Here is a 113,846-nt window from a genome sequence, read left to right on the forward strand (position 1 = left end):
AACGATCCGACGACCGAGGAGCCGTCCGAGTCGCCGACGCAGTCGCCGTCGAACAGCCCGTCCACCGAACCACCGCCGACCGGCGGTGAGTCCACGGAGCCGGAGAACCCGCTCTTCCCGGACGTGGACCGGCAGGAGCGATAACCGACGGCAGGAACGCGCGAAGGGCGCCCGGTGACCACTACCGGGCGCCCTTTCGCGCGTGGATGCCTCACCCCCGGTTCAGCTCGAACCAGACCACCTTCCCGGTGCTCAGCCGCGTCGCCCCCCAGCGCCGGGCCAGCCGGTTCACCAGGTACAGCCCGCGTCCACCCTCGTCGGTCGCCCGTGCCTGCCGCAGCCGCGGCAGCTGCGGCACGTCGTCGCCGACCTCGCAGCGCAGCACGTCCGTGCGCAGCAGCCGCAGGGTGACCGGCTTCGAGGCGTACCGCACGGCGTTGGTCACGACCTCGCTGACCAGCAGCTCCACCGAGTCCGTGAGGTCCTCCATACCCCAGCGGGCGAGGGCGCGCCGGGCCAGGCGCCGGGCCCGGCCGGGGGCGGTGTCATCGGGCTCCAGGAACCAGTACGCCACGTCGCTGGGCGCGATGCCGTCGAAGCGGGCGGCGAGCAGTGCGATGTCATCGTCCCGGTCGCCCGGGCCGAGCATGTCCAGCACCTCGTCGCACAGGGCTTCCAGGGGCGGCGGATGGTCAGGACCGGTGAGCTGCGCGGTCGCCGCGAGGCGCTCCCGCAGCTGCTCTATGCCGGTCCACACGTCGCGCAGCCGGGACTCGACCAGCCCGTCCGTGTAGAGGAGCAGGGTCGCGCCGGCGGGGGCGTCCAGCTCGACGGCCTCGAAGTCCACGCCGCCGACCCCGATGGGGGCGCCCGCGGGCACCCGCAGCACCTCGGCGTGGCCGCCCAGGTGCAGCAGCACGGGCGGCGGGTGTCCGGCGTTGGCGACGGTGATGCGGTGCGATACCGGGTCGTACACGGCGTACAGGCAGGTCGCCATGCGGTCGGTGCCCAGGCGCTGGGCCTGCTCGTCGAGGTGGTGCAGCACCTCCTGCGGGGGCAGGTCGAGCCCGGCCAGGGTCTGCGCCGTGGTCCGCAGTTGGCCCATGATGGCCGCCGACGTCATGGAGTGGCCCATCACGTCCCCGACGACCAGCGCGACCCGGCTGCCGGGCAGCGGGATGGCGTCGTACCAGTCGCCGCCGACCCGCGCCGTCTCGGCGGCCGGGAGGTAGCGGGAGGCGAGCCGTACGCCGGTGCAGCGCGGCAGGTTCTCCGGGAGCATGGTGCGCTGCAACTCGTCGGCGATGTACGCCTCACGCCCGTACAGCACCGCCTTGTCGATGCCGAGCGCGCTGTGCGTGGCGAGCTGGGCGGCGACCAGCAGGTCGTCGGCCTCGAAGGCGACGCGCTCCGGGCCGCGCAGGAACAGCGCGGCCCCGATCACCCGGCGCCGGCCGCGCAACGGCGCGAGGATCGCCCGCCGGCCGTCGGGTACGGCGAAATCCCGGTCGTCGCCGAGCAGTTCCGGCAGCGCGGCGCGGGCGGCGGGCGTGTCCGTGAAGACCGGTCGCACCCCGCGCAGCACCTCGGCGAGCGCGCTGCCCGGCCGCACCTCGCACAGCTCGGAGCCGACCGTGTCCAGCTCGGAGGGCTCGGGCTGGGCCGCGGGCGTGAAGCCGCTCTCGGTGTCCCGTTCGGCCGGTATCCGGTCGGTGCGGCGCAACCGCAGCACCAGGGGGCCCGTGGGCCGCTCGTCGCCGACCGGCAGCGGCTCGCGCAGATAGACCAGGATCGCGTCCGCGAACGTCGGCACGGTGGCCCGGCACAGCCCCATCACGATCTCGTCCAGGTCCATGCCCCGGGCGATCCGCCGGGTCGCGGCTCCCACGAACCGCAGCCGGTCCCCGTCCCGCCGCATGGGCGTGGGCTGTCCCGGCGCGGTGGGCTGTCCGGTACGGCGGTCCGGCTCCAGCGGCGCGCCACGGCGCTCCACCCCCGCCGGTGTCCCGGAACCGGCGACGGCTTCGGGTACGGCTCCGGGGACGGCCCCCGCTCCGGTCTGCGCGCCGCCGGGCTGGGCCGGGACGCCGTCGGACGTGGGCCGCGGGCGGTGCGTGTCGGGCTCGGCGGCCTGCTCGGCGCCCGGCTGGACGTGCTCGAAGGCGCCGGAGGAGTCGCCGCCCGCGGGGGGCGGCGTCTCTCCGGGGCGCCCCTGTGCCGGTAACGCGGACCCGGGGGCGCGCGGCGGCACGGGGGTACGCAGGAGCGCCCCGCGGGGATCCGCGGGGTCGCCGCCCACCGTGGGGCGGTCGAAGGAGGTCGGGTGCTCCGTCACGCGTGTCGAATCCATCCGTCCGGGACTGCGCGCGGCGCGTGCAGTTCGTCCCGCAGAGATCCCGATACCCGGAATACGTGCCCCGGGAACGGGATCGCCGCGTGGTCAGAAGCTGTTCCTGTGTCACCGGCGGGCCGTCTGCGGCCCGTATCCGTGTTGCCCTCGTACCTCTCGCTCACGTCCTGCCGCCCCTCGGTGACGATCGGTCAAGCACAGCGCACGCTCCGCCGGTTGGTGCCGCGCTCCCTTGCGGAGGACGATCCTACGTTTCCTGCCCGGGGGCGTATCAAGGGTCTCATGAGGACACGTGCGCGGGTGTGCGGTCCCAGTCCCCGGGCAGCGACGGTACCGGCCAGGACGGATCCGGTCGCCAGTGTTCCCAGCCGTCCGCGAACGGGGAGCCCCAGGCGCGGATCTCCGCCACCGCGGCACGGCCCGCCTTCCGCACCCGCTCGGCGAGCCGGGCGTCCATCAGCCGGTCCCGCTGGGCCTGGGCGAACTCGTCCTCGTCCCGCCAGTGCCAGGTGCGGTCCGGGTGGACGGAGATGTCCAGGAAGTGGTCCTCGGAGTCCACTCCGCCCTCCCAACGGGCCAGCGGCTCCTCCAGGTTCACGTACCAGTTCTTGAACCGCCAGCCCGGATCCCAGAACAGCCACACCGACCAGGGATCGCCGGGCCGGGCCAGCTTCAGCACCCCCGTGCCGAACCACCGGTCGCGCTGCACGGTGCGCGGTTTGGTGTAGCGCGAGACCAGCGGTTCCAGGTGCACGGGCGTGCCGTCGGCGAGTACCGGCTTCACGCAGTCGGTGCCGGGGGCCAGCCACACGGCGAGCAGGTCGGCGTCGTCCCGTACGACGGTGACGGGGCGCACGATGTGGAGGTGCGGGCCGCCGTTCTCCCGGTAGCGCCACAGGATCCGACTGCCGGGCGCCCAGTACCCCGCCGGGGCCGCCGGACCGCCCCCCTCGGCCCCCGCTTCCGTCGCCGCGCTCACCGCTTCACCGTCTGCCATGGACAGATATTAGGTGCCCTTGCCACCTGGCGCGCCGGTGATCGCGGACGAGCGCCCCACGTCCACGAGCGTTCGCGAGCGCCCTACGACGGTCACCCGGTCACGGGTGGGTCATCCGCAGCACGTCCAGCGCCTCGTCCAGCTGCCCGTTCGTGAGGTCGCCGCGCTCGACGTAGCCGCCCTCCAGCACGACCTGACGGATCGTCTTCCGCTCGGCCAGCGCCTTCTTGGCGACCTTGGCGGCCTCCTCGTACCCGATGTACTTGTTGAGCGGCGTGACCACGGACGGCGAGGACTCGGCGTACTCGCGGGCCCGTTCGCGGTGGGCGACGATGCCGTCGACGGTCCGGTCGGCCAGCAGCCGCGAGACGTTGGCGAGCAGCCGGACCGACTCCAGTACGTTCTTGGCGATGACCGGCAGCATGACGTTCAGCTCGAAGTTGCCGGCCGCTCCCGCCGCGGCGACCGTCGCGTCGTTGCCGGTGACCTGGGCGGCGACCATGAGCACGGCCTCGGGGACCACCGGGTTGACCTTGCCGGGCATGATGGACGACCCCGGCTGGAGGTCGGGCAGGGAGATCTCCGCCAGCCCCGTCCGCGGCCCGGACGCCATCCACCGCAGGTCATTGGCGATCTTCGTCAGGCCGACGGCGATGGTCCGCAGCTGCCCACTCGTCTCGACGATCCCGTCCCGGGCACCCTGCGCCTCGAAGTGGTCGCGCGCCTCGGTCAGCGGCAGCCCCGTCGCGCGGGCCACCTCCTCGATGACGGCGGCGGAGAAGCCGGGCGGGGTGTTGATGCCGGTGCCGACCGCGGTGCCGCCCAGCGGCAGCTCGGCGAGGCGGGGGAGGGACGCCTGAAGCCGCTCGATGCCGTACCGCACCTGCGCCGCGTATCCGCCGAACTCCTGCCCCAGCGTGACCGGTGTGGCGTCCATGAGGTGCGTACGCCCGGACTTCACGACGTCGCCGAACTCCTCGGCCTTGCGCTCCAGGGCGCCGGCGAGGTGGTCGAGGGCCGGGATCAGGTCACGGGTGACGGCGGCGGTCGCGGCGATGTGGATCGACGACGGGAAGACGTCGTTGGACGACTGGGAGGCGTTGACGTGGTCGTTGGGGTGCACGTCCCGGCCGAGCCGCTCGGTGGCGAGGGTGGCGACGACCTCGTTGGTGTTCATGTTGGACGAGGTCCCCGACCCCGTCTGGAACACGTCCACGGGGAAGTGCTCGTCCCACTTCCCCTCGGCGACCTCCCCGGCCGCCGCCTGGATCGCGCCGGCGACGTCCTGGTCCAGGACCCCCAGCTCGGCGTTGACCTTGGCCGCCGCGCCCTTGATCCGGGCGAGTGCCTCGATGTGGGCGCGTTCGATGCGCTGCCCGGACACGGGGAAGTTCTGCACCGCCCGCTGCGTCTGGGCACGCCACTTGGCGTGGGCGGGAACCCGCACCTCACCCATGGAGTCGTGCTCGGTGCGGTACTCGGTCCTGTCCTGCTCGTCGGCCATCGACGATCACCTCCACGTGTCACAGCGTCCTGGATGCGACCACTGTTCCCCGTGGAGGTGAACCGTCACCGGCCGGGCTCAGGCGAGCCCGGGCCCCCGCACCGGAATGCTCGTGAACGTCGGCGCCGGCGCCGGGTCCTGGAAGAAGTCGTTGCCCTTGTCGTCCACCACGATGAACGCCGGGAAGTCCTCCACCTCGATCTTCCAGACCGCCTCCATGCCGAGCTCCTCGTACTCGACGACCTCGACCTTCTTGATGCAGTCCTGGGCGAGGCGCGCCGCCGGTCCGCCGATGGAGCCGAGGTAGAAGCCGCCGTGCGTGTCGCAGGCGTCCGTGACCTGCTTGCTCCGGTTGCCCTTGGCCAGCATCACCTTGGAGCCGCCCGCCGCCTGGAACTGCTCCACGTAGGAGTCCATGCGCCCGGCCGTCGTCGGACCGAAGGACCCGGACGCGTACCCCTCCGGCGTCTTCGCCGGACCGGCGTAGTACACCGGGTGGTCCTTCAGGTACTGCGGCATCTCCTCGCCCGCGTCCAGGCGCTCCTTGATCTTGGCGTGCGCGATGTCACGCGCCACGACCAGCGGGCCGGTCAGCGACAGCCGGGTCTTGACCGGGTGCTTCGTCAGCTCGGCCAGGATGTCGTCCATGGGCTGGTTGAGGTCGACCTTGACACTCTGCCGATCAGCGGCTTCGCCGCGGGCGCCCTCCTCCGCCAGCTGCTCGTCCGTGGTCTCCGGCAGGAACCGCGCGGGGTCGGTCTCCAGCTGCTCCAGGAAGACGCCCTCGGCGGTGATCTTCGCGACCGCCTGCCGGTCCGCCGAGCAGGACACCGCGATGGCGACCGGGCAGGACGCGCCGTGCCGCGGCAGCCGCACCACGCGCACGTCGTGGCAGAAGTACTTGCCGCCGAACTGCGCGCCGATGCCGATCTTCTGCGTCAGCTCGAAGACCTTCTCCTCCAGGTCCTGGTCCCGGAAGCCGTGTCCGAGCTCCGAACCCTCGGCGGGGATCTCGTCCAGGTAGTGCGCGGAGGCGTACTTCGCGGTCTTCAGCGCGTACTCCGCCGACGTGCCGCCGACCACGATCGCCAGGTGGTACGGCGGGCAGGCGGCCGTGCCCAGCGAGCGGATCTTCTCCTCCAGGAACTTCATCATGGAGGCCTCGTTCAGGACGGCCTTCGTCTCCTGGTAGAGGAACGACTTGTTGGCCGAGCCCCCGCCCTTCGCCATGAACAGGAACTTGTAGGCGCCGCCGTCGGTCGCGTACAGCTCGATCTGGGCCGGGAGGTTGGAGCCGGTGTTCTTCTCCTCCCACATGGTGAGCGGAGCCATCTGCGAGTAGCGCAGGTTCAGGTTCTTGTACGCGTCGTAGATGCCCCGGCTCAGGGCCTCCTCGTCGCCGCCCGCCGTCAGGACGTTCTGGCCGCGCTTGCCCATGACGATCGCCGTGCCGGTGTCCTGGCACATCGGCAGCACGCCCGCCGCCGCGATGTTCGCGTTCTTCAGCAGGTCCAGCGCCACGAACTTGTCGTTGCCCGACGCCTCGGGGTCGTCGATGATGCGGCGCAGCTGCGCCAGGTGGGCCGGGCGCAGGTAGTGCTGGATGTCGTGGATGGCCTCCTCGGCCAGCTTGCGCAGCGCCTCGGGCTCCACCTTGAGGAAGGTCCGCCCGTCGGCCTCGAAGGTGGAGACACCCTCGGAGGTCACCAGCCGGTACGGAGTGGTGTCCTCTCCCTGGGGGAGCAGATCGGTGTACGCGAACTCAGGCATCTCGCCCATTCCTCACTCGGCATCACGCGCGGCTGAATTCCTCAGCAACGACGGCTCGCCTCCATTGGCAGCGTCCACCAGCGTAAAACCTGCCGTCGGGGACGAGCTTGTGAGGTAAGGCTCAGTAGGTCGCGCGCAGAGCCGCGCACGGTGTCGGGCGCAGAGCCGCGCACGGTGTCGGGCACAGAGTTGAGACAAGGTTGTCCACAGGGGTAGTCGCGATCTATCGCGTTTCGGTACGCTGCTGCCGTGGACCTTCAGAAGCACGCCCAACCGCAGGACGCGGCACCGCGCGGCACCGCAGCGCCCGTCTCCGAGATGCGCGCCTCGGACGCCGACCGAGACCGCGTCACCGACATGCTGCGCGAGGCCCTCGCCGAGGGACGGCTCACCGCCGAGGAGCACGCCGAGCGCGTCGAGGGCGTGCTGGCCGCCAGGACGGTCGGTGAGCTGGACGTCTTCGTCCAGGACCTGCCCGCCGCGCACGCCGGGCGGGGCACGGGCGCCGCTCCGGCTCCCAACCGCCCCACCGCCGGCGCCATCCCGGCCGAAGCCGACGAGAACCTGGTGGCGGTGTTCAGCAGCGCGGTCCGCAAGGGCCGCTGGCGGGCGAGCCGCCGTATCCACGCGTACGCGGTCTTCGGCAGCGTCGAGATAGACCTCAGCGAGGCGGTCTTCGAGCACCAGCAGGTCGTGATCAAGGCGTTCTCGATCTTCGGCAGCGTCGAGGTGCGCGTCCCGGAGAACGTGTCGCTGCGCGGCGCGGGCGGCGGCGTGCTCGGCAGCTTCGAGGTCCACACACTCGACTCGGCCGAGGCCGAGGCCCCCGTCATCTACGTGGACGGCTGGGCGGTGCTGGGCAGCGTCGAGGCGCGTCCCAAGCGCGGCAGGGTCGTCGCGGACATCCTCGACCGGGTGCACCGCAAGGTCGACAAGGGTTTGCGCAAGCACCTGTAGCGCGGCACCGGCGGCGGTTGGAAACCCAGTGCATAGGCGCGCGTACAACGGGTAAGCCTTGACGCATCGTCTCTCGCTCGCGAAGCCGTCGTCAGGAGTAGACCGTGCTGCAACCGCCGCATTCGTCCCTGCAGGTAGCCGCCGTTCCGGCCCAGCGGGTGCCCGTGCGGGACAGGGACCAAGACGCTCCCTGGCACACCGAGGCGGTGTGCCGGCGCGACGAGGCCGGACTGTTCTTCGCACCCTCCAAGGAACCCACCGCCGCCCGGCTCTCCCGCGAGGAGGCGGCCAAGCGCGTCTGCGCGCGCTGCCCGGTCATGGTCGAGTGCCGCGAGCACGCCCTCCTGCAGCCCGAGCCCTACGGCGTCTGGGGCGGCCTCACCGCCGCCGAACGCCGCGTGGTCCTGGCCCGCCGCCGCCGCCGCGACGTGGAGCTGAAGAACGCCGCCCGTACGACGGGCCGCATAGCGGCGGCCGGATAGAACCCAGGCACGCGAAAGGGCACCCTCACCGCACCGAGGGTGCCCTTTTGACGCCACGGGCGCGGGGCTGTGTCTGATCTGCGGCTCCGCCGCGCGGGCGTGACCAGCCACAGCGCGCCCGCACTCGCCACGAGACAGGAACTCCCCACCTCAGAGGGCGCCCCGCGAAACCGGCGGAGTCACTTCGCCCGGTCGAAATCCACCGCGCTGTACGCCCGCAGCTTGCTCAGCCGGTGCTCGGAGTCGATCCGCCGCACCGTGCCCGACTTGGACCGCATCACGATCGAGTCGGTCGTGGCGATCTCGGACCGGTACCGCACCCCGCGCAGCAGCTCACCGTCGGTGATGCCGGTCGCGACGAAGAAGACGTTGTCCCCGGAGACCAGGTCGTCGGTGGTCAGCACGCGGTCCAGGTCGTGCCCGGCGTCGATCGCGCGCTGCCGTTCCTCGTCGTCCTTGGGCCACAGCTTGCCCTGGATGGTGCCGCCCAGGCACTTCACGGCGCAGGCCGAGATGATGCCCTCCGGCGTGCCGCCGACGCCGAGCAGCAGGTCGATGCCGGTGCCCTCGCGCAGCGCCAGGATCGAGCCGGCCACGTCGCCGTCGGAGATCAGCTTGATGCGGGCGCCGGTCTCCCGGACCTCCTTGATGAGGCCCTGGTGCCGGGGTCGGTCGAGGATGACGACGGTGACGTCCTCGGGGGTGCGTCGCTTGGCCTTGGCGATCCGGCGGATGTTCACGGACACGGGCGCGTTGATGTCGACGAAGTCGGCGGCCTCCGGCCCGGTGACCAGCTTGTCCATGTAGAAGACCGCGGACGGGTCGAACATGGAGCCCCGCTCGGCGGCGGCCAGCACCGCGATGGCGTTGGTCATGCCGTTGGCGGTCAGCGTGGTGCCGTCGATCGGGTCGACGGCGATGTCGACCTCGGCCCCGGTCCCGTCGCCGACCCGCTCCCCGTTGAAGAGCATCGGGGCCTCGTCCTTCTCGCCCTCGCCGATGACGACGACGCCGTTCATCGAGACGGTGTGGACGAGGGTCCGCATGGCGCGCACCGCGGCGCCGTCGGCGCCGTTCTTGTCGCCGCGCCCGACCCAGCGGCCGGCGGCCATCGCCGCGGCTTCGGTGACCCGCACGAGTTCCATGGCGAGGTTGCGGTCGGGGGCCTCTGAGGGGACGTCCAGCTCGGACGGCAGATGATGCTCGGTCATCGGAGCGCACCTTTCTGATACGACGACGGCCGGATGAGGGTGTGAGCCGCACTCTATCGTCAGTCCGACAAAATGAGCAGGGGACCCCACGTATGAGCGGACCAGGCACCTGCGACGATAGGGGGCGTGGCAGGTATGCAAGGCAAGCAGAAGTCGGCCCGGGACATGATCCTCTCCCTCGGGCTCATCGTGCTCGCGGCGGGCGTGATCTGGATCTTCATTCCGCACGACGACGGCGAGCCCCCCGTCAAGCGGGTGGACTACCGGGTCGAGCTGCTCACCGCGCAGCGCGCGGCGTCGTACCCGGTGGCAGCGCCGGAGGGCCTCTCCAAGGACTGGAAGCCGACCTCCGTCCGCTTCCGGGGTGACGAGTTCGAGGCATGGCACCTGGGCTTCCACGCCCCGGACGGCGAGTACGTGGCGATCGAGCAGTCCACGCAGAAGCCGTCCACGTTCATCGACGACGCCAGCCAGGGAGCACGGGAGACCGAGGCGACTCAGGAGATCGGCGGCCGGACGTGGACCCGGTACACGGGCGGCCGGTACGACGCGCTGGTGCTGCACGACGCGGACGGAATGAAGGGCGCGACGACGGTCGTGGCGGGTACGGGCTCGTTCGACCAGCTGAGCAGGATGGCGGCGGCGCTGAAGCTGACGTGAGCCTCCGCCGCAGGCCGATGACGTGACGAAGCCCCCGGCACCTCGCCGGGGGCTTCGTCACGTCATCGGGTCGCGCGGCTCAGACCGTGGTGACGACCTGGTCGTACGCCAGGCGCGGGGAACGCGGGAACCAGGCGTCCGGGCCCGGCCGGCCGATGTTGACGACCATCAGCGGGGTGTGGTCGTCGTCCAGGAACTCCTTGCGGACGCCCTCGAAGTCGAGGCCGGTCATCGGGCCGGCGGCGAGACCCGCGGCGCGGACGCCGACGATGAAGTACGCGGCCTGCAGGGCGGCGTTCAGCGTGGCGGCGCCCTCGCGCACCGGGCGCTCGCTGAAGAAGGCGTCCTTGGCCTGCGGGAAGTGCGGGAAGAGCGCGGGCAGTTCCTCGTGGAACTCGTTGTCCGCCGACAGGATCGCGACCAGCGGGGCGGCGGCCGTCTTGGGCCGGTTGCCCTCGGCCATGTGCTGGACGAGACGCTCGCGGGCCTCGGGGGAGCGGACCAGCGTGATGCGCAGCGGCGACTGGTTGAAGGCGGTAGGGCCGTACTTGACCAGGTCGTAGATCGCCTGCACCTGCTCGTCGGTCACCGGCTCGTCGGTGAAGGTGTTCGCGGTGCGGGCCTCGCGGAACAGCAGATCCTGGGCGGCGGGGTCAAGAACGAGAGACATACGTGATCTTCCTCGGGGTGTGCGTCGGCGCTCCGCGCAGGTCGGCGGGGAGCCGTTGACAAGGGCGACGCTACGACAAAGAAGTTCAAGCTTCAACCAAAAAGGGAGTGTGGTGATCCGCTTCACAGTGACGTGGATCACTTGCGGTTGGCGATCACTTCCGTCGCCGACCGCGGTCCTACAGGGCAGTTCACCGTCACTCGCACCCAGGGAGCGCACCGACATGACCGCCACCGTCAAGGGCCCCGCCTCCTACTTCCCGTCGATCGAGAAGAAGTACGGCCGCCCGGTCGCGGAGTGGAAGGAGCTGATCCGCTCCTCGTCGCTCACCAAGCACATGGAGCTCGTCGCCTGGCTCAAGACCGAGCACGCACTGGGCCACGGACACGCCAACGCGCTCGTCGCGCACACCCTGGCCGAGGACAGCGGGGAGCAGGGCGGCGGGAAGTAGGGCAAGCGGGAAGCAGCCCGTCCTCCCCGCGCGGGCGGCCCTAGCGGTCCTCGTCCTCCGCCCCGGCCTCCTCGGCCAGCGCCGCGTCGAGGCGGGCCCGGGCGCCGTCCAGCCAGCGGCGGCAGACCTTCGCCAGCTCCTCGCCCCGCTCCCACAGGGCGAGGGACTCCTCCAGCGTCGTACCGCCGGCCTCCAGCCGCCGTACGACCTCGATCAGCTCGTCTCTCGCCTGCTCGTACCCGAGCGCCTCGGACACGGCCGTCGGCTGCTCCACCTCGCTGGTCATCCACCCACCCTATGCGTCGACTCGTACGGAGAAATCTCCCTCGGAGACGCGTGCGCGGAGCGTCTCACCCGGCTCCACCTCGCCCGGGTCACGGACGGCGTGGCCGTCGGCCCGCTGCAGCACGGCGTACCCGCGCTTCAGGGTCGCGGCGGGGGAGAGGGCCACCACGCGCGCGTGCGTGTGCGTCAGCTCGGAGTCGGCCCGGTCGAGGTGGTGCCGCAGCGAACGGCGGCCCCGCTCCAGCAGCGCCGTCACCTGCTCGGCCCGCTCGTCGATCATCCGGTGCGGATCCTGTATCGACGGCCGGGCCAGCGCGTGGGCCAGTCCCCGCTCCTCGCGGTCGACGTAGGCCGCCACGCAGCGCCGGGCGCGGTCCCGCAGCTGGCGCACCCGCTCGTACTCCTCGCCGACGTCCGGCACGACCTTCTTGGCGGCGTCGGTCGGCGTGGAGGCGCGCAGGTCGGCGACATGGTCAAGCAGCGGATTGTCCGGCTCGTGGCCGATCGCCGAGACGACCGGCGTACGGCACGCGGCGACCGCCCGCACCAGCTGCTCGTCGGAGAACGGCAGCAGATCCTCCACGCTGCCGCCACCCCGCGCGACGACGATCACGTCCACGTCGTCCATCGCGTCCAGCTCCTTCACCGCCTGCACCACCTGCGGCACGGCGTGCACGCCCTGCACGGGGACATTGCGCACCTCGAAGCGGACGGCGGGCCAGCGGTGCCGGGCGTTCTCCAGGACGTCCCGCTCGGCCGCCGACGCCCGCCCGCACACCAGGCCGATCAGCTGCGGCAGGAACGGCAGCGGCTTCTTCCGCTCCGGCGCGAACAGTCCCTCGCGCGCGAGTGCCTTCTTCAGCTGCTCCAGGCGAGCGAGCAGCTCCCCGACACCCACCGGCTTGATCTCGGCGGCCCGCAGCGACAGCTGGCCACGCGGGGCGTACCACTCCGGCTTGGCGTGTACGACGACGCGCGCGCCCTCGCCCACCACGTCCGCCACCGCGTCGAACACCTGCCGGTAGCAGGTCACGCTCACGGAGATGTCGTACGACGGGTCGCGCAGCGTCAGGAAGACGACACCGGCACCCGGCCGCCGCGACAACTGCGTGATCTGACCCTCGACCCACACCGCGCCGAGCCGGTCGATCCAGCCCCCGATCAGCCGTGACACCTCGCCCACGGGCAGCGGGGCTTCGGGAGTCGAGTTAACAGCCATGCGCCCGAGCGTAACGGCCGGGTGTGACAACCCGCCCCGGCACGCGTCGCCCTTCGCCGGGCCCGGCTCACCCGCCTCACGCCCCCACCGAGCGCCTCCCGCGTGCCTGCACCGCCAGTACCACCAACCCCACCACCAGCCAGATCGCCCCGACCACCTGCGCGGTCCTCGACGCCTCCACGATCACCGCGATGGTGATCGCCGCCCCCAGCACCGGAATCAGCGCGTGGCGCCACCAGCTCACCGTGCCACCGAGGCGCCGGACGACGAACCAGCCCACCACGCTCGCGTGGAGCATCGTGAACGCGGTCAGGGCGCCGACGTCGACCACCGAGACCAGATGGTCGAGACCGTCGTCCCGGCGCGCCGCCCACACCGCCGCCACCATGGTGATCACGGCGGCGACCAGCAGCGCCACGCGCGGCACCCCGGAGTCCGTCCGCGACAGCGCCTTCGGCAGCCGCCGGTCGCGGCCCATCGCGAAGAGCAGCCGCCCGGCCGCCGCCTGCCCGGCCAGCGCCGCGAACGCAGCGCCGATCGCCTTGCTCACCGCCACCAGGTCGTGCAGCCACGTTCCGACCGACGCGTCCACGGCGTCGTAGAACGCCGACCCCTGCCGCTCCGGCTCCGCCGCCAGTTGCGCCGACGACACCGGCTCCAGCAGCGCCACCAGATACGTCTGCGCCACGAACAGCACGCCCGCCAGCGCCAGGCAGAACAGCAGCGCACGCGCGACCTTCGCCGAGCCGCCGGTGACCTCCTCCGCGAAGGTCGCGATCGCGTCGAAACCCAGGTACGACAGCACCGCGACCGACACCGCGCCGACGACCGCCGACAGCGCGAACGCCCCCTGCGTGCCGTCCCCGGACAGCGGCGACAGCCAGCCCCGCTCGGCACCGTCGCGCGCGAGGACCACGATCGCCGCCACCACGAACACCACCAGGACCACGATCTCCATGGCGAGCACCAGGAAGCCCACCCGGGCCGCCGCGCGCACCCCCCACAGGTTCAGCAGCGTCGTGACGACCACCGCGATCGCCGTCCACACCCACCGCGACACCTCCGGAACCAGCGCCTCCATCGCGATGCCGGAGAAGAGGTACGCCACCGCCGGGATGAGGACGTAGTCCAGCATCGCCATCCAGCCGGCGACGAAACCGGCCCCGTTGCCGAGCCCCGCGCGCGCGTACGCGAACACCGACCCCGCCTGGGGGACCACCCGCACCATCTGCGCGTAGCTGAATGCGGTGAACGCCATCGCGATCGTGGCGACGACGTACACCAGAGCCACCGCGCCGTGCGACTTGGCGTCCAGCGTGCCGAACACGCCGACCGGCGCCATGGGCGCGATGAACAGGAGCCCGTAGACGACCAGGTCCCTGAAGCCCAGGCTGCGCTTCAGCTGGTGTTCCTCACCGGCCCCCTGGGCCGCCGTACCGGTCTCGGACATCGTGCCTCCGCCAGCGCATCGGACTGTGCCTCGGAACGCCCCCGTCAGCGTCCCCTTCAACGTCCCCGTCAGTCTCCCGGGCGACGTCGTACCCACGCGATCTTTGACCCGCCGAACGCGGCCTTACGATGGGTGCCATGACTGCTTCGCCTGGCCGCCGTGTCCTGCTCGCCGCCCCCCGTGGCTACTGCGCGGGTGTGGACCGCGCCGTGATCGCCGTCGAGAAAGCCCTGGAGCAGTACGGGGCTCCGGTCTACGTCCGGCACGAGATCGTCCACAACAAGTACGTCGTCCAGACCCTGGAGAAGAAGGGCGCCATCTTCGTCGAGCGGACGGAGGAGGTCCCCGAGGGGAACATCGTCATGTTCTCCGCGCACGGTGTGGCCCCCGTCGTCCACGAGGAGGCCGAGCGCGGCAAGCTCGCCACCATCGACGCCACCTGCCCGCTCGTCACCAAGGTGCACAAGGAAGCCGTCCGTTTCGCGGACGACGACTACGACATCCTCCTGATCGGCCACGAGGGCCACGAGGAGGTCATCGGCACCTCCGGCGAGGCCCCCGACCACATCCAGCTCGTCGACGGCCCCGAGGACGTCGCCAAGGTCGAGGTCCGCGACCCGTCGAAGGTGGTCTGGCTCTCCCAGACCACCCTCTCCGTCGACGAGACCATGGAGACCGTCGACGCGCTCAAGGAAAAGTTCCCGCAGCTCATCTCCCCGCCGAGCGACGACATCTGCTACGCCACGCAGAACCGCCAGCTCGCCGTGAAGCAGATGGGCGCCGAGGCCGAGCTGGTGATCGTGGTCGGCTCGCGCAACTCCTCCAACTCCAAGCGCCTCGTCGAGGTCGCCAAGCAGGCGGGCTCCCGCGCGGCGTACCTGGTGGACTTCGCCGACGAGATCGACGAGTCCTGGCTGGAGGGCGTCACCACGGTCGGCGTCACCTCCGGCGCCTCCGTCCCGGACGTGCTGGTCGAGCAGGTCCTGGAGTGGCTGTCGCAGCGCGGCTTCGAGGACGTGGAGATCGTCAAGGCCGCCGAGGAGTCGATCATCTTCTCGCTGCCCAAGGAACTCCGCCGCGACCTGCGCGAGGAGGCGGCGTCCCTGGTGGCGCAGCGGGGCGGCTCGGGCACGGCCGGGGCGTGACCGTCAGTCGTCCGTCGTAACGTGGTGCCATGCAGATCTTCGGCGTGGACATCGGCGGATCCGGGATCAAGGGCGCCCCTGTGGACCTCGACAGGGGCGCCCTGGCCCAGGAGCGCTGCAAGGTACTGACCCCGCACCCGGCGACCCCCGACGGCGTGGCCGACGGGGTGAAACAGGTCGTCGAGCACTTCGGCTGGACCGGACCGGTCGGACTCACCTTCCCGGGTGTGGTCACGGGCGGCGCCATGGTCCGCACGGCGGCCAACGTCGACAAGAGCTGGGTCGACACGGACGCGCGCGCCCTGTTCAGTGAGCGGCTCGGCGGGCTCGACGTGACGGTCGTCAACGACGCGGACGCGGCGGGCGTCGCCGAGATGCACTTCGGCGCCGGCCGCGACCGGAAGGGCACGGTCGTCCTGCTCACCTTCGGCACCGGCATCGGCAGCGCCGTCTTCACCGACGGCGTCCTCGTCCCGAACAGCGAGCTGGGCCACCTGGAGCTGGACGGCCACGACGCGGAGAAGCGCGCCTCCAGCAAGGTCAAGGAGGACCACGACCTGTCCTGGGAGCACTGGGCCCACCGGGTGCAGCACTACCTCGCCCACGTCGAGATGCTGTTCTCACCCGAGCTGTTCGTCATCGGCGGCGGGGTCAGCCGCAAGGCGCACAAATTCCTGCACTACATCGAGGGCGTCCAGGCCGAGATCGTCCCCGCGCAGCTCCAGAACAACGCCGGGATCGTGGGCGCGGCGATGCGGGCGGCGGAGGGAGCCGGCCGGCGGGCCGCGGGCTGAACCCGCCGTCACGCGGGCGTACGGGCCCGGACGGCGGCCCGGCGGCGCCGCAGCAGCCGGACCCTCCGGACGATCACGGTCGACCCCGCGACCAGTGTCCCGCCGTACAGCCAGCCCGCCTCGGTGGCCAGGGCGGTGACGAGCCCCATCAGCCGCCCCGGCACCCCCTTGCCGCTCTCGGCGACGGTCACCAGGCCCACGGCGAAGGCGATCGGCACGACGACGGGGGCGGTCAGCAGGTCCCCCTTGCGCACCCAGAGCGCGGTGAGCAGGCACACCGGCAGGAACAGCACGCCGTACACCGTCAGGGACGCGCCGAACAGCAACTGGTCGAGGAAACCGAGCACCAGCATCACCGCCGCGCAGAACAGGCCGCTGCCCAGCCCGGTCAGCCGTGGATTGGGCATCCCGCGCAGGGCGCGCACCGCCCGCGCCACCGGAGAACCGGACCGCGCCGCCGGCCGCGGCGTCGCGGGGCGTGCCGCGGCCGGTCTACGCGGACCGCCGCCCCCCGCACCCGCCCCGACCGGGCGCGCGACGGCCCGCCCGACCCCGGCGCCGCCCGCTCCCCGCCCCTGCGGGGGCAGCGGCGCCCGGCCCCGTCGCGGTCCGTACTGCGCAGGTCGCGTCCTGTGTTGCTCCACTGGACCAACTTAGGTCGGTTTATGTGCCGAATAGCCCGACAGACACGCCGTCGGGCACAGCTTGGCCCAGCGTTCGACACCGCGCGGGGCCGGTACCGGCCACCCCGTAGACTGGTGGATCGGCCCCTGCCTGGCCCGCCCCACCCGCTCCACCCCTCCGCATCCTCACGTACGGGAAGTCGCAACGTGTCGCTCACGATCGGAATCGTCGGTCTGCCGAATGTCGGCAAGTCGACCCTGTTCAACGCCCTGACCAAGAACGACGTGCTCGCGGCCAACTACCCGTTCGCCACGATCGAGCCGAACGTCGGCGTCGTGGGCGTCCCGGACCCCCGCCTGGCCAAGCTGGCCGAGATCTTCTCCTCGGACAAGGTCCTCCCGGCGACGGTCGACTTCGTCGACATCGCGGGCATCGTGCGCGGCGCGAGCGAGGGCGAGGGCCTGGGCAACAAGTTCCTCGCCAACATCCGCGAGTCCGACGCGATCTGCCAGGTCATCCGCGCCTTCAAGGACGAGAACGTCGTCCACGTCGACGGCAAGGTCTCACCCAAGGACGACATCGAGACGATCAACACCGAGCTGATCCTCGCCGACCTCCAGACCATCGAGAAGGTCCTCCCGCGCCTCCAGAAGGAGTCCCGGATCAAGAAGGACATCCAGCCCAAGGTCAAGGCGGTCGAGGAGGCCAAGGAGATCCTGGAGAAGGGCGACACGCTCTTCGCGCACGGCATCCTCCAGGGCAGCGAGCGCGCCGAGCTCCTCCACGACCTGCACCTCCTCACCACCAAGCCCTTCCTCTACGTCTTCAACGTCGACGAGGACGAGCTGACCGACGAGGACTTCAAGGACGAGCAGCGCGCCCTGGTCGCCCCCGCCGAGGCGATCTTCCTCAACGCCAAGCTGGAGGCGGACCTCGCGGAGCTGGAGGAGGACGAGGCCCTGGAGCTCCTCCAGTCCGTCGGCCAGGAGGAGCCCGGCCTCGCCACCCTCGCCCACGTCGGCTTCCGCACCCTCGGCCTGCAGACCTACCTGACCGCCGGCCCCAAGGAATCCCGCGCCTGGACCATCAACAAGGGCGCCACCGCCCCCGAGGCCGCCGGTGTCATCCACACCGACTTCCAGAAGGGCTTCATCAAGGCCGAGGTCATCTCCTTCGACGACCTGGTGACCACCGGCTCGGTCGCGGAGGCCCGCGCCAAGGGCAAGGCGCGCATGGAGGGCAAGGACTACGTGATGCAGGACGGGGACGTGGTGGAGTTCCGCTTCAACGTGTAGCGGCTGACCTGTCGCCACGTCGCTGATCTGGCGAACATGCAGGTCGATCAGGGTCTGACTCTCCGGGGTCAGGCCCTTTTCCTCTGTCTCGCTGGATGGGCGCCGTCGACCACGTCGCGCAGCTGCGAGCGGGCGGTGATGCCCAGCTTGGGGAACACCCGGTAGAGGTGGGAGCCGACCGTACGCGGAGAGAGGAACAGCTTCTCCCCGATCTCACGGTTGGTCAGGCCGCGGGCCGCGAGCTGGACGATCTGCTGCTGCTGGGGGCTGAGTTCGGTGATCGCGCTGGGGACGACGCTGGTCGCCTCGATACCGGCGGCTCGCAGTTCCGCCTTCGCGCGTTCGATCCAGGGTCGGGCGCCGAGCCGCTGGAACGTGTCGAGTGCTCCGGTCAGCAGCGGGCGGGCCTCCGCGATACGACGCTGTCGGCGCAGCCACTCCCCGTAGTCCAGCCGGGTCTGTGCCCGCTCGAAGGGCCACTGCTCGCCCGCTCCGTCCGCCAGCGCCGCCTGGAAGTGCCGTTCGGCGTGCTCCGGTTCGGCGAGCAGGGCGCGGCCTCGCTCGACCAGGAGGGAGACACGTGCCGACATGCCGGTGCCCAGGCGCCGCACCGACCGCTCCAGCAGTTCCGCGGCGTGTTCGCGCTGTCCTCGGCGGACGGCCGCCGCGGCGAGTTCGGCCAGGACGGTGCAGGAGACGTGGTAGTGGGCCGGGTCGCCGTCCTCGGTGAAGGCGGAGCGGAACTGCGCGTACGCGGTGTCGTAGTCACCCTCGGCCACCGCCGCCAGCCCCAGCGCACGGCGGGCGCAGACCGCGACGGAGCGGCTTTCCAGCGGATCGACGAGGGCCAGTGCCTGCTCGGCATTGCTGCGTGCGTCGGCCGACTCACCGAGCAACGCCGCTGCTGTCGCCTCGAGCGCTCGGGCGCACGCCTCGGCGTGGTCCAGTCCGGCCTGCGAGGCCACCACCGCGATCTCGGCGGCCACCGAGCGGGCCTCGGCCCAGCGGCCCTGCTCCAGATAGGCCCAGCCGACGGCGCAGCCCAGACCGGCCGGTAGCGGGCCATGGGCCTGCCAGCGGCCGAACGCCTCGTCGAAGGTCCTGGCGGCGAGGGCGGTCTGGTCGAGGAGCCAGGCCACGACGGCGAGCGCGGTCAGAGACCTGGCGTCGTCCCTGACCTCGGCGATCAGCTGTGGCAGCGCCGGGGCGAGGGACGCTCCCGCGCCGGCGGGATCGGAGACGGCCAGTACCCAGGCACGCAGCGCACCACCCGCGGCGGAGTCCGGCACATCGGAGAGCAGGGCCTCGATCCGCTGCCGCTGGGACTCCTCGCCCGAGTAGTAGCGGACCACCGCCGCCGCGGCGAGGGCGTCCAGCAGGCGGGGCGACCGGGCGTCCGCCGCCTCGTCGGCGATGCGCGCCAGCAGCGCGAAGGCGGCCGTGTGGTGCGGGCCCATGGTCATGAGTTGCCCCGTCGCCAGCGCGGCCCGGCTGATCAGCGCCGGGTCGTCGCTGCGCTTTCGGACCTCGCCGGCCAGGTGTGCCACCCAGCCGAGCTGACCGGTGAAGACGGCCATGTCCGCGGCGTCGGCCAGCAGCCGCGCCTGGTCCGCGCGGCGCGGACTGAGTTGCGCGGCGCGCTCCAGAGCGGCGGCAGCGGCCGCGTGGCCGCCCCGGCGCCGGGCCCGGCCGGCTGTCTCCAGGAGGACCGCCGACACCTGCTCGTCGGGCCGCACGGTCGCGGCCGCGAGGTGCCAGGCGCGGCGGTCGGGCTCCTCGCCCAGCAGCTGGGCGAGCGCGAGATGTGCGCGCCTGCGTTCCTCGAACGACGCGGCGTGGTAGACCGCCGAGCGGACGAGCGGGTGGCGGAAGGAGATCCCGGCGCTGTCCTGCCGTACGAGACCGGCCCGTTCGGCGGGCGCCCACATCGTGTCGTCCGCCTCGGGCAGGCCCCGCGCGGCCACCGGCGCGTCCGCCGTGTCAGCGGCGGCGAGCAGCAGCAGGGCGCGGCGGGTGGCTTCCGGCAGGTGGAGCACGTGCCGCGCGAAGATCCCTTCCAGCCGGTCGGTGACGGGCAGCGGGCCCTCCACTCCGCTGCCCTCCACTCCGCTGCCCTCCACTCCGCTGCCCTCCGGCTGTCTGCTCGCGGCGGCGCGGGCGAGCTCGACCAGGGCCAGCGGATTGCCCGCCGCCTCCTGCAGAATCCGAACCCGGGTGCGGCCGGTGGGCCGCGTCGGCTGCTCATCGAGCAACCGGTTCGCCGCGTCACCGCTCAAGGGGCCGATCTCCAGGCGCTCGTACCCCTTCTCGAACCCGGGCAGCACGGCCGCGGCACGCACGCCCATCAGCAGCGTCACGGGCTCGCTGTCCATGCGCCGGGCCATGAAGGAGAGAACGTCCAGCGACGCGCGGTCGATCCACTGGGCGTCGTCGACCACCACGAGCAGCGGTGCCGGTTCCGCCAGATCCGACACCAGGGTCAGCACCGCCAGGCCGACGAGCATGGCATCGGGGGGCTCGGCGTGTTCGGCCAGTCCCAGAGCGACCCGGAGTGAGGAACGCTGCCGTGCCGGCAGGCCGTCCAAGTCGCCGAGCACCGGGCGGAGCATCTGGTGCAGACCGGCGAACGCGAGATGCGCCTCGGACTCGCTGCCGACCGCTCGCAGCACCCGATGGCCGGCCCCGCGCGTACGCTTCACGGCGAGGTCGAGCAGGACGCTCTTGCCGGCACCGGGGTCGCCCTCGACGATCAGCACCGCGCTGTGGGACCGGTCGGCGGCCGTTCGCTTCATGATCTCCGCGGTCTCGGTTTCCCGACCCACCACAGCGCTTCCAGCAGTGCACGGAGGAATGGGCAGCGTCAATTCCGCACGATCCCCCTAGCGAGGTGCCGCGAGCACGTCCCGGAGTACGTTCTCGAGCGTGACGCGGGCCAGCTCGTGTCTCAGGGTCTCCTCGATGCCCTCGTAGATGCCCTGCATCGCCGGCTGGATGCCGTAACCCACCACGCATCCCTGGTCCGGGGTGTTGCGGTGCATCGCGAACAGCGGGCCGGGTTCCACTGCCTCGTACACGTCGAGCAGGGTCATCGACCCCAGCTCGCGCGCCAGCGACCAGCCCGCGCCCACGCCCCGCCGGGACTCCACGAGCCCGGCCTTGCGCAGCTCGCCGAGCAGCCGCCTGATCACCACGGGGTTGGTGTTCGCGCTGGTCGCGATCTGCTCTGAGGTGGCGACCTCATGGCCCTGGCGCTGGTAGAGGCCGATCCAGGCCAGCGCGTGGGCGGCGATGGTCAACCTGCTGTTGGCACTCATGAGCCCCTCCTCTCGCCTCTCGGACGCAACGCTTCATGTTACGACAGCGCAGTCGTAACCGCGAAGGTTGCAACGGGCTGTCGTAACAATTAGCGTTGCGACTGCCGGGAAGGATCCGGGAAGGATCAATCAACGAGGTGAGAAGAATGAGCAAGCCACTCACGGGCAAGGTCGCCCTGGTCACCGGGGGGTCGCGCGGACTGGGAGCCGCGACCGTACGACTGCTGGCCGAGCAGGGCGCCGACGTCGCCTTCACCTACGTCAGCTCCGAGAAGCAGGCGCAGGCCGTCGTCGACGAGGTGCACGGCAAGGGAGCCAAGGCCGTCGCCTTCAAGTCCGACCAGGCGGACACGAGCCGGGCGCCGGCGCTGATCGACGACGTGGTCGCGCGCTTCGGCGGCCTGGACATCCTCGTCAACAACGCGGCGATCTCGGTGGAGCAGGGCCGCACGGTGGACGACCCGGACGCCGACACCGCCGCGCTGGACCGGATGCACGCCACCAACTACCTCGGCGTGATCGCCGTCATACGGGCCGCCTCCCGTGTGCTGCGCGCGGGCGGCCGCATCATCACGGTGAGTTCCGGACTGGGCTCCCGGGTCGGCGTCCCGGGCGTTGCCGACTACTCGGCGACCAAGTCAGGCATCGAGAGGTACACCATGGGGGTCGCACGGGACCTCGGGCCCCGCGACATCACGGCCAACGTCGTGGAAGCCGGGCTGATGGACAGCGGTATGCAACCGCCGGACCCCGACACCCTCAAGGCCCTGCTCAGCTCGCTGTCCCTGCAACGCATGGGGCACCCCGACGAAATCGCCGCGGCGATCGCCTTCCTGGCGAGCCCCGGCGCGTCGTACGTCACGGGCGCGGTGCTGGACGCCCACGGTGGCTACAACGCCTGAACCGGAACTGCTGACGCGCGCCCCGAAGGACACCGCGCCTTCGGGGCGCGCACCGCCGACGACCCACGCGTGCGTGCACGGCTCCCGCGCGCGCGTGCACGGCTTACACGCGCGCGCGAAACCGCACGACGCCTTCGTCCCGTCGGCTTGCGGCCTCACACGACGAGTCGTCGACCGCCGCGTCCAGGTGCAGTCACGTGACGCATACCGCGGCCCCCCACCTGCGACGCACCATTGCGGAACAGGGTCGTTCACGGAACGGACTCGCCCAGCGGACGGCCCTGTTCTCACCGGCGAAGACCAGACGGTCTGCCCCCGGCGAAGGCCAGACGGTCTGCCCCCCGGCATCTGACCTTCTGCTGACCTTCTGCCGCCAGGCCGCGGCACCCGCGGCACCGCCGCCCCCGTCAAGAGTCCGCTCATCCGCGTCTCGCCCGCGTCCGCGGCCCGAGCACGCGGAACCGATCGAACTGGAGAGAACCGTGGACACCATCACCCTGGGCGATGTCACCGTGACCCGAGTCCGGGAGTACTACGGCCCCGTCGACCTGACGCCCGAGGCGTTCGTCCCGGAGAGCCCGGCGGAGGCGTGGGACACGCACCGTTCCTGGCTGGTTCCGGACTTCCTGGACGCCGAGACCCGGATCGTCAACTCGGCGATCCAGACCTGGGTCCTGCGCAGCGAGGGCAGGACCATCCTGGTCGACACCGGCGTCGGCAACCACAAGGACCGGCCGTACGCCCCTGTGTGGAGCCGCCTGGAAACCGACTTCCTGGGCAATCTCGCCCGCGCCGGGGTCCGCCCCGAGGACGTCGACATCGTGATCAACACGCACCTGCACATCGACCACGTCGGCTGGAACACCTACCTCGACGGCCGGACCTGGGTACCGACGTTCCCCAACGCCACCTACCTCATGGCCAAGCCGGACTTCGACTACTGGAACCCCGCCAACGACATCAAGACGCTGCTCGGCCGCGGCAACCAGAACGTCTTCGAGGACAGCGTCGCCCCCGTGCACGAGGCCGGCCTCACCCAGCTGTGGGAGGACAGCCACCGAATCGACCGCAACCTGCGCCTCGACCTCGCCCCCGGCCACACCCCCGGCTCGTCCGTGCTGAGGCTGGAGTCCGGCTCCGACCGGGCCCTGTTCGTCGGCGACCTGATGCACAGCCCGATCCAGATCGTCGAGCCCGACGCCAACAGCTGCTTCTGCGAGGACCCCGCCGAAGCCCGCGCCACCCGCCACAGGCTTCTGGGCTCGGCGGCCGACAGCAACGCACTCGTCTTCCCCGCGCACCTCGGCGGCCACGGCGCCGCCGAAGTCGTCCGCGAGGGAAGCAAGTTCGCCGTCAAGAGCTGGGCGGCCTTCGCCAAGTACACCGAGCCGGCCTAGGCCCGCGGAAGGACAGGAGAGACGAACCACCACCCCGACCCCGTCGTGACCACCGCACAGGGCGCCGTTCGCGGCCTGTGCCAGGGCGACACCCTCACCTTCCTGAACATCCCCTACGCCGCTCCGCCCCGCGGCGCCGGGCGGTTCGCCCCGCCGCAGCCGCACGAGCCGTGGGACGGCGTACGGGTCGCGACCGTGCCAGGACCCAACGCCCCGCAGTCCGGACGCAAGCTCGGCAACGTCGACATGGCCCCCTACTTCGGTACCGGTTGGAGCCGCGGCGAGGACTACCTCACCGTCAACGTCTTCACGCCCGCCGCCGGCGGTGACGAACTGCCGGTCATGGTGTTCGTCCACGGCGGCGGCTTCGTCGCCGGATCGACGCGGTCCACCCTGTACGACGGCTCCGCGTTCGCCCGTGACGGTGTCGTCCTCGTCACCCTCAACTACCGGCTCGGCATCGCCGGGTTCCTCGACATCCCCGGGGCGCCCGCCAACCGCGGCCTGCTCGACGTCGTCGCCGCGCTGCGCTGGGTGCGGGAGAACATCTCCGCCTTCGGTGGTGACCCGCACAACGTCACCCTCTTCGGTCAGTCGGCCGGGGCGACCACCGTCGGCGGCGTCCTCGCCACCCCCGAGGCCGCCGGCCTGTTCCACCGGGCGATCGTGCAGAGCGGCACCGGCCTGGGCGCGTTCACGCCCGAGCAGGCCGCCCGCGTCACCAAGGCCGCGGCCGAGGCCCTGGGCATCGAGCCCCGAGTCGACGCCTTCGCCGACGTCCCCGACGAGCGGCTGGTCGAGACGGCCTCCAAGCTCGCGGGCATCGACCTGCGGACCGAGACCCACCGCGACCCGCTGATCGGCCTCAGCCCCTTCAGCCTGGTACTCGAAACCCAGCCCGCCGCATCCGTCGCCGCCGGTCTCGCCGCCGACGTCGACCTGCTCGTCGGCACCAACACCGAAGAGGGCAACCTCTACCTGGTGCCGGTGGGCAAGTACGCCACCTCGACCGCCGCCGACGTCGACGCGGCCGCCGAACGCTCGCACCCCGATCCGGCGCTGCTCGTCGAGACCTACCGCACGTCCCGCCCCGAGGCGTCCTTCGCGGAACTGCGCTCCGCCATCATGGCCGACGCCCTGTTCGGCGCGGGCAGCCGCGCCTTGGCCGACGCCCATGCCGCCCACCCGCGGTCCGCCACCCACGCCTACGAGTTCGCCTGGCGCTCCCACGCCCTGGACGGAGAACTCGGCGCCACCCACGCGGTCGAACTGCCCTTCGTCTTCGACCTCGCGGACCGGCCCGAACTCAGCGGCCCGGGCGCCCTGCTCGGCCCCGACAAGGCCCCCAAGGGCCTCGCCACCCGCGTCCACGAGACCTGGATCCGGTTCGCCCGGACCGGCGACCCCGGCTGGGACCCGTACGACACCGACCGCCGGGCCACCATGCGCATCGACGCCGAGTGGACCCAGGTCGACGACCCCCGCGGCCAGGAACGACGGGTCTGGAGCTGACCCCCCCTCCACAATCGCCGAACGAAGCGGGCGCGGATCACTCGTGGGTGCGGTGTCCGGACACGCCCAGGCCCTCGATGGCGATCCGCATGAGCCGAGTGGCGTGTTCCGCGGCGCCGGGAGCGTGTTCGGCCGTGAGGGACACCGCGGCTCCCCTAGCCGGCCGGCTCAGTCTGTCGGCGCGTCCTGCCAGGCCGGCAGCTCGACCCGCAGGAAAAGGCCGCCGGTGGCCCTCGCCCGGGCCGTCACGGCGCCGTGGTGGCCGCGCACGATGGTCCGGACGATCGCGAGGCCCAGGCCGTGGCCGCTGCGGTCGCTGGCCACGCGGGGGCGGGCCCGGTAGAAGGGCTCGAAGAGGCGGTCCACCACCTCGAGGGCGATGGGCGGGCCCGTGTTCGCGACCTCCAGGACGATGGCGTCGGCCACGCGGTCGACCCGCACATCGACCGTCCCACCGGGCACGTTGTGCGTACGGGCGTTGTCGAGGAGGTTCACGACGAGCTGCCGCAGCAGCGTCTCGCTGCCCCTGACGTCGCAGGGTTCGAGGGTGTCGATCGTGAAGGTGATCACCACGTCGCCGGCGCCTGCGCCGGTCCGCTGATCGGCGACGGCCTGTTCCGCCAGCTCGGCCATGTCCACCGGTTCGGTGTGGTGGGTCTCCTGCTCCGCCGCCGCGAGCCGCAGCAGCTCCCGCACGACCCGGATGTTGCGCTCGTTGGTCTCGCGCAGCATCGGCACCAGTTCGGCGAACTCCTCCTTCGACGTGCCACCGTCGGCCATCTGAAGAATCGCCCGGGTCGTCGCGAGCGGTGTGAGCAGCTCGTGCGAGGCGTTCGCGGCGAACCGCTGATGCGCCGCGAACGACTCCTCCAGACGCCCCAACGTCGTGTCGAAGGTGTCGGCGAGCTGCCTCAACTCGTCATGTGGGCCCCGGGCGTCGATCCGGTACGACAGGTCGCCCTCGCCGGCCTTGGCCGCCGCCCGACTGATGGTGTGCAGCGGTGCGAGCAGCCGCCGCGACAGGAGCCAGCCCGCGCCCAGGCCGACGCCGAGTACCACGACCACGCCGCCGATGGACAGCGCGAGGACCGTCGCCCACACGTCCTCCTTGTCGCGGATCAGGCCGGACGCGTCGATCGTGTCGCCCCGATCGAGAGGCGCGTCCTGGATGTCCGACTCGTACTTCGGCGCGACGTGCGGCGGGCTCGCCTCGGTCTGCGGCACGACGATCGGCGTCGTGAAGTCGTACGTCGGCAGATAGCGGATCCCGACGTAGATGATCGCCACCATCAGCGCCGAGCAGGCCGTAAGCGCGGCGCCGAAGCCGAAGAAGAGCCGGGCGTGGATGCTCAGCGTGCGCGGCCGGCGCTCGCGGCCCCGGCGGCGCCTCACTTCGTGCCCAGGTAGTAGCCCGCGCTGATCGCGGTGTGCACGAGCTGTGGTTCGCCGAGCTTCTTGCGCAGCGTGTGCACCACGAGCCGGACCGCGTTGGTGAGAGGATCGGCGTGCGCGTCCCATGCCTTGTCGAGCAGGTACTCCGCGCTCAGCACTCCGCCGTCGGCGCGCATCAGCAGTTCCAGGACGGACATTTCCTTCGGCGTGAGTTTGATTTCCGCGCCACGGCGCATCACCCGGCGTCTGTGCGTGTCGAAGGTCAGGTCGGCGAACGTCAGGACCGGGGAATGCGCCATGGGGCTGCGCCGATACAGGGCGCGCAATCGGGCGACCAGTTCGGGAAAGTCGAAGGGCTTCGCGAGATAGTCGTCCGCGCCGAGGCCCAGCCCCTCCACCTTGTCGCCGAGCCGGCCCGCCGCCGTGAGCATCAGCACGCGGCAGGCCAGGCCCATCCCGACGATGCGGCGGCACACCTCGTCGCCGTGCACACCCGGCAGGTCACGGTCCAGGACCACCGCGTCGTAGTCGTACACCGTGACCCGCTCCAAGGCCGTCGCCCCGTCGTGGACGACATCGACGGCGATGGCCTCGCGACGCAGCCCGAGCTCCAGGACGCGCGCCATGTACCGCTCGTCCTCGACCACCAAGACCCGCATCCGTGTCGGCCCTTTCACCGTTGCTGAGAATTCCCTGAGAACGCGCCAGGCGGCCGAAGGGCTTTCGGCCGTTTACCGGCGTTTCCATCACGTCTACCAGATGCCGTCTTTGATTCATGTATGAGGAGGCGTCCGAGCAGCCATTTCGCAAACGTCGCTCAAAGCTCCGGCTTCATAGCGTGCCGTCCATGAACCTCTTCAAACGCGCCTGGTGGCGGCTCACCGGCGCTCCGGGCAAGACCCTCATGCTGGGCGGCCTCTTCTTCGTCATCTGCACCCTGGTGCTGTCCGGATTCCTGATCCAGTCGGCGGCGGCGCGCGCGGCCGACAACGCCAAGAAGAGCGTCGGCGCGGTGGCCACGATGCAGCTCGACGTGAACGGGCTGCTGGCGTCGGGCAAGAACAACGGCAGCGAGGGCAGCGGGCAGAACCCCGGCACCATCGGATCCGCCGGCGACCTGAAGCGCGGTCTGGTCGACAAGATCTGCAAGTCGTCCGTGGTCGCCGACTGCAATTACACGGCGGACGGGGCGGCCTTCCCCACCAAGACCACCAAGCTCTACCAGCCGGTCCCGGCGCCCGCGGGTCAGGACACGACCGGCACCGACCTGTTCAAGGTGGACGGTGTGCGCAAGCTCGACGAGCTGAGCGCCTTCCGCAACGGCGACTCCAAGACGATCGCCGGGAAGGGCGTCGGACCGGACACCAAGAAGGACGAGATCGTCGTCGAGGAGCGTGTGGCCAGGGAGAACAAGCTCGACGTCGGCGACGAGGTCAAGCTCAAGATCGGCTCGCTGATGCCGGGCGTGGACACGTCGGAGCACGAGTTCAAGGTCATCGGCATCTACAAGAACAGCACGGCCGACACGGGACAGTACGTGCCCGCGATGATGGACCCGGCCAACCAGGTCTACGCGAACATCGAGGGCGCCAGCCTCCTCGGCGGCAACACCACCGACGGCGGCGGCACCCTCAAGTCGGCCACCTTCACGCTGGACGACCCCAACGACCTGGACCAGCTCAAGGAAGACGCCAAGAAGGCGGGCGCCGATCTCCAGATCTTCCCGATCACGGTCAACGACAAGCAATACAAGACGCTCGTCGGCCCCATCACCAAGACCGCGAGCTTCGCGACGGTCACCGTGTGGCTCGTCGCCGTCGCCGGCACGATCATCCTCGCCCTCGTCGTCGCCTCCAACCTGCGCGAGCGCCGCGGCGAACTGGGCATCCTGCTCTCCCTCGGCGAGAAGAAGCCCAAGCTGCTCGGCCAGCACCTCGTCGAGGTCGTCGCCTGCGCCGTCATCGCCATCGGACTCGCAGGCGTGGGCAGTCAATTCCTCTCCGAGGCGATCGGCAACAGGCTGCTCGCCGGCGAAGTCGACTCGGCCACCAAGCAAGCCGAGAACGACAGCCTCCAACCGAACTACAGCGACCCCAGCGGCCTGAGCAGGCAGGGAGACGACCAGCCCAAGGCCGACCCCATTGACTCGCTCGACGTGAAACTCGGCCCGACCGACATCGCCAAGGTAGGCGCCACCGGACTCGGCATCGCCGCCCTGGCCACCCTCGTCCCCGGCGCCCGCGTCCTGCGCCTGAACCCGCGCGACATCCTCACGAAGGGCGACTGACGTGACCACCACTCCCACCACCGACACGAACGCTCCCGGCGGCACGACCGCGCCGATCCTCGAACTCACCGACGTGAGCCGCACGTTCAGCACCGGCAGCCGTCGTCGCGTCGTCCTCAAGTCCGTCTCGTACGCCTTCGAGGCCGGCCGCATGTACGCCGTCGTCGGCCCGTCCGGCTCGGGCAAGACGACGCTGCTGTCCCTGGCCAGCGGACTCGACGCGCCCACCTCCGGCAGCGTCCGCTTCAAGGGCCGCGACGTGGCCCAGCTCGGTCTGGGCACGTACCGCAACCGGCACGTGGCCACCGTGTTCCAGTCGCTGAACCTGCTCACCTACATGAACGCCGTCCAGAACGTGACCTCCGCCATGGAGATCACCGGGGTCAAGGGCGGCCGCAGGAAGCAGCGCGCCAACGAACTGCTCGGCCTCCTCGGCATCGAGCCCGGGGACCGCACCCGCCGCACACTCCAGCTCTCCGGCGGACAGCAGCAGCGCGTGGCCATCGCCCGCGCGCTCGCCTGCGAGGTCGACGTCCTCTTCGCCGACGAGCCGACCGGCGCTCTCGACCACGAGACCGCTGCCGGCATCATCGAGGTCTTCCGGAAGCTGGCCCACGACGACGGCAAGTGCGTGATCGTCGTGACGCACTCCAGGGAGGTCGCCGCCGCCTGCGACGAGACGCTGACCCTGAAGCGGGGGAAGCTGACCCCGCAGGGCTGAACCCGGAGACGGCAGGCGAGGCAGGGGGTCGGTGAGCGCCGTATTCCCTCATTGTCCCGGTTCACCGCGCTTTCCGCTGGTGTGGGCGAAGCGGCCCCGGGTGTTATTGAATGAGGTGTGCGGTCAGGAATCTCGGGGTCCCGTCGCACGGCTTCTGGTACGGCCCCGGCGCTGCCGGGGTTGGTGAGCGAGCGGAGAGAGCCGCATGGACTCCACACCCTCCCCCTCGTCCTCGTCGCCGTTCGACCTGGTCAGCAGTGCCTTGGGGAAGTACATCCCGCGCGGCGGAGCGGCAGCGGCCGCCGGTCCGGCCGACTCGCAGGGTGACCGCACCGCCCGCCGACCCGTACCCGCCGGCCAGGCGGCCCGCCGTCAGGAGCAGATCCTCGGCGTGGTCAACCTGGACCGGGACCTCCGGATCACCCGCAGCAATCTGGACGCCCCCGTCTTCGCGGGGCTGGACGTCGTGACCGGGAGCCCGATCGTCGATCTTCTGCCGCCCGGGGACGTACCGACGGTCACGCGGCGGTTGCGGCAGGTGCTCGAGACGGGTGACGCGCACGTCGCCCGGGTCCAGCGCCTGCGGCGCCGCGACGGGTCGGAGCTGGTGGTCTCGATGAGCATCCTGGCCGCCGCGCAACCCCATGAGGGCCTGACCGTCTCCCTGATCGCCATGGCCAGGAGACTGCACCTGTACGCCGCCGAGACCGCGATCGGCACCTCGCTGGACATCGGGGAGACCGCGCAGTCGCTGGCGGAGTCCCTGCTGGCCTGGGGAGACGTGGCCGCCATCGACCTCGACTTCGCCGTGTGGACGGGCGAGGGGGTCACCGATCAGGCGCCGGGGCGCATCCGGCTGCGCCGGGCGGCCCTGGTGCCGGACCGGGCGTGGCCCGAGGGCTATCTGACTCCGGGCGACGATCTTCCCCGCGACGCGAGCCGCCTGCTGTCGCAAGCGATACGGCGCGACGATGCCGCCCAGGCCATCGTCATACCCGACCGGGAGGCGATCGAGCGGGTACTCGGCAGTCCGCGGCTGGTGCGTGCCCTGGTGCCCAGTGAGCGGTCGGCGGGTGTGGCGTGCATACCGCTGGTCCTGGAGGGCACGCCGCCCGTCGTACTGGGGGTGGCGGAGGTCTGGCGGCGGGCGGACCGTCCCTTTTACGACAGCGAGCTGTTCGACCTGCAGGAACTGGTGGCCAGGACCTCCCATCACGTCGACCTGGCCCGCCAGCACCAGCGCGAGCACACGCAGGTGCTGGCGTTGCAGCGCCGCCTGCTGCCGCGGACCGGCGGCGACACCATCGAGACCGCCAGCGTCTACCAGCCCGCCACCCCCGACAGCGCGGGCGTCGGCGGTGACTGGGTGAACAGCTTTCCGCTGCCGGACGGCCGTACCGCGCTGGTGGTCGGCGACGTCGTCGGGCACGGCCTGGGAGCCGCGGCGACCATGGGCCAGCTGAGCATGGAGGCCCGCGCGCTGCTGTCCGCGGGGCTGGCGCCCGACGAGGTGCTGGAGCACCTGGACGAGACCGTGTCGCTGTTGGACGACGCGGAGTCCGGGCTGGCGGCCGGCTACAGCGCCCTCGGGTCGACCTGCTGCATCGCCGTCTACGACCCGGTCAGCCACCACGTGGCGCTGGCCAGCGCCGGCCACCTCCCCCCGGTACTGGTGCCCCCGGACGGGCACCCCGGCCCGCTCGCGGTCCGTCCCCACCCCGGCCTGGGCGCCGAGTTCGCGCTGCGGGAGCCGTTCGACGTGCACACGTTCGCCGTACCCCCGGGTTCCCTGCTCGCCCTCTACACCGACGGCCTGGTGGAGGATCCCGCCCTGTCGATCGACGAGGGCATCGGCAGGCTGGCGGACGCCGTGGCCGCGGTGCACCCCTGGGACGGCCTGCCGGCGGCCGCTCGGCACGTGGTCTCCGCGCTGGCGCCCGGGCGCCGGCGTGATGACGTGACCCTACTGCTCGCACGCATGATCGGATACCGCAAGGGCGACACCGCGACCTGGCGGCTGCCCGCCCGCGACGACGCGGCCGCCCGGGCCCGCACGCTGGTCTCCGCGTCGCTGCGGCAGTGGCGCAGCAGGGACGACACCCGGGACAGCGTGCTGCTGCTGGTCAGTGAGCTGGTCACCAACGCGGTCCGGTTCGCCGGCGGACCCATCACGGTGCGGCTGATCAGGGCCGGTCACGGCCTGCTGTGCGAGGTGGGAGACACCGGCAACGGCAGGCCGAGGCTGGGCCCGTGCGGGCTCCTCGACGACGCTGGTCGTGGCCTGCACGTGGTGCACCGGCTCACCACCGGGTGGGGGGTGCGCTGGACGGACGACGGCAAGGTGGTCTGGGCGAAGGTCGCGAGGTGACGCGGCCGGGGCGCGCTACAGCCACTCCCCTTCCAGGGCGGTGGCCGTGAGGCCCGGGGCCGCCGCGTACAGGACGGCACGATCACCCGGCTTCCGCCCGGCGTCGTGCGCCCTGCGCATGATGTCGAACACGGCGGCGCCGCCGCGGTTGCCGCTGGTGTAGCTGTCCCGGCTGTAGTCCAGCAGCCCCGACGGCCACGCGTCGGGCATCGTCTGCTCCATGTACTCCAGCACCCGGGTCCCGCCGGGGTGCGCGAGCAGGACGTCGGGGTGCCAGGAGTCGGGGTGGTCCCGGTAGCGCAGGCGCAGCCACTCCCACATGGCGGTGACCGTCTCCTGTACGGCGCGCGGCCCGCGCCGGTCCATCACGAAGTGGGTGCCGTCCGACCGGGTGTCCAGGCGGTGCAGGTCCTGGGTGCCCGGCAGGGTGTGGTGCCAGGCGGTGTCCAGCCGCAGCACCGACTCGGGCCGCGGGCGGCCCGTGACCACCGCGGCGACCGCGGTGTCCGCGAACAGCAGCCGGACGATCAGGGACTCCAGAGTGTCGTCCGCGGGCTGGTAGGTCGTGCTGAGCGCCTCCGCGATCACGACCAGGACCACCCGGTCGGGGTCCGCGGCCACGAGTTCGGCCGCCAGCGCCAGGGAGCGGGTCCCGGCCACGCAGGCCCACTGCGTGGCCGGCAGCAGCATCACGTCGTTGCGGAGCGGAAGCCTGTTGGCCAGTGCGACGTCCAGACCCGGCAGCGCCGGGGTGGTGGAGTGACTGGTTATCAGACAGTCGACGTCCGAGGCGTCCAGCCCGGCGATCTGCAGGGCCCCGCGTGCCGCGCGCTCCCCGTAGGCCCGCACGGCCTCCCAGGCCGGCGCGGTGCGCTCCTGGACGGTCTGCGGCGCGGGTATCGACTCCAGGGCGGCGACCGCGCGGTCCACGTCCTGCTCGGTGAACCCGTCGCGGGCCAGCGCCTCTCGGGCCGCCCCGATGCCGCCGGCCACCGGGCCGCTCCCGTCACCGGGTGCGACGGCGGTCTCCAGCGGCAGCATCCACCCGCGGGTCTCGATGCCCGTACTGGCCGCGATGCCGTCGATCCGGGGCGCCCACGGCGCGTGCGGGTGCCGGCCGCGTACTTCCGCCACGATCTGGTCGGTCTCCACGGTGTGCTCGCCGTGTATCACGGCGGGAGGGCACAGGTATGCGGCCACGGTTCGCGCCTTTCTGCGGGGAACGGGGGAGGACGTCAGGAGTGCCTGGGAACGGGGTACTTGGCACTTCACACCCGGGAAGATCCGGGAACGTCCGGGAAAACGCCGCTGCGCTCTGCTTCGGGCGTCGGCATCCGTTCCGAGCATGGACGCCAAAGGGACATTTCCGCTGTGATGCAGGCAACTTGGGCGACCTTTGGGGGCGTGACACGGCACACACCCGCGGGGTGGAGGTTCCGGCGTGCTTCCACCGACCCGCTCTGACGCGCCGTCAACCAGGGGACCGGGCGGGGTCAGCGCCCTGTCGTGCCGTCGATCAGCTCACGGAGGATGTCCGCGTGACCGGCGTGGCGGCCGGTCTCCTCGATCATGTGGGTGAGCGCCCAGCGGACGCTGGGCGCGGGACGGCCCGGCCGCGGCCGGGGGACCGGCTCGCCGAGGTCCGTGCACCCGTCGAGGACGGCGTTCGCACGCTCGACGGCCTCCCGGTAGCGGGCGACGACGTCGGCGACGCCGTCCTCCGGTGCGGCGTGGAAGGTCCCCTGCCAGTCGGTGACCTGCTCGCCCAGGAAGAGCGCGCGCTCGACGAGGGCCAGGTGGTTGAGCAGGCCGAGCAGGTTCGTGCCCGAGGGGACTTGGGCCGTGCGGACCAGCGGCTCGGGGGCGCCGTCGACCTTCGCGGTCATCGAGGTCCGGAGGTAGTCGAGGAATCCGCGCAGCACCTCGGCCTCGCTGCTTCCGGTCCGGGGCGGAGGGGTGTCCCTGCGGCGGGCTGCGGTGGGCATGGTGGCCTCCTTCAGGGGGGCGGGTCTCGGGCCGGCCGGTCAGGCGGTGCGGCGGACGAGCAGGACGTGGTCGACGACCTCGGCGGTGCGCCCGCCCGGGCCGGTCGCGATCCGGCGGGGCGCCTCGGCCCGCTCGACCGTCCACGTCGCCGGGTCCAGGCCGATGCCCGCCGCGACCTCCCGCGGGGTCGGGTACCGGACGTCGGGATCCTGGTTCCACGACCACGGCGCGGTGGAGCCGTGGTCGACGACCAGCAGCCGCCCGCCCGGGCGCAGCGCGTGCGCGGCCGTGCGCAGGACCGCCGCCCGGTCCAGGTCGAAGGGGGTGTGGAGGTAGTGGGCGGAGACCAGGTCGAACCGGCCCTCGGGGAAGGACGCGCGCAGATCGTGCTGCTCGGCGGTGACCAGGTCGCCGAGGCCGAGTGAGCGGGCGTGGTCGGCGAGCCGCTCGGCCGCCACGGCCGAGATGTCGACGGCGGTGACCCGCCATCCCCGGCGGGCGAGCCACAGCGAGTCGCCGCCGTCGCCGCATCCGAGGTCCAGCGCGTCGCCGGGCGGCAGGTCGGTGACCGTCTCGACGAGACGGCCGTTCGGCCGCGGGTCGGTGGCCGACGGCCGGCCGGCGTAGACGCCGTCCCAGAACGTGACCGCATCGGTGGCGCTCATCGAAGCTCCTTCGTCTGTCGGGATCGCCCGCCGGGACCGCCTGTCGGGATTCCCTGTCGGGCTTGCCTGTCGTGATGCGGTCAGTCTCATCGGACGCCTCGCGAACCGGCACGGAATCTTGCCGTTGTGGCAAGGTGGCCCGGTGGACGGCGGAACGGAAGACGTACTCGGCGCGGTGGGTCCGCGGCTGCGTGCGCTGCGGCGCGACCGCGGCATCACCCTCGCCGACCTCTCGGCGGCCACCGGGGTGTCGGAGAGCACGCTGTCCCGGCTGGAGAGCGGGCGGCGCCGGGCGACCCTGGAGCTGCTGCTGCCGCTCGCCCGGATCTACGACGTTCCGCTGGACGACCTCGTCGGTGCCCCGCGCACGGGCGACCCCCGCATTCACCTGAAGCCGATCCGGCGGTTCGGGATGGTCTTCGTGCCGCTGTCCCGGCGGCCGGGCGGGACGCAGGCCTTCAAAATGATCATCCCGAGCCGGCCCCGGCCGCTCGAACCGACCCCGCAGACGCACGAGGGCTTCGAATGGCTCTACGTGCTGGCCGGCCGGCTGCGGTTGGTGGTCGGCGAGCGCGACCTGACGCTGGCGCCCGGTGAGGCCGCCGAGTTCGACACGTCCCTGCCGCACTGGCTGGGCAGCGCCGACGGTGGCGCGGTCGAGCTTCTCGTCCTGTTCGGCCTGCAAGGGGTGCGTGCGCACGTACGCACCGGCTCCCCGCCGGTCGCGTAGCGCACGCGCGGGGTCCGGCCTCCTGGGCGGACGGCTGAACGACGGTTCAGGAAGCGACTCGGGAAGCAGTTCGCTCAAACGGCCTGGGGGCCCGCACATCCGTGCACGGCTCTTGTGTTATTCCTCTGGAAGCCTCAATCTTTCGGCTGACGCACCAAAGTCGCCCCGGATTGGCATGACCATGACCCAATGGTCGCCACCGGGAGCGGCCTGCTCGGCGTGCACGAACCCCACCACGCACCACCGACTGAGGAGGACCCCTCACATGGCAGTGCTGCGTCAGCACCCCCACCGCACCACCCGGCGAAGACTGGCCGCCGTCAGCGCCGCGGCCACCGCGGCCCTCGCCGCGAGCCTCGTCTCCGCGCTCCCCGCCACCGCGGCGGAGGGCCGCATCCAGTACGAGGACGCGGCGAACGCGGTCGCCGGCAGCTACATAGTGACCCTGAAGGCGGAGGAGGCGAAGGCCGGTTCGGCCGAGGGCCGCGCCGTCGCGAAGCGCCACGGCGCCGACATCGAGCGCACGTACACCAAGGCCCTCAACGGCTACGCGGTCGAGGCGTCCGAGACCGAGGCGAAACGTCTCGCCGCCGACCCGGCCGTCGCCTCCGTCGTCCAGAACCGCACCTTCCACGTCACCGGCACCCAGCCCAACCCGCCGTCCTGGGGCCTGGACCGCATCGACCAGCAGAACCGCCCGCTGGACAGCTCGTACACCTATTCGGACAGCGCCGGACAGGGCGTGACCGCGTACGTCATCGACACCGGCGTCCGCATCACCCACAACGACTTCGGCGGCCGCGCCTCCTACGGCTACGACGCCATCGACAACGACAACACCGCCCAGGACGGCCACGGCCACGGCACCCACGTCGCCGGCACCGTCGGCGGCAGCGCCTACGGCGTCGCCAAGCAGGCGAAGATCGTCGGCGTCCGGGTGCTGAACAACTCCGGCTCCGGCACCACCGCGCAGGTCGTCGCGGGCATTGACTGGGTCGCCCGCAACGCGGTCAAGCCGGCCGTCGCCAACATGTCCCTCGGCGGCGGCGCCGACAGCGCCCTGGACACGGCCGTGCGCAACGCCATCGCCTCCGGCATCACCTTCGCCGTCGCGGCCGGCAACGAGTCCACCAACGCCTCCACCAAGTCCCCGGCCCGGGTGACGGAGGCGATCACGGTCGGCGCCACCACATCGAGCGACGCCCGCGCGAGCTACTCCAACTACGGATCGGTCCTGGACCTGTTCGCGCCCGGTTCGTCGATCACCTCGGCCTGGAACAGCGGCGACTCGGCCACCAACACCATCTCCGGTACGTCCATGGCGAGCCCGCACGTCGCCGGGGCGGCCGCGCTGTACCTGGCCGACAACCCCACGGCCACCCCCTCCCAGGTCGCCTCCGCGCTGACGACCACCGCCACCAGCGGCGTCGTCTCGAACCCGGGCAGCGGCTCGCCCAACCGCCTGCTGTACGTCGGCGACGGCGACACCACGCCCCCGCCGACCGGCGACCGCTTCGAGAACACCGGCGACTACACCATCCGGGACAATGCCACCGTCGAGTCCCCGGTGACCGTCTCCGGCGTCCCGGGCAACGCGCCCTCGGCCCTGGCCGTCGAGGTGAACATCGTCCACAGCTACATCGGTGACCTCCAGGTCCAGTTGGTCGCCCCGGACGGCACGGCGTACACGCTGAAGTCGTACGGCACCGGCGGCAGCGCGAACGACATCAACACCACGTACACCGTGAACGCCTCCTCGGAGACCGCGAACGGCACGTGGAAGCTGCGGGTCAGCGACAACGCGTCCTGGGACACCGGGCGGATCGACGCCTGGGCCCTGCAGTTCTGACACTCCCGAGAGCCTGACGGCACCTCAGTGAAGGACCTCGCCCTCGCGGTGCGGCTCCGGGTCGGCGACCCGGCCCGCCGCGAGGGCGAGACGCGTGTGCCGGTGCCCTCGTCGCCCGCGAGCACTCGCGCACCCGATGGGCAGTCCGCGGGGACCACGCACCCACCTCGGAGAACACCGTGCCGCCGCGCGCGCCTACCATGCGCTCAGTGATCGGTCGGCCGGGCCCGCTGTCGGGCCCGGCCGCCCCCAGCCCCGCGGCGCCTTCTGCGTCACCGCCCGAAACAGGAGCACGGTACCCGTGTCCATACCGCCGCCGCCCGGCCCTCAAGGGCCCTACGACCAGGGGCAGCACCTACCGGGGCCGCACTCGCAGGGCCCCTACCCGCCGGGGCCCTACCCGCCGCGGCAGCCGTATCCCGGCGGCTGGGGCCAGCCCTACGGGGCGTACCCCCGGCAGCCGCCCGTCAACGGCGTGGCCATCGCCGCGTTCGTGCTCGGCGTCCTGTGCTTCGTGCCGGCGGTCGGGCTAGTGCTGGGGCTGATCGCGCTGGCCCAGATCAGGCGGAGGGGCGAGCGGGGCAAGGGGTTCGCCGTGGCCGGTTCCGTGCTGTCGTCCGTGGGGTTGGCGCTGTGGGTGGTGTCGCTCTCCACGGGCGCCGCCGCCGACTTCTGGGACGGCTTCCGGGACGCCGCGCGCGGCGAGGGCACCGCCTACTCGCTGGAGAAGGGCCAGTGCTTCACCACCCCCAGCGGATCTCTGCGGGGGGTGACGTACGACGTCGACGAGGTGCCCTGCGAGGAGGAGCACGACGGCGAGGTGTTCGCCGCCTTCGAGCTGCCGGGCGGCACCTTCCCGGGCGACGGGGAGGTCACCCGGGCCGCCGACGAGAGGTGCTACGCCCTCCAGGACACGTACGCCATGGACCGGTGGGCCCTGCCGGCCGACGTCGACGTGTACTACCTGACCCCGACCTCGCAGAGCTGGCGCACGGGCGACCGCGAGATCACCTGCCTGTTCGGGAACACGGACGAGCGGGGCACGCTGACCGGCTCGCTGCGCAAGGACGGCACCAGGCTCGACTCCGGCCAGCACACCTACCTGGTGGCGGAGGGCTTCCTCAACCGGGCCATGGACGAGATGCCGGTGGCGGAGACCGTCGAGGAGGACCTCGCCGGGTACCAGGTCTGGGCGGGGCGGATGTCGCACGCGCTCGTCCGGGAGACCGGGATGCTGCGCGGACACAGCTGGTCCTCCGACGCCCAGCGGCCGGTCGCCGACCTGGTCGAGGATCTGGAGACGGCCCGGAAGGAATGGGGCCTGGCGGCCGAGGCCACCGATGTCGACACGTACTACGAGCACCTCGACAAGGGCTTCGCGCTCATCGAGGCCGACTCGACGGTCACGGCCCGCAAGGCTCTGGGGCTGGATACCACGCCGCCGGTGTATGAGGAGGGCGGTGACGGCGGGGGAGAGAGTCCCGGCAAGGAGGTGTGACGGCGGCTATAGCGGGGAGAAAGTGCCTGCGTAAAGCCCTTCGACGCCACAAGTCATCACATCGAGTGATTCTTTGGCCTTTGCTTGCCTGGCACAACCTACGGTTGCCACGCTGTTGCTGTCTGTACAACCTGATGGGAGCGGCCAGTGACTTTCGGTGAGCAGCCGGCGTATCTGCGTGTCGCGGGTGATCTCCGCAAGAAGATCGCCGACGGCCTGCTGCCGCCCCACACCCGCCTCCCGTCCCAGGCGCGGATCCGCGAGGAGTACGGCGTCTCGGACACCGTCGCCCTCGAGGCGCGCAAGGTGCTGATGGCCGAGGGACTGGTCGAGGGCCGCTCCGGTTCCGGGACGTATGTGCGCGAGCGGCCCGTGCCCCGGCGCATCGCCCGCTCCGGGTACCGGCCGGCCGGCGGTGCCACACCCTTCCGGCAGGAGCAGGCCGACGCCGGGGCGCGCGGCACCTGGGAGTCGCGCAGCGAGCAGGCCGAGGCGAGCGGCGCCGTCGCCGAACGGCTCGGGATCAAACCCGGGGACCGGGTGATGTGCACGCGGTACGTCTTCCGGGAGGGCGGCGAGGCCATGATGCTCTCCACCTCCTGGGAGCCGCTGGACCTCATCGGCCGGACGCCGGTGATGCTGCCCGAGGAGGGCCCGCTCGGCGGCATGGGTGTCGTGGAGCGGATGGCCGCCATCGACGTGGTCGTCGACAACGTCACCGAGGAGGTCGGCGCCCGCCCCGGCCTCGCCGAGGAACTGCTCGCCCTCGGGGGTGTTCCGGGACACGTGGTCCTGGTCGTCCAGCGCACGTTCTACGCCTCGGGCCGGGCGGTGGAGACGGCCGACGTGGTCGTCCCGGCCGACCGCTACCGGGTGGCGTACCACCTGCCCGTCAAGTAGCGGCGGCGCCGGGGGAGTTCACGCTCCTGCCGGTGGTGTGAGATGGCGCACGCCTCTCGTGCGCCTCCCGCGCCCCTTTTCTCTGCTCGCACTGGTGTCCGCACTCCGTGGCGCCGTCCGCGCGGTGTCGGAAACCGGTCGTTCGCGCAGGTCGTCCGCGAGGTTCCCGGTATGCCTCCGACCGGAGGCGTTGGTGCGCGGGCGGCGCGTTTCGTATCGTGCGCCCCTTGCGGTCTGACTGGTTGCGTACCTCTTTGTGTAAAGCCGTATTCGCTGCGTGAAGGTTAGGCGTAGGCTCGGGCATATGCGGATTGCGGTTTCCTTAGCGGGCGGGGCGCGGCGCGGGCCGTGGGCGGGAAGTGGAGGGGCGCGATGAACGACGGCACGGTCACTCTTCCCTGGCTGGTCTTCCGGCAGGACGACAACGGCAACCGCTACCGCGTGGGCAGGTACGCGACCCGGGCCGAGGCCCAGAGGATCGCGGACACCCTCGACGGTCGCGGCCACAAGCAGCTCTACTGGGTCGAGAAGCTCGGCCCGAACGGAACGGGCACGGCGGGCTGACCGCACCGGCGGGACAGGCCGTAGGCTCCGGCGCATGACGGAACGGATCGTGGTGGGCGCCGCCCTCGTCGACGGCGGGCGACTGCTCGCCGCACGCCGCAGCGCACCGGCCGAGCTGGCCGGACGGTGGGAGCTGCCCGGCGGCAAGGTCGAGGCGGGCGAGACGCCCGAGGCGGCGCTCGTGCGCGAACTGCGCGAGGAACTGGGCGTGACGGCCGAGCCCGGTGAGCGGGTCCCGGGGCAGTGGCCCCTGCGAACGCCCTTCGTCCTGCACGTGTGGACCGCGCGGCTGCTCCCCGGCTCCGCCTCCCCCGAACCCCTTGAAGACCACGACGCGCTGCGCTGGCTGGCCCCCGCCGAGATCTGGGACGTGCCCTGGCTCGACCAGGACGTGCCGGCCGTCGAGCGGGCGCTCGCCCACCTGGGTATGGCGGCGACGGACGCGCGGGGCGTGTGAGCGTACGAGCGTGAGCGTCCCGTGCGCCGTTGGTGCCACAGTGCGCCCTCTCGGGCGGTACCGGTGCCGGGATATCGGGTATGTACCCATTAACCCCACGAATCCGGACATGGGTGGGGGGTGTCGGCCGGGGAAGTGATCGGCGTGATCGACAGCGAAGGCGGCTGTGCCGAATGGGTCTTTCCCGCGGCACCGGACGCCGTGCGGACCGCCCGCTCCCTCGTCCGCCGCACCCTGCACGGATGGGACCTCGACAGCGTCGGCGACATCGCCGCCCTGCTGGTCAGCGAGCTGGTCACCAACGCCCTGCGGCACGCCACCGGCCCCATCGGCGTCCGCCTGGTACGCCACCCCGCCGGACCGGACGGCGTGCTGCTGGTGGAGGTCTCCGACCCGCTTCCGGACCCGCCCCGCGAGCGCGTCGCCCGCCCCGGGGACGAGGACGGCCGGGGCCTGCAACTGGTGGCCTTCTCCGCCCGCCGCTGGGGAACCCGGCCAGGAGAGGTGGGCAAGACGGTGTGGTTCGAACTCGCGGTGCCGGAATGACCGGGTGACGCACCGTTTCACGGCGCCCCGCACCGCGCACCCCGCGCCCCGCACCGCGGCCATCGCGGCGTCCCGCACGGTGCCGAAGCCCCCGCGCCGGGCCCGGTCGGGCCGGCCAACTGGTTCAGGCCAGTGGCAGTTGTGGAACTACGTGATTCGATGCCGTGTCCGCTGGTTAGAAGACTGGAAGTGTTGTCACGGTCCGGACCGAAAACCATCGGGACCGTGCTGTGATCGTGAACACCGTGTCGTGCGGCGCCGTAGTGCTGGATACTGCGGGCAGCCGCCCCCGGTGACCGGTGCCGGACGCGGTGAGCTGGAGGGGACGGTTCGCGTGAGCGAGATACCAGCGAGGGGCACGGAGTCCGAGGGCCCGTCGGACGGCGCGCCGTTCGGTGACGCGGTGTGGCTGAGCAGCCCGCCCGGCTCCATCTACGACTACATCAAGGTCGCGTCCTTCTCCATCGGCCCCGACGGACTCGTCGACCAGTGGAGCCTGCGCGCGGAGCAACTGCTCGGCATTCCGGCCGAGCACGCCGTGGGCACCGACCCCATCGAGGCCTTCATCGATCCCGACCTGCGGGAACGCGGCCAGCGCAAGATGGCCGAGATCCTCGACGGACGGGAGTGGACCGGTGTGGTCCCCTTCCGGGTGCCGGACGCCGCGGCAGGCGGCGCACAGCGCGGACGCGGACAGCGCGGGCTCGCCGAGGTGTACGTCATGCCGACGCGCACTCAGGACGGGGAGAAGGCCGCCGTCTGCATCGTCGTCGACGTCCGCGTCCTGCGCAGCATCGAGACCGACCTCGCCGCCTCGCAGGCCATATTCGGCCAGTCTCCGTTCGGCTTCCTGCTGATCGACCCCGACCTCCGGGTACGCCGCGCCAACCAGCGGTTCGCCTCCGTCTTCGGCGGCACGCCCGACGACCACCGCGGCAAGGGCGTCCACGACTACCTGCCGCGCGCCGAGGGCGACCGCGTCTGCGCGACCCTGCGCCGGGTGCTGGAGACCGGCGACTCCATCACCGACATGCACGTCACGGGCTTCGTGCCGGGCACCGAGGAACGCCGCCACTGGTCCGTCAACCTCTACCGCGTGCACAGCGGTTCCGGCCGGCCCATCGGCGTGGCCTGGCTGGGAACCGACATCACCGCTCGCCGCGAGGCCGCCCGCGAGGCCGCCGCCGCCCGCCGCAACCTCGCCCTGCTCAACGAGGCGGGTGCCCGCATCGGCAACTCCCTCGACCTGGAGACCACCGCCCGCGAACTCCTCGGCGTCGTCGTCCCCGGCTTCTGCGACCTGGCCACCGTCGACCTCTACCAGGGCCTGCTGGTGGGCGACGAGACCCCACCCGGCCTCGCCGACGGCAGCGCGGAGCTGCGCCGCGTCGCCTTCTCCAGCGCCGTCTCCGACGCGCCGTTCCACGGCACCGGCGAGCAGGTCGAGCTCGGCGCCGTCCACCACTACGGGTTCAACTCACCCTGTGCCGACGCCCTGCGCACCGCCCGACCGCGCCTCGTCCCCGCCGAGGACGGCGGCCTCGTGCAGTCCACGCTCGCCGTGCCGATGGTCGCCCACGACACGGTCGTAGGACTCGCGCGGTTCGCCCGGACGAAGGGCAGCGAGCCGTTCGGGGACCGCGACCGCGACCTCGCCGTGGAACTGGCCGCACGGGCCGCCGTCTGCATCGACAACGCCCGCCTCTACCGGCGCGAACACGAACGCGCGCTGATACTGCAACGCTCCCTGCTCCCGCCCGGCGACCCCGAGGCGTCCGGCCTCGACATCGCCTGCCGCTACCTGCCCGGCAACGCGGCCACCGGCCGGCCCAGCGAGGTCGGGGGCGACTGGTTCGACGTGATCGAACTCCCCGGCCACCGCACCGCGTTGGTGGTCGGCGACGTCATGGGGCGCGGTCTGCGCGCCGCCGTCGCGATGGGCGAACTCCGCACGGCCGTACGGACGCTGGCGCAGCTCGACATCGAACCGGCCGAGGTGCTCTCCCAGCTGGACGAGATCGCGCGCGGCCTCGGCGCCCCCGGGGGCGTCCAGCAGGCGACCCGGGCCGCCCGCCGGCCCCGCGAGGCCGACCTCTCCGAGGTCTACCTGGCGACCTGCGTCTACGCCGTCTACGACTCGGTGACCAGGCGCTGCACCTTCGCCAACGCGGGTCACCTGCCGCCCGTCCTGGTCGAGCCCGGCGAGTCCGCGCTGATGCTGGACGTGCCGCCGGGACTACCGCTCGGCGTCGGCGGGGAGCCCTTCGAGGAGGTGGAGGTCGAACTGCCCGAAGGTTCCCTGCTCGCGCTCTACACGGATGGACTGGTCGAAAGCCGCGATCACCCCCTCGACGAGGGGCTCCAGGCCTTCGTGGGCGCGCTCACGGACCCCACGCGCCCCTTGGAGGACGTCTGCGACCAGGTCCTCAACACCCTCGACAGCCACCACGGCGAGGACGACATCGCCCTGCTGATGGCCCGCGTCCAGGGCCTGCCCAGCGAGTCCGTCGGCGACTGGACCCTGCCGCGCGAGCCGCGCAGCGTGGGCCGGGCCCGCGAGCTGGCCCGTGCCAAGCTGCTCGACTGGGACATGGAACCGCTGGTCGACACGACGGAGCTGCTCGTCAGCGAGCTGGTCACCAACGCCCTGCGGTACGGCGAGGGCGAGATCAGACTCCGCCTCCTCCTCGACCGCACCCTGGTCTGCGAGGTCTGGGACACCGGCCTGGTCCAGCCCCGCCGGCGCCGCGCCCGCGACACCGACGAGGGCGGCCGCGGCCTGCAACTGGTCGGCCTGCTCAGCGCGGCCTGGGGTTCGCGCCGTACACCGCGCGGCAAGACGGTGTGGTTCGAACTGCCCCTCCCGGGCGCCGACACCCAGCTCACGGACCCGGCGGAGGCTCTGCTGAGCCTGTTCTGACCCGGCCCGGTGTCGTACGGGTCCGGGCGCGCCGGGTGCGGCGCACGTGGCCGTATCCGGCCAGCAGCAGCGCCGCCCCGGCCGTGACCAGGGGCGGCACCAGGTCGGCGGAGATCATCGCGCCGCGCCCCCGGCCGCAACCGGAACACCGGTTCGAGTCGTCCACGCTGGCAACACGTTCGGAGCGTATGCGCGTGTACCGGCCACCGCGACCGGGGACGGGCCACAGGGAGGGGAACGCCGTGGAGCACACGGAACCGAAAGCCGCCGGCGGCGAGGAAACCCCACAGGGACCCCCCGAACCCGGCGACGAGAGCCGCCCGGCCGGTGCGGACGGGAACACGAACAGAAAAAGGCGGCTCCGCCGCCTGCGCCGCGTCACCCTCGCCGTCCTGCTCGTCCTGCTCGTGCCCCTCCTCACCGCCGGGGCGGCCCTCCGCGTCAACTACATGGGCGACCCCGCCGACGGCACCCACACCAGGAACCGCGACGCGATGTGGCTCGGCCACGCCTGGGTCGACGGCCGCAAGGACGATGCGGACCTCGCCGCCTTCGCCCGCCGCGTCGAGACCACCGGCATCCGCGACCTGTACGTCCACACCGGCCCGCTGGAACACGACGGCACCCTGCCCGAGGCCCGCTACCCCAAGGCCCGCTGGCTGATCGACGCCGTCCACCGCGAGCTGCCCGGCGTCCGCGTCCAGGCCTTCCTCGGCGACGTCCTGGTCACCGAGGGCACCGAGGGCATGCGGCTGGCGAAGGCCGACACCCGCGCCGCCGTCGTCGACTCCGCCCGCCAGGTCCTGGACGCGGGCTACGACGGCGTCCACCTCGACCTGGAGCCCCTGCGCTCCGGCGACCGGAACTACCTCTCCCTCCTGGACGACCTGCGCGCCGTCACCCGTGCCCAGGACGCGCGGCTCTCGGTGGCCGCCCACCAAATCGACCCGCTCCCGGCCCTCCACTCCGTCTTCGGCGTCTTCACCGAGAACCCCAAGTGGTGGTCGCAGGAGTTCTTCGGCCAGGTCGCCCGCCGCGTCGACCAGATCGCCGTGATGACCTACGACACCGCGCAGCCGCTGGAGGGCACCTACGGCGGCTACGTGGCCCAGCAGACCTCTCTCGCCCTGGAGGTCACCCCACCCACCACCCATCTGCTGATGGGCCTGCCCTTCTACTACGAGAGCAACTTCGACCACTGGGGCCACGCCGAGACCGTCGAAGCCGCCGTCCGGGGCGTCCGCCTCGGTCTGTCCCGGACGGACGCCGACCGGAAGCTCTTCGGTGTCGCCCCGTACATCGACTTCGCGGCGACGGAGACGAACTGGGACGAGTACCGAGAGGGCTGGGTCCGCTGAGCAACGCCGAGGCCGTACGGGCCTAGGACCGGCGCCTGATCTTCGACCCCAGCCACACCAACGGGTCGTACTTGCGGTCCACGGCCCGTTCCTTCAGCGGGATCAGCGCGTTGTCCGTGATCTTGATGCCCTCGGGGCAGACCTCCGTGCAGCACTTGGTGATGTTGCAGTAGCCGAGGCCGTGCTCGTCCTGGGCCGTGCGTCCACGGTCCAGGCCGGTGTCTCCGGCCGCGTCCAGCGGGTGCATGTCCAGTTCGGCGACGCGCATGAGGAAGCGCGGGCCCGCGAAGGCGGGCTTGTTCTCCTCGTGGTCACGGACGACATGGCAGGTGTCCTGGCACAGGAAGCACTCGATGCACTTGCGGAACTCCTGCGAGCGGTCCACGTCCTCCTGCGTCATTCGGTACTCGCCCGGCCCGAGGTCGGCGGGCGGGACGAAGGACGGGACCTCGCGGGCCTTGGTGTAGTTGAAGCCGACGTCCGTCACCAGGTCGCGGACGACCGGGAAGGCCCGCAGGGGCGTGACGGTGATCGTCTCCTCGCGGGTGAAGACGGACATGCGGGTCATGCACAGCAGCCGCGGCCGCCCGTTGATCTCCGCCGAGCACGAACCGCACTTGCCCGCCTTGCAGTTCCAGCGCACGGCGAGGTCGGGGGCCTGGGTGGCCTGGAGGCGGTGGATGATGTCCAGGACCACCTCGCCCTCGTTCACCTCGACCTCGAAGTCCTCCAGGCCGCCGCCCTCGACGTCGCCCCGCCAGACCTTGAAGCGGGCCTCGTAGCCGCTCATTCGGAAAGCTCCTCCTCGGCGAGGTACTTGGCCAGCTCGTCCTTCTCGAAGAGGGCGAGCAGGTCGGGTCGGACGGGCTCGGTGGTCCGCCGCTCCAGAGTGATCTGGCCGCGCTCGGGATCCGTCGCCGCCGGGCCGCCGCTCGGGTCGGCCAGGGAGCACAGCAGGTTGGCCGGGCGCCACCGGCGGTCCATCGACGGATGGTCCTCGCGGGTGTGCCCGCCGCGCGACTCGGTGCGTTCCAGCGCGGCCCGCGCCACGCACTCGCTGACCAGCAGCATGTTGCGCAGGTCCAGCGCGAGGTGCCAGCCCGGGTTGAACTGCCGGTGCCCCTCGACGCCGGCGCGGCGGGCCCGTACCCGCAGCTCCGCCAGCTTCTCCAGGGCCTGTTTCATCTCCGGCTCGCGGCGGATGATGCCGACCAGGTCGTTCATCGTCTGCTGGAGCTCCTGGTGGAGGGTGTACGGGTTCTCCGGCGGGCCGTCGGACGGTTCGGGCGCCCCGGCCTCGGCGGAGAACGGCCGCAGCGCCTCCGCGGCGGCGGCGTCGACCTGGGCGTCGTCCACCCGGGGCCGCGCTCCGGCCTCCCGTCCCGCCGCGTACTCGGCGGCGTGCCAGCCCGCCCGGCGTCCGAACACCAGCAGGTCGGACAGCGAGTTGCCGCCGAGCCGGTTGGAGCCGTGCATGCCGCCGGCCACCTCACCGGCCGCGAACAGGCCCGGCACCCCGCGCGCGGCGGCCGTGTCGGAGTCGACGGCGATGCCGCCCATCACGTAGTGGCAGGTGGGCCCGACCTCCATCGGCTCGGCCGTGATGTCGACGTCGGCCAGCTCCTTGAACTGGTGGTACATCGAGGGCAGCCGCCGCTTGATCACCTCGGCCGGCATCCGCGTCGAGACGTCGAGGAAGACACCGCCGTGCGGGGAGCCCCGGCCCTCCTTCACCTCGGAGTTGATCGCGCGCGCGACCTCGTCCCGGGGGAGCAGCTCCGGGGGCCGCCGGTTGTGGTCCGGGTCGTCGTACCAGCGGTCGCCCTCCTCCTCCGTCACCGCGTACTTGTCCTTGAAGACGTCGGGGACGTAGTCGAACATGAACCGCTTGCCCTCGGAGTTCCTGAGCACCCCGCCGTCGCCGCGCACCGACTCCGTGACGAGGATGCCCTTCACCGACGGCGGCCAGACCATGCCCGTCGGGTGGAACTGCACGAACTCCATGTTCAGCAGCGGCGCCCCGGCCAGCAGCGCCAGCGCGTGGCCGTCGCCCGTGTACTCCCACGAGTTCGACGTCACCTTGAAGGACTTGCCGATGCCGCCCGTGGCGATCACCACCGAGGGCGCCTCCAGGACGAAGAACCGGCCGGTCTCGCGCTCGTAGCCGAAGACGCCCGAGACCTGGCCGCCCTCCTTGAGCACACGGGTGACCGTGCACTCCTGGAGGACCTTCAGACGGGACTCGTAGTCGCCGGTCTCCCTGAAGTCCTCCTGCTGGAGCGAGACGATCTTCTGCTGGAGGGTGCGGATCAGCTCCAGGCCCGTACGGTCGCCGACGTGGGCGAGGCGCGGGTACTCGTGGCCGCCGAAGTTGCGCTGCGAGATCCGGCCGTCCTTCGTACGGTCGAACAGCGCGCCCCAGGTCTCCAGCTCCCACACCCGCTGCGGGGCCTCCTGGGCGTGCAGTTCGGCCATCCGCCACTGGTTGAGGAACTTGCCGCCACGCATGGTGTCGCGGAAGTGGACCTGCCAGTTGTCGCCGGAGTTCGCGTTGCCCATGGCGGCGGCGATGCCGCCCTCGGCCATCACGGTGTGCGCCTTGCCGAACAGCGACTTGCAGATCACGGCCGTACGGGCGCCCCGCTCGCGGGCCTCGATGGCGGCGCGCAGCCCGGCGCCGCCCGCGCCCACCACGACGACGTCCCATTCCTGCCGGTCGACCACGGACATCAGAACAACCTCGGATCGTCGAAGGCACCGGACGCGACGAGATACACGTAGAAGTCGGCGAGCGCCACGCTCACCAGTGACGCCCAGGCAAGCTGCATGTGGCGGGCGTTGAGCTTCCCGACCCACTGCCACATCCGGTAGCGCACGGGATGCCGAGAGAAGTGCTTGAGCTTGCCGCCGACGATGTGCCGGCAGGAGTGGCAGGAGAGGGTGTACGCCCAGATCAGCACGATGTTGGCCAGGAACACCAGGGTGCCCAGACCCATGTGGCCCCAGTCGTAGTGCTCGTCGCGGAAGGCGAGCACGGTGTCGTAGGTGAGGATGAGCGCGACCAGGAGCGCGGCGTAGAAGAAGTACCGGTGGATGTTCTGCAGGATGAGCGGGAAGCGGGTCTCGCCGGTGTACTTCTTGTGCGGCTCGGCCACCGCGCAGGCCGGCGGGGACGCCCAGAAGCCCCGGTAGTAGGCCTTGCGGTAGTAGTAGCAGGTGAGGCGGAAGCCGAGCGGGAAGATCAGGATGATGATCGCGGGGGAGATGCCCCACCAGCTGCCGAAGATCTCCCAGTTGGGCCCGGAGCGCATCGGCTCGCAGTTCTCCGCCAGACAGGGGGAGTAGAAGGGCGAGACGTACGGGGCCGCGTAGTAGTCCGCGTTGGCGAAGGCCCGCCAGGTCGAGTAGACGACGAAGGCGAGCAGGCCCGCGGCGGTGGCGGCGGGTGCCAGCCACCAGCGGTCGGTGCGCAGGTGCGGGGCGCGGATGGCGGCGCGCGTCGGGGTGTGGACGCCGCCGCCTCGGGGATGGGGTTCGGTGGCTGGAGGTTCCGTGCCAGTGGCCACTGGGCGACTCCGGTCGGGTCGGGTCGGGTTCAGGGGGCGCGGCGGTCGCGGGCGCCGAGGCCCTCGTCGTCCGAGTCCGTCCACAGCGAGCCGTCGTACGGCGTGTCGGGGATCGGGACGAGGTCCGGACGCTTGGGCGCGTCCGGTGCGGCTGCCGCCGCCCGCAGCAGCGCGAAGCTCTCGCGCAGGTGGTCGGCGTCGGTGCGGACGCGGCGTATCTCGAGGCCGCCGCCGCCCAGCTGCTGCTCCAGCCGGGCCACCGACCGGGACAGGTCGTCGAGACTGCGTTGGACAGATGACAGGTCGTCGTGCACGGACATGACGTGACCTCACTTCCGTAGGACACGGCGCGGGGCCGGCCCTGGGTGGCGACGTTCATGCGCCTGCGAGTGTCGCGCGTCACACCTGCCGCTGGGAAGGGACGTGCAGCGATTGGCCGGGGCGTGTCGGTGCATCACGGGTGGTGTTGCGCCGCACGGGTGAGGTTACGCACCGTCGTCGACGTGTCTCCCAGCGTCGCCGAACCGTTTCCTCTTCAGTGGCGGCATCCCTGCCCGGGATACAAATGATCAATTCCAATACCGCATATAACGCATTCAATACACGCGTACAGCGCATATGCCGCCACAAGTGATCACCATGCCCGCGGCCCACCGGAGGTAGCAGAGATGTCCCACGTCGGCGTCGGACCGCGCGCGGTGACGCGCTCGGTCGCCTTCCTCACCGCGGGCGTGCTCGCGGTCCCCGCGCTGGCCGGCTGCAGCTCCGAGGACCCGTCGGGCAAGCCGCTCGCCGACCAGGACATCGCCTCGGCGAGCCGCGCCCGGATCTCCGACGGCGGCACCCTGCGCTGGGCCGTGGACTCCGTACCGGACACGCTGAACACCTTCCAGTCGGACGCCGACGCCACCGCGACCCGCATCGCGCAGGCCGTGCTGCCCTCGATGTACCGGATGGACGAGACCGGCCGCCCGGTGCGCAATCCCGACTACCTGGAATCGGCCGAGGTCGTCGAGACCGAGCCCAAGCAGGTCGTCGTCTACAAGCTCAACCAGCAGGCCGTCTGGAGCGACGGCCGGGAGGTCGGCGCCGCCGACTTCGCCGCCCAGTGGCGCGCCCTGTCCGGCAAGGACAGCGCCTACTGGACCGCCCGCAACGCCGGCTACGACCGCATCGAGAAGATCCAGCGCGGCGCCGGCGACCTGGAGGTGAAGGTCACCTTCAGCCGACCCTACGCCGACTGGAAGTCGCTGTTCACGCCGCTGTACCCGAAGGACGTCATGGGCACCCCGGACGCCTTCAACGACGGCGCGCGGCGCAAGCTCAAGGTCACCGCCGGCCCCTTCGCCGTCAAGGAGGTCGACACCGAGGACGACGAGGTCGTCCTCACCGGCAACCCGCGCTGGTGGGGGGAGCCGGCCAAGCTGGACAAGATCGTGCTGCGCGCCGTACCCCGCGACAAGCGGGTCTCCGAGCTGGTCGCGGGCAAGCTCGACCTGGCCGAGATCGACCCGGACACCGCCGAGCAGGTCAGCCTGGCCGCCGCCCCCCGGGACGCCGCCACCGGCACCCCCCTCATGGGCCCGGACGGCACCCCGGCCGCCGGTTCGGGCGGCTCACCGCTCCCCGGCCCGCAGGGCAGGTCCGCCGCTCAGGCACTGCGTTCGTGGGCGGTCGCCAACGGCTCCGACGAGGAGGCCGCCGAGGAGGAGATCCTGGCCCGCGAGGAGCGGCGCGAGGCCCGGGCGAAGCTCGAACGCCGACGGCAGGCCCTGAGCGGCTTCGAGGTCCGCAAGTCGCTGGAGCCCGCCTACACCCAGCTCGCCCTGAACGGCGCCGACGGCCCCCTCGCCGACGAACGCGTCCGGCGGGCCGTGGCCCGCGCCCTGGACCGCGGGAAGCTGGCCAAGGCGGTGCTGGGTCCGCTGGGCCTGCCCGCCGAGCCCGTGGGCAGCCACCTCGCGCTGTCCGGCCAGGCCGCCTACGCCGACGGCAGCGGCGCCCTCGGCGACCAGAACGCCAAGGAGGCCCGGGCCCTGCTCGCGGACGCCGGGTGGGTGCCCGGCGGGCCCGTGAAGGAGTCCGAGGACGGCGAGAAGGCGGCCGGCGCCAAGGGTGAGAAGGACGAGGACGGCAAGGACGAGGAGAAGTCCGAGGGCGGCGACGACGGGACGTACATCGTCGGCGAGGAAGACAAGGACACCGACGACAAGAACACGGACGACCAGAACACGGACGACCAGAACACGGACGACCAGAACACGGACGACCAGAACACGGACGACCAGAACACGGACGACCAGAACACGGACGACCGCACGGACGACAAGGAGAGGGGAGAGAAGGAGGAGAAGGAGGAGGACAGCAGCGGCAAGAACACCGCGCAGGGCGGCGCCCCCGGCGCCTACGCCCCCAAGGGCACCGCCGCCCCGGCCGGCTCCGCGACGGCCCCGCTCGCCAAGGACGGCAAGGCGCTCACCCTGCGCTTCGTCCTCCCCTCCGGCCCCGGCTCCGAGGCACTGCGCACCGTGGCCGACCGCGTCTCGGACATGCTGGAGAAGATCGGCATCGGCACCGACATCACCAAGGTCCCGGACGAGAGCTACTTCAAGGACCACGTCGCTTCCGGCGAGTACGACCTGGCGCTCTACTCCTGGCCCGCGTCCGCCTTCCCCGCCACCGACGCCCGCCCCATCTACGCCAAGCCCGTCCCGGCCGCCGACGGCTCCCTGAACGTCGCGCAGAACTACACCCGGGTCGGCACCGACCAGGTCGACCAGCTCTTCGACCAGGCCATGGCGACGCTGGACCAGAAGGAGGCCCGGGACCTGCTCCGCAAGGCCGACTCGCGGATCTGGGCGGCGGCCGGCTCCATCCCCCTCTACCAGCGCCCCCAGCTCATCGCGGCCCGGAAGAACCTCGCCAACGCGGGCGCCTTCGGCTTCGAGACCCCGGTCTACGAGGACATGGGCTTCCTCGAGAAGGGCGCCCACGGCTCCCGGCCGTCGGCCACTCCCTCGTCCTGACCGGGTGCCCGGCCCGCGCGTACAGCACCCGGGAAGCCCCAGCTCCCCGGGCCCCGTACCATTGGGTGAGGCCGTGGCATGTACCGCCCGGCAGGCCCGCGTGACACGGACGTACGCGAGGGCCGTCCTCACACCCTCCGGGAGTACGCCTCATATGGCCACGCGCCACGACATCCGCAACGTCGCCATCGTCGCCCACGTCGACCACGGCAAGACCACCATCGTCGACGGCATGCTGAAGCAGGCCGGCGCCTTCGCCGCGCACCAGCTCGAAGGCGTCGACGACCGCATGATGGACTCGAACGACCTGGAGCGTGAGAAGGGCATCACGATCCTCGCCAAGAACACGGCGGTGAAGTACCACCCGAAGGATGGCGGCGACGTCATCACGATCAACATCATCGACACCCCCGGCCACGCCGACTTCGGCGGCGAGGTCGAGCGCGGTCTGTCGATGGTCGACGGCGTCGTCCTGCTCGTGGACGCCTCCGAGGGCCCGCTGCCGCAGACCCGCTTCGTGCTGCGCAAGGCGCTCAGCCAGCGGCTGCCGATCATCCTTTGCATCAACAAGACGGACCGCCCGGACGCCCGGATCGACGAGGTCGTCAACGAGACGTACGACCTCTTCCTCGACCTGGACGCCGACGAGGAGCAGATCGAGTTCCCGATCGTCTACGCGTGTGGCCGGGACGGCGTCGCCTCCCTCACCAAGCCCGACGACGGCACGGTCCCGTCCGACTCCACCAGCCTGGAGCCGTTCTTCTCCACGATCCTGGACTACATCCCGGCGCCGACCTACGACGAGGACGCCCCGCTCCAGGCGCACGTGACCAACCTGGACGCCGACAACTTCCTCGGCCGTATCGCCCTGCTGCGCGTCCACCAGGGCGAGCTGAAGAAGGGCCAGACGGTCGCCTGGATGAAGCGCGACGGGTCCGTGCAGAACGTGCGGATCTCCGAGCTGATGATGACCGAGGCGCTCACCCGCAAGCCCGCCGAGAAGGCCGGCCCCGGTGACATCTGCGCCGTCGCCGGTATCCCGGACATCATGATCGGCGAGACCCTGGCCGACCAGGAGAACCCGGTTCCGCTGCCGCTGATCACGGTGGACGAGCCCGCGATCTCCATGACCATCGGCACCAACACGTCGCCGCTGGTCGGCCGCGGCGCCACCGGCAAGGGCGCGGACAACAAGGCGGCCGTCAAGGACCGCAAGGTCACCGCCCGCCAGGTCAAGGACCGCCTGGACCGCGAGCTGATCGGCAACGTCTCGCTCCGCGTCCTGGACACCGGCCGCCCGGACGCCTGGGAGGTGCAGGGCCGCGGTGAGCTGGCGCTGGCCATCCTGGTCGAGCAGATGCGCCGTGAGGGCTTCGAGCTGACCATCGGCAAGCCGCAGGTCGTCACCAAGGACGTCGAGGGCAAGACGTACGAGCCCGTCGAGCGCATGACGATCGACGTGCCCGAGGAGCACATGGGCGCGGTCACGCAGCTCATGGGCGTGCGCAAGGGCCGGATGGACAACATGTCGAACCACGGCTCCGGCTGGGTCCGCATGGAGTTCGTGGTCCCCTCCCGCGGTCTGATCGGCTTCCGCACGGAGTTCCTGACCCAGACCCGCGGCACCGGCATCGCGCACTCCATCCACGAGGGCCACGAGCCCTGGTTCGGCACCCTCACGACCCGTAACAACGGCTCGCTGGTCGCCGACCGCTCCGGTGCCGTCACCGCGTTCGCGATGACGAACCTCCAGGAGCGCGGCGTGCTCTTCACGGAGCCCGGCACCGAGGTGTACGAGGGCATGATCGTCGGCGAGAACTCCCGTGCCGACGACATGGACGTGAACATCACCAAGGAGAAGAAGCTCACCAACATGCGGTCGTCCTCGGCCGACTCGTTCGAGGCGATCGTCCCGCCGCGCAAGCTCTCGCTGGAGCAGTCGCTGGAGTTCTGCCGCGACGACGAGTGCGTCGAGGTGACCCCGGAGGCCGTTCGCATCCGCAAGGTGAACCTGGACGCCCGCGAGCGCGCCCGCGCCGCGAGCCGCGCCAAGCACAACTGATCCACCCGCCGCCGCCGGCACGCGGCCGGCGTCCAGCGGAGCCCGGGTGCCCCCATCATGGGGGCACCCGGGCTTTTTTCAACCGGTTTTCCGTGGCCCCGGCACCCTTCCGGAACCCCTCCGGCGGCCCTCGGTGTCCGAAACACGGAGATCGACGCCCGATAGCCAGGTAACACGTCCGTTTCGCGGCCTTCTCGTCCCGAACAGTTTGTCCAGATTTTGGAAGATCTCCCTGTCAGCTGTGACTGAATTGAGATTTAAAGACGGTGGTCGGTCCTTCTGGTCATGGCAGATAGTTAGCCGCGTAGCGCTCGGGTCAATGGGTCTCGCGCTGTGGGGACAGCGCCGACTCACGAGCACCAGGGGGTGTCTGTCCTTCCGTCAGGGGTGTCGGAAGGCAGATATGCGCCCCCTCCTGTCGGTGAACACGTGGAGTCATGAGGAGGAGCCCCATGCGCGGTGTCACGAACACCAGGTGGGTCACACGGTCCGTCGCCCCCAACTTCGCCCCGTCGGACGGCGATCGACTCTGAGGAGCGAGCCGGCCGCTGACGTCCGGGCATCCGGCTACGCGCGTCCGGCTGCGGGTTTCCCGCATCCCACGGGACCACTCGACGCTTCTTCATGATCCGTTCCGCGATCGCGCACACCCTGCGCCGGTCGTCGGTTCGGCACACCCACACCTGTGAAATGGGCGAACTGTGACAAGTCCAATCGACATCGAGGGCGGCGGAACGTCGGCCGCCGTCGACGACGCGCCGGATCGCGTCAAGGCCGTGGAGACGAAGAGCCACGAAGGCCGGTCTCCCGGGCAGCTGATGTGGCTGCGCTTCAAGCGCGACCGGACCGGCGTCGTCTCCGCGTGCGTGGTGATTCTCTACTTCCTCGTTTCGGCGCTGGCACCGCTCATCGCCAAGCTGTACGGGAAGGATCCGTACACCCTGTACGCCCAGGAGCCGGAGTACCCCTTCCTGCTGGACGACTTCGCCATGCCGACCGGTTCCTTCGGGGGCATGTCCGGGGACTTCTGGTTCGGTGTCGAGCCCAAGCTCGGGCGCGACGTGTTCACCATGCTGCTGTACGGCATGCGAACCTCGCTGTACATGGCCGTGGTCGTCACGCTGCTCTGTGTCCTCACGGGCGTGATCATCGGGATGGTCAGCGGCTTCTTCGGTGGCCGGGTGGACTACTGGCTGGGCCGGATCACCGACTTCTTCCTGGCCTTCCCGCAACAGCTGTTCTTCATCGCCTTCATGCCCGTCGTGACCGCGATGTTCGTCTCCCCCCAGGACGAGACCCCCACCTATCTGCGGGCCGTGGCCATCACCCTGGTGATGTGGTTCCTCGGCTGGATGGGATTGGCTCGTCTGGTGCGCAGCTCCGTACTGACGCTCCGCGAGCGTGAGTTCGTGGAGGCGGCCAAGGTGTCCGGTGCCTCTCCATGGCGGATCGTGCGCAAGGAGATCCTGCCCAACATCGTCACACCGATCCTGGTGCAGGCCACGTACATCCTTCCGAGCACGATCCTGTCCATCGCCTTCCTCTCGTACATCGGTGTCGGCTTCGTCGAACCGACCCCCGACTGGGGCCGCATGTTCGCCATCGGTGCCGACGTGTACGAGCAGGACCCGATGTTCATGTTCTTCCCGGGCGTGGCACTGGTCGTTTTCGTTCTCTCCTTCAACCTTCTCGGAGACTCCGTCCGGGACGCGTTCGACCCCAAGACCGGACGGTAATCGTCCATTGGTGGGTGGGGGAGCTGCCGCCCCCGTGCCGGGCTTCCGGACCGTCAGGCAGCACTCGTGGACAACTATCGACAGGCAGGTGGATCGGCATCATGAAGCCCATCAGAAAGCGCACCACGAGCACCACACGCGCCATAGCCGTGGCCATCATGGCCGGCACGCTGGTGCTGACCGGCTGCTCCGGCGACAGTGACGGCGGCAGCAAGGGCAAGAGCGACGCCAAGGGCCAGAAGGACGCCGCCGAGCAGCAGGACCCGGTCGCCTACGGTGACGCCGCGGCGTCCAACGGCCCGGCCGAAGAGGTCCCCGGCGCCAAGCCCGGCGGCTTCATCAACGTCTACATGCAGTCGGACCTGACCCACATGGACCCGGGGCAGATCTACGTCAGCGACGCCGGTCAGTTCGCCAACCTGGTGCACCGCGGCCTGACGAACTTCCAGGAGGACGAGGAGGGCAACCTCACCGTCGTCGGTGACATCGCCACCGACTCGGGCCAGTCCTCGGACGGCGGCAAGACCTGGACGTTCAAGCTCAAGGACGGCGTCAAGGACGACCAGGGCAACCCCATCACCTCGAAGGACGTCCGCCACACCATCGAGCGCCTGTACTCGAAGGTGATCTTCGACGGTCCGACCTTCGTCCAGTCCTGGCTCTCCGGCAACGACTACCGCAAGGCACTGCCGGACGGGCCGTACAAGGGCAAGCACCTGCCGGACTCGGTGCTGGAGACACCGGACGACAAGACGGTCGTCTTCCACTTCTCCCAGCCGCGCCAGGACCTTCCGCAGGCCCTCGCCATGGCCGGGTACGCCATCGTGCCCGAGAAGCGGGACACGAAGGAGAAGTACGACGACGCCCCGGCGGCCCTCGGTCCCTACAAGATCGCCGAGTACAAGCCCGGCAAGTCGATGAAGCTGGTCAAGAACGACCAGTGGGACCCGAAGACCGACTCGGTGCGCCACCAGTACGTCGACGGTTACAACTTCACCAGCACCATCGACCAGGCCAGCCAGACCAAGCGTCTGATGGCCGACCAGGGCGAGGCCAAGAACGCGATCCAGTTCACGGACTCGGTCGACCCGGCCCAGATGTCGGCCGTCATCGGCGACGCCTCGGCGAAGAAGCGGACCATCCAGGGCTACCAGCCCTACGTCTGGCAGCTGACCTTCAACCTCGACCGCATGAAGGACAAGAAGGTCCGCGACGCGATCACCTACGCGATCCCGAACCAGTCCATGGTCCAGGCGGACGGCGGTCGCTACGGCGGTGAGGTCGCCGGCGGTCTGCTCGCCCCGACCCTGCCGAACTTCGACCCGAAGTACGACCCGTTCGGCAAGCTCAAGAAGCCGAACGGCGACCCGGAGATGGCCAAGAAGCTCCTGAAGGAGGCGGGAGTCGCGGAGGGCACCAAGCTCACCTACGCCTACTCCAACACCCCGCGCGGCCAGGCCCAGATGGTCATCATCAAGGACGCGCTCAACAAGATCGGCTTCGACGTCCAGGCCAAGGAGATCGACCGGGCCAGCTTCTACGAGCAGGTCGGCAAGCTGAAGAACCCGTACGACCTCTACATGACCGGCTGGGGTCAGGACTGGCCGTCCGCGTCCACGGTCATCACGCCGGTCTACGACGGTGAACTCGTCGCCGACGGTGGGTCCAACTACTCGCACATCGACGACCCGCAGGTCAACGAGATGATCAAGAAGGCCCTGACGCAGCAGCCGGAGGAGGCCGCCAAGACCTGGGAGCAGGCCCACCACCGCATCGTGGAGGAGATCAACCCGGCCGCCCCGGTCTACTACTCGAAGCAGATCCAGCTCTACGGATCGAACATCGGTGGCGCCAGGTACAGCAACGAGTCGAGCTACATCGACATCAACGACCTGTTCCTGAAGCAGCCGTAGCCCTCCAGCCCGGCTGACCGCCGGGGTGCGCGCCAGGCGGAGCGCACCCCGGCGGACGGCAACCCCTCCCTGCCGCCGTGTCCGAAGAGAGCATCCACCTGCCATGCTTCAGTTCCTCGTTCGCAGGTTGATCGGCGCCATCGTGATCATGTTCCTGATCGGCGCGTTCACCTTCTTCCTGTTCTATACGATCCCTCAGGACTTCGCCGAGCTGTCCTGCGGCAAGAACTGCTCACCCGAGAACATCGCGGTGATCCGCGAGAACCTCGGTCTCGACAAGCCCATCACCGCCCAGTTCTGGGAGTTCATGACGGGCATCGTCGCCGGGCGGGACTTCGCCCAGGGGCACTGCTCCGCGCCGTGTCTGGGCGTGTCGTTCGACTCCGGTGAGTTCGTCTGGGACTCGATCATGGACCGGTTCCCGCTGACGCTCTCGCTCACGGTCGGCGGTCTGGTCATCTTCCTGATCCTGGGCCTCGGCTCGGGCCTGCTCGCCGCCTGGAAGCGCGGCACGGCCGCCGACAAGCTCGTCAGCGGTGCCTCGATCGTCCTCAGCTCGTTCCAGATCTACTTCCTCGGCCCGATCGTGCTCGGCATTCTCGTCTACCAGTCCGGGATCATGGACAACCCGAGCTACAAGCCGTTCACCGAGAACCCGGTCACGTGGGCGATCGGTCTGCTCATCCCCTGGCTGGTGATGGCCACCATCTTCACCGCCCAGTACACCCGTATGTCCCGCTCGACCATGATCGAGCAGCTCCAGGAAGAGCACGTCCGCACCGCACGGGCCAAGGGCATGAAGCAGCGGTACGTCTTCTTCCGCTACGCCTGGCGTGGTTCGCTCATCCCGATCGTCACCATCCTCGGCATGGACCTCAGCGCGTTGCTGTCCGGCGCGGTGGTCACGGAGTTCACGTTCGACCTGGCCGGCATCGGTCGCCTCGCGGTCGACTCGTCCCTGACCAAGGACCTGCCGGTGACGATGGGCGTCATGCTGTTCGGAGCCTTCTTCATCCTGCTCCTGAACATCCTCGTGGACCTCGCCTACGCCTACATCGATCCGCGCGTGCGGCTCAGCTAGGAGAAACACCGTGAGCACTCTGACCAAGACCGAAGGCGAGACGGCCCCGACCGGGCCGGAGTCCTTCCTCTCGGTAAGCGACCTCCGGGTGCGGTTCTCCACCGAGGACGGCATCGTCAAGGCGGTCGACGGCCTGTCCTTCGACGTCGCGCGCGGCCGGACTCTCGGCATCGTGGGAGAGTCGGGTTCCGGCAAGTCCGTCACCAACCTCACCGTCCTCGGCCTGCACAACCCCAAGAACACCACCGTGGAGGGCGAGATCGTCCTCGACGGGAAGGAACTCGTCACCGCGACCGAGAAGGAGATGGAGAAGCTCCGCGGCAACAAGGTCGCCATGATCTTCCAGGACCCGCTGACCGCACTTTCGCCGTACTACACGGTGGGTCGGCAGATCGCCGAGCCCTTCATGAAACACACCGGCGCGTCCAAGAAGGAGGCGCGGGCGCGGGCGATCGAGATGCTGACCAAGGTCGGCATCCCGCAGCCCAAGTCCCGGGTGGACGACTACCCCCACCAGTTCTCCGGCGGTATGCGCCAGCGCGCGATGATCGCCATGGCGCTGGTCTGCGACCCCGACCTGCTGATCGCCGACGAGCCGACCACCGCCCTGGACGTGACCGTGCAGGCCCAGATCCTCGATCTGCTCAAGGACCTCCAGCAGGAGTTCGGTTCGGCCATCGTCTTCATCACGCACGACCTCGGAGTCATCTCCGAGATGGCCGACGACCTGCTGGTGATGTACGCGGGCCGGGCCGTGGAGCGCGGCAGCACCGCCGAGGTGCTGCGCAGGCCACGGCATCCGTACACGTGGGGACTGCTCAGCTCGATGCCGCGGCTCGGCGGCAGCATCGACCAGGCGCTCACCCCGATCCCCGGCACACCGCCCAGCCTGCTGAACCCGCCGTCCGGATGCCCCTTCCACCCGCGATGCGCGTTCACGGGCGAGGTGCCGGGTGACCGGTGCAGCACCGAGCGTCCGCCGCTCGGCGAGGGACGGGCCGCCGCCTGCCACCTGACGGCGGAGCAGAAGCAGACCTTCTTCATCGACAAGATCCAGCCCCGGCTGCGCTAGGGAGCCCGAGACATGAGCGACAAACTCACCCTTCCCGCACAGCAGGGCTCCTCCACGGCGTCGGCCGAGACGCTGCTGAAGGTCGAGGGTCTGACCAAGCACTTCCCGATCTACGGCGGGTTCCCGATCAAACGAAGGGTCGGCGCCGTCCAGGCCGTGGACGACGTCGATCTGACCGTCGGCGCCGGTGAGAGCGTCGGCCTGGTGGGCGAGTCCGGTTGCGGCAAGTCCACCACGGGCCGTCTCATCACCCGGCTCCTGGAACCGACGGCCGGGAAGATCGAGTACGTGGGTCAGGACATCAGCCATGCCTCACGGAGGCAACTGGCGTCCGTCCGCTCCGAGATCCAGATGATCTTTCAGGATCCGTACTCCTCGTTGAACCCCCGGCAGACCGTCGGCACGATCATCAAGTCGCCGATGGAGGTCAACGGAATCAACCCGGCGGGCGGCCGGGACAAGAGGGTCCGCGAGCTGCTCGAACTCGTGGGCCTCAACCCGGAGCACTTCAACCGCTTCCCGCACGAGTTCTCCGGCGGCCAGCGTCAGCGGATCGGCGTGGCCCGCGCCCTCGCACTCAACCCGAAGCTCATCGTCGCGGACGAGCCGGTCTCCGCGCTGGACGTGTCGATCCAGGCGCAGGTCGTGAATCTCCTGCAGAAGGTGCAGCAGGAGCTGGGCATCGCCTTCCTGTTCATCGCCCACGACCTGGCCGTGGTCCGGCACTTCTCGAAGCGTGTCGCCGTCATGTACCTCGGCAGGGTGGTCGAGGTCGGCGACCGGGACTCCATCTACAGCAGGCCGCGGCACCCCTACACCCATGCTCTGTTGTCGGCGGTTCCCGAGGTGTCGATGGTCGACGAGCCGGAGGAGCGTGAGCGGATCCGCCTCGCCGGCGACGTGCCCTCGCCGATCATGCCGCCCTCCGGCTGCCGCTTCCGCACCCGCTGCTGGAAGGCGCAGGACAAGTGCGCGAGCGAGGTGCCTCCACTGGTCCGGATCGACGGCAACCGCGACGGTCATCTGACGGCCTGCCACTTCCCGGAGGAGCCGACGATCGCGGCCCGCGAGGAGGACATCGTGCTCGACCCGGCGCTGGCCGCGCTGGAGGAGCCGGACAAGGACTGACCCGGCCCCGCCGCGAACAGACCGAGGGCCCGCGCCTGGGGAGGCGCGGGCCCTCGGTTTCCCTGGAGCGGACGTTTCCGGGCTCGGGTCAATGGGCCGTGGAAGGTCCGTTCCGCAGGCGGTGCCGACAGAAAGGGGTGTTGTCAGGCAGCCGCCTGGGGGCTCTTGGTGAGACGGGGCGAGGGTACGTCATCCGTCTCGGGGTAGTGGCACGCGGTCAGGTGTCCGGCCTTGTCGCCCTCCACCTGCACCAGCGGCGGCGCCTCCGACGCGCACTTGTCCGTCGCCTTCCAGCACCGGGTGCGGAAGCGGCAGCCCGAGGGCGGGTTGATCGGCGAGGGCACGTCGCCGACGAGCCGGATGCGCTCGCGGGGCGTGTCCTCCACCGTGGCCTCGGGCACGGCGGACAGCAGGGCGCGCGTGTAGGGATGACGCGGGTTGTTGTACAGGTCGTCGCGGTCGGCGATCTCCATGATCTTACCGAGGTACATGACCGCCACGCGCTGCGAGAAGTGCCGTACGACGGCGAGGTCGTGCGCGATGAAGACGAACGCGATGCCCAGTTCCCTCTGCACCTTCTGGAGCAGGTTCACCACCTGGGCCTGGATGGACACGTCGAGCGCGGAGACCGGCTCGTCGGCCACGATCAGCTTGGGTTCGAGGGCCAGGGCGCGGGCGACCCCGATGCGCTGGCGCTGGCCGCCGGAGAACTCGTGCGGGAAGCGGTTGAAGTGCTCGGGGTTGAGACCCACGATCTCCAGCAGCTCGCGCACCCGGGTCTCGCGCCCACCGGCCGGGTTGATGCCGTTGATCTCCATCGGGCCGGCGATGATCTTGCCGACCGTCTGGCGCGGGTTGAGGGACGCGTACGGGTCCTGGAAGATCATCTGGATCTCGGACCGGATCGGCGCGAGCGCCTTGCGCCCCGCGTGCGTGATGTCCTGGCCCCGGTACACGACCTTGCCGCCCGTGGGTTCCAGCAGGCGGGTGATCAGCCGGCCGGTCGTCGACTTGCCGCACCCCGACTCGCCGACCAGGCCCAGGCTCTCGCCCTCGCGCACCTGGAAGTCCAGGCCGTCCACCGCCCGCACGGCTCCGACCGTACGCGAGATCGGGAAGCCGCCCTTGATCGGGAAGTGCTTGGTCAGGCCGCTGACGTCCAGGAGCGTTTCCGCGTTGCTCATGATGGTGAAGTCCTGTCTCTTTACGTCAGTTGTGCCGGGAACCGGCGAAGTCGGCGAACAGCTCCGAGCGCTGCTCCGGGGGCAGGTGGCAGGCGGAGCCCCGGCCCTTGACCACCTCGAGCACGGGCTGCGCCGAGGAGCACAGCCCTCCTTCGACCTTCTCGACGAAGGCGCACCGCGGGTGGAACCGGCAGCCGGTGGGCGGGTTGAGCAGCGAGGGCGGCGAGCCCGGGATCGGCTCCAGCGGCACGTCGACCGGTCCGGCCAGGCTGGGCATGGAGCTCATCAGGCCCAGCGTGTACGGGTGCTGCGGGTCGCGCAGCACCTCCTCCTTGGTACCGCGCTCCACGCACCGGCCGCCGTACATCACCAGGACGTCGTCCGCGATGTCCGCGATGACACCGAGGTCGTGGGTGATGAAGACGATGGCCGTGCCGAACTCCTGCTGGAGATCCTTGAGCAGGTCCATGATCTGCGCCTGGACCGTCACGTCGAGGGCCGTGGTCGGCTCGTCCGCGATGAGCAGCTCGGGGTCGCAGACCAGCGCCATGGCGATCATCGCGCGCTGGCGCATACCGCCGGAGAACTGGTGCGGGTAGTCGTCCACCCGGACGTCCGGCTGCGGGATGCCCACCCGACGCAGCATCTCGATCGCCCGGTCCCGGGCCTCCTTCTTGGAGGCGCCGGTGTGCTTGCGGTACGTCTCGCTGATCTGCTTGCCGATGGTGTGGTACGGCGACAGCGAGGCCAGCGCGTCCTGGAAGATCATGGCCATCTTGTTGCCGCGCAGCCGCTCCAGCTCCCGCTCGGTGGCGGTGAGCAGGTCCTTGTCGTCAAGGATGATCTCGCCGTCGATCGCGGTGCGGTCCCGGTCGTGCAGGCCCAGGATCGTCAGGTTGGTGACCGACTTGCCCGAGCCCGACTCGCCCACGATGCCGAGCGTCTTGCCCTTGGCGAGGTCGAAGGAGAGCCCGTCGACGGCCTTGACGATGCCGTCCTCGGTGGAGAAGTGGACCTTCAGGTCCCTGACGGAGAGGAAGGGCTGCTGTTCGGTGCTCGTCACGGGGACGCTCCAGGAGGTGATGCGGGGTAGGGGGCTACGGGCGGAGGTCAGGCGAGCCGGATCCGCGGGTCGATGAGGGCGTAGACCGCGTCGACGACGATGTTGAAGAGCACGATCGCGCCGGCCGCCAGCACGGTGACACCGAGCTGCATGGGCAGGTCGCTCTGGTTCACGGCCTGCACCGCGAGCCGGCCGACACCCTGGAGGGAGAACACCGACTCGGTGATGATGGCGCCGCCGATCAGGGTGCCGAGGTCGATGCCGAACAGGGTGACGATTGGGCCCATCGCGCCGCGCCAGGCGAACCGGAAGAAGACGTTGCGCTGGGACAGGCCCTTCGCGCGGGCGGTGCGGACGTAGTCCTCGCTGAGCTGCTCCACCATCTGGGAACGCGTCATACGGGTGTAGTTGGCGGTGAAGATGATCGACAGTACGAGCCAGGGAAGCAACAGACCGGACACCCAGGCGGCCGGGTTCTCCGTGAACGGGGTGTACGAGGGCTGGCTGAGGATGCCGAGCTGCGATACCAGGAAGAACATGGCGACGTAGCCGACGAAGTAGATCTGCAGCGAGGAGCCGAGCAGCGACACCGAGCTGGCGAACTTGTCCAGGAACTTGCCCTGCTTGAGCGCAGCGAGCATGCCCGCGCCGACACCGATGATCAGGAAGAAGAACGCCGAGCCGAAGGCGAGCGAGAGGGTCAGCGGCAGCCGGTCCATGATCGTGCCGAAGACGGGCTCGTTGTTGGCGAACGAGTAGCCGAGGCAGGGCGCGTCGCAGTAGCCGTACCCGCCGTAGTCGCGTCCGGCGAAGACGCCCACGAGCCAGTGCCAGAACTGCATGACGATCGACTCGTCGATGCCCAGGTTCTGCCTGATCTGCTCCAGGTTCTCCTCCGTGCAGTTCTTGCCGCAGGACATCATCGCGGGGTCACGCGGGATCGCGTAGAAGAGCCAGAAGGTGACGGCGCTGATGATCAGCAGGATGACCATCGCGCCGATGACTCGGCGGACTAGGAAGCGGAGCATGGGGCGTGACTTTCCGGACGGGGCGCCGTCGCCGGGGGCCTGGAGGGGGGTGGGCCCCGGGGGGCGGTCGCGCGGATGGCGGCCGCCCCCCGGGGTTCGTGCGCGCTTACTTCTTGGCGTAGAGCTTGCAGAGCGCGATGCAGTTGTTGCCGCCGTCGTAGACGACGTTGCCGACCTTGGAGCCGTACATCCAGTTACGGATCTTGTGGTAGTCCGGGACGACCGGCGCCAACTCCATGATCTGGCGGTCGATGGCGCCCCAGGCCTTGTTGGCCTCGTCCGGGTCGGTGATCTTCGCGGCGGCGTCGATCGCCTTGTTCACACCGGTGTCGTTCAGCTGGGCGTAGTTGTTACGGCCGTTGCCGATGTTCTCGCCGTGCCAGCAGGGGTAGAAGACCGAGTAACCGTTCGGCCAGTCGGGGCTCCAGCCGGCGCCGAACAGGTCGTACTCGTTGTCGATCTTGCCGATCTGGGTGTAGAACGTCGACTTGTCGACCTGCTTGTTGACGACCTTGAAGCCGGCCTTCTCCAGGGCGTTCTTGACCGCGACGGCGACCTTCACCTGGGTGTCCGACTGCTGGTAGGCGATGACCAGCTTCTGACCGACCTTGCCGGCCTCCTTCAGCAGCTCCTTGGCCTTGGCCGGGTCGCCGCCGGGCTTCTTGGTCGTGCCGTAGAGGTCGAACTTCTCGTAGCCGGGGGTGACCGGGCTGAGGATGGTGGTGGCGATCTCGGTGCTGTAGGCACCACCGCTGATCGTCTGGAGCTGCTGGTGCGGCCACGCCCAGTTGATCGCCTGGCGGACCTTGACGTCCGTGATGCGGGTGGTGTTGATCGGCCAGTAGTAGGTGACCGTGTCGACCCGGGTGAGGACCCGCTTCTTGTGCTCGGCGTTGGTGAGCACCTGCGCGATGCGCTCGGGAGCGATCTCGTTGAAGATCGACATCGTGTACTGGTCGTTGCCCCTGTCCGCGATGTAGCGGTCGGTGGAGGCGACCAGCTCGAAGCCGAACTGGAAGTGGTAGCTGTCCGGGTAGGCGTTGCGGATCGGGTCCGTCTTCGGGTCCCAGTGCTCATTGCGCACGAAGGTCATCGACTTGCCGACGTTGCGGTTCTTGATCTTGTACGGGCCGCAGGAGACCGGCTTCTTGTCGTACTTCTCCTTGGTGTCCAGCTTCTTCGGCACCAGGGAGTAACCACGCATGGCCACCGTGAAGTTGAAGTCGCTGCGCGCCTCGTTCAGGCGGAAGGTGATGGTCTTGCCGTCGACCTCGATGGAGTCGAGGTGCTTGCCTTCGTAAGGGCCCTTGTACTTGTCGCCGCCTTCGAGCCAGCTCTGCACGAAGATCGGCCCCTCGGTGATGAACGGGGCGAAGATGCGCTCGAAGGTGTGGCGGACGTCGTCGGCGGTGACGTCCGAGCCGTCCTCCCACTTCAAGCCGTCCTTCAGGGTGAAGGACCAGGTCTTGCCGCCGTCCTTCATAGTGCCGGCGTCGGTGGCGGCGTCGCCGACCAGGGTGGTGACGCCCTTGTCATCGATCTTGTAGCCGGTCAGACCGCGCATGATCGGCACGGTGATGGCGGCCTCGGTCGAGACGTAGATCTGCGCCGGGTCCATGTGGTCCATGTCGAACTGGTCCAGCGAGTAGATCGTCCCGCCCTTGACCGCGTCCTTGACATCAGGGGCCGGGCCGGCCGAGTCGGCCTTGGAGCCGACCTTGATGTCGATGGTCTCGCTGCCACTGACCTTGGGGCCGTCGTGCTTGGCGGACGATCCACCGTCCCCGCCGCCGCACGCGGTCAGCACCGAGGACGAAGCCGCGACCACACCGGTGGCTATGAGGAAGTTTCTACGGGAGAAAGACATGAGGCACCTGCCAGAGAAGGACAAACGGGACGGGACGGGCGGCCGGCCGGACGGCGTTGGACGAGCCGGATGGAACGCAAGGGTCAGCGCTTGGTCTTCGGGTCCAGGGCGTCGCGCACCGAGTCACCGAGGAGGTTGAAGGCGAGGACGAAGATCACCATCGACACACCCGGGAAGAGCATGAAGGTGAGGTCCTCGGTGTAGAACTGGGCGCCGCGCTGGATCATGACGCCCCAGTCCGGGGTCGGGTCGATGATGCCGACGCCGAGAAAGGCCAGCCCCGCCTCGGCGGTGACAAACGCCGGGAGCATCAGGGTGGACTGGATGATGATCGGCGTCCACAGGTTGGGCAGCAGTTCCTTGAAGACGATCCGGAACGGGGACGCCCCCGTGACCTTGGCCGCCTCGACGAACTCCCGCTCGCGCAGACCGAGCACCTGACCGCGCAGCAGCCGGGCGAGGGACGCCCAGCCGAAGGCCGACAGCACCAGGATGAGCGAGACGGCACGCAGCGAGGTCGGGATGTTCTCGTCGCTCGCGACGAACAGGCCGTAGACGACCGGCATGAAAGCGATGAAGAAGAGCGTGGACGGGAACGAGAGCAGGATGTCGATGACCCGGCTGACGAAGTAGTCGGTCTTACCGCCGAGGTAGCCCGCCGTGATGCCCACGACGACGCCGACGATCGCCGTCAGCAGGGTGGCGGCCACCGCGAGACCCAGCGACGTGCGGATGCCGTAGAGCAGGAACGTGAAGACGTCCCGGCCGAGCTGCGGCTCGATGCCGAACCAGAACTCACTGCTCATACCGCCGTTGGGGCCGGCCGGGTAGGAGAAGGCGTTCAGCAGTTCCGGGCGCTCACTGGCGTACGTGGTGTACGGGTTCTTGCCGTAGAGCTTGGCTATGAGGGGGGCCGCGAGCGCGATGACGAAGAAGAAGATCACGATGCACGCGGATATGACGCCCGTCTTGTCCCGCTTGAAGCGGGTCCAGGCCAGGCGCCCGGGTGAACGGCTCTCGCTGCCCTGATTGGTGGTGGGCGTGGGCGACTTGACGACGCTCTCGTCGGTCACCTCGAGCGGGGCAGCCGCTGATGGAGTTGGGGGGGTCATGGTGCTCCTGGCCCAAGGGAGGGTCTGATGACTCCGCAGGGCGTCCCCCTACGGGCTACGCCGGACTTTTTCAACGCAATTCGTTCAAGGTCAATAAAATCCGCTCCGGCTTGGCTTGCTCTTTACCTTCTTTACCTGTTCTTGGGTGAACCGTAGTTACGCGTGTAGCGTGCCGTGATCAATCTGTGCCTTATAACGGGCCAACTGGACCAATCAGGCAAGGCGTTCGTTATGCGGACGCGGAGTCGTCGAAATGTGTACACCGAGGGTTCGGAATCCAACGGTTCTGCATCGGATGGTGAAGATCCGTTGCGCAGAGTTTCAAGATCCTTTGCTGCGGGTTGGAGGGGTTCGCCCCTGCGGGCCCGTCAGGTGCCGCCGATGGGCTGTCGGGTTCCTCCAAAGGGAGGTATGCGTGTGCGAGGTGCACCTTTTGCCCTGATGCTGGCCGGTAATGGATCAGCGGACGAGTCAGCGAACGAGTCGGACGAGTCGGACGAGTCAGGGCACGAGGAGGCACTCCATGCGCGGAGCCAGGCACACCAAATGGGCCGCATGCGCGGCGGCGGTGGCCCTCGCGGCGACCGCCTGCGGAGGCGGGGGCGGCAGCGGCGGAGACACGAGCGCGGTCCTCAGCTCCTCCTGGGGCGACCCGCAGAACCCGCTGGAGCCGGCCAACACCAATGAGGTGCAGGGCGGCAAGGTCCTCGACATGATCTTCCGAGGGCTGAAGAAGTACGACCCCGAGACCGGCGAGGCGCAGAACATGCTCGCCGAGAAGATCGAGACCTCCGACTCGCAGAACTTCACCGTCACCGTCAAGGACGGCTGGACCTTCAGCAACGGCGAGAAGGTCACCGCCCAGTCCTTCGTGGACGCCTGGAACTACGGCGCGAGCCTGAAGAACAACCAGCGCAACGCCTACTTCTTCGCGTACATCGACGGCTACGACAAGACGCACCCGGAGAGCGGCGAACAGAGCGCCGACACACTCTCCGGGCTGAAGGTGACCGGCCCCCGCACCTTCACCGTCAAGCTGAGCCAGAAGTTCTCGACCTTCCCCGACACCCTCGGCTACCCGGCCTTCGCGCCCCTGCCCCGCGCCTTCTTCGACGACCACGACGCCTGGCTGAAGAAGCCCGTCGGCAACGGCCCGTACATGGTGGACAACTACGCCCGCGGCTCCCAGATGTCCCTGCGCAAGTGGGAGGAGTACCCGGGCCCCGACAAGGCGCAGAACGGCGGCGTCGACCTCAAGGTCTACACCGACAACAACACGGCTTACACCGACCTGATGGCCGGCAATCTCGACCTCGTCGACGACGTCCCCGCCGCCCAGCTCAAGAACGTGAAGAACGACCTCGGCGACCGGTACATCAGCACCCCGGCCGGCATCATCCAGACCCTCGCCTTCCCGTTCTACGACAACGACTGGAGCAAGCCCGGCTCCGAGAAGGTCCGCAAGGGCCTGTCCATGGCGATCGACCGCAAGCAGATCACGGACACGATCTTCCAGCAGACCCGCACCCCGGCCACCGACTGGACCTCACCCGTCCTCGGCGAGGACGGCGGCTACAAGGCCGGCCTGTGCGGCGAGGCCTGCGAGTACAAGCCCGACGAGGCCAAGAAGCTGATCAGCGAGGGCGGCGGACTGCCCGGCGGCCAGGTCAGGATCACGTACAACGCCGACACCGGCTCCCACGGGCAGTGGGTCGACGCGGTCTGCAACTCCATCAACAACGCCCTGGACAACGACCGCGCCTGCGCGGGCAACCCGGTCGGCACCTTCGCCGACTTCCGCAACCAGATCACCGACCGGAAGATGAGCGGTCCCTTCCGCGCCGGCTGGCAGATGGACTACCCCCTCATCCAGAACTTCCTCCAGCCGCTCTACTACACCAACGCCTCCTCCAACGACGGCAAGTGGTCCAACGAGAAGTTCGACGATCTCGTCGACCGGGCCAACGCCGAGACGGACACCAGCAAGGCGATCGGCCTCTTCCAGCAGGCCGAGGAGGTGCTGAGGGACGAGATGGGGGCCATCCCGCTCTGGTACCAGAACGGCAGCGCGGGCTACTCGGACCGGCTCTCCAACGTGAAGCTGAACCCGTTCAGCGTCCCGGTCTACGACGAGATCAAGGTCGGCTGAGGAGGCGCCATGGGACGCTACGTCGTCCGGCGGCTGCTCCAGATGATCCCGGTCTTCATCGGGGCCACGCTGCTGATCTTCCTGATGGTCAACGTGATGGGCGACCCCATCGCGGGCCTGTGCGGCGACCGGAAGTGCGACCCGGCGACGGCCGCGCAGCTGCGCCACGAGTTCGGTCTCGACCAACCCGTGTGGCAGCAGTACCTGACCTACATGGGCAACGTCTTCACCGGCGACTTCGGCACCGCCTTCAACGGCCGGCCGGTCACCGAGCTGATGGGCACGGCGTTCCCGGTCACCATCCGCCTCACCCTCATCGCCATCCTCTTCGAGATCGTCGTCGGCATCGTCCTCGGCGTCGTCACCGGCCTGCGCCGCGGGCGGCCCATCGACACCGGCGTCCTGCTCCTCACCCTCGTCGTCATCTCCGTCCCGACCTTCGTCACCGGCCTCCTCCTCCAGCTCCTGCTCGGCGTCAAGTGGGGCTGGATCGACCCGGCCGTCTCCTCCGAGGCCCCCTTCGGCGAGCTGATCGTCCCCGGCCTGGTCCTCGCCTCGGTCTCCCTGGCGTACGTCACCCGGCTGACCCGTACCTCCATCGCGGAGAACCGGCGCTCCGACTACGTCCGCACCGCCATCGCCAAGGGCCTGCCCCGCCACCGGGTCATCACCCGGCACCTGCTGCGCAACTCCCTGATCCCCGTCGTCACCTTCATCGGCACCGACATCGGCGCCCTGATGGGCGGCGCCATCGTCACCGAGCGGATCTTCAACATCCACGGTGTCGGCTACCAGCTCTACCAGGGCATCCTCCGGCAGAACACGCAGACCGTCGTCGGCTTCGTCACCGTCCTGGTCCTGGTCTTCCTCGTCGCCAACCTCGTCGTCGACCTCCTGTACGCCGTACTCGACCCGAGGATCCGCTATGCCTGAGCAGCAGCCGTACGAACCGGAGCGCGCGATCGCCGGAACCGGCATGGGCGGGCAGATGGACCTCGGCGCGAGCGAGGCGGTGACCCTGGAGAAGACCCCGGGCCCGGACGGTCCGGAGGGCAGCGGCCCCCAGGACAAACCCCGCAGCCTCTGGTCCGACGCCTGGCACGACCTGCGCCGCAACCCGGTCTTCATCGTCTCGGCCCTGGTGATCCTCTTCCTGATCGTCATCTCCATCTGGCCGTCCCTGATCACCTCCGGCAGTCCCCTCAAGTGCGACCTGGCCAAGGCCCAGGAGGGCTCCCAGTCCGGCCACCCCTTCGGCTTCAACGGCCAGGGCTGCGACGTCTACACCCGCACCGTCTACGGCGCCCGTACGTCGGTGGCGGTGGGCGTCCTCGCCACGCTGGGGGTCGCGGTCCTCGGCAGCGTGCTGGGCGGGCTCGCCGGGTTCTTCGGCGGGGCGGGGGACGCGGTCCTCTCCCGGATCACCGACGTCTTCTTCGCGATCCCGGTCGTCCTCGGCGGCCTGGTCCTGCTCTCCGTCATCACCAGCAACACCGTCTGGCCGGTCATCGGCTTCATCGTGCTGCTCGGCTGGCCGCAGATCTCCCGTATCGCCCGCGGCTCCGTCATCACCGCCAAGCAGAACGACTACGTCCAGGCCGCCCGCGCCCTCGGCGCCTCGAACTCCCGACTCCTGCTGCGCCACATCGCGCCCAACGCCGTCGCCCCCGTCATCGTCGTGGCGACCATCGCGCTGGGCACCTACATCTCCCTGGAGGCGACCCTGTCCTTCCTCGGCGTCGGTCTCAAGCCACCCAGCGTCTCCTGGGGCATCGACATCTCCGCCGCCGCCCCCTACGTCCGCAACGCCCCGCACGCCCTGCTGTGGCCCTCCGGAGCCCTCGCCGTCACCGTCCTCGCGTTCATCATGCTCGGCGACGCGGTGCGCGACGCCCTCGACCCGAAGCTGAGGTGAGCCGCCGCATGCTGCTGGAAGTGCGCGACCTGCACGTGGAGTTCCACACCCGGGACGGCGTCGCCAAGGCCGTCAACGGCGTCAGCTACGGCGTCGACGCGGGCGAGACCCTGGCCGTCCTCGGCGAGTCCGGCTCCGGCAAGTCCGTCACCGCCCAGACGGTCATGGGCATCCTCGACATGCCCCCGGGCCGGATCACCGCGGGCGAGGTGCTCTTCGAGGGCCGGGACCTGCTGAAGCTGAAGGAGGAGGAACGCCGGAAGGTCCGCGGCGCCGAGATGGCGATGATCTTCCAGGACGCGCTGTCGTCGTTGAACCCCGTCCTCACCGTCGGCGCCCAGCTCGCCGAGATGTTCACCGTGCACCGCGGCATGTCGCGCAAGGACGCCCACGCCAAGGCCGTCGAGTTGATGGACCGCGTACGCATCCCGGCCGCCAAGGAGCGGGTGCGGCAGTACCCGCACCAGTTCTCCGGCGGCATGCGCCAGCGCATCATGATCGCCATGGCGATGGCCCTGGAGCCGAAGCTGATCATCGCCGACGAGCCGACCACCGCCCTCGACGTCACCGTCCAGGCCCAGGTCATGGACCTGCTCGCGGAACTCCAGCGCGAGCTGCACATGGGTCTGATCCTCATCACCCACGACCTGGGCGTGGTCGCCGACGTGGCCGACAAGATCGCCGTCATGTACGCGGGCCGGATCGTGGAGACGGCGCCGGTGCACGACATCTACAAGGCACCCGCCCACCCGTACACGCGCGGCCTGCTGGATTCGATCCCGCGCCTGGACCAGAAGGGCCAGGAGCTCTACGCCATCAAGGGTCTGCCGCCCAACCTCACCCGCATCCCGCCCGGCTGCGCCTTCCACCCCCGCTGCCCGATGGCCCAGGACGTCTGCCGCACCGACGTACCGCCGCTGTACGACGTGACGGAGTCCGACGCGGAGCGGGGCAGCGCCTGCCACTTCTGGAGGGAGTGCCTGCATGACTGAGCCGATCCTCGAAGTCCGCGGTCTCGTCAAGCACTACCCGCTCACCACCGGCATCCTCTTCAAGAAGCAGGTCGGCGCGGTCAAGGCGGTCGACGGCGTCGACTTCCACCTCGACCGCGGCGAGACACTGGGCATCGTCGGCGAGTCCGGCTGCGGCAAGTCCACGGTCGCCAAGATGCTGGTCAACCTGGAGAAGCCGACGGCCGGCGAGATCCGCTACAAGGGCGAGGACATCACCAAGCTGTCGGGCAAGGCCCTCAAGTCCGTACGCCGCAACATCCAGATGGTCTTCCAGGACCCCTACACCTCCCTCAACCCCCGCATGACCGTGGGAGACATCATCGGGGAGGCGTACGACATCCACCCGGAGGTGGCGCCGAAGGGCGACCGGCGGGGGCGGGTGCAGGAACTGCTGGACGTCGTCGGTCTCAACCCGGAGTACATCAACCGCTACCCCCACCAGTTCTCCGGCGGCCAGCGCCAGCGCATCGGCATCGCGCGGGGGCTGGCGCTGCGCCCGGAGATCATCGTCGCGGACGAGCCGGTCTCGGCCCTCGACGTGTCCGTGCAGGCGCAGGTGATCAACCTGATGGGCCGGCTCCAGGACGAGTTCGACCTGTCCTACATCTTCATCGCCCACGACCTGTCCATCGTCCGGCACATCTCGGACCGGGTCGGCGTGATGTACCTCGGCCGGATCGTGGAGACCGGCCGCGACGCCGAGATCTACGACCATCCCACGCACCCCTACACGCAGGCGCTGCTGTCCGCCGTGCCGGTGCCCGACCCGGAGGCCCGGGAGCACCGCGAGCGCATCATCCTGGCCGGCGACGTGCCGTCCCCGACCAACATCCCGTCCGGCTGCCGCTTCCGCACCCGCTGCTGGAAGGCGCGGGAGCGCTGCGCCCTGGAGGTGCCGGCGCTCGCCGTCCCCGCCGAATTCCGGCATGCCACCGGTCCCGCGGCCCACGACTCGGCCTGCCACTTCGCGGAGGAGAAGCAGGTGGTGCCGCCGGAGGGGGAGACGCAGGACGGCGGGGGAGGCGGGCCGGGGTGACATGGCGCTCCCCGGCCCGCTTACGGCACCCGCACGGCCGTACGCTGATCAGCGTCGCGCGTCCGTATATCGGTGCCGCTTCGGTGAAGTTGCCTGCGTGTTAAAGCGGTTGGTGCCTCCGTGTGACGCTATGCCAGTGACCGCTTGAGGAAGTCGACCTGGAGCAGCAGCAGGTTCTCGGCGACCGACTCCTGCGGAGTCATGTGCGTGACGCCGGACAGCGGGAGCACCTCGTGCGGGCGGCCCGCGGCCAGCAGGGCCGAGGACAGTCGCAGGGAGTGGGCTACCGCCACGTTGTCGTCCACGAGCCCGTGGATGATCATCATGGGGCGCCGCGGCTCGGCGGCGTCGACCAGGCCCGCGTCGTCGATCACCGAGTTGCGGCGGTAGACGTCCGGTTGCTCGCCCGGGTGGCCGATGTAGCGCTCCTCGTAGTGGGTGTCGTACAGCCGCAGGTCGGTGACCGGGGCGCCCACGACGGCGGCATGGAAGACGTCCGGGCGGCGCAGGGCCGCCAGGGCGGCCAGGTAGCCCCCGAAGGACCAGCCACGGATGGCGACCCGGTTCAGGTCGAGCGGGAAGTCCGCGGCGAGGGCCTGGAGCGCGTCCACCTGGTCCTGGAGCGCGACCGCGGCCACGTCGTCCTTGATGGCCTTCTCCCAGGCGGGGGACCGCCCCGGGGTGCCCCGCCCGTCGGCGACGACGACCGCGAAGCCCTGGTCGGCGAACCACTGCGACGTGAGGTGGGCGTTGTGCGCGGCCACCACGCGCTGACCGTGCGGTCCACCGTACGGGTCCAGGAGTACGGGGAGGGAGGTGTCACCGTGGTAGTCCCTTGGCATAAGCACGGCGCACGGGACGCGGCGTGCGCCCCCCTGGGTGAGTGTCACGCGCGGGGACAAACCAGGGTCTTCGGCGTAAGAGGCGACGGTCGCCAGCGGCTTCCCGTCCCGCAGAACCTGTACCCGGGCCCCCGGGCGGTCGAGCGTCGCGGAGACGAGAACGGTCACGCCGCCGGCACGTACCGCCGAGTGCACGCCGGGCTCCTGCGAGACGCGCTCCACGCCGAGTTCGTTCACCCGGTACACGTGTACTTCGCCCGTCTCCGGCTCTGCCGCCTCCTCGCCGGCCGACGCGGAGACCAGCACGTCGTCGCCGGAGACGTCCAGCACCGCCCGCAGATGCAACTGGGCACCGGTGAGCGGGCGTTCACCGACCGCCAGCACGCGCGCGCCGCCCTCGTCGGCGATCCGCACGAGCTGCCCGGAGGGGCTCCAGCAGGGCACGCCGGGGAAGAGTTCCAGCCAAACTGGATCTTCGTCGGCGTGCACCATCCGGGTCGCCCCGGACTCGGTGTCCACGGCCAGGAACAACTGACTGCGCTGGTCGCGCGCCTGTACGAGGATGAGTGGCGCACCCGCCGCTGACCAGTGCACTCGCGCCAGATACGGATACCGCGCCCGGTCCCAGAGGACCTCCGTGCGCCCCCCGTCCAGCCCGATCACGAACAGCCGTACGTCCGCGTTGGCGGTGCCCGCCGCCGGGTACCGCACGTGGTGTGGCTCACGCTCGGGATGGGCCGGGTCGGAGATCCACCACCGGCTGACCGGCGTGTCGTCCACGCGTGCCACCAGCAGCCGGTCCGACTCGGGTCCCCACCAGAAGCCCCGGCTGCGCCCCATCTCCTCGGCGGCGATGAACTCGGCGAGCCCGTGGGTGACGCCCTCCGCGTCCGCCTCGGCCAGTGCCCTGTCCCCGTCCCCCTCGGCACCCACGACCCGCAGGGCGCCCTGGGCGGCGTAGGCGATGTGCCTGCCGTCGGGGGAGGGGCGCGGGTCGATCACCGGTCCGGGGGTGGGCAGTTCGCGCGCCGTCCCGGCCCGCAGCTCGGCCGCGAAGAGCCGCCCTGACAAGGCGAAAGAGGCCAGCTCGACGGCCGCGTCGGTGGCGTAGCCGACGATACCGGCGCCGCCCTCGCGGCTGCGCTCACGCCGCGCCCGCTCCTCGGGCGACAGATGCTCCTCGGCGCCTCCCAGGAGGGCGCGCGGATCGGCGGCGACGCGCTCGCCGCCCTCCTCGGTATCGAGGATCCACAGTGAATTGGCCCGGTCCGTGCCGGCACCGGAGCGCAGGAAGGCGACCCGGGAACCGTCGGGTGCCACGGTGAACGAACGCGGCGCGCCGAGCGTGAACCGCTGGGTGCGGGCGTGCCGTTTGGGGAAGGAGTCGGACTCGGTCGTCATGCCTCGACCATATTGGCCATGCGCCCCCTTGTGCGGCCGTGCGCCGAGAGATGCGCGCGCACGGATAGTTATGATCACTAGCGCATAGTGGGTATCAACCAGATGCCCGCTGCGTGGATTTATCTGCCCCAAGGTAGGACCGCGTCCGACCGCGTCCGACCCTCCCCATGTCCCTGGGCTTATTGGAGGTGAGCCGCCGTGGCACTCTCGATTTCGGCGGTTGTGCTGCTGGCGATCATCGTCTTCCTGCTGGTCAAGAAGTCAGGGTTGAAGGCGGGGCACGCGGTCGTGTGCATGCTCCTCGGCTTCTACCTGGCTTCGTCGACCGTCGCGCCCACGATCAGTGAGCTGACGACGAACCTCGCGGGGATGATCGGGAGCATCAACTTCTGACGGCCGGCCACGTGAAAGTGCCGGACAGGAACGAGGCCCACGCCTCCGGCGCCAGAGCGAGTCGCGGTCCGGCATCGGTGTGCTTGGAGTCGCGGACGTGGACGGTGCCGGGCTCGGTGGCGATCTCGACGCAGGAGTCACCCTCGCTGCTGCTGCTGTAGCTGCTCTTGAACCACGCCAGGTCGGTTTCGCGGATCATGTCTCCCCCAGCAGTCGCTCGATGAACGCGGCCGACTCACGCGGGGTGAAGGCCTGCGCCCGGATGATGCCATACCGGAGTTCAAGGATACGTAGCTGCTTGGGCTCCGACACCGGTCGGCCGTAGGCCACCACCGGCGAACGTCCCACCATCGAGCCGTCCTGGAACTTCAGCACCTCGATGCCGCCCGCCAGGCCGGCGTGCTCCTCGCGGTCCATCGGCATCACTTGCAACTCGACGGTCCTCAACTGCCCGACTTCCAGCAGATGCTCCAACTGGCGGCGCAGGTTCGCCCTTCCGCCCAGAGGGCGCCTGAGTGTCCACTCTTCCAGGACGAAGCTGAGTTCGGGCGCCGGGTCCCGCTCGAAGACGGCCTTGCGGGCCACGCGCGCCGCGATGAACCGCTCGACCTCGTCCTTCGAGTAGGCGGGGCGCCGCATCATGAGCAGCCCACGCGCGTACTCGGGCGTCTGCAGCAGCCCATGGACGTTCAGCGGGTCGTACAGCTGAAGCTCCACCGCACGCGCCTCCATCTGCGCCAGATCCCGCACCTTCTTCGGGTACCGGACCTTCTTCACGTCCTCCTTCATCGCCGCGATGAGGCCGCCCGCGTCCAGCAGCCGGTCCGCCGCGTCGAGATAGTCGAGCCGGGGGATCCGCTTCCCGCCCTCGACCTTGTAGACCAGGTCCTCGCCGTACCCGACCGCCGTCGCGAACTCGGCGGCCCGCATTCCCGCCGCCTCGCGCCGTAGCTTCAGCTGCCTCCCCACCGTGGCGACCACGGCGAGCGCCCAGTCGTCGTTCGGGTCCACCTCCCACCCGGGCTCGTCCGCCTGCTCCGTCCCGTCCCCGAGCCGTACCGTCGCCTCGTCGTCCACCGACATGTCGCGCCCCTCCGTACTCCCGTGCCGCACAGCCTCGCCTTACCCAGGGCAACGCCGCCGACAGCCCGGACGGCACTGGACAAGCCCCGGACAGTCATAGGGTGGAGCCCATGACGGAACTCCCCGCCCGGCGTCTGCTGCTGGTGCACGCGCACCCGGACGACGAGTCGATCAACAACGGCGTCACCATGGCCAGGTACGCCGCCGAAGGCGCCCACGTGACGCTGGTGACCTGCACCCTCGGCGAACGGGGCGAGGTCATCCCGCCCGAGCTGGGGCACCTGACCGGAGCCGCCCTGGGCGGGCACCGCAGGGGCGAGCTGGCGGCGGCGATGCGCGCACTCGGCGTCGACGACTTCCGGCTGCTCGGCGGGCCGGGACGGTTCGCCGACTCCGGGATGATGGGTCTGCCCGACAACGACGACCCCGGCTGCCTGTGGCAGGCGGACGTCGACCGGGCCGCCGAACTCCTCGTCGAGGTGATCCGCGAGGTGCGTCCCCAGGTGCTCGTCACCTACGACCCCGACGGCGGCTACGGCCACCCCGACCACATCCAGGCCCACCGCATCGCCATGCGTGCCGCCGAGCTGGCGGCCGAGGCGGGCTGCCCCGTCGACAAGGTCTACTGGAACCGCGTCCCGCGCACCGTCGCCGAGGACGCCTTCGCCCGCCTCCGCGACGACCTGCCCGGCCTGCCCTTCGAGAAGGCGGCCGGCGTCGAGGACGTACCGGGCGTCGTCGACGACGAGCGGATCACCACCGAGATCCGCGGCGACGGCGGCGCGAACGCCGCCAAGACCGCGGCCATGCGCGCGCACGTCACGCAGATCACCGTCGCCGAGCCGTACTTCGTCCTCTCCAACGAACTGGCCCAGCCGGTCTTCACCACCGAGTACTACGAGCTGGTGCGCGGCGAGCGGTCCGGTGACGGCGACGGACGCGAGAGCGACCTCTTCGCCGGGATCGAGGGGATCGCCGGGATCGAGGTGGCGTCATGAGCGGGCGTACCGAGCCGACGACCTCCGCCCTGGCTCAGCCACTGCGCGCGCCCTCGCTCGGGCGGGCCGCCCTCTACCTGGGGCTCTTCGTGCTCGGTGCCCTGGTCGGGGTGGCGGGCGCGCTGGTGCAGCCGGGGTGGTTCCCGGGCGGGCTGCTGCTCGCGCTGGCCGCCGAGGCGGGACTCTGCGTCGGAGCGGGCCGGGCCGTGGGCCGCAGGGGCGGGGCCGTCGCGCCCGCCGCGGGCTGGGCGCTCGCCGTGGTCCTGCTCACGACCAGCCGTCCCGAGGGCGACTTCCTCTTCGCGGCCGGCAGCGGCTCGTACCTCTTCCTGCTCGGCGGGATCGCCGTCGCTGTGATGTGCGCCACCCTCGTACCGGTGCGGCAACCGGACGGCGGCGCCGTCCGACTTGGCAAGTGACGTACTACTTCGCCGTGGCGCGGGCGTGCGAGTCCGGTGTGGGTTTCCCCAGCGGTCCCGGGATACGCGCGAGAGGTGGCCAGTATGGTGGTGCGCGCCGCCGAGCCGCCCGCTTTCTGGTGTGCCGGGCGGCGGAGCCAACCGGGAGAACCTGCCTTGAGTCGTGAAACTGACAGTTCGTCCTCCGGGCCCCACGGGCGCGGCGGAGCCGCATACCCGTCGGGCACCCCGCCCTACGGGACACCCACGGCTTCCGACGCCGGTGCGGACGCGGGCCGTTCGGCCTCGCGGCCGGAGGAGCGCAAGACCGAGACGACGCTGACGACCCGAATCCGGATCAACATCCCCGGATCGCGGCCCATCCCGCCGGTCGTCGTGCGCAAGCCCGTCGCGGACGCCGAGGGCGCCGCCGGTGACACGGAGGCGACGGCCGAGCGGCCCGCACCGGCACCGAGCGCCGCAGAGCCCACGGGCGCCGTCGAGGCCCCCGCCGAGCCGGGGCAGCCCGCCCGGCCGACCGAGGACAAGCCGACCAGCGACTGGTTCGCGCCGCGCAGGTCCGGCCCGGGCAAGGGTGCTCAGGGCGGCGGCTCCACCAACGGTGCCGGTGTGCCCGGAGGTGCTGGTGGTTCCGGCGCGGCGGCCGGTACGCCGGGCGCGCCCTCCGCGGGCCCCGCGGGTGCGGGACCGGGTGCCGGTGCCGGTGCGCGACCGGGCGGCGGGAGTGGCCGTCCCGGTGGCGTCGTCGGCTCCATGAACGTGCCGGGCGGCTCCCGGCCCGGCGCCACGGGCGGCACCGGTCTCTCCGGGGCGACGGGCGGACCCGTGGCGCCCGGCCACGGTGGCGGCACCGGCTCCTTCGACGTGACCGAGGCGCTGGCGGCCGGACCGCTGGGCAACGGCAACGGCAAGGGCACCCGCCCGGGCTCCGACGGCGGCGCCGAACCGCGCCGCGACGACCTGCCGTACTTCCCGGAGAACGGCCAGGGCAGCCAGGGCCCCGGCCCCCGCGGCGGGCAGAGCGGCCCGAACGGGCAGTCCCCGTACGGCGACACCCGGGGCCCCGCGGGCGCGACGAGCGGCCCGGTCACCGGGGACAGCCGACTGACACCGCCCCCGGTCGGCGATCTCGGCGACCTGGGCCGGCCCAGGACGCCCGGTGGCCCCGGCGCGCCCAACGGACAGCGCGGGCCCGCACCGAACGGCGTGCGCGGCCCGGGAGGCCCCGGGGGACCCGGTGGTCCGGGTGGTCCGGGCGGTCCCGGCGTTCCCGGTGGCCCGGGCAGGCCGCAGGGGCCCGGCACCGGCGCCGACGCCGCCCGTCTCGGCCCCGGTGGCGGGCTCAGCGACGACACCGCGATCCTCACCCCGCAGAAGCCGGCCCCCGAGCCGGGCACTCCCGGCTACGGCAACCCGGACAACGTCTCCGGGAACACCGTCACCAGCGGCATCCCCGTCGTGCCGACCGACCGGAACGCGCCGCCATTCCAGGGCGCGCCCGGTGACGGACCGCTGCCGCACACGCCCCCGAAGCTGCCCGAGCCGGTCTCCGCGCCCCCGGCGAGCTCCGCCAAGCCGGCCAAGAAGAAGGGCCGCAGGAAGCTTCCGCTGCTCGTCGGCGGCCTGGTCTTCGTCGCCGGTGTCACCTACGGCGCCGGCCTGCTCATGAACCGCTCCGACGTGCCCAAGGGCACCACCGTGCTCGGCGTCGACATCGGCGGCGGCACGCGCGACGACGCCGTCGAGAAGCTGGACGACGTCCTCTCCGCCCGCGCGAGCAAGCCGCTCAAGCTCACGGTGGGCGGCGAGACGGTCTCCCTGAAGCCGGACCAGGCGGGGCTCCAGCTCGACACGCAGGCCACGGCCAGCGCGGCGGCGAAGAGCGACTACAACCCGATGTCCGTCTTCGGCTCCCTCCTCGGCCGGCAGCGTGTCGTCGACCCGGTCATGCCCGTCGACGAGGAGAAGCTGCACGCGGCCCTGGAGGACGCCGCCGGCGGGGCCGGATCGGTGACCGAGGGCACCGTCAGGTTCGAGTCCGGCAAGGCCGTCCCCGTGTACGGCAAGGCCGGCAAGGGCATCGACGTCGCCAAGTCGACCGAGGCCGTGCAGGAGGCGTACCGCGCCCAGGTGGAGACGGGCACCGCCACCCCGGTGAACGTGCCGACGACCACCCAGCAGCCCACGGTCTCCAAGGCCGAGGTCGACCGGATCATGAAGGAGTTCGCCGAGCCGGCGATGTCGGCGAAGGTGACCGTGCGGACCGACGCCGCGCACTCCATCCTGATGAGCCCGGAGAAGTCGCTGTGGAAGTTCCTCCGGGTCACGGCCGTCAACGGCAAACTCGTCGACAAGCCCGACCTCAACGCCCTCAAGGAACTGTACGGCGGGACGTTCGACGGCGTGCTCATCACCCGCGCCAACGGTGAGAAGACGCCCGTCACCCCCGAGGACGTCTACGGCGCCCTGCGCCAGGCCCTCAAGAGCAAGACCGACCGCGTGGCGGTCATCGAGACCAACCCCAGCTGACGACACCACTCCGCGAGGGGGCGCCCGGCACTCGCCGGGCGGCCCCCTAGGGCCTGTATTGAGTTCCCCGTCTGCGCAGCGGCGCCCGGCACGCACGCTCGCTGCACGGCGGTCCAGGACAGGTGGCTCCGCCACATGACCTGGACCGCCGCACACCGATCGCACGCACCGACCGCCGCTGCGCCCGCCCTTCGGGCGGACGACGGGGAACTCAATACAGGCCCTCGCGTACTCAGTTGAGCATGGCGCGAGCCGCCCGCGCCTCCCCCCGGACCTGCTCCGCGACCGCCTCGTCCACCGCCCCCACAACCTCCGCGTACGCCTCCAACTCCCCGGCCCCCGCCGAGAACTCCCCCCGCTGCACCAGCAACCGGGCCCGCTCGTACCGCAGCCGCGCCGGGTGCGCGGGCAGCAGCAACGCCAGCTCGATCGCCCACAGCCCGACATCCGACCGCTCGGGCCGGGCCGCCGCCCACGCCCGGATGTTGTTCAGGATGCGCGACACCACCTCCAACGGCGCCGCGGGCTCCAGCATCGACGGATGCAGGGCGGCCCCCGCCACCCCCGCCACCAGCACCTCCGCGTCGTTCCCGCTGAGCACCCGGCCCCCGTCGAACGGATCGGCGAGCACCCGCCCCTCCTCCGGCCCGGACTCCGCCCCGAACCCGACCACGAAGTGCCCCGGCAGCGCGACCCCGTACACCGGCGCCCCCGCCCGCCGGGCCACCTCCAGCCACACCACGGACAGCATGATCGGCAGCCCGCGCCGGCGCCGCAGCACCTCGTGCAGCAACGACGACTCCAGCCGCTGGTAGTCCGCGGCGACCCCGTGGAAGCCGTACCGCTCGCCGAGCAGGTCCCGCAGTGCCGCCGCCCATGCCGACGGCGAACCCGGCCGGAACGGCAGCTGCCCGGCCAGCCGGTCGAGCTCCATCTGCGCGGCGTCCAGCCCCGCCTCGTCCAGCGCCCCGTCCGCCTCCGCGCCCACCAGCAGGCACAGCGTGGCCAGGTCGGGCCGCTCGGAGCGTGCCTCCTCGGCGAACCGCCGCCGCACCTCGGCGGAGCGTTCCGGCGACGGCGGATGCGGAGAACGTGGGTGACGCATAGCTGGCTCGTGCCCTTCCACGGCGATCGGTTACCGGTCCGCCCCGGCGCTCGCGGGCTCCCGGTAGTGGTGGTACGCGTGATGCGCCGCGAAGCCCATCCCGGCGTACAGCGCCCGCGCCCCCGCGTTGTCCGTCTCGACCTGGAGCCACGCCGCCGACGCGCCCTCGTCGAGCGCCCGCCGGGCCAGCGCGGCCATCACGGCGGTCGCGAGCCCCCGGCGCCGCTGCGCGGGGTCGACCTCGACGGCCGCGAAGGAGGCCCACCGCCCGTCCACGACACACCGCCCGATCGCCGCCGGGGCGGCCGCGTCCGCACCGGGCACCGTCGCGAACCACACCGACGGCCCTCCGGCCAGTACCCGCAGGGCCACCTCGCTCACGCCCTTGCGCTGGTACCGCGCCAGCCACGCCTCGTCCGCCTCCCGGGAGAGAACCACACCGGTCCCCTCCGCCAGGTCGGCGACCGGCGCCAGCCCGCCGGTCCACACCTCGGCCGTCACCTCCCGCACCCAGCCCCGCCGCTCCAGCTCCGCGCACAGCGGCTCCTGGGTGCCCTCGGCCCCGGTGGCGGTCTGGACGTACGCGGGCAGACCCCGTTCGGCGTACCAGCGTCGTACGGCGGTCAGCGCCTCGTCGAGCGGCAGCCCCGGATCGCCGAGCGGGAGCACGGAGTTGGCCCGCCGCGTGAACCCGGCGGCCGCCCGCAGCTCCCACTCACCGAGCCGCTCGCTCTCCACCGGCCGCCACGCCCGCGAGGCGACCCGCGCCAGCTCCTCGTACGAGGCGGCGGGACCGCGCCGCCGCGCTGGCGCCGACGGCACGACCTTGCCCGCGACCAGCGCGGACTCCGGGACACGGACCGACTCGCCACTCTTCCGTATGATCTGCAACACACCGTCGTCCCATGATGTGAGAACACCCACCGTGTCGGTGAACTTCTCACCCGCGACACCCGGTTCGCTCAAGCGCCGTACGGAGACTCGTTTGCCCACGTCAGCAACGGTGATACGGACCTCAAGGCGCCCTGCGGCAGAGATTTCCACGGGTCGGTTCACCCCTCCTGTTCGGATCATGCCCAAGAACGGAGATACTAGGGGCGGGCATCGACGACGCCGCGCTCCCGCGCGCCAGGCGGCGGAGCCTGAGGAGGCCCGCCAGCGCCCTATCGAGGAGGAACGACAGCGTGACCTACGTCATCGCGCAGCCTTGTGTCGACGTGAAGGACAAGGCGTGCATCGAGGAGTGCCCGGTCGACTGCATCTACGAGGGCCAGCGGTCCTTGTACATCCACCCGGACGAATGCGTCGACTGTGGTGCCTGTGAGCCGGTCTGCCCGGTCGAGGCGATCTTCTACGAGGACGACACTCCGGAGGAGTGGAAGGACTACTACAAGGCGAACGTCGAGTTCTTCGACGAGCTCGGCTCGCCCGGCGGCGCCAGCAAGCTGGGACTGATCGAGCGCGACCACTCCTTCATCGCCGCGCTGCCGCCGCAGAACCAGTAGGAGCGGCTCGCACCGCGCCGCCTCGGTCCCGCACGGCTGATCGCCCCCGATCGGTGCAGTGCGGGACCGAGGCGTTTCGCCCTGCAGCAGCACAGGCGGCACCGGCCGCACCGAAGAAAGTGAGCCAGTAACCGTGTCCGCAGTCTCCGACCGCCTTCCCGCCTTCCCCTGGGACAAGCTGGAGCCGTACAAGAAGACGGCCGCCGCGCATCCGGACGGCATCGTCGACCTCTCCGTCGGCACCCCGGTCGACCCGGTCCCCGAGCTGATCCAGAAGGCCCTGATCGACGCGGCGGACTCCCCGGGCTACCCGACCGTCTGGGGCACCCCGGCACTGCGCGACGCGATCACCGGCTGGGTCGAGCGCCGCCTCGGCGCCCGCGACGTCACCCACCGCCACGTCCTGCCCATCGTCGGTTCCAAGGAACTCGTCGCCTGGCTCCCGACCCAGCTGGGCCTCGGCCCCGGCGACCGGGTGGCGTTCCCGCGCCTGGCCTACCCGACGTACGAGGTCGGCGCGCGGCTGGCCCGTGCGGAGTACGAGGCGTACGACGACCCGACCGAGCTGGACCCGACGGGCCTGAAGCTGCTGTGGCTCAACTCCCCGTCGAACCCGACCGGCAAGGTGCTGGCCAAGGCCGAGCTGACCCGGATCGTGGCCTGGGCCCGTGAGCACGGCGTCCTCGTCGTCTCCGACGAGTGCTACCTGGAGCTGGGCTGGGAGGCCGACCCGGTCTCCGTCCTGCACCCGGACGTCAACGGCGGCTCGTACGACGGCCTGGTGGCCGTCCACTCGCTCTCCAAGCGCTCCAACCTCGCGGGCTACCGCGCGGCCTTCCTGGCGGGCGACCCGGCCGTCCTGGGGCCCCTCCTGGAGATCCGCAAGCACGGCGGCATGATGACGTCCGCGCCGACCCAGGCGGCCGTGGTGGCGGCCCTCGGCGACGACGAGCACGTCCGGGTCCAGCGCGAGCGCTACGCGGCCCGCCGCACGGCCCTGCGCGAGGCGCTCCTCGGCCACGGCTTCCGCATCGAGCACAGCGAGGCCAGCCTCTACCTCTGGGCCACCCGCGGCGAGTCCTGCTGGGACACGGTGGCCCACCTGGCCGAGCGCGGCATCCTGGTGGCTCCCGGCGACTTCTACGGCCCGGCCGGCGAGGACTTCGTCCGCGTCGCCCTCACGGCCACGGACGAGCGCGTACGCGCGGCGGTGTCGCGTCTGACGGCCTGACGGCCCGGTCGACGCAGGCACGCAGAACGCCGGGGCCCAGGAGAAGAATCCTGGGCCCCGGCGCCAGTACGAGCCGGGCGCGGCCGCCGTCAGCCGAGCGGCAGCCCCTGCACCGGCAGCGAACCGGTGGCCGGCAGCCCGCCCTTGCCCAGCGCGTCCGTCGGCAGCCCGCCCTCGGTGGCGGTCCCCGCGGTGTCACCGACGATCTCCCCGGCGGAGCCCGCCGCGTCCCCGGCGGCCTTCTGCGCCACGGGGGTGGTCTTCTTGACGACCGAGCCACCGGTCTTGCCCGCGGCCGGCACGGTCTTCTTGACGGCCTTGCTGCCGGTGTCGCCCGCGGTCTCGGTGACGCTCTGGGCCGCGGCGTCGACGGTGTTGCCGACGTTCGCCCCGTCCAGGGCGGTCAGTCCCCCGAGGTTCGGGGTGGCCGGCAGTTCGGGAGCCGCGCTGGCGGAGCCGGCCGCACCGACCCCGGCAGCCGCTCCCGCAGCGACGAGCAGCGCGGCACGGGCGATCCGGCGGGTCAGGGGGAGGGACATGATGCTCCTTAGACGGAAGTCAGTGATGAGGAATCCGACCGTGCCCGGCGAGTGATCGACCGGGCTCGGACGCAGTGACTACCGCTCGAAGGCCACGAAGGTTGCGGCGGCACGAAGTAAAGAGTTGGCAATGTGTCGCATTATCAGGTGCACAGAAAAACGGGCAAAAGGGCTCCGGTCGGAAAGTCTGCCGAACCCTTACAGCCCTTGTTTTTCCTGGGCTCCGGCGGATTCGCGGGTGATGACCGGAAAACCCGTGCACCGCGTCGACCCGACGCCGGTGCGGGTAACTCCCAGGAGTGACGAACCGTACGGGCGAGCGCTACCGCGCGGAGGTGATGCGGACGGCGCCCGCGGCCCGCTCGGCGCCGCCGGTGCTGCCCGCACCCGTCGGACGCCACTTGCTGTCGGTGCTTCCCGCGGTCCACTCCCGGCCCGCGTAGGAGACCCGCTCGATGCGCAGCGAGGAGGCGTTGGCCACCGCCCAGTGCGCCAGCTGCCAGCCGCGCTGTTCGAGGCGCTCCTCCGCACCCGAGCCGGCCACGGGCAGCGTCACGGTCCGGCCGTCGGAGCCGCCCGCGCGGCCCGTGGTGCCCGCGGCGCCCCTGCTCGGTGACGGCGAGGCCGTGGCCGCCGAGGCGTCGTCCGCGGCCGCGCCGGCCGACTGGAGCACGTCCTGCCCGAAGTCCCGTACGAGCGCCGCGCGGACCGCGTCCGGCCCCTGGGCCCGGGCCGCGCCGGGGCGCCCCTCGCAGGTCAGCGTCGCCGCGGACCGCCCGGTCAGCGCGGCGGCGAGCAGCCTGGCGTCCGTTTCGTGCTTGGCGTAGGCATCCGGGAAGCCGCTGCGCTGCACGCGCTGGGCGGCGACGGTCAGCGGGAGGCGGGTGTATCCGGGCACCTCGACCAGCTCGTCGTAGAACTTCGCCGCCGAGTAGGCCGGGTCCATGATCTCCGCCGGGGTGCCCCAGCCCTGGGAGGGCCGCTGCTGGAACAGACCGAGCGAGTCGCGGTCGCCGTAGTCGATGTTGCGCAGCGTCGACTCCTGCAGCGCGGTCGCCAGCGCGATCGTCACCGCCCGCTCCGGCAGGTTGCGCGCGGTGCCCACGGCGGTGATCGTCGCCGCGTTCACCGCCTGCTCCGGCGTGAACTCGTAGGTCGTCCGGTCGTCCTCGGCCGAGACGACCTCGCAGCCCGGGGCGCCCCCGGTGACGTACTGCACCGCGAGGTACCCGGCGACCGCGAGCAGGACCACGGAGGCCGCGCCGGAACGGAGAAGGCGGCCATGGCGTTTGCGGGATGGCGACGGCTGAAGCACGCGTACAAGGTACTGGAGGGTAGGGAGTGGTGTACGCCGGGTACGGACAGTGCCCGAAAGGGCAGGGGCGTTAGGGTCGGGGCCATGGCCGATACCCCGCTTGACCTCACGCTGGACGCCGCGGAGCTCACCGCGCGGCTCGTCGACTTCCCCTCCGAGAGCGGCACCGAGGAGCCGCTCGCGGACGCGATCGAGAGCGCCCTGCGCGCCCTGCCGCACCTGACGGTCGAGCGGTACGGCAACAACGTGGTGGCCCGTACGGCCCTGGGCCGGGCGGAGCGCGTGATCCTGGCCGGCCACATCGACACCGTCCCGATCGCCGACAACGTACCGTCCCGGCTGGACGAGGACGGCGTCCTGTGGGGCTGCGGCACCTGCGACATGAAGGCGGGCGTCGCCGTGCAGCTGCGCATCGCGGCGACCGTCCCGGCCCCCAACCGCGACCTGACCTTCGTCTTCTACGACAACGAGGAGGTCGCCGCCGAGCTGAACGGCCTGGGGCACGTCGCCGAGGCGCACCCCGAGTGGCTGGAGGGCGACTTCGCGGTGCTCCTCGAACCGTCGGACGGCCAGGTGGAGGGCGGTTGCCAGGGCACGCTGCGGGTGCTGCTGAAGACGACGGGGGAGCGGGCGCACTCCGCGCGCTCCTGGATGGGGTCCAACGCCATCCATGCCGCCGCCCCGATCCTCGCGCGCCTGGCGGCGTACGAGCCGCGCTACCCGGTCATCGACGGCCTGGAGTACCGCGAGGGCCTGAACGCGGTCGGCGTCACGGGCGGGGTCGCGGGCAACGTCATCCCCGACGAGTGCGTGGTCACGGTCAACTTCCGCTACGCCCCGGACCGCAGCCCCGAGGAGGCCCTCGCCCACGTGCGGGAGGTCTTCGCGGACTGCGGGGTGGCGGAGTTCGTGGTCGACGACCACAGCGGCGCGGCCCTGCCGGGGCTGTCCCACCCGGCCGCGGCGGCCTTCATCGAGGCGGTGGGCGGCACCCCGCAGCCCAAGTACGGCTGGACGGACGTGTCGCGCTTCTCGGCGCTCGGCGTCCCCGCGGTCAACTACGGCCCGGGCAACCCGCACTTGGCGCACAAGCGCGACGAGCGGGTCGAGACGGCGAAGATCCTCGCGGGGGAGGAGCGCCTGCGGTCCTGGCTGACGGCGTGATCCGCGCCGGGTTTACGCCGCTGCGTGACGGACATGCTCAGGTCCCTCGTACGTAACCCGCGTAGATCTACGCTGAGGTGGAAGAACCTGCAACTGGAGGGAGCGCGCATGGCTACCGGCAACCCCGAGGGCAAGAAGCGGCCACCGGAGGAGCAGCGCCTGGGCCCTGTCCTCCGGCGGCGGGGTCAGGTGCAGAAGAGCACCACGGACCAGCGCCTGCTGGACGAGCGTGCCCCGACCGACTGGGTCCACACCGACCCCTGGCGCGTCCTGCGTATCCAGTCGGAGTTCATCGAGGGCTTCGGCACGCTCGCCGAACTGCCGCCCGCGATCAGCGTCTTCGGCTCCGCCCGGACGGCGGCCGACTCACCGGAGTACGAGGCGGGCGTGCGGCTCGGGCGCGGCCTGGTGGAGGCCGGCTTCGCGGTCATCACCGGTGGCGGACCCGGCGCCATGGAGGCGGCCAACAAGGGCGCTCTGGAGGCGAAGGGCACGTCGGTCGGCCTCGGCATCGAGCTGCCCTTCGAACAGGGGCTCAACCCGTACGTCGACATCGGCCTGAACTTCCGGTACTTCTTCGTCCGCAAGATGATGTTCGTGAAGTACGCGCAGGGCTTCGTGGTCCTGCCCGGCGGCCTCGGCACCCTCGACGAACTCTTCGAGGCCCTCACCCTGGTGCAGACCCAGAAGGTGACCCGCTTCCCCATCGTCCTGTTCGGCACCGAGTACTGGGGCGGCCTGATCGACTGGCTCCGCGGCACCCTGGTCGCCCAGGGCAAGGCCGCGGAGAAGGACCTCCTGCTCTTCCACGTCACGGACGACGTGGACGAGGCGGTGGCCCTGGTCTCCAAGGAGGCGGGGCGGTAGGCACGGACCGGGGGCGCCAGGGGGCGAAGCCCCCTCGTGCCCGAGCCGGCCCTAGGCCAGTCCCCGCCTGGCGACGGCGGGCTCCCGGTGTCCCGCGATGGTCGCGACCATGTCCAGCACCTGCCGCGTCTCCGCCACCTCGTGCACCCGGTACACCCGCGCCCCCAGCCACGCCGACACCGCCGTCGTCGCCAGTGTCCCCAGCACCCGCTCCTTCACGGGCCGGTCCAGCGTCTCCCCGACGAAGTCCTTGTTGGACAGGGACACCAGCACCGGCCACCCCGTCTCCACCATCTCCCCGAGCCGCCGCGTCGCCTCCAGGCTGTGCCGCGTGTTCTTCCCGAAGTCGTGGCCGGGATCGATCAGCACCGACTCCCGCGGCACCCCCAGCGCCACCGCCCGCTCGGCCAGCCCCAGCGTCACCTCCAGGATGTCGGCCATGACGTCGCCGTACGTCACCCGGTGCGGCCGGGTCCGCGGCTGAGCGCCGCCGGCGTGTGTGCACACCAGCCCCACCCCGTACCGTGCGGCGACCTCCGCGAGCTTCGGGTCGACGCCGCCCCACGCGTCGTTCAGCACGTCGGCCCCCGCCTCGCACACGGCCTCGCCGACCTCGTGCCGCCAGGTGTCCACACTGATCACGACGTCCGGGAACCGCCGCCGCACCTCCGCGACGAAGCCCACCGTCCGCCGCGCCTCCTCCTCGGCCGACACCTCGTCCCCCGGCCCGGCCTTCACGCCGCCGATGTCGATGATCGCGGCGCCCTCGGCCACCGCCTGCTCCACGCGCGCGAGGGCGGGCTCGTCGCGGAAGGTCGCCCCCTGGTCGTAGAAGGAGTCCGGGGTCCGGTTCACGATCGCCATGATCACCGGCTCGTGCGCCGCGAATTCACGCCTGCCCAGCCTGAGCATCCCCTGTGACATCTCCTCGTCCATACCGTTCTCACGTTCCGCCGTATCGACCTCGGGGCCCGGCCTTCGACCGCCTGGGGCCCCGACTGTCAGACTCGCATGGCACGATCGGACCCGACACAACCGACTCCGGCTCGGAACCCGGTTCCGACTCCGATCCAACCAGCCACGCGATCCGTCGAATCCTCGAACCCACGCGATCGCCGCGCTCGACCCGACCATGGGGGCCTCAGCGATGGTCATGTTCCTGTTCCTCGTCGTCGCGCTGGCCGTCGTGGTCGCCGCGGTGACGCTCGCCGTGGTGAGCGGCGGCGACAGCGGGCCGTTGCCCGACGCCGCCCCCGAGCGGCTGCGGGACTCACTGCCCCCGGACCGCCCGGTGGGCCGCGCGGACGTGGAACGCCTCCGCTTCCCGCTCGCCGCCCGCGGCTACCGCATGGCGGACGTCGACGACGCCCTCGGCCGCCTCGGCGCCGAGCTGGCCGAGCGCGACGCCCGCATCGCCGACCTGGAGTCCGCGCTGGCCGGCGCCCGGGCCGCCGTCGCCCACCAGCACGTCTCCATGGAGAAGCCGGCCCAGGAGGAGCAGCAGTGAGCGCCGGGGAGGCCGTCGCCGGACCGGACGGCGCGCCGCGCTGCCCCTGGGCCCTGTCCACCGCGGACTACGTGACGTACCACGACGAGGAATGGGGCCGCCCGGTCCACGGCGACGACGCCCTGTACGAACGCCTCAGCCTGGAGGCCTTCCAGTCCGGCCTGTCCTGGATCACCATCCTGCGCCGCCGCCCCGGCTTCCGCGCCGCCTTCGCCGGCTTCGAGATCGCCGAGGTGGCGGCCTTCACCGACGAGGACCGCGAACGCCTGCTCGCCGACGCGGGCATCATCCGCAACCGGGCCAAGATCGACGCGACCCTCGCCAACGCCCGGGTGCTGGCCGAGTGGGCCCCCGGTGAGCTGGACGAGCTGATCTGGTCGCACGCCCCGGACCCGGACGGGCGCCCGGCGCCGAAGACCCTCGCCGACGTCCCGGCCGTCACACCGGAGTCCACGGCGCTGTCCAAGGCCCTGAAGAAGCGGGGTCTGCGCTTCGTCGGCCCGACGACGGCGTACGCGCTGATGCAGGCGTGCGGACTGGTCGACGACCACCTGGCGGCGTGCGTGGCGCGCAAGAGCCCGTCCGGGGGCCGGTCAGCGGCTCACTTGCCCAGATAGCGCGGCTTCTCCTTGTTGACGAATGCCCGCACCGCGATCGCGTGGTCCTCCGAGGAACCCGCCCGGGACTGCAGCTCGTCCTCCTTGTCCAGCGTCTCGGAGAGCGAGTGCGTCAGTCCGTACGCCACCGCCTCCTTCAGCGCCGCGTACGCCACCGTCGGCCCCTCCGCCAGCACCCGCGCCGTCTGCTCGGCCTCGGCGCGCAGGTCGGCGGCGGGTACGACCCGGTTGGCGATACCCAGCTCGTACGCCTCCCGGGCGCCGATGCTGCGCGGGAACAGCAGCAGGTCGGTGGCGCGCCCGGGGCCGACGACACGCGGCAGCGTCCAGGAGACGCCCGAGTCGGCGGTGAGCGCGACCCCGGCGAAGGACGTGTTGAAGGCCGCCGTGTCCGCGACGATCCGGTAGTCCGCCGCGAGCGCGAAGCCGAAGCCCGCCCCGGCCGCCACGCCGTTCACAGCGGCGACCACCGGCTTCTTCGCCTCGGCGAGCGCCCGCACGATCGGGTTGTAGTGCTCGCTGACCGTGCTCATGGTCTGGCCCGAGCCCGCTTCCCGGTCGGAGGCCAGCAGCCCGATGTGCTCCTTGAGGTCCTGGCCCACGCAGAACGCCCGCTCCCCGGCCGCGGTCAGCAGTACCGCCCGTACGGCGTCGTCCCCCGCCGCGGAGCGCACCGCCTCCCTGAGCGCGACCTTGGTCTCGATGTTCAGCGCGTTCATCGCCTCGGGGCGGTTCAGCGTGATCGTCGCGAGCCCGTCGCTCACCTCGTAGAGCACGGTGTCGGCCATGGGTTCCCCTCCGCGTCGTCGTCGTACGTCTGGGTCGTACGTGTGGTCGTAGGTGTGTGTCCGGGACACAGCATGACGGAGATCACCGGCAACGGATCGCTCGGGAGATGTGACCTGCGTCAAAGAATTCCGGTCCGTTTCCATTCGGCGGAAGTGGGCGAGGGCGCGCAGTATCGCAGTCACATCGCCGAATTGAGTGGTTTTGCTCGCGTGCGTTGCCCAAGCGATGCCGACCGATGTTGGTCATCGGGTCCTGGGATGCGGGATAATGGCTGGGAAGCAATGTGTTCGATGCCGGTGTCGCGCGTCCATGCCGGACTGCGCGTGCCCTCACGGGCCGTCGGCGGTGACGGTGAGCTGGTATCAGGAAGGGGAACGAGCATGGCGGCCATGAAGCCGCGGACGGGCGATGGCCCGCTCGAGGTGACCAAGGAGGGGCGGGGCATCGTCATGCGCGTTCCGCTCGAAGGCGGCGGTCGACTCGTCGTCGAGCTGACCCCCGACGAGGCCGACGCGCTCGGCGACGCCCTCAAGAAGGTCGTCGGCTGACGCGCGAGCGACCATATCCGTTCAGTCGCCCCGGTACCGCACATGGTGCCGGGGTGATTGTTTTTCTGTTTTCACGTGAGCTCCCCGGATTTTCCCGTGAGCCCCTCGGGCCGGTCGTTCACCGCTTGACGGCACACAGCAGCCCGTCGCCCACCGGCAGCAGCGACGGCACCAGCTCCTGACTCTCGCGCACCGCGCGCAGGACCTCCCGCAGCCGCAGCACCTCGGTGGGCTGCGGCCCCGAGTCGATCGTCCGGCCGGCACCGAAGACGCCCTCGAATGCGACCAGACCTCCGGGGCGCAGCAGGCGCAACGATTCAGCGAGATAGTCCAGGTACTCCAGGCGGTCGCCGTCGCAGAAGACCAGGTCGTAACCGGCGTCCGCGAGCCGGGGCAGGACGTCCAGGGCGCGGCCCGGAATGAAGCGGGCCCGGTTACTGGCGAAGCCCGCGGCCCGGAAGGCCTGGCGGGCGAACTGCTGGTGCTCCGGCTCCGGGTCGACCGTGGTCAGTACCCCGTCCGGCCGCATGCCGTGCAGCAGATGGATCCCGGAGACGCCGCAGCCGGTGCCGATCTCCGCGACGGCCTTGGCGTCCACGGCGGCGGCGAGCAACCCCAGCGCGGAGCCCGTGCCAGGAGTCACCGAACGCAGGCCCGCGTCCCGGGCCCGGTCGCGTGCCCAGAGCAGCGCGTCGTCCTCGGCGACAAAGGCGTCGGCGAACGCCCAGCTCGTCTGCCGGTTGCCGGTAATGACCCTCTCCTGTCCCCGTCGTTGCCTCGGCGTGACTGTATCCGTTGGCGTCGGGAACCCGCAGATGGGACCGGTCGTTTAAAGGGGAGAGTAAAGAGACGACTGAGCGGCCGGGGCTGCGACGGGGGTGGCGAGTGGACCAGGGCGCCCAGCAAGTGCTGACGCAGCCGTACGAGACGTACCGGCCCAGATCAAATTCTCGTAAAACCGCTTATCCGGAGCTAACGGGCGAGGTGGCTATGGTAGGGGCTCCACTGGACACCACCAGAGCCGACAGGGGAGGTGCGGCCGCACCCGCGGATCGGGGAGGAGTGCTGCGGCGCTTCCTCGGATCGGCAGGCAGGCCGAAATCCGTGAACGACACCGCTGCTGACCACAGCCACGCCAACCGTCCCACCACGGGACACGCCCAGACCGCGACCTTCTCCAGCGACGCGGACGGGCAGGCGTGGACTCCGCCCACCTGGGAGGAGATCGTCAGCACCCACAGCGGCCGGGTCTACCGCCTCGCCTACCGCCTCACCGGCAACCAGCACGACGCCGAGGACCTGACCCAAGAGGTCTTCGTCCGCGTCTTCCGCTCGCTGTCGACCTACACGCCGGGCACCTTCGAGGGCTGGCTGCACCGCATCACCACCAATCTCTTCCTGGACATGGTCCGCCGCAAGCAGCGCATCCGCTTCGACGCGCTCGGCGACGACGCGGCCGAGCGGCTGCCCAGCAAGGAGCCCAACCCGCAGCAGGTCTTCCACGACGCCCACTTCGACGCGGACGTCCAGCAGGCCCTCGACACGCTCGCGCCCGAATTCCGCGCCGCCGTCGTCCTGTGCGACATCGAAGGGCTGTCGTACGAGGAGATCGCCGCGACCCTCGGCGTCAAGCTCGGCACCGTCCGCTCCCGGATCCACCGCGGTCGCTCCCAGCTGCGCAAGGCACTCGCGCACCGTTCTCCCAAGGCGCGTGCCGAGCGTCGCTCGTTCGCGACCCGTGTTCCCGCCCTGGGAGGAGGGGGCACGAGCGCGTGAGTGGATCACGGCCGGAATCCGAGGGGCACCTCGCAGAGCAGCATCTGGGAGACCGACTCTCCGCCCTGGTGGACGGAGAACTCGGTCATGACACGCGTGAGCGTGTACTGGCGCACGTGGCCACCTGCCCGAAGTGCAAGGCGGAGGTGGACGCGCAGCGCCGACTGAAGAACGTCTTCGCCGAAGCGGCACCGCCGGCCCCGTCCGAGAGCTTCCTGGCCCGCCTCCAGGGGCTCCCCGGGGGCGGTGACACGGACGCCGGCGGCTCGCCGCTGGGCGCCGGAGGATTCGCCGGTGGCCTCGACGGGGTCTTCGGCACGAAGCGTGGCGAGCGGTTCGAGTTCGACTACGCCCCCGCCCGGCCGCACCCCGTGCTGTCGCCCTCCTCGCCGGGGAGGGGCTTCCGGATCCACGACGTGAGCCGGCACGAGTCCGAGCGGTCGTCCTCGCGCGGCCTGCGGTTCGCCTGCGCCGCCGCCGGCGCGGTGTCGCTGGCCGCGATCGCGCTGGGCGGGGTCACCGTCGGCACGCCGGACACCACCACGGAGGCCCGCGGCTCCGGCAGCGGCAGCAATGCGACGCCGACGCGCACCCAGGGCGCGGGAGCGGTCACGGGTTCCGAGAGCCAGCGCCGCCGCGGGAGCGGCCCGCTGCTCGGGCAGGTCCAGGGGCAGCGGGTGCTCGGTGACACCCCGGTCGCCCCCACCGCGATGTCCGCGCCGCTGCTGCCCGGGCTGCCCGCCCCCGCGGGCGCCGATCCGCGGCAGCAGGCCGCGCGTGCGCTGACGACTCCGGTGACGGCCGGTGCCGCTGCCATGTCCCCGCTGATACGTCCGTTCGAAGCCGTTCCGCCGCTCGCCCTGACCTCCTGGTCGACAGCCCCCGAGGTCAGGCCGCCAGGTCTGTTCGCCGCACCCGTCCCCGACCCGGCGGCGTCCCCCGCCGCCTCCCACCGTCCGGCTCCCTGACCGGTCTCTGCGCGCCGGCCCGCGAACCTGATTGAATCTCGGGTGGCACCAGAGCCCTTGGAGCCGACGATCTGCGGCCAGCTGCGGGGGAGAACATGAACGAGGGGAAGCCCACGAAGGCGAAGTGGTGGAGTCGTCCCCGCTCGTCCGAGGACGCGACCGACGGCGACTTCGAACTGGAACGCCCTCGCCCGGCCCACACCACCGGCACCGGTGGTGACGTGGCCGACGGGGACGACGGGGGTGACTTCGAACTGGAACGCCCGGCGCCGATCCGCGTGGCCGACGCGGGGGACTACGAACTCGACCGGCCGGTGACCGAGACGGACGGACACACGGACACCGACCCGTACGCGGGCGTGGACGCGGGCGCGGAGACCGATGCCGGTCCGCACACGGGCGCGGACATCGATGCCGGTCCGCACGCGGGTGCGGGCGCTGATGCCGCCCCGGGTGCGGGTGCCGATCCACGCGGTGCCGAGGCCCGTGTGTACGGGGGCGTGGGCACCGGCGCGGGCCCGCACGCGGTCGCGGGTGCCGATGAGGGTCCTCGCACGGGTGAGGACGCCGATGCCGGCCCGGACGGGAGCGCGCGTACCGATGCCGGCCCGCCCGCGGGCGCTGATTCCGGCGGCGATGGCGACGACGTCCTGACCGTCGCGCCCGTCGGCGAGCGTCCCAAGCCGCTGCACGACCCCGACCCGTACAGCACCCCGCCGTACGGCGAGCCGGGCCCCTGGGCCCCCGCTCCGCCGGTGCAGCACCCGGCGGCGGCGACGCCGGCGCACGGCACGGTGGCGGTGGGGCTCCCCGCGCCCGGCGGGACCGCGGTGCCGCCGCAGGCGCCGCCTCCGGGGGCGATGCCCGACCCGGCCTTGGCGGACGCGCCGCCCCCGGGTGCCGCACCCGACCCGGCGTTGGCGGACGCTCCGCCTCCGGCTCCGCCCGTCCGGCACCCGGCGGCGACTCCCGTGACCGCGGTGCCGCCGCAGGCGCCGCCTTCGGAGGCGATGCCCGACCCGGCGTCGGCCGATGCCCCGCCTCCCGCCCCGCCGGCGGCACCGGCGCACGGCATGACGGCAGCGGCGGTGCCGCACCCCGCGGTGGGGTCGTCGGAGGCGCCGGCGCCCGCCGGGCCGGGCGGCGACAGCCCGGGAGGCACCGACCCCTGGCGGCGTTACGACCCCTGGGCAGCCTCGGCCGCCGCCGCGCCTCTCCAGCAGAACGGCGCGGGCGCGCCGACGCGGGAGCAGCGGCGTAAGCGGGCCGGAAAGGTGATCGTCGGCGGCGCGCTGCTGATCGCCCTGGTCTCCGGCGGCATCGGCGGCGCCCTGGGCACGTACCTGGAGCGGAACGGCGGCGTGGGAACGGTGGAGCTGCCGCAGGCCGGCAGGGAAGCCGCCGAGCGGGCGCCGGGCAGTGTCGCCGGGATCGCCGCCCGTGCCCTGCCCAGCGTGGTGACCCTGCACGTCAGCGGCAGCGACGCGGCAGGCACCGGCACCGGGTTCGTACTCGACGACCGCGGCCACATCCTGACCAACAACCACGTCGTGGAGCCCGCGGGATCCGGCGGCGACATAACCGTCACCTTCAACAGCGGCGACACCGCCGAGGCCACGGTCGTCGGCCGCGACAGCGGATACGACCTCGCCGTGGTGAGGGTGAAGGGCGTCAGCGGCCTCAGCCCCCTGCCCCTCGGCAACTCCGACAACGTGCGGGTCGGCGACCCCGTCGTCGCCATCGGCGCCCCCTTCGACCTGGCCGGTACGGTCACCTCCGGCATCATCAGCGCCAAGGAGCGGCCCATCACGGCGGGCGGCGAGGAGGGCGACGGCAGCGACGTCTCGTACGTCGACGCCCTGCAGACCGACGCGCCCATCAACCCCGGCAACTCCGGCGGCCCCCTCCTGGACTCCCAGGGCAGGGCCATCGGCATCAACTCCGCCATCCGGTCCGCCGACGGCGGCGGCGCCGAGTCGGACGGCGGCCAGGCCGGCTCGATAGGGCTCGGCTTCGCCATACCCATCAACCAGGGCAAGCGCGTCGCCGAGGAACTGATCAACACCGGCAAGGCCACCCACCCGGTCATCGGCATCACCCTCGACATGAACTACTCGGGCGACGGCGCCCGCGTCGGCGCCAAGGGCAGCGACGGCGGACCCGCGGTCACCACGGGCGGCCCGGGGGCCGAGGCCGGCATCAAGCCGGGGGACGTGATCACCGCCGTCGACGGCAGGCGCGTGCACTCCGGCGAGGAACTCATCGTCGCGACCCGCGCCCACCGCCCCGGCGACCGCCTGGAACTGACGCTGGAGCGCGACGGCAAGGAGACGAACGTCTCACTGGTGCTCGGCTCCTCCGGCGGGGACTGAGTGACCGCGCAGGTCCCGACAAGGGGCCAGGAAGGCAAACAATTCGGAAAGCGTCCGCATACACGCACTCGGGGCTCACGGGACGGTACCGGTCGGACGGGGTCGGCGGGTACCGTGGTGGCGGCCCGGACATCCCAAGGAGCTTCAGGTGTTCAATGACATAGGCGCACTAGAGCTGGTGACGCTCGTCGTCCTCGCCGTGCTCGTCTTCGGTCCGGAGAAGCTCCCCAAGGTCATCCAGGACGTGACCCGCACCATCCGGAAGATCCGGGAGTTCTCGGACAGCGCCAAGCAGGACATCCGGCAGGAGCTGGGCCCCGAGTTCAAGGACTTCGAGTTCGAGGACCTCAACCCCAAGACGTTCATCCGCAAGCAGCTGGACAACGACGAGCTGGGGCTCAAGGAGATCCGCAACGGCTTCGACCTGAAGAAGGAGATGGCCGAGGTCACCGACGCGGTCCACGGCCGTGAGTCGGAGCCGTCGTCCGGTTCCTCGTCCGGCCCCTCGGCGTCCGGCTCCACCGGCGGTCGCGTCGACATGTCAAAGAAGCCCGAGACTCCCGCCCTCGACGACCGCCCGCCCTTCGACGCGGACGCCACCTGAGTCCGTCCCGCGGGCCGCGGTACGGCACGGGGGCCGACTCCCTCGCCGTACGTGACGCGTCTCACACTCCGGACGGGGCGTACAGGGCCTGAAGGCGACGCCCGAGCGACCCACGCGCCGGGCGATTTCCCGGCTGCCGCCAGTGGTGTGGCTATGCTGCCCGAGTTGTTGTGCGGACCGGACGAGTGCGCCCGAAGGGGGGCGGGCCGTTCCGGTCCGACGAGAGCGAGGAGGCGTCCGGGCACATGGAGACGACGAGTCAGGCGGTCGCGCACACGCCGGGCACGGAGGATGGACGAGAGGTCCCCTCCACCCGGCGGACGATCGACGGCTACCTGCGTGCGCCCTTCCCGTGGTACGGCCTCGACGAGGCCTTCACGGGGCGGCGCTGGCTGATGCAGGTCGGTACGGCGGCCGACGGGGCCGTGGAACACGGCTCGATCGGGCACGGCGACGAACCGTCGGTGCGCAACGAGCACGTGGCGGGCGACGAGCAGGACGCCAAGGAGAAGTTCGCGGTCGTCGTGACCGTCGCGGCCAACCCCGACCGGCGCAGCGCCGACGGCACGGGTCTGCTGGAGGCCACCTCGGTGTCGTCGGCGGCCTGGCTCGCCGGGGTGGGGCTCCTGTCCTTCACCTGGCCGGGCCAGATGGACCACTCACTGCGCGACGACTGGCTGGAGCAGCAGACGGAGACCGCGTGGGTCCTCGCGGACGATCTCGGCGGAGAGGACTGGTCGACGCTGTCCCTCCCCGTGGACGGCGTGCCGACGCAGTTCCACTACCGGGAGTCCGAGTTCGGCTGGGTGCTCGCCGGTTCCACCGAGCAGGGCGTCCACCTGGGCGCCTACGGCAGGGGCATGAGCGCGTACGGGCTGGCCTTCTCCGTGGTCAAGGACATCGCCGCGTACGCCTAGCCGACGGCCCGGGCGCCCGGGCCTACGACAAGGCGTACGACAAGGGGCGCCGTCCCGGCGGACAGCGCCCCAGTCCCGTACGACAGCCCCGTACGGAGCGTCAGAACTTGTTCTTCGGCGTGATCCCCAGCGACAGCCCCGAGAGGCCGCGCTGGCGCCCGCCCAGCTTCCCGGCGATCGAGCGCAGGGCCGCGCCCGCCGGGGAGTCCGGGTCGGTCAGGACGACGGGCTTGCCCTCGTCGCCGCCCTCGCGCAGGCGGACGTCGATCGGGATGGAGCCGAGGACCGGCACCGACGCGCCCGTGGTGCGGGTCAGGCCGTCGGCGACCGACTGGCCGCCCCCGGTGCCGAAGACGTCGACCATCTCGCCGCAGTGCGGGCAGGGCAGGCCGGACATGTTCTCGACCACGCCGACGATCTTCTGGTGGGTCTGGACGGCGATGGCGCCCGCCCGCTCCGCCACCTCGGCGGCGGCCTGCTGAGGGGTCGTCACGACGAGGATCTCGGCGTTCGGGACGAGCTGCGCGACGGAGATCGCGATGTCGCCGGTGCCGGGCGGCAGGTCGAGCAGCAGGACGTCCAGGTCGCCCCAGTACACGTCCGCCAGGAACTGCTGGAGCGCGCGGTGCAGCATCGGGCCGCGCCAGACGACCGGCGCGTTGCCCGGGGTGAACATGCCGATCGAGATGACCTTCACCCCGTTGGCCGAAGGCGGCATGATCATGTTCTCGACCTGGGTGGGCCGCCCGTCGGCGCCGAGCATGCGCGGCACGGAGTGGCCGTAGATGTCGGCGTCCACGACCCCGACCTTCAGGCCCTCCGCCGCCATCGACGCCGCCAGGTTCACCGTCACCGAGGACTTGCCGACACCGCCCTTGCCGGAGGCGACCGCGTACACCCGGGTCAGACTGCCGGGCTTGGCGAAGGGCACCTCGCGCTCGGTCTGGCCGCCGCGCAGGGCGTTCGCCAGCTCCTTGCGCTGCTCGTCGCTCATCACGTCCAGCTCGACGTCGACGCGGGTGACGCCCTCGACCCGCGACACCGCCTCCGACACGCGCTGCGTGATGGTCTCCCGCATCGGGCAGCCGGAGACCGTCAGGTACACGGCGACCGCAACCGCTCCGTCCGCGCCGATCTCCACCGACTTGACCATCCCCAGCTCGGTGATGGGCCGGTTGATCTCGGGGTCGTTCACCGTCGCCAGTGCTTCACGCACCGCGTCTTCCGTAGCCATAGGGTCGATGGTACGGCGCCGCCCACCGGGCGCGGAAAGCCCCGTCAGCGGTCGTGTACGTCACGCCCCGCGGACCGATCCGCCGGGAATACCCCGCGGTCGGGGTGATGGCCGTTCTGCCGCTCCTCCAGGTCCCTGAGCACGTCCTGCAGCTCGGAGCGGATCCAGTCCCGCGTCGCGACCTCGCCCAGGCCGATGCGCAGGGCGGCGATCTCGCGGGTCAGGTACTCGGTGTCGGCGATCGACCGCTCGTTCTGCTTGCGGTCCTGCTCCAGGTTGACCCGGTCCCGGTCGTCCTGCCGGTTCTGCGCGAGCAGGATCAGCGGGGCCGCGTAGGAGGCCTGCAGAGACAGCATCAGCGTCAGGAAGATGAACGGGTACTCGTCGAAGCGCAGGCCGCTCGGCGCGGACACGTTCCACACCACCCACAGGATGATGACGACGGTCATCCAGACGATGAACCGTCCGGTGCCCAGGAACCGCGCGACGCGCTCCGACAGCCGGCCGAAGGACTCCGGGTCCCACTCCGGCAGCAGCCTGCGGCGCGGCGGGCGGGGCTGGTCCAGCCGGGCCCGGGTACGGGAGGCCGCCGTGGCTCCCGACGCGGCACGCTCACGGGTCGTGGTCTCGCGCTCAGGCACCATCGGCGCTCACCTCCCCCGTCGTCTCCTCCAGGTGGTACTCGGTCTCCCGCCAGTCGTCGGGCAGCATGTGGTCCAGTACGTCGTCCACGGTGACCGCGCCCAGCAGCGACCCGGAATCGTCGACGACGGGCGCCGCGACCATGTCGTACGCGGCGAAGAACCCGGCGACCACGGGCAGCGCGGCGTCCGGGTCCAGGGGTTGCAGGTCGTCGTCGATGATCGAGCCGACCAGCGTGTACGGCGGGTCGCGCAGCAGGCGCTGGAAGTGGACCGTGCCGAGGTACTTGCCGGTCGGGGTCTCCTCGGGCGGCCGGCAGACGTAGACCTGGGCCGCGTGCGCCGGGGACAGGTCGGGGTTGCGGATGTGGGCCAGGGCGTCCGCGACGGTCGCGTCGGGCCGCAGCACGATCGGCTCGGTCGTCATCAGACCGCCGGCCGTGTGCTCCTCGTACGCCATCAGCCGTCGCATGTCGGCCGCGTCCTCGGGCCGCATCAGGCTCAGCAGCCGCTCCTTGTCCTCCTCGGGCAGCTCACCGAGCAGGTCGGCCGCGTCGTCGGGGTCCATCGCCTCCAGCACGTCCGCGGCGCGCTCCTCCTTGAGCTTGCCGAGGATCTCGATCTGGTCGTCCTCCGGCAGCTCCTCCAGTACGTCGGCCAGCCGGTCGTCGTCGAGGGCGGCGGCGACCTCGGCGCGGCGCTTGGCGGACAGGTGGTGCAGGACGTTGGCGAGGTCGGCGGGGCGCAGCTGCTCGAAGGTGGCGAGGAGGTTCTCGGCGCCCTGCCCCTGCTCCTCCACGGAGAAGCCGGTGACGCCGGACCACTCGACGGTCAGCGTCTCGCCCTTGTTGCGCCGGAAGGCGCCGCCCTTCTTCCCCTTGCGGACGAAGACCTTGTCGATCTCCCAGTCCCGGCGGGCGGGCAGCTGCTGCACGGACAGGTCCAGGACGGTGACCTCCTCACCCGTCTCGGTGAGGTTGACCCGCCGGTCGAGCAGTTCGCCGAAGACGAGGCGCTCGGTGGGCCGCTGTTCGAAGCGCCGGACGTTGACCACGCCGGTGGTGATGACCTGGCCGGACTCGATGCCGGTGACCCGGGTCATGGGCAGGAAGATGCGGCGGCGGGTGGTGAGTTCGACGACCAGGCCGAGCACCCGCGGTGGTTTGCGGGCCACGCGGAGCATGACGACCAGATCGCGCACGCGTCCCACCTGGTCGCCGGCCGGGTCGAAGACGGCGATGCCGGAGAGATGGGAGACGAAGATCCGGGGGGCGCCCGCTGCCATGGCCGCGGCTCCTTTTCTCAAGCTTCGTAGGCGTGCGTCGGAGTGTGTGAGAGCTGATTCGTACGGTGTCCCTTTTCCGAATTGCCCGCTCGGACGCGCTTCAGGCTAGCCCGTCCCGAACGGCTCCGCTCTGGCGGCCGGTCCGGACGGACTGGCTCCGTTCGCCGTCCACGGCCCCGGTACGCTGCGGTACGCCGCCGGGGCCTGTCCGGACCCCGGTCGGCTCCTTGCCAGCCCTTGCCCGCCCATGTCCGAAAGGCAGCCCCACCTGTGTCTGCGACTCCCCGGCGCCGAATCCGCAGGGCCGCTCTGATGGGCGCGGCGTGCGCCCTGGCGGTGACGGGAGCGGGGCTGACGGGATGCAGTAGTGAGGACCCGGACGCGGGCACCAACGGCGTCGGGAAACTCTCCGCCGACAAGATCCAGGCCAAGGCCCGCACGGCCGCCGAGTCCGCCGAAGCGGTGCGCCTGCACGGGACCGTGGCCGCCGGCGGGAACACGTACACCCTCGACATGCGGCTGAAGCCCGACGGGGGGACCGGGTCGGTCGCCGCCGAGGGGACGACGTTCGGGCTGCTGCGCGTCGGCGAGCAGCTCTTCCTCAAGGCCGACGCCGAATTCTGGAGCCACGACGGCGGGGACGCCGCGGCCGCCGAGAAGCTGGCCGGCAAGTACGTGAAGGTGCCGCAGAGCGACCCCGTGTACAAGAAGTTCAGCGGTTTCACGGACAAGGACGTCCTCATCGGTGGCCTGCTGACCCTGCACGGCACGGTGGAGACGGACGGCCGCCACGAGCAGGCGGGCGTGCGCACCATCCGGATCACCGGCGACCAGGGCGCCGGCGGTTCGCTGGACGTCTCCCTGGAGGGCACGCCGTACCCGCTGCGCCTGGTGCGGGCGGGCAGCGCGGGCACGCTCAGCCTCTCGGACTGGAACCAGGACTTCGCGCTCGAGGAGCCGGCGCAGGACGACACGCTGGACTACGGCAAGCAGCTGCCGTCGTCCTAGGACGCTGCCGTCGTTTTGAGATGCTGCCGTCGTCCCAGGTAGGACGCGCTAGCGCTTCTTCCGGCGCTTCAGCAGCAGGCGCGGCAGCCCCGCCGGGGCCGGCTCGCGCGTCGTCGCCGGGCTCGGCAGCGGTGCCTCGGCCAGCGAACCGTCGGGCAGCGGCGCCGTCGCCCCCGTCGGCTCCAGGCGCAGCACCCGGCACTCGCGGGCCCAGCGGTCGGTCATCGCCTCGCCGTCCGGGGCGTTCAGGCGCTTGCCCTTGAGGTCGGCGACCGCCGCCCGCCAGGCCTCGGAGCCGGCCGGCAGTTCCACGACCCGTGCCGTCCAGGAGACCAGCCGGCCCCCCTTGTCCTTGCTGCGCACGGTCACCTCGGCCGAGGCCCCGTCGGCCAGCCCCGGCAGCGGCTGCTCGCCGGGTCCGTCGCCGATGACGCAGGCCGCGCCCTCGTGCCAGACGTGCCACAGCGCACGCGCGGGCATGCCGGGTCCGCCGACCCAGATGAGGCCGGACTTCTTCGTGGCCTCCTCGACGAGGGCCTGGTCGAGCAGCTCGCTTGTCATGCGGTCAGCCTATCCAGCCCTCTTCGCCCCGGTCAGAGCCAGCCGTTGCGCTTGAGCGTGCGGTGGATGCCCAGACAGAGGCCGACCGTGATCGACAGGACCAGCGGGTAGCCGAACTTCCAGTGCGTCTCCGGCATGTAGTCGAAGTTCATGCCGTACACCCCGCACACCATCGTCGGCACGGCGATGATCGCCGCCCACGAGGTGATCTTGCGCATGTCCTCGTTCTGCGCGACGGACGCCTGGGCGAGGTTGGCCTGGAGGATGGAGTTCAGCAGTTCGTCGAAGCCGATGACCTGCTCCTGCACCCGCGCCACGTGGTCGGCGACGTCCCGGAAGTACTTCTGGATCTCCGGGTCGATCAGCCGCATCGGCCGCTCACTGAGCAGCTGCATGGGACGCAGCAGCGGGGACACCGCCCGCTTGAACTCCAGCACCTCGCGCTTGAGTTGGTAGATCCGGCCGGCGTCCGTGCCGCGCGGCGTGCCCTTGCGTCCCGGCGAGAACACCTCCGTCTCGACCTCGTCGATGTCGTCCTGCACCGCGTCGGCGACCGCGATGTAGCCATCGACGACGTGGTCGGCGATGGCGTGCAGCACCGCCGAGGGTCCCTTGAGCAGCAGCTCGGGGTCCTCCTGGAGCCGGTGCCGGAGCGCGCGCAGCGAGCCCTGCCCGCCGTGCCGGACGGTGATGAAGAAGTCCCGCCCGGTGAAGCACATGACCTCGCCGGTCTCGACGACCTCGCTGTTGGCGGTGAGCTCGTCGTGGTCGACGTAGTGGACGGTCTTGAAGACCGTGAACAGGGAGTCGTCGTAGCGCTCCAGCTTGGGCCGCTGGTGGGCCTGGACGGCGTCCTCCACGGCCAGCGGGTGCAGTCCGAACTCCCGGGCGATACCGGCGAACTCGTCCTCGGTGGGCTCGTGCAGGCCGATCCACACGAACCCGCCGTCGCGGCGCACCTGGCGCATCGCCCGGTGCGGGCTCAGCGGCGTGTCCGTCTCGACGCGCGCGCCGTCGCGGTAGACGGCGCAGTCGACGACGGCGGACGCGGTCGCCGGGTCGCGGGTGGTGTCGTAGGCGCCGCTGTCCTTGCGCAGAGAGACGCGGGACGGGCGGACCGCGGCGCGCAGGTCACGGATCATCGACATGGCAGGCTCCTTCGCGACGGGCAGCGAACGAGGCCGGTGGCGGGTGGAACCACCCGGAATGAGGACGTCCTGACTACGTGCGTTCGGCACGTCCACAAAGCGGGGAGCACCGCACCGTCGCGGTGGCCGACTTCGCTGCTGATTCAGCTGCTGGTCCGGATCGATGGACCGGATCAGGCAAAACGAGACGAAGTGCTCTTCCCTGTGCAGGCGCGCGGGCAGGAAGCGGCGGCGGAAGAAACCGGAGCGGCTGTGTCAGCGGCCGGAAGAGCGGGTGGTACTGCACGGTCGACTTCGGTCCATGCCAGCCCCACCTCCTCCGGCCGGTCCCTCGTGAGGGACGATCCATCCCCTCGTTTGGAGGGGTTCCCCGTAGGGGAGTCTTCATAGCGTCGGGAGCTTGATCGCGACGCGCTGCGTGCTGCCCCGAACCGCTGGGCCAGAGTACCAGTCACCCAGTGTGTCAAGGCGCCGCTTTGCCTCGTCACTACGAGTTCTATGCTCGCCGCATGGCTGATGTTCTTCCTCTGGTCGAGGCCCGGTTGCGCAGCGCGCTGGGCGAGCCGGACGCGCGCGCGGCGGTCACCTTCCTCGGCACCGACCGTATCGAGGTGCTGCGCTTTCCCGGCGGTGGCCAGGAGGGCGAGATCGTCCGTTACGCCACGCTCGGTATGTCGTCGCAGCCCATGGCGGACCCCGCGGCCGTGCTGGCCGACCCGGTCAAGGGTCCCCGCGCCGAGCTGGTCCTCTCCGTCCGGGCCGGTCTCGCCGACACCGACAAGGTGCTCCGACCGCTCGCCGTGCTGGCCGCGTCCCCGCAGGTCGAGGGGGTGATCGTGGCGCCCGGTGCCTCCCTGGACGTCGGGGAGGCGCTGTGGCCCGGGGCGCCGTTCACGTCGGTCCTGGTCGCCGAGCCGGGCGGCCTGGTCGAGGATCTGGAGCTGGACGCCCCGCTGGATCCCGTACGGTTCCTGCCGCTGCTGCCGATGACCGCGAACGAGGCCGCCTGGAAGCGCGTGCACGGCGCGCAGGCCCTCCAGGAACGCTGGCTGACGCACGGGACGGACCTGCGCGATCCGTCCCGTGGGACCGTTCCGCTCGGGTGACGCAACTCACCGGTCTTCGTCGGTCAGTTGGCCCTTCGTCCGTCAGCCGGCGAAGACCGTGACCCCGTCCTCGGTCGCGTGCCGGGGCTCCAGCTCCTCGGCGTCGTGGGTGAGCGCGCGGCGTCGTACGAGGACCACGACCGCGCCCAGCACGGCGGTGACCGCCGCCACGACGAAGGGGATGTGGATGTCGGTCCACTCCTCGATCCGCGGCGCGAAGAAGGGAGCGGCCGCCGCCGCGAACCAGCGCACGAAGTTGTAGCCCGCGCTCGCCACCGGACGCGGCGCGTCCGACACCCCGAGGGCCAGCTCGGTGTAGACGGTGTTGTTCACGCCGATGAAGGCGCCGGACAGGATCGTGCAGACGATCGCGGTGGTGTGATCGCCGTAGCCGAGGACCAGGACGTCGGCCGCGAGCAGCGCCAGCGAGCCGCCCAGCACCTTCAGTGAGCCGAACCGCTTCTGCATGCGCGGCGCCACGAGGACCGAGAAGACGGCGAGCAGTACCCCCCACGCGAAGAACACGGCACCGGACTTGTACGGCGTCATGTTCAGCACGAACGGCGTGAAGGCCAGCACCGTGAAGAACGTGTAGTTGTAGAAGAACGCCGACACGGCGGCGGAGGCGAGTCCGCCGTGGCCCAGCGCCTTGAGCGGGTCGAGCAGCGACGTCTTGCGGGCCGGCTTCGGCTGTTCCTTCAGGAACACCGTGATGCACAGGAAGCCGATCGCCATCAGGAACGCCGTGCCGAAGAAGGGGTAGCGCCAGCTGGCGTCGCCGAGCAGCGCGCCCAGCAGGGGGCCGCAGGCCATGCCGAGGCCGAGGGCGGACTCGTAGAGCAGGATCGCCGCGGCGCTGCCGCCGGCCGCCGCGCCGACGATGACCGCGAGGGCCGTCGAGACGAACAGCGCGTTCCCGAGGCCCCAGCCGGCCCGGTAGCCGACGAGCTGCCCGACCGTGTCGGAGGTGCCCGCCAGGCCCGCGAAGACCACGACGAAGGCCAGGCCCAGCAGCAGGGTCTTGCGCCCGCCGATGCGGCTGGAGACGAAGCCCGTGACCAGCATCGCGAGGGCGGTGATGAGGAAGTACGAGGTGAACAGGAGGGAGACCTGGCCGGCGCTCGCGTCCAGGCCCTTGGCGATGGACGGCAGGATCGGGTCGACGAGCCCGATGCCCATGAAGGCCACGACGGACGCACCGGCGGTCGCCCACACGGCCTTGGGCTGTCGCAGGATGCCGCCCGCACCCGCGTCGAAGGGGTCCATGCTTGCTCCAATGCCGACGGGAGAGGGGATCAGTCAGAGGGTTCGGACGGGTCGAGGTGGTTGGTGTATGCATACAGTAAGTTAGCGTAGCTAATTAATGCAAGCTACATCTAGTTCCCGCTGGTCAGCCGTTCCGCCCGGATGGGTGATCGTCCTTGACGTGGGGGAGCGAGGGTAGGACCGTGGGGCTCTATGAGGGGCGAACCCAGTTGCCCGAAGTGTGGTGGCCGGGTCAGGGCTCCCGGTCTCTTCGCCGATTCCTGGCAGTGCGACCTGCATGGCACCGTGCACCCGCTGCAGCCCGTGCTTCCGCCCAGCGTCGAGGCGCTCGGCGCCGTGGTGCACCGCACGCAGGTACCGGTGTGGATGCCGTGGCCGCTGCCGGTCGGCTGGCTGTTCACCGGCGTGGCCTGTGCGGGCGACGACCGCAGCGGCGGCCGGGCGACCGCCGTGGCCTGCTCCGGTCCCGGCCCCCTCGGCGGCATCGGTGAGCTGATCCTGGTCGCCGAGGAACTCGGCGTCGGTCTCGGCGCGCGGTACGCGGGCATCGACGCCCCGGACCCGGGCCCGTACATGAACGTCGAGAAGCCGCCCCAGGCGAAGGTCCTGGCCGTCGGCCGTCCGACCCCCCTCTGGCATGTCTCCGGCGCCCCGGCCGACCGCGCCGTCTTCGCCGGGGAGGCACTCGGGATGTGGCTGTGGGCCGTCGTGTGGCCCGAGCGTTCGGGGCTGCTCATGTACGAGGAGCTGGTGCTGACCGATCTGAGGGACGCGGGTGCCGAGGTGGACCTGGTGCCGTGCGGGGCGCTGTCGCCGCGGTTGATCCAGCCGTAGGTGCCCGGGGCCGGGTGGGCGCCGGGTGCCGGTGGTGGGCGTGGGGAGCGTAGGGGGCGCAGGGCCGCTGCGGGTGTGACAGTGGCGGGTGGAGTTCCGGTTATCCTTGAGCGTCCCCTTCCGTTCCGTCACCGCTTGGAGTCAGCGTCGTGCGCATCGATCTGCACACCCACTCCACCGCGTCCGACGGCACGGACACCCCGGCCCAGCTGGTGCGCAAGGCCGCCGCGACCGGGCTGGACGTCATCGCGCTGACCGATCACGACACCACCCGCGGCCACGCCGAGGCCGTCGCCGCGCTCCCCGAAGGGCTCACGCTCGTCACCGGCGCCGAACTCTCCTGCCGAGTCGACGGCGTCAGCATGCACATGCTGGCCTACCTCTTCGACCCGGAGGAGCCCGCCCTGCTCGCCGAGCGCGAGCTGGTCCGGGACGACCGGGTGCCGCGGGCCAAGGGCATGGTCGCCAAGCTCAACGCGCTGGGCGTGCCCGTCACCTGGGAGCAGGTCGCGCGCATCGCCGGCGACGGTTCGGTCGGGCGGCCGCACGTGGCCACCGCCCTCGTCGAACTCGGCGTCGTGCCGACCGTGGGTGACGCCTTCACCCAGGACTGGCTGGCCGACGGCGGCCGGGCCTTCGTGGAGAAGCACGAGACCGACCCCTTCGAGGCGCTCCGCCTGATCAAGGGCGCGGGCGGGGTCGCCGTGTTCGCGCACCCGGCCGCCGCCAAGCGGGGCCGTACGGTGCCGGAGACCACGATCGCCGAGCTGGCCGCCGCCGGCCTCGACGGCATCGAGGTCGACCACATGGACCACGACGCGGACACGAGGACGCGGCTGCGCGGGACGGCGAGGGAACTGGGACTCCTGGTGACCGGCTCCAGCGACTACCACGGCAGCCGGAAGACCTGCGTGCTCGGTGAGTACACGACGGACCCCGAGGTGTACGGGGAGATCACGCGGCGGGCTTTCGGGGCGTTCCCCGTGCCCGGGGCCGGCGGAGTCTGAGCGGGGTCTGAACCCCCTCCCGCACGCCCACCCCTTCCCTCTCCCGCAAGGCAAATAGCTCACCCATGTTCGACGTCGCCGTCTTCGGCTCCCTCTTCCTGACCCTTTTCGTCATCATGGATCCCCCCGGGATCACCCCGATCTTCCTCGCGCTGACCTCCGGCCGGCCCGCCAAGGTGCAGAGGCGGATGGCCTTCCAGGCCGTCTGCGTCGCCGGTGGTGTGATCACCGTGTTCGGTCTGCTCGGGCACCAGATCCTGGACTACCTGCACGTGTCCGTGCCCGCCCTGATGATCGCGGGCGGGCTGCTGCTCCTGCTGATCGCGCTGGACCTGCTCACCGGCAAGACCGACGAGCCGAAGCAGACCAAGGACGTCAACGTCGCGCTCGTACCACTGGGCATGCCGCTGCTCGCCGGGCCCGGTGCGATCGTGTCGGTCATCCTGGCCGTGCAGAAGGCCGACAGCGCGACCACGCAGGTGTCGGTGTGGGCGGCGATCCTCGCGATCCACGTGGTGCTGTGGCTGGTGATGCGGTACTCGCTGCTGATCATCCGGGTCATCAAGGACGGCGGCGTGGTCCTGGTGACCCGCCTCGCCGGCATGATGCTCTCCGCGATCGCGGTGCAGCAGATCATCAACGGTGTCACGCAGGTGATCCAGGGCGCGTGAGCGTGCGGCGGCCGGGCCGGCGGGGGCCGGTAACCGGCCGGGGGCCGGTAGTCGGCACGCACCGGGCCCCCGCACGGAGTTCCGTGCGGGGGCCCTGGATGTGTGTGCGGGGTCCGCGTTACAAGGCCGAGGTGTCGGCGGGGCGGATCCACAGGCGCTGCCCGATGGCGGCGGCTTGCTGAACGATGCGATTCACGGAGGCGGCGTCCACGACGGTCGTGTCCACGGGGGTTCCGTCGACGTCGTCGAGTCGCATGACTTCAAAGCGCATGGCCTCTCCCTTGTTCTGGTCATCCTCCTGAGGAGAACTACTGGTGTGGCTCCTGGGTCGTCGGTGCCCAGGCTTACGTAGTTAGTCAACGGGCTGCGTGGTGCAAACATTCCCTACGCTAAAGAAATTTTTCGAACTGCTAACTACTGACTGGTAAGTCGCTTGTCCCCGGCCCGTCAGGTGACCGGTACAAGACTGACCGGGACCGGTTGTGTTCGCAGCGTGACCGCCGGGACAATGGAGGCGATGAACGACGACCTCGCGTCCCTGAACGCCCGCATCGATCGCACCAACGAGCTGCTGCTGCGCATGCTCGCCGAGGTGGCCAAGACACCCTCGACGCACGCGATCTTCGTCGACGCCGGGTACCTCTACGCGGCTGCGGGGCGCCTGGTGGCCGGGACCGAGGACCGCCGCGCCTTCGACCTGGACGCCGAGGGACTGATCGAGGCGCTCATCGACAAGGCGCGCACCATCTTCGCGGACAGCCGGCTGCTGCGGGTCTACTGGTACGACGGCGCCCGGCGCCGCATCCACACCGCGGAGCAGCAGTCCATCGCCGAGCTGCCCGACGTGAAGGTCCGCCTGGGCAACCTCAACGCCAACAACCAGCAGAAGGGCGTCGACTCCCTCATCCGCTCCGACCTGGAGTCCCTCGCCCGGCACCGCGCCATCAGCGACGCGGCCCTGCTCGGCGGCGACGAGGACCTGGTCTCGGCGGTCGAGGCCGCCCAGGGGTACGGCGCCCGCGTCCACCTGTGGGGCATCGAGGCGCCCGAGGGCCGCAACCAAGCCGACCCGCTGCTCTGGGAGGTCGACAGCCAGCGCACCTTCGACCTGGACTTCTTCAAGCCGTACGTCTCCCGGCGCACGGCCCACGCCTTCGAGGCGACGGGCGCGGCCCGGCCGGCCCGCGAGGACGTCCGCTTCGTGGGCGCGCAGATCGCGGCGAAGTGGTTGGCGGCACGTGGCCGCGAGTCGCTGGTGGAACTGCTCCCCGGCCACCCCTACCTCCCCGGCTCGGTGGACCAGGACCTGCTGGTGGAGGCCGAGGGGCTGCTCCAGTACTCGCTCCGCGGCCAGGCCGACCTGCGCAGGGCGCTGCGGGACGGCTTCTGGGAGCACTTGCGGGCGCAGTACTGAGCGCGCGGTACTGAGCGCGGTACTAGCGGTCCAGCCGTCGCTGGGTGGGGACGCCGTCCCAGAAGTCGGCGAGGGCGCGTGCGGTCGGCTCGGGCTGGTCGGTGTTGGGGGAGTGCTCGGCACCGGCGATCACGGTCCGGCGCGCGTCCAGCCGTACGGCCATCTCGTCCAGAAGGGGTACGGGCCAGGTGTCGTCGTAGGCGCCCGACAGCACGTGGAACGGCAGCGGCACGGCGGCGAGCTCGCCGACTCGGTCCGGCTCCGTGCACAGTTGCCGCCCCGTGGCGAGGAGCTGAGCGGGCCTGGTGCCCAGCCAGCGGCCGCGCAGCCGTTCCGGTTCGTCCGGGCCGTGCGCGGGTGCCGGGGCGCCGACCTCCTCGGGCGGCCCCATCGCCTGGATCACCTCCCAGACCTCGGCCATCGTCATGGTGTCGAGCGCGTCCCGAAGGAGCTTCACGCGCTGCTGCTGGGAGACGGAGATCCGCGCCGGGCCCGAGGACATCAGCGTGAGGGAGACGAAGGGGGCGTGGTCGAGCAGCACGGCGGCCCGTGCGATCTGACCACCGAGGGAGTGCCCGAGGAGATGCGCACGCGTCCCGAGAGCGGCGACCTGCGCGAGTACGTCCCGGGCCAGCTCGGCCTGCGCGTAGCCGGCTTCGTCGTGCTCCGGCCCGTCGGACTCGTACTGGCCCCGCCCGTCCACGGCGACCGTGCGGTATCCGCGCGCCCCGAGCGGCTCGTGCAACAGCGTGAAGTCCTCCTTGCTCCCCGTGAACCCGGGCAGCATCAGCACCGTCCCCTTCGCCTCGACCCCGCCGGCCACGGGCGAGTCGACGACGGCGAACTCACCACGCGCGGTACGCAGCCGGTACGCGCGGGCGCCGGAGGGCGGGGTGAAGGCGGCGTTACTGCTCACGGGCAGAGGCTATCGGGCGGTGGGGGTGAGGGCGAGGGCGGCTGGGCTGCCGGGGCCCCTGGGGCTGGGTGGCGCGGCGGGCGCGGCGGGCGCGGCGGGCGGGAGGTGGCCGGGCGTGGAGGGGTGGTGGGGTCGAGGCTTGGGCGGTGACCGGGGTGTCCGCCGGGCTGCGGAGGTTTGCTGCGTGGTCGGCTGCGGGCGTACGGCGGAGATGGGCCGACGGCGGGTGTGGCGGTGGCGGTGGCGTGAGGCGCTGGGCCGGGGGATGGGCGGCGGCCGTGGGTGGGAATGCCGTCGGCCCGGTCCCGCGTGGGTGGCGGGACCGGGCCGGCGGTCGGGTGAGCGGCGTTGATCAGCTTTCGCTGGACTCCGCGGGCCGCGTGGCGGCCGCGGCCGCCTTGCGGGTGCGGCGAGCCTTCGGCTTCGCCTCGGCCGTGTCGGTGGCCTCGGCGGGCGCCTCCACGGCAGCCGCCTTACGGGTCCGACGGCGCGGTGCCGCCTCCGGCTCCTGCGAGGCCTGGGCCGGGATCTCGGCGGCGGCCTCGGTGGCCGCGACGGGGTCGGCGGCCTTGCGGGTGCGGCGGCGCGGCTTGGTCTCCGTGCCTTCGGCGGTGTCGACGGCGGCCTCGGCCTTGGCGGCGGCCGTCTTCCGGGTGCGCCGGGGCTTGGCCTCGGCGGCCTCTGGCGTCTGCGCGGCCGTTTCGGTGGCCTCCGCGGCCTTGCGGGTGCGGCGGCGCGGCTTGGTCTCCGTGGCCTCGGCGGTGTCGACGGCGGCTTCCGCCTTGGTGGCGGCCGTCTTCCGGGTGCGCCGGGGCTTGGCCTCGGCCGCTTCCGGCTCCTGTGCCGTCTGGGCCGGGATCTCGGCGGCGGCCTCGGTGGCCGCGACGGGGTCGGCGGCCTTGCGGGTGCGGCGGCGCGGCTTGGTCTCCGTGCCTTCGGCGGTGTCGACGGCGGCCTCGGCCTTGGCGGCGGCCGTCTTCCGGGCACGGCGCGGCTTGGCCTCGGCGGCCTCCGGCGCCTGGGCGGCCTCGGTGACCTCCGTGGGCTCCGCGGCCGCGGCCTTGCGGGTGCGGCGGGGCTTGGCATCCGCGGTGCCCGCGGTGTCCGTCGCGGGCGATGCCGCGGCGGCCGACTTGCGGGTGCGGCGCGGCTTCGTCTCCGTCGGTTCGGACGCGGGCTCGGCCGCTCCCTCGGCCGTGTCGACCGCCGTCTCGGCGGCCGTGGCCTTACGGGTGCGGCGGCGCGGCTTCGCCACGGGAGCCTCGGTCACCGGGGCCTCCATCACCGGGACGTCGGCGACCGTCGGCTCGACCACCGGGGTGGTCTCCAGCGGAGCGGCCGGCGTCTCGGCCGACTTGCGGGTGCGGCGGCGACGCGACTTCGCCGGGGCCTCGGGGGTTTCCACAACCTCCGTGACCTCCGTGACCTCGGGGGTCGAGAGCGCGGTGCCCTCCGTGACCCGCGCGGCAGGGGCGTCGGTCGTCGCGGACGTCACCGGTCGGCGCGACTCTCCACTGCGCGTACGGCGCCGACGGCGCAGCGTGCGGGGAGCGGCGTCCGTGTCCACGTCGGCGGCGCTGTCCGCACCGCCGGTCACGGCCTCGGGTGCGGTGGTCGCGGAGGCGTCCGCGTCCACCGGAGCACCGCCGCGCATCCGGCGCCGGCGACGCGGCGTCGTACGGGACGAACGCTCGCGGTCGGCGGAACGGGACTCGTCCCGGTCACCACGGCCACCGCGCCCGCTCCGGTCACCTCGGTCGCCGCGCGCGCGGCCACCGCGGCCGCCCGGCTCGCCCAGGTCCTCCATCTCCTCCGCGTCGAGGCCGGCGCGCGTGCGCTCCGAGCGCGGCAGGACGCCCTTGGTGCCCTCGGGGATGCCGAGGTCGGAGTACAGGTGCGGGGAGGTGGAGTACGTCTCCGGCGGGTCGCTGAAGCCCAGGTCCAGCGCCTTGTTGATCAGCTGCCAGCGCGGGATGTCATCCCAGTCGACCAGCGTGATCGCCGTACCCTTCGCGCCCGCGCGGCCGGTGCGGCCGATGCGGTGCAGGTACGTCTTCTCCTCTTCCGGCGACTGGTAGTTGATGA

100 protein-coding genes and 1 pseudogene (1 of these 101 running past the window's edge) are annotated in these 113,846 nt (G+C 71.1%); 56 read left to right on the plus strand and 45 right to left on the minus strand.

What is annotated here, in order from left to right; translation table 11 throughout:
* Positions 1–211: 211 nt before the first annotated feature.
* From ACFW48_RS19810 to ACFW48_RS19825, 4 genes are all read right to left on the minus strand, one after another.
* On the minus strand, positions 212–2,350 hold the full coding sequence (locus ACFW48_RS19810; protein WP_386316323.1) for a SpoIIE family protein phosphatase: 2,139 nt from the start codon (positions 2,348–2,350) through the stop codon (positions 212–214).
* Positions 2,351–2,630: 280 nt separating this feature from the next.
* Positions 2,631–3,347 carry a DUF402 domain-containing protein gene (locus tag ACFW48_RS19815; protein WP_386316325.1) on the minus strand — a complete coding sequence of 239 codons (717 nt, stop codon included), beginning with the start codon at positions 3,345–3,347 and terminating at the stop codon, positions 2,631–2,633.
* Positions 3,348–3,447: 100 nt separating this feature from the next.
* Complete coding sequence (locus ACFW48_RS19820; protein ID WP_386316327.1) at positions 3,448–4,851, minus strand: class II fumarate hydratase; 1,404 nt, start codon at positions 4,849–4,851, stop codon at positions 3,448–3,450.
* 78 nt (positions 4,852–4,929) lie between these two features.
* On the minus strand, positions 4,930–6,621 hold the full coding sequence (locus tag ACFW48_RS19825; protein ID WP_386316329.1) for a fumarate hydratase: 1,692 nt from the start codon (positions 6,619–6,621) through the stop codon (positions 4,930–4,932).
* Between the two features lie 249 nt (positions 6,622–6,870).
* Here ACFW48_RS19825 and ACFW48_RS19830 point away from each other — a divergent pair, with 249 nt between their 5' ends.
* The gene (locus ACFW48_RS19830; protein WP_386316331.1) at positions 6,871–7,578 is read left to right on the plus strand and encodes a DUF1707 domain-containing protein; all 708 of its coding nucleotides are present in this window, start codon (positions 6,871–6,873) and stop codon (positions 7,576–7,578) included.
* Between the two features lie 104 nt (positions 7,579–7,682).
* Positions 7,683–8,060, plus strand: coding sequence for a WhiB family transcriptional regulator (locus ACFW48_RS19835; RefSeq protein WP_003973931.1), 378 nt, complete (start codon positions 7,683–7,685; stop codon positions 8,058–8,060).
* Positions 8,061–8,239: 179 nt separating this feature from the next.
* Here ACFW48_RS19835 and glpX read toward each other — a convergent pair whose 3' ends face one another.
* Entirely contained in the window at positions 8,240–9,271 is a 1,032-nt protein-coding gene (gene glpX, locus ACFW48_RS19840) for a class II fructose-bisphosphatase (RefSeq protein ID WP_386316333.1), read from the minus strand.
* Positions 9,272–9,406: 135 nt separating this feature from the next.
* Here glpX and ACFW48_RS19845 point away from each other — a divergent pair, with 135 nt between their 5' ends.
* Positions 9,407–9,931: a DUF4245 domain-containing protein gene (locus tag ACFW48_RS19845; protein ID WP_386316839.1), complete on the plus strand. Its 525-nt coding sequence runs from the start codon at positions 9,407–9,409 to the stop codon at positions 9,929–9,931.
* A gap of 79 nt (positions 9,932–10,010) precedes the next feature.
* On the opposite strand, the gene ACFW48_RS19850 is transcribed toward ACFW48_RS19845, so the two are convergent.
* Entirely contained in the window at positions 10,011–10,601 is a 591-nt protein-coding gene (locus ACFW48_RS19850; RefSeq protein WP_386316335.1) for a malonic semialdehyde reductase, read from the minus strand.
* 223 nt (positions 10,602–10,824) lie between these two features.
* On the opposite strand from ACFW48_RS19850, the gene ACFW48_RS19855 reads away from it, so the two are divergent.
* A complete protein-coding gene (locus tag ACFW48_RS19855; protein ID WP_386316337.1) occupies positions 10,825–11,052 on the plus strand; it encodes a DUF4287 domain-containing protein in 228 nt (75 codons plus the stop codon).
* Positions 11,053–11,092: 40 nt separating this feature from the next.
* Here ACFW48_RS19855 and ACFW48_RS19860 read toward each other — a convergent pair whose 3' ends face one another.
* From ACFW48_RS19860 to ACFW48_RS19870, 3 genes are all read right to left on the minus strand, one after another.
* Positions 11,093–11,338 carry an exodeoxyribonuclease VII small subunit gene (locus ACFW48_RS19860; protein WP_386316339.1) on the minus strand — a complete coding sequence of 82 codons (246 nt, stop codon included), beginning with the start codon at positions 11,336–11,338 and terminating at the stop codon, positions 11,093–11,095.
* A 9-nt stretch (positions 11,339–11,347) separates the two neighbouring features.
* Entirely contained in the window at positions 11,348–12,556 is a 1,209-nt protein-coding gene (xseA, locus tag ACFW48_RS19865; protein ID WP_386316341.1) for an exodeoxyribonuclease VII large subunit, read from the minus strand.
* A gap of 76 nt (positions 12,557–12,632) precedes the next feature.
* On the minus strand, positions 12,633–14,006 hold the full coding sequence (locus ACFW48_RS19870; RefSeq protein WP_386316343.1) for an APC family permease: 1,374 nt from the start codon (positions 14,004–14,006) through the stop codon (positions 12,633–12,635).
* Between the two features lie 128 nt (positions 14,007–14,134).
* Here ACFW48_RS19870 and ACFW48_RS19875 point away from each other — a divergent pair, with 128 nt between their 5' ends.
* Together ACFW48_RS19875 and ppgK are read left to right on the plus strand one after the other, a co-directional pair.
* Positions 14,135–15,151: a 4-hydroxy-3-methylbut-2-enyl diphosphate reductase gene (locus ACFW48_RS19875; RefSeq protein WP_386316345.1), complete on the plus strand. Its 1,017-nt coding sequence runs from the start codon at positions 14,135–14,137 to the stop codon at positions 15,149–15,151.
* 29 nt (positions 15,152–15,180) lie between these two features.
* Positions 15,181–15,945 carry a polyphosphate--glucose phosphotransferase gene (gene ppgK, locus ACFW48_RS19880; RefSeq protein WP_386316347.1) on the plus strand — a complete coding sequence of 255 codons (765 nt, stop codon included), beginning with the start codon at positions 15,181–15,183 and terminating at the stop codon, positions 15,943–15,945.
* Positions 15,946–15,953: 8 nt separating this feature from the next.
* On the opposite strand, the gene ACFW48_RS19885 is transcribed toward ppgK, so the two are convergent.
* A complete protein-coding gene (locus ACFW48_RS19885; protein ID WP_386316349.1) occupies positions 15,954–16,589 on the minus strand; it encodes a DUF6542 domain-containing protein in 636 nt (211 codons plus the stop codon).
* A gap of 186 nt (positions 16,590–16,775) precedes the next feature.
* Here ACFW48_RS19885 and ychF point away from each other — a divergent pair, with 186 nt between their 5' ends.
* On the plus strand, positions 16,776–17,864 hold the full coding sequence (ychF, locus tag ACFW48_RS19890) for a redox-regulated ATPase YchF (RefSeq protein ID WP_386316351.1): 1,089 nt from the start codon (positions 16,776–16,778) through the stop codon (positions 17,862–17,864).
* Between the two features lie 68 nt (positions 17,865–17,932).
* On the opposite strand, the gene ACFW48_RS19895 is transcribed toward ychF, so the two are convergent.
* Together ACFW48_RS19895 and ACFW48_RS19900 are read right to left on the minus strand one after the other, a co-directional pair.
* Positions 17,933–20,728: an AAA family ATPase gene (locus tag ACFW48_RS19895; RefSeq protein ID WP_386316353.1), complete on the minus strand. Its 2,796-nt coding sequence runs from the start codon at positions 20,726–20,728 to the stop codon at positions 17,933–17,935.
* A 15-nt stretch (positions 20,729–20,743) separates the two neighbouring features.
* The gene (locus ACFW48_RS19900) at positions 20,744–21,178 is read right to left on the minus strand and encodes an Rrf2 family transcriptional regulator (RefSeq protein ID WP_386316355.1); all 435 of its coding nucleotides are present in this window, start codon (positions 21,176–21,178) and stop codon (positions 20,744–20,746) included.
* A gap of 146 nt (positions 21,179–21,324) precedes the next feature.
* Between ACFW48_RS19900 and ACFW48_RS19905 the strand changes: the two genes are divergently transcribed.
* The 3 genes from ACFW48_RS19905 to ACFW48_RS19915 all read left to right on the plus strand — a co-directional run bounded on the left by ACFW48_RS19905 (position 21,325) and on the right by ACFW48_RS19915 (position 24,989).
* Complete coding sequence (locus ACFW48_RS19905) at positions 21,325–22,080, plus strand: SDR family NAD(P)-dependent oxidoreductase (RefSeq protein WP_386316357.1); 756 nt, start codon at positions 21,325–21,327, stop codon at positions 22,078–22,080.
* A 482-nt stretch (positions 22,081–22,562) separates the two neighbouring features.
* Entirely contained in the window at positions 22,563–23,477 is a 915-nt protein-coding gene (locus ACFW48_RS19910) for an MBL fold metallo-hydrolase (RefSeq protein WP_386316359.1), read from the plus strand.
* A gap of 45 nt (positions 23,478–23,522) precedes the next feature.
* A complete protein-coding gene (locus ACFW48_RS19915; protein ID WP_386316361.1) occupies positions 23,523–24,989 on the plus strand; it encodes a carboxylesterase/lipase family protein in 1,467 nt (488 codons plus the stop codon).
* A gap of 168 nt (positions 24,990–25,157) precedes the next feature.
* Here the strand turns inward: ACFW48_RS19915 and ACFW48_RS19920 are convergent, their stop codons facing one another.
* Together ACFW48_RS19920 and ACFW48_RS19925 are read right to left on the minus strand one after the other, a co-directional pair.
* Positions 25,158–26,381 carry a sensor histidine kinase gene (locus tag ACFW48_RS19920; protein ID WP_386316363.1) on the minus strand — a complete coding sequence of 408 codons (1,224 nt, stop codon included), beginning with the start codon at positions 26,379–26,381 and terminating at the stop codon, positions 25,158–25,160.
* On the minus strand, positions 26,378–27,040 hold the full coding sequence (locus ACFW48_RS19925) for a response regulator transcription factor (protein ID WP_386316365.1): 663 nt from the start codon (positions 27,038–27,040) through the stop codon (positions 26,378–26,380). Before ACFW48_RS19925 ends, ACFW48_RS19920 begins: the two co-directional genes overlap by 4 nt.
* A 188-nt stretch (positions 27,041–27,228) precedes the next feature.
* Here ACFW48_RS19925 and ACFW48_RS19930 point away from each other — a divergent pair, with 188 nt between their 5' ends.
* The 3 genes from ACFW48_RS19930 (at position 27,229) to ACFW48_RS19940 (ending at position 31,757) form a co-directional block, all read left to right on the plus strand.
* Positions 27,229–28,668 (plus strand): ABC transporter permease, encoded by a 1,440-nt coding sequence (locus tag ACFW48_RS19930; protein WP_386316367.1) that lies wholly within the window; start codon positions 27,229–27,231, stop codon positions 28,666–28,668.
* A 1-nt stretch (position 28,669) separates the two neighbouring features.
* A complete protein-coding gene (locus ACFW48_RS19935; protein WP_386316368.1) occupies positions 28,670–29,389 on the plus strand; it encodes an ABC transporter ATP-binding protein in 720 nt (239 codons plus the stop codon).
* Between the two features lie 205 nt (positions 29,390–29,594).
* A complete protein-coding gene (locus tag ACFW48_RS19940; protein WP_386316370.1) occupies positions 29,595–31,757 on the plus strand; it encodes a SpoIIE family protein phosphatase in 2,163 nt (720 codons plus the stop codon).
* Between the two features lie 15 nt (positions 31,758–31,772).
* On the opposite strand, the gene ACFW48_RS19945 is transcribed toward ACFW48_RS19940, so the two are convergent.
* From ACFW48_RS19945 to ACFW48_RS19955, 3 genes are all read right to left on the minus strand, one after another.
* Entirely contained in the window at positions 31,773–32,957 is a 1,185-nt protein-coding gene (locus ACFW48_RS19945; protein ID WP_386316372.1) for a type III polyketide synthase, read from the minus strand.
* A 293-nt stretch (positions 32,958–33,250) separates the two neighbouring features.
* A complete protein-coding gene (locus ACFW48_RS19950) occupies positions 33,251–33,742 on the minus strand; it encodes a DinB family protein (protein ID WP_386316374.1) in 492 nt (163 codons plus the stop codon).
* 39 nt (positions 33,743–33,781) lie between these two features.
* Positions 33,782–34,408 (minus strand): class I SAM-dependent methyltransferase, encoded by a 627-nt coding sequence (locus ACFW48_RS19955; RefSeq protein WP_386316376.1) that lies wholly within the window; start codon positions 34,406–34,408, stop codon positions 33,782–33,784.
* 142 nt (positions 34,409–34,550) lie between these two features.
* Here ACFW48_RS19955 and ACFW48_RS19960 point away from each other — a divergent pair, with 142 nt between their 5' ends.
* The 9 genes and pseudogenes from ACFW48_RS19960 to ACFW48_RS20000 all read left to right on the plus strand — a co-directional run bounded on the left by ACFW48_RS19960 (position 34,551) and on the right by ACFW48_RS20000 (position 45,230).
* Positions 34,551–35,138: a helix-turn-helix domain-containing protein gene (locus ACFW48_RS19960; protein ID WP_386316378.1), complete on the plus strand. Its 588-nt coding sequence runs from the start codon at positions 34,551–34,553 to the stop codon at positions 35,136–35,138.
* A 265-nt stretch (positions 35,139–35,403) separates the two neighbouring features.
* Positions 35,404–36,987 carry a S8 family serine peptidase gene (locus tag ACFW48_RS19965; protein WP_386316380.1) on the plus strand — a complete coding sequence of 528 codons (1,584 nt, stop codon included), beginning with the start codon at positions 35,404–35,406 and terminating at the stop codon, positions 36,985–36,987.
* A 301-nt stretch (positions 36,988–37,288) separates the two neighbouring features.
* Positions 37,289–38,485 (plus strand): DUF4190 domain-containing protein, encoded by a 1,197-nt coding sequence (locus ACFW48_RS19970; RefSeq protein WP_386316382.1) that lies wholly within the window; start codon positions 37,289–37,291, stop codon positions 38,483–38,485.
* Positions 38,486–38,632: 147 nt separating this feature from the next.
* A complete protein-coding gene (locus tag ACFW48_RS19975; protein ID WP_386316384.1) occupies positions 38,633–39,385 on the plus strand; it encodes a GntR family transcriptional regulator in 753 nt (250 codons plus the stop codon).
* Positions 39,386–39,709: 324 nt separating this feature from the next.
* Positions 39,710–39,949, plus strand: a pseudogene (locus tag ACFW48_RS19980) (hypothetical protein); the annotation flags it as partial.
* Positions 39,950–39,983: 34 nt separating this feature from the next.
* Positions 39,984–40,406 carry a (deoxy)nucleoside triphosphate pyrophosphohydrolase gene (locus tag ACFW48_RS19985; protein ID WP_310871410.1) on the plus strand — a complete coding sequence of 141 codons (423 nt, stop codon included), beginning with the start codon at positions 39,984–39,986 and terminating at the stop codon, positions 40,404–40,406.
* 135 nt (positions 40,407–40,541) lie between these two features.
* Positions 40,542–40,952: an ATP-binding protein gene (locus tag ACFW48_RS19990; protein ID WP_386316841.1), complete on the plus strand. Its 411-nt coding sequence runs from the start codon at positions 40,542–40,544 to the stop codon at positions 40,950–40,952.
* A gap of 334 nt (positions 40,953–41,286) precedes the next feature.
* Positions 41,287–43,872, plus strand: a complete 2,586-nt coding sequence (locus tag ACFW48_RS19995; protein ID WP_386316385.1) for a SpoIIE family protein phosphatase — start codon at positions 41,287–41,289, stop codon at positions 43,870–43,872.
* Between the two features lie 242 nt (positions 43,873–44,114).
* The gene (locus ACFW48_RS20000) at positions 44,115–45,230 is read left to right on the plus strand and encodes a glycosyl hydrolase family 18 protein (protein ID WP_386316386.1); all 1,116 of its coding nucleotides are present in this window, start codon (positions 44,115–44,117) and stop codon (positions 45,228–45,230) included.
* Between the two features lie 22 nt (positions 45,231–45,252).
* Here ACFW48_RS20000 and ACFW48_RS20005 read toward each other — a convergent pair whose 3' ends face one another.
* The 4 genes from ACFW48_RS20005 to ACFW48_RS20020 are packed head-to-tail and all read right to left on the minus strand — an operon-like array spanning position 45,253 to position 49,116.
* Positions 45,253–46,020, minus strand: coding sequence for a succinate dehydrogenase/fumarate reductase iron-sulfur subunit (locus tag ACFW48_RS20005; protein WP_386316388.1), 768 nt, complete (start codon positions 46,018–46,020; stop codon positions 45,253–45,255).
* Positions 46,017–47,960: a fumarate reductase/succinate dehydrogenase flavoprotein subunit gene (locus tag ACFW48_RS20010; protein WP_386316390.1), complete on the minus strand. Its 1,944-nt coding sequence runs from the start codon at positions 47,958–47,960 to the stop codon at positions 46,017–46,019. The genes ACFW48_RS20005 and ACFW48_RS20010 overlap by 4 nt, the downstream gene beginning before the upstream one ends.
* The gene (locus ACFW48_RS20015; protein ID WP_386316392.1) at positions 47,960–48,796 is read right to left on the minus strand and encodes a hypothetical protein; all 837 of its coding nucleotides are present in this window, start codon (positions 48,794–48,796) and stop codon (positions 47,960–47,962) included. Before ACFW48_RS20015 ends, ACFW48_RS20010 begins: the two co-directional genes overlap by 1 nt.
* 29 nt (positions 48,797–48,825) lie before the next feature.
* Positions 48,826–49,116 carry a hypothetical protein gene (locus ACFW48_RS20020; RefSeq protein ID WP_386316394.1) on the minus strand — a complete coding sequence of 97 codons (291 nt, stop codon included), beginning with the start codon at positions 49,114–49,116 and terminating at the stop codon, positions 48,826–48,828.
* Between the two features lie 348 nt (positions 49,117–49,464).
* Between ACFW48_RS20020 and ACFW48_RS20025 the strand changes: the two genes are divergently transcribed.
* The 7 genes from ACFW48_RS20025 to ACFW48_RS20055 all read left to right on the plus strand — a co-directional run bounded on the left by ACFW48_RS20025 (position 49,465) and on the right by ACFW48_RS20055 (position 60,814).
* A complete protein-coding gene (locus tag ACFW48_RS20025) occupies positions 49,465–51,822 on the plus strand; it encodes an ABC transporter family substrate-binding protein (protein WP_386316396.1) in 2,358 nt (785 codons plus the stop codon).
* Positions 51,823–51,976: 154 nt separating this feature from the next.
* On the plus strand, positions 51,977–53,884 hold the full coding sequence (gene typA, locus ACFW48_RS20030) for a translational GTPase TypA (RefSeq protein ID WP_386316398.1): 1,908 nt from the start codon (positions 51,977–51,979) through the stop codon (positions 53,882–53,884).
* 701 nt (positions 53,885–54,585) lie between these two features.
* On the plus strand, positions 54,586–55,620 hold the full coding sequence (locus ACFW48_RS20035; RefSeq protein WP_386316400.1) for an ABC transporter permease: 1,035 nt from the start codon (positions 54,586–54,588) through the stop codon (positions 55,618–55,620).
* A 101-nt stretch (positions 55,621–55,721) separates the two neighbouring features.
* On the plus strand, positions 55,722–57,533 hold the full coding sequence (locus ACFW48_RS20040; protein WP_386316402.1) for an ABC transporter substrate-binding protein: 1,812 nt from the start codon (positions 55,722–55,724) through the stop codon (positions 57,531–57,533).
* Positions 57,534–57,636: 103 nt separating this feature from the next.
* Positions 57,637–58,614 (plus strand): ABC transporter permease, encoded by a 978-nt coding sequence (locus ACFW48_RS20045; RefSeq protein WP_386316403.1) that lies wholly within the window; start codon positions 57,637–57,639, stop codon positions 58,612–58,614.
* Between the two features lie 10 nt (positions 58,615–58,624).
* Complete coding sequence (locus ACFW48_RS20050) at positions 58,625–59,686, plus strand: ABC transporter ATP-binding protein (protein ID WP_121749044.1); 1,062 nt, start codon at positions 58,625–58,627, stop codon at positions 59,684–59,686.
* 12 nt (positions 59,687–59,698) lie between these two features.
* Entirely contained in the window at positions 59,699–60,814 is a 1,116-nt protein-coding gene (locus tag ACFW48_RS20055; RefSeq protein ID WP_386316405.1) for an ABC transporter ATP-binding protein, read from the plus strand.
* A 143-nt stretch (positions 60,815–60,957) separates the two neighbouring features.
* On the opposite strand, the gene ACFW48_RS20060 is transcribed toward ACFW48_RS20055, so the two are convergent.
* The 5 genes from ACFW48_RS20060 to ACFW48_RS20080 form a co-directional block, all read right to left on the minus strand.
* The gene (locus ACFW48_RS20060; RefSeq protein WP_386316407.1) at positions 60,958–61,998 is read right to left on the minus strand and encodes an ABC transporter ATP-binding protein; all 1,041 of its coding nucleotides are present in this window, start codon (positions 61,996–61,998) and stop codon (positions 60,958–60,960) included.
* 25 nt (positions 61,999–62,023) lie between these two features.
* Positions 62,024–63,061 carry an ABC transporter ATP-binding protein gene (locus ACFW48_RS20065; protein WP_386316409.1) on the minus strand — a complete coding sequence of 346 codons (1,038 nt, stop codon included), beginning with the start codon at positions 63,059–63,061 and terminating at the stop codon, positions 62,024–62,026.
* Positions 63,062–63,108: 47 nt separating this feature from the next.
* The gene (locus ACFW48_RS20070; RefSeq protein ID WP_386316410.1) at positions 63,109–64,089 is read right to left on the minus strand and encodes an ABC transporter permease; all 981 of its coding nucleotides are present in this window, start codon (positions 64,087–64,089) and stop codon (positions 63,109–63,111) included.
* Positions 64,090–64,195: 106 nt separating this feature from the next.
* Positions 64,196–65,956, minus strand: a complete 1,761-nt coding sequence (locus tag ACFW48_RS20075) for an ABC transporter substrate-binding protein (RefSeq protein WP_386316412.1) — start codon at positions 65,954–65,956, stop codon at positions 64,196–64,198.
* Between the two features lie 83 nt (positions 65,957–66,039).
* Positions 66,040–67,068, minus strand: a complete 1,029-nt coding sequence (locus tag ACFW48_RS20080; RefSeq protein ID WP_386316414.1) for an ABC transporter permease — start codon at positions 67,066–67,068, stop codon at positions 66,040–66,042.
* A gap of 523 nt (positions 67,069–67,591) precedes the next feature.
* Here ACFW48_RS20080 and ACFW48_RS20085 point away from each other — a divergent pair.
* Genes ACFW48_RS20085 through ACFW48_RS20105 form a run of 5 tightly spaced genes read left to right on the plus strand, consistent with a single transcriptional unit; the run spans position 67,592 to position 73,181 of the window.
* Complete coding sequence (locus tag ACFW48_RS20085) at positions 67,592–69,217, plus strand: ABC transporter substrate-binding protein (RefSeq protein WP_386316416.1); 1,626 nt, start codon at positions 67,592–67,594, stop codon at positions 69,215–69,217.
* Between the two features lie 9 nt (positions 69,218–69,226).
* Positions 69,227–70,150, plus strand: coding sequence for an ABC transporter permease (locus ACFW48_RS20090; protein ID WP_386316418.1), 924 nt, complete (start codon positions 69,227–69,229; stop codon positions 70,148–70,150).
* Complete coding sequence (locus ACFW48_RS20095) at positions 70,143–71,132, plus strand: ABC transporter permease (RefSeq protein WP_386316420.1); 990 nt, start codon at positions 70,143–70,145, stop codon at positions 71,130–71,132. Before ACFW48_RS20090 ends, ACFW48_RS20095 begins: the two co-directional genes overlap by 8 nt.
* Positions 71,133–71,140: 8 nt before the next feature.
* Positions 71,141–72,124 carry an ABC transporter ATP-binding protein gene (locus ACFW48_RS20100; RefSeq protein WP_386316422.1) on the plus strand — a complete coding sequence of 328 codons (984 nt, stop codon included), beginning with the start codon at positions 71,141–71,143 and terminating at the stop codon, positions 72,122–72,124.
* Positions 72,117–73,181, plus strand: a complete 1,065-nt coding sequence (locus ACFW48_RS20105; RefSeq protein WP_386316424.1) for an ABC transporter ATP-binding protein — start codon at positions 72,117–72,119, stop codon at positions 73,179–73,181. Before ACFW48_RS20100 ends, ACFW48_RS20105 begins: the two co-directional genes overlap by 8 nt.
* 128 nt (positions 73,182–73,309) lie before the next feature.
* Here ACFW48_RS20105 and ACFW48_RS20110 read toward each other — a convergent pair whose 3' ends face one another.
* Positions 73,310–75,424 (minus strand): prolyl oligopeptidase family serine peptidase, encoded by a 2,115-nt coding sequence (locus tag ACFW48_RS20110; RefSeq protein ID WP_386316426.1) that lies wholly within the window; start codon positions 75,422–75,424, stop codon positions 73,310–73,312.
* A gap of 198 nt (positions 75,425–75,622) precedes the next feature.
* Here ACFW48_RS20110 and ACFW48_RS20115 point away from each other — a divergent pair, with 198 nt between their 5' ends.
* A complete protein-coding gene (locus tag ACFW48_RS20115) occupies positions 75,623–75,817 on the plus strand; it encodes a hypothetical protein (RefSeq protein ID WP_121749054.1) in 195 nt (64 codons plus the stop codon).
* Here the strand turns inward: ACFW48_RS20115 and ACFW48_RS20120 are convergent.
* Both ACFW48_RS20120 and ACFW48_RS20125 read right to left on the minus strand, forming a co-directional pair.
* A complete protein-coding gene (locus ACFW48_RS20120; protein ID WP_386316428.1) occupies positions 75,807–76,016 on the minus strand; it encodes a DUF397 domain-containing protein in 210 nt (69 codons plus the stop codon). The two genes, ACFW48_RS20115 and ACFW48_RS20120, sit on opposite strands and share 11 nt — an antisense overlap.
* On the minus strand, positions 76,013–76,900 hold the full coding sequence (locus ACFW48_RS20125) for a helix-turn-helix domain-containing protein (protein ID WP_386316430.1): 888 nt from the start codon (positions 76,898–76,900) through the stop codon (positions 76,013–76,015). The genes ACFW48_RS20120 and ACFW48_RS20125 overlap by 4 nt, the downstream gene beginning before the upstream one ends.
* A 110-nt stretch (positions 76,901–77,010) precedes the next feature.
* Here ACFW48_RS20125 and mshB point away from each other — a divergent pair, with 110 nt between their 5' ends.
* The 3 genes from mshB (at position 77,011) to ACFW48_RS20140 (ending at position 80,846) form a co-directional block, all read left to right on the plus strand.
* Positions 77,011–77,898, plus strand: coding sequence for an N-acetyl-1-D-myo-inositol-2-amino-2-deoxy-alpha-D-glucopyranoside deacetylase (gene mshB, locus ACFW48_RS20130; RefSeq protein ID WP_386316432.1), 888 nt, complete (start codon positions 77,011–77,013; stop codon positions 77,896–77,898).
* A complete protein-coding gene (locus ACFW48_RS20135; protein ID WP_386316434.1) occupies positions 77,895–78,317 on the plus strand; it encodes a DUF6113 family protein in 423 nt (140 codons plus the stop codon). The genes mshB and ACFW48_RS20135 overlap by 4 nt, the downstream gene beginning before the upstream one ends.
* Positions 78,318–78,473: 156 nt before the next feature.
* Positions 78,474–80,846, plus strand: coding sequence for a hypothetical protein (locus ACFW48_RS20140; protein WP_386316436.1), 2,373 nt, complete (start codon positions 78,474–78,476; stop codon positions 80,844–80,846).
* Between the two features lie 232 nt (positions 80,847–81,078).
* Here ACFW48_RS20140 and ACFW48_RS20145 read toward each other — a convergent pair whose 3' ends face one another.
* Both ACFW48_RS20145 and ACFW48_RS20150 read right to left on the minus strand, forming a co-directional pair.
* Positions 81,079–81,951, minus strand: coding sequence for a tetratricopeptide repeat protein (locus tag ACFW48_RS20145; protein WP_386316438.1), 873 nt, complete (start codon positions 81,949–81,951; stop codon positions 81,079–81,081).
* 30 nt (positions 81,952–81,981) lie between these two features.
* Positions 81,982–82,995, minus strand: coding sequence for a GNAT family N-acetyltransferase (locus ACFW48_RS20150; protein WP_386316439.1), 1,014 nt, complete (start codon positions 82,993–82,995; stop codon positions 81,982–81,984).
* Positions 82,996–83,135: 140 nt separating this feature from the next.
* Between ACFW48_RS20150 and fdxA the strand changes: the two genes are divergently transcribed.
* Together fdxA and ACFW48_RS20160 are read left to right on the plus strand one after the other, a co-directional pair.
* Positions 83,136–83,456 (plus strand): ferredoxin, encoded by a 321-nt coding sequence (gene fdxA, locus ACFW48_RS20155; RefSeq protein ID WP_006603298.1) that lies wholly within the window; start codon positions 83,136–83,138, stop codon positions 83,454–83,456.
* Between the two features lie 133 nt (positions 83,457–83,589).
* Entirely contained in the window at positions 83,590–84,687 is a 1,098-nt protein-coding gene (locus ACFW48_RS20160; protein WP_386316441.1) for a bifunctional succinyldiaminopimelate transaminase/glutamate-prephenate aminotransferase, read from the plus strand.
* 89 nt (positions 84,688–84,776) lie between these two features.
* Here the strand turns inward: ACFW48_RS20160 and ACFW48_RS20165 are convergent, their stop codons facing one another.
* Together ACFW48_RS20165 and ACFW48_RS20170 are read right to left on the minus strand one after the other, a co-directional pair.
* Positions 84,777–85,226 (minus strand): ATP-binding protein, encoded by a 450-nt coding sequence (locus tag ACFW48_RS20165; protein ID WP_386316443.1) that lies wholly within the window; start codon positions 85,224–85,226, stop codon positions 84,777–84,779.
* A 322-nt stretch (positions 85,227–85,548) separates the two neighbouring features.
* The gene (locus ACFW48_RS20170; RefSeq protein ID WP_386316445.1) at positions 85,549–86,541 is read right to left on the minus strand and encodes a heavy metal transporter; all 993 of its coding nucleotides are present in this window, start codon (positions 86,539–86,541) and stop codon (positions 85,549–85,551) included.
* An 84-nt stretch (positions 86,542–86,625) separates the two neighbouring features.
* On the opposite strand from ACFW48_RS20170, the gene dapE reads away from it, so the two are divergent.
* Both dapE and ACFW48_RS20180 read left to right on the plus strand, forming a co-directional pair.
* Complete coding sequence (dapE, locus tag ACFW48_RS20175) at positions 86,626–87,705, plus strand: succinyl-diaminopimelate desuccinylase (RefSeq protein ID WP_386316447.1); 1,080 nt, start codon at positions 86,626–86,628, stop codon at positions 87,703–87,705.
* Between the two features lie 108 nt (positions 87,706–87,813).
* Entirely contained in the window at positions 87,814–88,572 is a 759-nt protein-coding gene (locus tag ACFW48_RS20180; protein ID WP_386316449.1) for a TIGR00730 family Rossman fold protein, read from the plus strand.
* Positions 88,573–88,623: 51 nt separating this feature from the next.
* Here ACFW48_RS20180 and folP read toward each other — a convergent pair whose 3' ends face one another.
* Positions 88,624–89,484: a dihydropteroate synthase gene (folP, locus tag ACFW48_RS20185; RefSeq protein WP_386316843.1), complete on the minus strand. Its 861-nt coding sequence runs from the start codon at positions 89,482–89,484 to the stop codon at positions 88,624–88,626.
* Positions 89,485–89,719: 235 nt separating this feature from the next.
* Between folP and ACFW48_RS20190 the strand changes: the two genes are divergently transcribed.
* Positions 89,720–90,079 carry a DivIVA domain-containing protein gene (locus ACFW48_RS20190; protein WP_345630351.1) on the plus strand — a complete coding sequence of 120 codons (360 nt, stop codon included), beginning with the start codon at positions 89,720–89,722 and terminating at the stop codon, positions 90,077–90,079.
* Entirely contained in the window at positions 90,076–90,696 is a 621-nt protein-coding gene (locus ACFW48_RS20195) for a DNA-3-methyladenine glycosylase I (protein WP_386316450.1), read from the plus strand. The genes ACFW48_RS20190 and ACFW48_RS20195 overlap by 4 nt, the downstream gene beginning before the upstream one ends.
* Here the strand turns inward: ACFW48_RS20195 and ACFW48_RS20200 are convergent.
* Positions 90,681–91,484 (minus strand): enoyl-CoA hydratase/isomerase family protein, encoded by an 804-nt coding sequence (locus tag ACFW48_RS20200; protein WP_386316451.1) that lies wholly within the window; start codon positions 91,482–91,484, stop codon positions 90,681–90,683. The two genes, ACFW48_RS20195 and ACFW48_RS20200, sit on opposite strands and share 16 nt — an antisense overlap.
* A gap of 381 nt (positions 91,485–91,865) precedes the next feature.
* On the opposite strand from ACFW48_RS20200, the gene ACFW48_RS20205 reads away from it, so the two are divergent.
* Positions 91,866–92,033 carry a DUF3117 domain-containing protein gene (locus tag ACFW48_RS20205; RefSeq protein ID WP_003966491.1) on the plus strand — a complete coding sequence of 56 codons (168 nt, stop codon included), beginning with the start codon at positions 91,866–91,868 and terminating at the stop codon, positions 92,031–92,033.
* 118 nt (positions 92,034–92,151) lie between these two features.
* On the opposite strand, the gene ACFW48_RS20210 is transcribed toward ACFW48_RS20205, so the two are convergent.
* A complete protein-coding gene (locus tag ACFW48_RS20210) occupies positions 92,152–92,850 on the minus strand; it encodes an O-methyltransferase (RefSeq protein ID WP_386316844.1) in 699 nt (232 codons plus the stop codon).
* 287 nt (positions 92,851–93,137) lie between these two features.
* On the opposite strand from ACFW48_RS20210, the gene sigE reads away from it, so the two are divergent.
* The 5 genes from sigE (at position 93,138) to ACFW48_RS20235 (ending at position 98,670) form a co-directional block, all read left to right on the plus strand.
* On the plus strand, positions 93,138–93,809 hold the full coding sequence (gene sigE, locus ACFW48_RS20215) for an RNA polymerase sigma factor SigE (RefSeq protein ID WP_386316452.1): 672 nt from the start codon (positions 93,138–93,140) through the stop codon (positions 93,807–93,809).
* Between the two features lie 68 nt (positions 93,810–93,877).
* Positions 93,878–94,777, plus strand: coding sequence for a zf-HC2 domain-containing protein (locus ACFW48_RS20220; RefSeq protein WP_386316846.1), 900 nt, complete (start codon positions 93,878–93,880; stop codon positions 94,775–94,777).
* 95 nt (positions 94,778–94,872) lie between these two features.
* Positions 94,873–97,149: a trypsin-like peptidase domain-containing protein gene (locus ACFW48_RS20225; protein ID WP_386316454.1), complete on the plus strand. Its 2,277-nt coding sequence runs from the start codon at positions 94,873–94,875 to the stop codon at positions 97,147–97,149.
* Positions 97,150–97,297: 148 nt separating this feature from the next.
* Complete coding sequence (locus ACFW48_RS20230; protein WP_386316456.1) at positions 97,298–97,753, plus strand: sec-independent translocase; 456 nt, start codon at positions 97,298–97,300, stop codon at positions 97,751–97,753.
* A 245-nt stretch (positions 97,754–97,998) separates the two neighbouring features.
* On the plus strand, positions 97,999–98,670 hold the full coding sequence (locus ACFW48_RS20235) for a hypothetical protein (RefSeq protein ID WP_386316458.1): 672 nt from the start codon (positions 97,999–98,001) through the stop codon (positions 98,668–98,670).
* Between the two features lie 100 nt (positions 98,671–98,770).
* On the opposite strand, the gene ACFW48_RS20240 is transcribed toward ACFW48_RS20235, so the two are convergent.
* From ACFW48_RS20240 to ACFW48_RS20250, 3 genes are read right to left on the minus strand one after another with little or no spacing between them, the layout of a single operon-like run.
* Positions 98,771–99,904, minus strand: a complete 1,134-nt coding sequence (locus ACFW48_RS20240) for an Mrp/NBP35 family ATP-binding protein (RefSeq protein ID WP_386316460.1) — start codon at positions 99,902–99,904, stop codon at positions 98,771–98,773.
* A 44-nt stretch (positions 99,905–99,948) separates the two neighbouring features.
* A complete protein-coding gene (locus ACFW48_RS20245; RefSeq protein ID WP_386316462.1) occupies positions 99,949–100,548 on the minus strand; it encodes a DUF1003 domain-containing protein in 600 nt (199 codons plus the stop codon).
* Positions 100,538–101,830 carry a magnesium transporter MgtE N-terminal domain-containing protein gene (locus tag ACFW48_RS20250; protein WP_386316464.1) on the minus strand — a complete coding sequence of 431 codons (1,293 nt, stop codon included), beginning with the start codon at positions 101,828–101,830 and terminating at the stop codon, positions 100,538–100,540. Before ACFW48_RS20250 ends, ACFW48_RS20245 begins: the two co-directional genes overlap by 11 nt.
* Positions 101,831–102,100: 270 nt before the next feature.
* Here ACFW48_RS20250 and ACFW48_RS20255 point away from each other — a divergent pair, with 270 nt between their 5' ends.
* Positions 102,101–102,838 carry a hypothetical protein gene (locus tag ACFW48_RS20255; protein ID WP_386316466.1) on the plus strand — a complete coding sequence of 246 codons (738 nt, stop codon included), beginning with the start codon at positions 102,101–102,103 and terminating at the stop codon, positions 102,836–102,838.
* 48 nt (positions 102,839–102,886) lie between these two features.
* Here the strand turns inward: ACFW48_RS20255 and ACFW48_RS20260 are convergent, their stop codons facing one another.
* A complete protein-coding gene (locus tag ACFW48_RS20260; RefSeq protein ID WP_386316468.1) occupies positions 102,887–103,399 on the minus strand; it encodes a hypothetical protein in 513 nt (170 codons plus the stop codon).
* A gap of 32 nt (positions 103,400–103,431) precedes the next feature.
* Complete coding sequence (locus ACFW48_RS20265) at positions 103,432–104,547, minus strand: magnesium and cobalt transport protein CorA (RefSeq protein WP_386316469.1); 1,116 nt, start codon at positions 104,545–104,547, stop codon at positions 103,432–103,434.
* Between the two features lie 509 nt (positions 104,548–105,056).
* Between ACFW48_RS20265 and ACFW48_RS20270 the strand changes: the two genes are divergently transcribed.
* Entirely contained in the window at positions 105,057–105,653 is a 597-nt protein-coding gene (locus ACFW48_RS20270) for a suppressor of fused domain protein (RefSeq protein ID WP_386316470.1), read from the plus strand.
* Positions 105,654–105,695: 42 nt separating this feature from the next.
* Here the strand turns inward: ACFW48_RS20270 and ACFW48_RS20275 are convergent, their stop codons facing one another.
* Entirely contained in the window at positions 105,696–106,919 is a 1,224-nt protein-coding gene (locus ACFW48_RS20275; RefSeq protein WP_386316472.1) for an MFS transporter, read from the minus strand.
* Positions 106,920–107,111: 192 nt separating this feature from the next.
* Between ACFW48_RS20275 and ACFW48_RS20280 the strand changes: the two genes are divergently transcribed.
* The 3 genes from ACFW48_RS20280 to ACFW48_RS20290 all read left to right on the plus strand — a co-directional run bounded on the left by ACFW48_RS20280 (position 107,112) and on the right by ACFW48_RS20290 (position 109,431).
* Positions 107,112–107,753: a DUF6758 family protein gene (locus ACFW48_RS20280; RefSeq protein ID WP_386316474.1), complete on the plus strand. Its 642-nt coding sequence runs from the start codon at positions 107,112–107,114 to the stop codon at positions 107,751–107,753.
* Positions 107,754–107,902: 149 nt separating this feature from the next.
* Positions 107,903–108,760 (plus strand): PHP domain-containing protein, encoded by an 858-nt coding sequence (locus ACFW48_RS20285; RefSeq protein WP_386316476.1) that lies wholly within the window; start codon positions 107,903–107,905, stop codon positions 108,758–108,760.
* Between the two features lie 65 nt (positions 108,761–108,825).
* Positions 108,826–109,431: a MarC family protein gene (locus tag ACFW48_RS20290; protein WP_386316478.1), complete on the plus strand. Its 606-nt coding sequence runs from the start codon at positions 108,826–108,828 to the stop codon at positions 109,429–109,431.
* A 118-nt stretch (positions 109,432–109,549) separates the two neighbouring features.
* Here the strand turns inward: ACFW48_RS20290 and ACFW48_RS20295 are convergent, their stop codons facing one another.
* Positions 109,550–109,702 (minus strand): hypothetical protein, encoded by a 153-nt coding sequence (locus ACFW48_RS20295; protein WP_007444413.1) that lies wholly within the window; start codon positions 109,700–109,702, stop codon positions 109,550–109,552.
* Positions 109,703–109,939: 237 nt separating this feature from the next.
* Here ACFW48_RS20295 and ACFW48_RS20300 point away from each other — a divergent pair, with 237 nt between their 5' ends.
* On the plus strand, positions 109,940–110,845 hold the full coding sequence (locus tag ACFW48_RS20300; protein ID WP_386316848.1) for an NYN domain-containing protein: 906 nt from the start codon (positions 109,940–109,942) through the stop codon (positions 110,843–110,845).
* A 22-nt stretch (positions 110,846–110,867) separates the two neighbouring features.
* On the opposite strand, the gene ACFW48_RS20305 is transcribed toward ACFW48_RS20300, so the two are convergent.
* On the minus strand, positions 110,868–111,761 hold the full coding sequence (locus ACFW48_RS20305) for an alpha/beta fold hydrolase (protein WP_386316480.1): 894 nt from the start codon (positions 111,759–111,761) through the stop codon (positions 110,868–110,870).
* A gap of 352 nt (positions 111,762–112,113) precedes the next feature.
* Positions 112,114–113,846 carry the 3' portion of a DEAD/DEAH box helicase gene (locus ACFW48_RS20310; protein ID WP_386316850.1) on the minus strand. It continues 892 nt past the right edge of the window, so 1,733 of the gene's 2,625 nt are visible here — the last part of the coding sequence; its start codon lies beyond the right edge, outside the window — the gene reads right to left on this strand; it ends in the stop codon at positions 112,114–112,116.

This window comes from Streptomyces sp. NPDC058812, assembly GCF_042744565.1.
Classification (GTDB): Bacteria; Actinomycetota; Actinomycetes; order Streptomycetales; family Streptomycetaceae; genus Streptomyces; species Streptomyces thinghirensis.

Excerpts from the sequence above, each read along its gene's own strand:
- mshB (WP_386316432.1), top strand. The coding sequence starts at position 77,011 with ATGACGGAACTCCCCGCCCGGCGTCTGCTGCTGGTGCACGCGCACCCG.
- ACFW48_RS19930 (WP_386316367.1), top strand. The coding sequence starts at position 27,229 with ATGAACCTCTTCAAACGCGCCTGGTGGCGGCTCACCGGCGCTCCGGGC.
- ACFW48_RS20060 (WP_386316407.1), bottom strand. The coding sequence starts at position 61,998 with ATGAGCAACGCGGAAACGCTCCTGGACGTCAGCGGCCTGACCAAGCAC.
- ACFW48_RS20005 (WP_386316388.1), bottom strand. The coding sequence starts at position 46,020 with ATGAGCGGCTACGAGGCCCGCTTCAAGGTCTGGCGGGGCGACGTCGAG.
- ACFW48_RS20290 (WP_386316478.1), top strand. The coding sequence starts at position 108,826 with ATGTTCGACGTCGCCGTCTTCGGCTCCCTCTTCCTGACCCTTTTCGTC.
- xseA (WP_386316341.1), bottom strand. The coding sequence starts at position 12,556 with ATGGCTGTTAACTCGACTCCCGAAGCCCCGCTGCCCGTGGGCGAGGTG.
- ACFW48_RS20080 (WP_386316414.1), bottom strand. The coding sequence starts at position 67,068 with ATGACCCCCCCAACTCCATCAGCGGCTGCCCCGCTCGAGGTGACCGAC.
- ACFW48_RS19855 (WP_386316337.1), top strand. The coding sequence starts at position 10,825 with ATGACCGCCACCGTCAAGGGCCCCGCCTCCTACTTCCCGTCGATCGAG.
- ACFW48_RS19850 (WP_386316335.1), bottom strand. The coding sequence starts at position 10,601 with ATGTCTCTCGTTCTTGACCCCGCCGCCCAGGATCTGCTGTTCCGCGAG.
- ppgK (WP_386316347.1), top strand. The coding sequence starts at position 15,181 with ATGCAGATCTTCGGCGTGGACATCGGCGGATCCGGGATCAAGGGCGCC.
- ACFW48_RS19845 (WP_386316839.1), top strand. The coding sequence starts at position 9,407 with ATGCAAGGCAAGCAGAAGTCGGCCCGGGACATGATCCTCTCCCTCGGG.
- ACFW48_RS20045 (WP_386316403.1), top strand. The coding sequence starts at position 57,637 with ATGCTTCAGTTCCTCGTTCGCAGGTTGATCGGCGCCATCGTGATCATG.
- ACFW48_RS19860 (WP_386316339.1), bottom strand. The coding sequence starts at position 11,338 with ATGACCAGCGAGGTGGAGCAGCCGACGGCCGTGTCCGAGGCGCTCGGG.
- ACFW48_RS20275 (WP_386316472.1), bottom strand. The coding sequence starts at position 106,919 with ATGGACCCCTTCGACGCGGGTGCGGGCGGCATCCTGCGACAGCCCAAG.
- ACFW48_RS20040 (WP_386316402.1), top strand. The coding sequence starts at position 55,722 with ATGAAGCCCATCAGAAAGCGCACCACGAGCACCACACGCGCCATAGCC.
- ACFW48_RS20300 (WP_386316848.1), top strand. The coding sequence starts at position 109,940 with ATGGAGGCGATGAACGACGACCTCGCGTCCCTGAACGCCCGCATCGAT.
- ACFW48_RS20205 (WP_003966491.1), top strand. The coding sequence starts at position 91,866 with ATGGCGGCCATGAAGCCGCGGACGGGCGATGGCCCGCTCGAGGTGACC.
- glpX (WP_386316333.1), bottom strand. The coding sequence starts at position 9,271 with ATGACCGAGCATCATCTGCCGTCCGAGCTGGACGTCCCCTCAGAGGCC.
- ACFW48_RS20025 (WP_386316396.1), top strand. The coding sequence starts at position 49,465 with ATGTCCCACGTCGGCGTCGGACCGCGCGCGGTGACGCGCTCGGTCGCC.
- ACFW48_RS20200 (WP_386316451.1), bottom strand. The coding sequence starts at position 91,484 with ATGGCCGACACCGTGCTCTACGAGGTGAGCGACGGGCTCGCGACGATC.
- ACFW48_RS20190 (WP_345630351.1), top strand. The coding sequence starts at position 89,720 with ATGGTCATGTTCCTGTTCCTCGTCGTCGCGCTGGCCGTCGTGGTCGCC.
- ACFW48_RS20260 (WP_386316468.1), bottom strand. The coding sequence starts at position 103,399 with ATGACAAGCGAGCTGCTCGACCAGGCCCTCGTCGAGGAGGCCACGAAG.
- ACFW48_RS19905 (WP_386316357.1), top strand. The coding sequence starts at position 21,325 with ATGAGCAAGCCACTCACGGGCAAGGTCGCCCTGGTCACCGGGGGGTCG.
- dapE (WP_386316447.1), top strand. The coding sequence starts at position 86,626 with ATGGCCGATACCCCGCTTGACCTCACGCTGGACGCCGCGGAGCTCACC.
- ACFW48_RS20020 (WP_386316394.1), bottom strand. The coding sequence starts at position 49,116 with ATGTCCGTGCACGACGACCTGTCATCTGTCCAACGCAGTCTCGACGAC.
- ACFW48_RS19950 (WP_386316374.1), bottom strand. The coding sequence starts at position 33,742 with ATGCCCACCGCAGCCCGCCGCAGGGACACCCCTCCGCCCCGGACCGGA.
- ACFW48_RS20125 (WP_386316430.1), bottom strand. The coding sequence starts at position 76,900 with ATGTCGGTGGACGACGAGGCGACGGTACGGCTCGGGGACGGGACGGAG.
- ACFW48_RS20270 (WP_386316470.1), top strand. The coding sequence starts at position 105,057 with ATGGCTGATGTTCTTCCTCTGGTCGAGGCCCGGTTGCGCAGCGCGCTG.
- ACFW48_RS20245 (WP_386316462.1), bottom strand. The coding sequence starts at position 100,548 with ATGGTGCCTGAGCGCGAGACCACGACCCGTGAGCGTGCCGCGTCGGGA.
- ACFW48_RS20135 (WP_386316434.1), top strand. The coding sequence starts at position 77,895 with ATGAGCGGGCGTACCGAGCCGACGACCTCCGCCCTGGCTCAGCCACTG.
- ACFW48_RS19815 (WP_386316325.1), bottom strand. The coding sequence starts at position 3,347 with ATGGCAGACGGTGAAGCGGTGAGCGCGGCGACGGAAGCGGGGGCCGAG.
- ACFW48_RS20105 (WP_386316424.1), top strand. The coding sequence starts at position 72,117 with ATGACTGAGCCGATCCTCGAAGTCCGCGGTCTCGTCAAGCACTACCCG.
- ACFW48_RS20085 (WP_386316416.1), top strand. The coding sequence starts at position 67,592 with ATGCGCGGAGCCAGGCACACCAAATGGGCCGCATGCGCGGCGGCGGTG.
- ACFW48_RS19900 (WP_386316355.1), bottom strand. The coding sequence starts at position 21,178 with ATGAGTGCCAACAGCAGGTTGACCATCGCCGCCCACGCGCTGGCCTGG.
- ACFW48_RS20070 (WP_386316410.1), bottom strand. The coding sequence starts at position 64,089 with ATGCTCCGCTTCCTAGTCCGCCGAGTCATCGGCGCGATGGTCATCCTG.
- typA (WP_386316398.1), top strand. The coding sequence starts at position 51,977 with ATGGCCACGCGCCACGACATCCGCAACGTCGCCATCGTCGCCCACGTC.
- ACFW48_RS20265 (WP_386316469.1), bottom strand. The coding sequence starts at position 104,547 with ATGTCGATGATCCGTGACCTGCGCGCCGCGGTCCGCCCGTCCCGCGTC.
- ACFW48_RS19925 (WP_386316365.1), bottom strand. The coding sequence starts at position 27,040 with ATGCGGGTCTTGGTGGTCGAGGACGAGCGGTACATGGCGCGCGTCCTG.
- ACFW48_RS19955 (WP_386316376.1), bottom strand. The coding sequence starts at position 34,408 with ATGAGCGCCACCGATGCGGTCACGTTCTGGGACGGCGTCTACGCCGGC.
- ACFW48_RS20280 (WP_386316474.1), top strand. The coding sequence starts at position 107,112 with ATGAGGGGCGAACCCAGTTGCCCGAAGTGTGGTGGCCGGGTCAGGGCT.
- ACFW48_RS19870 (WP_386316343.1), bottom strand. The coding sequence starts at position 14,006 with ATGTCCGAGACCGGTACGGCGGCCCAGGGGGCCGGTGAGGAACACCAG.
- ACFW48_RS19985 (WP_310871410.1), top strand. The coding sequence starts at position 39,984 with ATGACGGAACGGATCGTGGTGGGCGCCGCCCTCGTCGACGGCGGGCGA.
- ACFW48_RS20055 (WP_386316405.1), top strand. The coding sequence starts at position 59,699 with ATGAGCGACAAACTCACCCTTCCCGCACAGCAGGGCTCCTCCACGGCG.
- ACFW48_RS19965 (WP_386316380.1), top strand. The coding sequence starts at position 35,404 with ATGGCAGTGCTGCGTCAGCACCCCCACCGCACCACCCGGCGAAGACTG.
- ACFW48_RS20100 (WP_386316422.1), top strand. The coding sequence starts at position 71,141 with ATGCTGCTGGAAGTGCGCGACCTGCACGTGGAGTTCCACACCCGGGAC.
- ACFW48_RS20075 (WP_386316412.1), bottom strand. The coding sequence starts at position 65,956 with ATGTCTTTCTCCCGTAGAAACTTCCTCATAGCCACCGGTGTGGTCGCG.
- ACFW48_RS20095 (WP_386316420.1), top strand. The coding sequence starts at position 70,143 with ATGCCTGAGCAGCAGCCGTACGAACCGGAGCGCGCGATCGCCGGAACC.
- ACFW48_RS19940 (WP_386316370.1), top strand. The coding sequence starts at position 29,595 with ATGGACTCCACACCCTCCCCCTCGTCCTCGTCGCCGTTCGACCTGGTC.
- ACFW48_RS20120 (WP_386316428.1), bottom strand. The coding sequence starts at position 76,016 with ATGATCCGCGAAACCGACCTGGCGTGGTTCAAGAGCAGCTACAGCAGC.
- ACFW48_RS20225 (WP_386316454.1), top strand. The coding sequence starts at position 94,873 with ATGAACGAGGGGAAGCCCACGAAGGCGAAGTGGTGGAGTCGTCCCCGC.
- ACFW48_RS19820 (WP_386316327.1), bottom strand. The coding sequence starts at position 4,851 with ATGGCCGACGAGCAGGACAGGACCGAGTACCGCACCGAGCACGACTCC.
- ACFW48_RS20110 (WP_386316426.1), bottom strand. The coding sequence starts at position 75,424 with ATGACGACCGAGTCCGACTCCTTCCCCAAACGGCACGCCCGCACCCAG.
- ACFW48_RS20010 (WP_386316390.1), bottom strand. The coding sequence starts at position 47,960 with ATGTCCGTGGTCGACCGGCAGGAATGGGACGTCGTCGTGGTGGGCGCG.
- ACFW48_RS20250 (WP_386316464.1), bottom strand. The coding sequence starts at position 101,830 with ATGGCAGCGGGCGCCCCCCGGATCTTCGTCTCCCATCTCTCCGGCATC.
- ACFW48_RS20165 (WP_386316443.1), bottom strand. The coding sequence starts at position 85,226 with ATGTCCCTCCCCCTGACCCGCCGGATCGCCCGTGCCGCGCTGCTCGTC.
- ACFW48_RS20235 (WP_386316458.1), top strand. The coding sequence starts at position 97,999 with ATGGAGACGACGAGTCAGGCGGTCGCGCACACGCCGGGCACGGAGGAT.
- ACFW48_RS20145 (WP_386316438.1), bottom strand. The coding sequence starts at position 81,951 with ATGCGTCACCCACGTTCTCCGCATCCGCCGTCGCCGGAACGCTCCGCC.
- ACFW48_RS19825 (WP_386316329.1), bottom strand. The coding sequence starts at position 6,621 with ATGCCTGAGTTCGCGTACACCGATCTGCTCCCCCAGGGAGAGGACACC.
- folP (WP_386316843.1), bottom strand. The coding sequence starts at position 89,484 with ATGCTCAGGCTGGGCAGGCGTGAATTCGCGGCGCACGAGCCGGTGATC.
- ACFW48_RS20180 (WP_386316449.1), top strand. The coding sequence starts at position 87,814 with ATGGCTACCGGCAACCCCGAGGGCAAGAAGCGGCCACCGGAGGAGCAG.
- ACFW48_RS20240 (WP_386316460.1), bottom strand. The coding sequence starts at position 99,904 with ATGGCTACGGAAGACGCGGTGCGTGAAGCACTGGCGACGGTGAACGAC.
- ACFW48_RS19875 (WP_386316345.1), top strand. The coding sequence starts at position 14,135 with ATGGGTGCCATGACTGCTTCGCCTGGCCGCCGTGTCCTGCTCGCCGCC.
- ACFW48_RS20090 (WP_386316418.1), top strand. The coding sequence starts at position 69,227 with ATGGGACGCTACGTCGTCCGGCGGCTGCTCCAGATGATCCCGGTCTTC.
- ACFW48_RS20295 (WP_007444413.1), bottom strand. The coding sequence starts at position 109,702 with ATGCGCTTTGAAGTCATGCGACTCGACGACGTCGACGGAACCCCCGTG.
- ACFW48_RS19810 (WP_386316323.1), bottom strand. The coding sequence starts at position 2,350 with ATGGATTCGACACGCGTGACGGAGCACCCGACCTCCTTCGACCGCCCC.